We start from the raw sequence: 92,480 nt of genomic DNA, 5'->3' as shown, positions 1-92,480 counted from the left end.
TCGTGGGCACCGTTTGCGTATTGCACCTCCCCCCCCCCCTCCCTCCCCCCCCCCCCCCCCCCCCCCCCCCCCCCCCCCCCCCCCCCCCCCCCCCCCCCCCCCGCTCCCGTGTCCGGGAAGGCGGGAACCGGCGAAGAAGTCTGTACAACGTGTTGGACGAAGTCGACGCCCCGACGCTCAACCGGTCGGAGCCCGTGGTGAGTTGTCGCCCGCCGGCGCCGGATTCCGGGCGTGCTCGGGTGCGCTCCGGCTGTCTAACGTATTGACTGAGCCGGCCGGCTCAGGCCCGCCACCAGGAGTGCGACCAGCCGGCGCGCGTCGTAGCCGGGGTCGCTGTCCGCGCCGATGCAGAGATTGCCGATGCCGTGCATGAGCTGGAGGGCGTCGACGTCGGAGTGGATCTCACCGGCGGCGGAGGCGGCGTCCAGGAGGTGCGCGCACACCGGCACCAGGCGGTCCAGGAAGTAGGCGTGCAGCGTCTCGAAACGGGCCCTGTCGTTCTGCATGGCGGCCGCGAGACCGTGCTTCGTGACCAGGAAGTCGACAAAGAGATCGATCCACCGCCCCAGAGCGGCATACGGAGTGGGCCCGGCCGCCAGCAGGGCGGGACCGGCTTCGGCGCAGGCGTCGACCTGGTGGCGGTAGACGGCGATGACGAGGTCCGCGCGAGTGGGGAAGTGGCGGTAGACCGTGCCCATCCCGACACCGGCCTCGGCCGCGATGTCGCGCACCGGCGCCTCCACCCCCGAGGTGACGAACACCGCCGCGGCCGCGTCCAGCAGGGTCTGGCGGTTGCGCCGGGCGTCCCTGCGCCCGGAGCCGGCCGTGCTCCCCGTACTCCGGCCGCTGTCGTCCACCGCGACGCCCCTTCCGTGGTCATGGTGCGGAACCGTCCTGCGCGCCGTGACCGGAGCGAGGTTCCGTTTCGCCCATGATGGCAGACCTGGGGGACGGCCCGTTCATCGCCGAGGTCGAAGGAGCCGGTTCGAACCGGCGTGCACGGCGCGTCCGGTGCTCCCCGGCCGTCCCCGTTCGGACTCCGCACGCCCTACCGGCGGTCCCCGGCCCCCGTAATGATGAGCGGACCCGAAAGGGATCCAGGCGACTCCGCACACCTGCCTGCCGGCAGGTGCGTTTGCGGTGGAAGGAGTCCACATTGTTGCTTCTCATCTCCCCGGACGGCGTCGAGGAGGCCCTCGACTGCGCGAAGGCCGCGGAGCATCTCGACATCGTCGATGTCAAGAAGCCCGACGAGGGGTCGCTCGGTGCGAACTTCCCGTGGGTCATCAGGGAGATCCGTGAGGCGGTCCCGGCGGACAAGCCGGTCTCCGCGACCGTGGGAGACGTGCCGTACAAGCCCGGCACGGTGGCACAGGCGGCACTCGGCGCGGTCGTCTCGGGAGCCACGTACATCAAGGTCGGCCTCTACGGATGCACGACCCCCCAACAGGCCGTCGATGTCATGCGGGGCGTCGTCCGGGCGGTGAAGGAACACCGGCCGGACGCGTTCGTGGTCGCCTCCGGCTACGCCGACGCCCACCGGATCGGCTGCGTCAACCCGCTCGCCCTGCCCGACATCGCCCGGCTGTCCGGCTCCGACGCGGCCATGCTCGACACCGCGGTCAAGGACGGGACCCGGCTGTTCGACCACGTTCCGCCGGAGGTCTGCGCGGAGTTCGTCCGGCTGGCCCACGAGGCCGATCTGCTCGCCGCACTCGCCGGCAGCGTGCAGGCGGGCGACCTCGGCACGCTGACCCGGATCGGCACGGACATCGTGGGGGTGCGCGGGGCGGTCTGCCAGGGCGGCGACCGCGACAGCGGAAGGATTCAGCCCCGGCTGGTGGCCGACTTCCGTGCGGAGATGGACCGGCACGCCCGGGAACACCCGGCCGCCGTCGCCGCCGCGAGCTGACCCCGGCATGCCGGCGACCCACCCCCGTGGCGCGCCCGGGAAGGGCGGCGCGCGCTTCGCCGTACACGATCCGGCGACGGGTGAGATCTTCGATGAGGCCCCGGACCAGCGGCCGGAGGAGTTGGACGCCGTCGTCGGCAGGGCCCGGGAGGCATGGCGGGGATGGCGGGCCGACGCCGCCGCCCGCGCCGGCGCGCTGCGGGCCGCGGCGGACGCCGTGGAGGCGGCCGGCCCGGACCTCGCCCCCCTGCTCACGCGTGAGCAGGGCAAACCCCTGGCCGAGTCGTACGCGGAGATCGCCCGTACGGCTGCCCGGCTGCGCTACTTCGCGGAGCTGGCACCCGGTCCGGAGCCCCAGCCCATCAGGGACGGCCGGCCGGTGAGCGCCGAGATCCGCTGGCGACCGCTCGGGCCCGTCGCCGCGATCGTCCCGTGGAACTTCCCCCTCCAGCTCGCGTCGGCGAAATTCGCGCCCGCGCTCGCCGCGGGGAACACGGTGGTGCTCAAGCCCTCTCCCTTCACGCCCCTCGCCACCCGGCTCCTGGTGTCCGTCATCTCCGCCGTGCTGCCCGAGGACGTGCTGACGGTCGTCACCGGTCGTGAACCCCTCGGCGCCCGGCTCGCCGCCCACCCGGGGATCCGTCATGTGACCTTCACCGGCTCCGTTCCCACCGGACGGGCCGTCGCCGCGGGCGCGGCGGCGTCGCTCGGCCGCGTCACCCTGGAGCTGGGCGGCAATGACGCGGCCGTCCTGCTGGATGACGTCGATGTGGAGCGGATCGCGGACCGGCTGTTCTGGGCGGCGTTCCGCAACTGCGGTCAGGTCTGCATGGCGGTCAAGCGCGTCTATGCCCCGGCCCGGTTGTACTCGGACGTCGTCGAGGCCCTCGCCCGGCGCGCCAAGGCGACCGTCGTCGGACCCGGTCTCAACGCGGGTACCCGACTGGGCCCGGTCAACAACTCCCCTCAACTGGCCCGCGTCGAGCGCTACACGGCCCGTGCCCTCGCGGACGGCGCGCGGGTCGTGACCGGCGGCCACCGGCTGGACCGGCCCGGCCACTTCTACGCCCCGACGATCCTGGCGGATGTCCCGGCCGACAGCCCGGTGGTGACGGAGGAGCAGTTCGGTCCGGTCCTTCCGGTGCTGCCGTACGGGAGCGTGGACGAGGCCGTCGAGGCGGCCAACGACACCGGCTTCGGGCTCGGCGGCTCCGTGTGGGGGACCGATCCCGACCGGGCCGCGGCGGTGGCGGACCGGCTGGAGTGCGGGACGGCATGGATCAACCACCACGCCGAACTCTCCCTCGCCCAGCCCTTCGCGGGCATCAAGGAGAGCGGTGTCGGCGTCGCGGGCGGGCCCTGGGGGCTCTACGGCAACCTCCGGCCGTTCGTCGTGCACCGCCCGGAGGCGGCGTGACGGCGAGGCGGCGCACATGACGGCGGGGTCCGGCACATGAAGGTGGGGTAGCGCGCATGACGGTGGGGTCCGGCACATGACGATGAGGTTCGGCGCGGCGGTGCTGCGTGCGTACGAGAGCCGATTCGCCGTCGAGGAGGTGATCCTGCACGAGGGACCGGCCGACGGCGAGATCCTGGTCAGGATCGCCGGCTGCGGGATGTGCCGGACCGATCTCGCGGTCCGGGGCTCCGGGGGCCGCTCACCGCTGCCGGCGGTGCTCGGCCACGAGGGGTCCGGGATCGTGGCGGAGACGGGCGGCCCGCACACCGGTCTGAGCGTCGGCGACCACGTCGTGCTGAGCTTCGACTCCTGCGGGAACTGCCGGAACTGCCTGGGCGCGGCCCCCGCCTACTGCGACTCCTTCGGCTCGCTCAACCTCTTCGGAGGGCGCGAGGAGCGGGCCGCGCGGTTCACCGACGCGGCCGGGGGCGCACTGGCCCCGCGGTGGTTCGGCCAGTCCTCGTTCGCCGAGTACGCGGTGGTTCCGGCCCGCAACGCCGTCCGCGCCGACCCCTCGCTGCCCGTCGAACTGCTCGGACCGCTCGGCTGCGGCTTCCTCACCGGCGCCGGGGCGGTCTTCAACTCCTTCCGCGCCGGACCCGGCGACACGCTCGTGGTCCTCGGCGCGGGAGCGGTGGGTCTGGCGGCGGTGATGGCCGCCACCGCTTCCGGGGCGGTGACGGTCGCCGTCGACCGGCACCCCGGACGGCTCGCCCTCGCCGAACGGTTCGGCGCGGTACCGCTGCCCGCCGCGTCGGCCGGACTGCCCGGCCGTATCCGGCGGCTGACCGACGGCGGCGCGCGGTACGCGCTGGACACCACCGGCTCCGCCCCGCTGATCAACGACGCGCTGCGGGCCCTGCGCCCCACCGGACATCTCGGTCTGGTGGCACGGCTCCACTCCGCGCTGCCGATCGAACCGGGAGCGCTGGACCGGGGCCGGAGGATCTCCCACATCTGCGAGGGCGACGCGGTGCCGGGGCTGCTGATCCCACGGCTGACCGGGCTCTGGCAGGCCGGGCGGTTCCCCTTCGACGAGCTGATCCGCACGTACCCGCTCGCCGACATCAACGAGGCCGAACGCGACTGCGACGCGGGCCGCGTGATCAAACCCGTCCTGCTTCCCGGCTCGACCGGCACCGGCCGGGACAGGACGCCGACGGCGGGGCGCCCGGAGCGGCGGCCCCAGGCCTCCGCCGCGCACCGTCCCTCGCCGGTCTCTCAGCGGTGGTTCGCTCCCGCATCGGTACTCCGCACTCCCCGTGGTCCCAACTCGTCCATCCCAACTCGTCCGATGGAGGACATGTGGTCGGCACAGCGCATCTGAACACCGGTGTGGAGGGCGTGGAGGGAGGTGTCGGTCTGACCGCTCTCATGGTCGCCGCGGCACGGGCGATCGAGACCCACCGCCACGACACGCTGGCCCAGGACGTCTACGCGGAGCACTTCGTGCTCGCCGCACCCGCCTCGGCCGCCTGGCCGGTCCGTATCCAGCAGGCCGAGGGCGGGGACGCGAACCCCCTGTGGGGGCGCTTCGCGCGCTACTTCGGTCTGCGGACGAGGGTCCTCGACGACTTCCTCCTCCGGTCGGTGCGCACGAGCGGCGCCCGCCAGGTGGTGCTGCTGGGCGCGGGACTGGACTCGCGGGCGTACCGGCTCGACTGGCCCGACGGGTGTGTGGTCTTCGAGATCGACAGGGAAGGTGTGCTGGCGTTCAAGCGCCGGGTCCTCGACGGGCTGTCGGCCACCCCGGGGGCGGCGCGCGTACCCGTCCCGGTCGATCTGCGCGACGACTGGGTGGAAGCCCTGGCCGACGCCGGGTTCGACCCGGCCGCCCCGACCGTCTGGCTGGCCGAGGGGCTGCTGTTCTATCTGCCCGGCGCGGCCGAGACATATCTCATCGACACCGTCGACCGGCTGAGCGCGGGAGGCAGCGCGCTGGCGTTCGAGGTCAAACTCGAAAAGGACCTGCTGGCATACCGCGACAGCCCTCTCTACACCGCCACGGCGCGGCAGATCGGCATCGATCTGCTCGGCCTCTTCGACCGGGAACCACGGCCCGACTCCGCCGGCGCTCTGGCGGGCAGGGGCTGGACCACCTCGGTCCGCACCCCCTTCGACTTCACCCGTGAGCACGGACGCGGCCCGTTGCCCGAGGACAACGACGCGCTGGCCGGCAACCGGTGGGTCTTCGCGGAGAGACCCCGGCCGTGACGCCGCGCCCGCTCCCGTGCGATCAGCCGCGCAGGGTGGGCAGATCGGGTCCGGGTGGCTCGGTGGCGCCGAAGTCGGGCCCGCTGTAGCGCGGGCTGGTGAAGCGGGGGCGATGGGCCGCGGGCCCCTCCTCGCTCGCCGCGGGCGGTGCGAGTCCGTCGAGGTACTGGAGCAGCAGCGCCCTTATGGCGAGGCGCAGTTGCCGCCGCCAGGCCGCCCGCGCCGTCGCCAGCTCCGGCGACGCCGCCGGGTCCCGCCGGCCTCCCGGTGTCCGGTGCCGTGAGGCCGTGCGGTACAGACCGAGTACGCCACCGACGGCGGTGAGCACCCCGACGACGAGACTGACCCGGCCCGAGAGGACCAGGGTGTCGGCCGACGCCGGGGCGCTCCCCGCGAACCGCAGGCCGTGGCCCAGCAGCAGGAACACACCGGCCGCGATGAGCGCCAGGACGGGGGTGAGGACCGCCAGGACCGGCAACAGGCCCGCGCCGTCGACCTGTTGGCGGCCCGGTCCGGACAGGGACGGTACGGGCGGCGCCCCGCCGGTCCGCTGCCGCAGCGCGACGTACGACCGGTACTCCGGTTCGACGGCCGACACCACTCGCGGTCCGGCGGCAAGTCCCCAAACGCGCAGCCGGCTCGCCTTCACACCGGCCCGTTCCAGCCGCCGCTGTATCTCGGCCGAGCCGATGACATCGTCCAGAGCCTCGGTGTAATCGGCTCTGTCCGCGTCCTGGAGCCGTGATGATCCGTCCATGGCACCCCCGAGTCGTGGTGGTTCCCCGGTGTTCCCCCGTGCTTCCCGGCGCTCCCGCGCGCCGGGCGCGCCGTCAGAGGTGCGACGCGACGGCGGGCATCAGGTCCTGGAAGGTGCGGCCCTCGGCAGGGGCGCCGATGGCCGTCATCTGCCAACCGCCGCCGGAGCGCCGCACCTTGGCCATGATCTGCGCGGTGTGCCGCCCGCCACCGGTCAGGGTGTAGCGCGCCAGCTCCTGCCCGGTGGTCTCGTCGACCAGGCGGCAGAAGGCGTTTTCGACCTCTTCGAAGGTCTGGCCGGTGAACGAGTTGACGGTGAACACGATCTGGTCGACGTGCACGGGCACGCGTTGCAGGTCCACGACGATCGACTCGTCGTCCCCGCCCTGGCCGGCCCCGCCGACCCGGTTGTCGCCGGTGTGCCGGACCGAACCGTCGTCGCTGTTCAGGTGCTGGAAGAAGACGACGTCCTGCGCCTCCTGCCCGGCGAAGAGGACCGCCGACGCGTCCAGGTCGATCTCACGGGCGGTCATACGGGCGAAGAAGCCCTTGCGGGGCGCGGACTTCCAGCCGAGTCCCATCCGTACGACGGTGAGTTCACCGCCGCCGGACTTGGTGAGGCTGATCTGCTGGCCCTTGGAAAGGTTGACGCTCATGGTTCGTTCCGCTCTCTGCGGGGGACGGTGGCCGTCCGGTCGGAGCCGGCGGGGGCCGGCCGATGACATGGGGGATCAGAGGTTGACGCCGAAGTCCCTGACGATGCCGCTCAACCCGGAGGCGTAGCCCTGTCCGACCGCGCGGAACTTCCACTCCCCGCCGTGCCGGTACAGCTCGCCGAAGACCATCGCGGTCTCCGTGGACGCGTCCTCGCTCAGGTCGTAGCGCGCGATCTCCGCCCCGCCCGCCTGATTGACGACGCGGATGTACGCGTTGCGTACCTGGCCGAAGCTCTGGCCCCGGGCGTCCGCGTCGTGGATCGACACCGGGAAGACGATCTTCGCGACACCGGCGGGTACGGCGGCGAGGTCGACCTTCACGATCTCGTCGTCGCCCTCGCCCTCGCCGGTGAGGTTGTCGCCGGTGTGCTCGACGGAGCCGTCCGGGCTCCTCAGGTTGTTGTAGAAGACGAAGTGCTGGTCGGAGAGCACCTTGCCGGCCTGGTCGCAGAGCAGCGCGCTCGCGTCCAGGTCGTGGTCGGCGCCGGTGGTGGTCCGGACGTCCCAGCCGAGGCCGACAAGGACCGCGGTCAGGCCGGGGGCCTCCTTGCTCAGCGAGACATTTCCGCCTTTGCCGAGGCTCACACCCATCGCGTTTCCCACTCTCCACTCGTCGTGTTCCGGACGGCGACCGTCCGGTGGACGGTGCCGCTCCCTGAAATCTACAACACTGTAGAGATGGGATGCTGCGGGATCCGCCGCGATCGGCGAGAGTGGAGCGTCTCGCGGACCTGCGGGCATGGCGCCCGGGGTCGCTGTGGGGCAGCCGGAATCGGGAAGGGGATCACATCGTGGCCGGAGAGCGGGATGATCACGGGCAGCCACCGCGTGCCCGGAGGCGGGGGCAGGGGGAGCTCGAAGCGCTGGTGCTGTCGGTGCTCGGGGACGCCACCACACCGGTGCCCGTCGGCTGGGTCCAGCGGCGGCTGGGGGAGGACCTCTCGTACAGCACGGTCATCACGATCCTGACGCGTCTGCACGAGAAGAAGGCCGTGACCCGCACCGGCCCGGGGCGGCCCGTCCTGTGGCAGTCGGTCGCGGTGGACGAGGCCGATCTCACCGCGCTGAGCATGCGGCGGCTGCTCGACCGGCAGGACAACCGCGACGCCGTGCTGTCCAGCTTCGTGTCCGCCCTCTCCTCCGACGACGAGGACCTTCTGAGGTCCCTGCTGAACGACGCCGGGCCCGGCTCACCCGCCGCGCCGACCGCCGAACCGGACGAATGATCCATGGGCGTCTTCGTCTTCCTGCCGCTGGTGCTCCCGCTGACCGCGCTGCCCATCGCACGCCTGGCCGAGCGGCATCTGCACCCGCGCCGGGCCGCCCGGCTGCTGACGGCGGTCGCGGTGATCCTCGCCTCGTGCAGCACCCTGTGCCTGGGACTGCTGGTGGTCGTCGGCACCGCGCAACTGCCCGGCAACCCGCTGCCCGACGGCTGGTCGGACCCCGAGGTGCGCGAGGCCGTGCCGCACGACCAGTTCTTCGGCAAGGCGGCCATCCTCGCCCTGCTCGTGGTGGCGACGGCGTGCGCGTACGCCGTGCTGCGGCACCACCGCTTCCACGCGCTCGCGCATCGCACGCTCGACTCGGGTCCGGACCGGTCCGAGGTCGCGGTCCTGCGTGACGCCTCCCCGTACGCGTACGCCCTGCCCGGCGCTCCGGGCCGGATCGTGGTGTCCACCGGCATGCTGGCCTGTCTCGATCCGGCGGAGCGCGAGGCGCTGTTCGCGCACGAGCGCGCGCACCTCGCGGGCCGCCACCACCGGCTGCTGCTCGCGGTCCGGCTCGCGGGCTGCGCCAACCCGCTGCTGCGTCCTCTGATGTCCGCCGTCGCCTACAGCACCGAACGCTGGGCGGACGAGGAGGCGGCCCGGGTGACGGGTGACCGGCGCACCGCCGCACGGGCCGTCGGCAAGGCGGCGCTCGTCTCCCGGCGCGCCTCCGCGCCGCCCCTGCCGGCGTTCGCCGCCGGGCCGGTCCCGCGCAGGGTGGCCGCGCTGCTGGGCCCCGTGCCGCCGGACCGGCGGTGGCCGCCGGCGCTCACCCCGACCGGCGTCGCGGCCTACGTCGCCGCGGCGGGTACGGCCCTCTCCGCCCTCTCCGCCCTCAACGCCGCGATCGCGCTCTTCCTCGTACTCGAAGCGGCCACCCCGCTGTAGGGCCCGCCGTCCCGGCCGCCCCGCCCGGTGGCCGAGGCGGACGCGGGGCCTCCTCTACAGCTATGTAGAGTTCACCTGGTGTGATTCGGTCCGGCGACGGGGCGGACCGAACCGCACGCCGAACGCGGAAGGAACGACATGGGTGGGGAACGCAGGAAGCCACGGCGGCGCGCGGCGCGCGGCGCCGCCGGAGAGCCGCCCGCGCGGCTGACCAGGCGGGGAAAGCTCCTCGTACGCGGCGGCGCGGTGCTGGCCGTCCTGCTGGTCGTCGCCGGCGGGACCGGCCTCTGGGCGTACCGGAGCCTGGACGGGAACATCCACTCCGCGGACATCGACGGCAGACTCGGCGGCGAGCGGCCGGCCAACACCAGCCCGGGATCGAAGAACATCCTCGTGGTCGGTTCGGACTCGCGCGACGGCGACAACGGCAAGTACGGCAAGGGCCTGACGACCATGCAGTCGGACACCCTGATGGTCATGCACGTGGCGGCCGACCGCGAGTGGGCGACCGTGGTCTCCCTGCCCCGCGACTCCTGGGTGCGGATACCGGCCTGCGACCGTGGCGACGGCACCGAGTCGAAAGAGCACCAGTTCAAGATCAACGAGGCGTTCGCGGTCGGTGGCACCGGCGGTGAGGTCGCCGGAGCGGCGGCCTGCACCATCAAGACGGTCGAGGAGAACACCGGCCTGCGCATCGACCACTTCATGTCGGTGGATTTCCAGGGGTTCAAGGGCATGGTGAACGCCCTCGACGGCATAGAGGTGTGCCCCGAGACCGCGATCCGCGACAAGAAGGCACATCTCGACCTGGCGGCGGGATGCCAGACGGTCAAGGGTGAGAAGGCACTCGGCTACGTCCGGACCCGCTACAGCGTGGGAGACGGCTCCGACATCGGACGCATAGGCCGGCAGCAGGAGTTCATGGAGGCGCTCGCGGCCAAGGCGCAGGAGAAGCTGACCAGTCCGACGGCCCTGTACGGCTTCCTCGACTCGGCCACCGAGTCGCTGACCACGGACAGGGAACTGGCCGGGATCAAGCCCCTGACCGCACTCGCCTCCGAACTCAAGGCCATCCCGAGCGACCGCCTCACCTTCCTGACCGTGCCCAACTACCCGCGCGAGGCCGATGTCCCGTCCGACAAGGCCAATGTCGTCTGGCAGTACCCGCAGGCGGCTGATCTGTTCGCCTCGCTGGCCGAGGACCGCGAGGTCGACAAGAAGTCCGTCGAGGCCGGCGGCGAGGACCCGCTCTACGCGACGGCGGTCCGGGTCCGCGTACTCAACGCGACGGGCAGGGCCGGCGAGGCGGCCAGGGCCGCCGACCTCCTGCGCGCGGTCGGCTTCACCGTCGTGGGGACCGGCAACGCGCCCCGCGACAGCGACGACACGTCGGTCAGCTTCCCCGGCGGTCTGGAACGGCAGGCACGGGCGCTCGCCTCCCGGCTGCCAGGAACGAAACCGTCCGAGGACAGCGGTGCCACCCCCGGTGAAGTGACCCTGACCGTCGGCGGCGACTTCGACGGTGTCCGCTGAACACGACCGTGCCCGAACCGATCCCGTCCGTCCCCGGATCGACCGACCGACCGACAGAAAGCTGTGGTCCCGTCATGGATGAACCCCCCGGCGCAGGCGTCGCCGTCGCCGTTCCTGCCACCCCCTCGGCGGGCGTGAGCCACGGGCCGGAGGTGTCGCGATGACCGCGGTGCTCCTGCTGCTCCTCGCCCTGGCGCTCACCCTCGCCTGCGCCGTCTTCGTGGCCGCCGAGTTCGCCCTGACCACGGTCGAACGCGATGAGCTGGAGCGCGCGGCCGAGGCGGGGGAGCGGGGCGCCGGCAGTGCGCTGAAGGCCGCGAAACGGCTCACGTTCCAGCTCTCCGGCGCCCAGCTCGGCATCACCGTCACCTCGTTGATCATCGGCATGCTGGCGGAGCCCTCCCTGTCCGTGCTGCTGCGCGGCCCGCTGGAGGCCATCGGCCTGCCGCCGGGCGGTGTCCCGACCGCCGCCACCGTGCTCGGCGTCGCGGCGTCCACCGTGATGCTCATGGTGATCGGCGAGCTGGTACCGAAGAACTGGGCGATCGCCAGCCCCCTGGCCGTCGCGAAGGTGGTGGCCGCCCCGCAGCGGGGTTTCACCGCCTGCTTCGCCCCGCTGATCCGGCATCTGAACAACACCGCGAACCGGGTCGTACGCCGGATCGGCCTGGAACCCGCCGAGGAGCTGGCCTCGGCCCGTACGCCGGAGGAACTCGTCGCGCTCGTACGGCACTCCGCCCGTGAGGGCGCCATCGAGAAGGACTCCGCCGAACTGTTCGTCCGCACCCTCCACCTGGGCGAGCTGACCGCCGAGAACGTCATGACCCCGCGCGTCGACATGCGGGTCCTGGAGGCCGCGGCCACCGCCGCCGACGCCGCGAACCTGGCGCTGGCGACCGGACTGTCCTGTTTCCCCGTCCACCGCGACGGCCTGGACGAGATCATCGGCACCGTCCACATCCGTGACGTACTGGCCCTGGACGAAGCGGTACGGGGCGAGACCCCGGTCACCGCACTGGTGACCGAACCGCTGCGCGTGCCCGACTCCCTCCCGGTGGACCGGCTGCTGCGACGGCTCAGGCAGAGCCGCGCGATGGCCGTCGTCGTCGACGAGTACGGCGGCACCGCGGGCATCGCCACCGTGGAGGACATCGTGGAGGAGGTGATCGGCGAGGTCCGCGACGAGCACGACATCCACGAGCGCCCCGACCTGATCGAGCGCGAACCGGCCGCGGACGGCCGCGCCGTCTGGGAGGCGGACGGCCGCGTACGGCTGGACGAGCTCGGGCGCATCGGGTTCGAGGCCCCCGAGGGCTCCTACGAGACCCTCGCCGGTCTGATCGCCGACCGGCTGGAACGCATCCCCACGCTCCAGGACCGGCTCGACGTCGGAGGATGGCAGCTCGCCGTGCTCCACATCGAGCACCACCGCGCGGACCGTGTCCGCGTCACCGCCCCCGAGCCGCCGTCCCCGGCTTCACCGAACGACACGGAGCCGTCATGACAGCCCTTCAGCTGGCCATCGGTGCCTTCACCCTGCTCACCAACGCCTTCTTCGTCGGGGCCGAGTTCGCCCTGATCTCCGTACGCCGCAGCCAGATCGAACCGGCCGCGCTCAAGGGCAACACCCGCGCCAGGAACACCCTGTGGGGGCTGGAGCACCTCTCGGCGGCGATGGCCACCGCGCAGCTCGGCATCACCATCTCCTCACTCGTCCTCGGCGCGGTGGCGGAGCCCGCCATCGCCCATCTCCTGGAACCGCCCTTCGAGGCCATCGGTGTGCCGGACGCCCTGGTCCACCCCATCGCCTTCGTGATCGCGCTGACCCTGGCGACCTATCTGCACATGCTGATCGGCGAGATGATCCCGAAGAACATCGCGCTCGCCGCCCCGGCACGGACCGCGCTGATCCTCGGCCCGTCGCTCGTCGCCCTGACCCGTGGCCTGCGGCCGGTCATCTTCGGCATCAACGCCTTCGCGAACGTGCTGCTGCGGCTGATGAAGGTCGAACCGAAGGACGAGGTCGCCTCGGTCTTCACCGACGACGAACTCGTACGGATGGTCAAGGGCTCCAGCGACGCCGGCCTGATCGAACCGGCCGACGGCGAGCGGCTGCGCGACGCCCTCGAACTCGGCAGCCGGCCCGTGGGAGAGGTGATGGTGTCCCTCGCCGAGACGGTGACGGTGCGGCACGACGTCACCCCTCGTCTCCTGGAAGACACCGCCGTCACCTCGGGGTTCTCCCGGCTGCCGGTCACCGGGCCGGAGGGCGGGGTACGGGGGTATCTGCACATCAAGGACACCCTCGGGGTGACGGAACGCGATCTGCCGCTGCCCGCCACCGCCCTGCGCCCCGTGGTCCGCGTCGAGACGGACACGCCCCTGGACGACGCGATGACGGCGATGCGGTCCGCGGGGACCCATCTCGCCGCCGTGGCCGGGGAGACGGGCGACATCGTCGGCTTCGTCACCATGGAGGACCTCCTCGAAGAACTCGTCGGCCCCGCGACGAGCGACGACTGACCACGCGTCCGGTGATCGCCGAGCGGGTGATCACCGGACCACCCGAGAGCCCGCACGAACCCCCGAGAGAAGAAGCGACAAAGCGATGTCCGAACGGACCGCCCACTTACAGTCCGTCCTGGCGGTCCGTACGCGCCGCGTGACCGGGTCGACCCCGTTCACCGTCGCCGTCTTCGGACTCATCATCGGCAACGCCGTCCTGCTGGGAGCCGAGACCTACACCGGAGCCGTGGAGCGGTGGCACGGCACCCTGAAGACGGCCGAACACGTCTTCCTCGCGGCCTTCACCGCGGAGATCGTGCTGCGCGCCGCGGCCTGTGCCGACCGCCCCCGGGAGTTCTTCCGCGATCCGTGGAACCTCTTCGACCTCGCGGTGGTGGGCCTCGCCTTCATGCCCTTCGCACGCGAGAACGCGACCGTGCTGCGGTTGCTGCGCCTGGCACGGGTGGTGCGCGCGGCCCGCTTCCTGCCCCAGCTGCGCATCGTCATCGTGGCTGTCGGCAAGAGCCTGCCGGGGACGCTGAGTTTCGTACTCGTCGGGGCCCTGCTCCTCTACGTCTACGCGATGATCGGCTGGGTCTTCTTCGCCCCCGAGGACCCCGAGCACTACGGCTCACTGGGCCGCGCTGCGCTCACCCTGTTCCTCCTGATCACCCTGGACGGCCTCGGCGACGCGGTACGGGCGGGCCTGGAGATCTCCCGCTGGACGATCCTGTACTTCGCCTCCTTCGTCCTGCTCGGCTCGTTCCTCCTGGTGAACCTGCTCATCGGCGTCGTCATCAACTCCCTCCAGGAGGCACGGGAGATGGAGGCCGGGACGGAGACAGAGACGGAGACGGGGCCGGAGCGGCGCGGCGGCGCCGCCGACCCGCTGCACGACATCCGGGAACAGATCGCCGCCGCGAGACGGGCACTGGACACCATCGAGGCCCAGCTCGCCCACGCCCGCGCCGAAGCGAACCGGCAGGGCGCGACGGGCCCGGCCGGTGAGCCGCCACCTGCCGACAGCACGCGTGCCCGAGCCGTCTGGTAAGACCGCCCGGGGCGCCGCGTCGGGGGCCGCGCGGCCGTCCCGCGCTCCCCGGGGATGTCCGCCGCAGCGTGTCTGACGCTCCGTCAGATCCGGGCCGGCAGACCGGACAGCCGCCGGACCCGCCCGTCCCGGGAGCGGATGCTGCCCGGCTCCGGCCCCGGGCCCGCGCCGTACACGGCGTCGCCGTGCCGGTCGAGCCACCGTCCGACCTCGCGCAGCCGCTGGCGTGCGGGGGCCGGTACGTCGCCGGACTGCGTGGGACCGACGTTCAGCAGCAGGTTGGAGTCGGCGGCCACACAGTCCAGCAGGGTGCGGACGATCCGGTCCGGGTCCTTGTACGCCGTGTCATGGGGCTCGTAGCCCCAGCTGTGGTTCATCGTCAGACAGGTCTCGCGGGGCACCGCGAGTGCCGGGGTTGGGTTGAGCCCCGAGGTGTTCTCGCCGGGCAGGTCGTTCTCGAAGCCCTGGACGTCCTCGCCGGGCTGGAGGCCGTCCTTGCGGTTGTTCAGGAGCACGGCGTCCGGCTGGAGGCGGTGGACGAGGTCGTACAGCTCCGGATAGCGCCACGGCCGGTCGGTGGTGAACCAGCCGGGGTGTTCCCCGGCCACCGGTGAGTTGGGCCAGTCGCCGTCGAACCAGATCTGCGCGATCTCCCCGTACCCCGTGCAGAGCTCCTCGACCTGTCCGAAGAGGAAGGCGAGATAGTCCTCCCAGCCGGACGGGTCGAGGTAGCCGGGGTGGTGCCAGTCGACGAGCGAGACGTAGAAGCCCAGCTTGACGCTGCCGGATTCCCGGCAGGCGTCGGCGAGTTCGGCGATCGGGTCGCGCCGGAACGGAGAGTTGGTGATCCTGAAGTCGGACAGTCGTGTGTCGTACATGGAGAAGCCGTCGTGGTGACGGCTGGTGATGGTGAGATAGCGCTGGCCCGCCGCCTCGGCGAGGGCCACGAGCTCCCTCGCGTCGAAGGCCGCGGGGTTGAACAGCCTGGCCAGCGGCGCGTACTCCGCCGCCGGAATCCGCGCGACGACCTGCTCCCACTCGCCGCGGCCGATCATCGAGTACAGGCCCCAGTGGACGAACATGCCGAACCGGTCCTCGCGGTAGCGGGCCAGTCCCCGGGGGCTCGCTTGCAGGGGCGCCTCCGTGCCCCGCGCGGCCCGCCGGACGGCCGGGCCCCGGACGGCACGTCCGTGGTCTTCCTCGGTGTCTTCCACGGTTCCCGACCCTATGCCCCGTGCGATCGGGCACCGCGCCCGCCGTACGCCGCCGAGGTGGCCGTGCTCCGGGAGTCCGCGCACGATGAGTTTCTCCGTGGTCCGCAGTCATGTCCCCCGTACACGATCAGCCGCCTTGAAGGAGCGCACCATGTCCGCTGTCTACACGTTCGACGTCTTCTCCAGCCTCGACGGCTACGGCGCCGCCGGCGGTGACTGGACCGGCTACTGGGGCAAGCAGGGGCCCGAACTCCTCGACCACCGCCTCGCCCTGTACGGCGAGGACCAGCGGATGGTGTTCGGGGCCAACACCTATCGGCTGTTCACCCGGATGCTGGCCGGGAGCACCGAGGAGTCCGATGTGCGTGATCCGTGGGTCACGCGGATGAGGAACCTTCCGGCGACGGTGGTGTCGACCACCCTGGAAGGGCCCCTCGACTGGCCGGACGCGAGCGTCGCCCGCGGGGACGCCGTCGATGTCGTCGCACGGCTCAAGGAGGAGTCCCCGGTCCCGTTGCGCTCGCACGGCAGCCTGTCGATGAACCGGGCGCTGCTGGCCGCCGGTCTGGTCGACCGCGTCCAGGTGACGATCTTCCCCGTGATCACCGGCAGGACCGGGCTTGACCCGGTCTTCCGCGGCGCGGCCGACTTCGACCTCGAACTGATCGGTCACCGGACGCTCGACAGCCACATCCAGGAGGCCGTCTACCGGCCCACCCCCCACCCCTGATCCGCGTCCGGGCCGCGACGAGCCGCTACGGGCCGCGGTCGGCGACGGCGCGGCGGACCCGGAAGGCCGCGGCTCCGGCCGCCAGTACCGCGGCTCCCGCAACGACCGAGACCGGGGGCAGGGCGAAGGCGAGCACCAGGCACCCGGCCAGCCCGACAGCGGGCACGACGCGCGCGGGGCGGCCCTCGTCCGGGGTGAGGGTCCAGGCGGAGGCGTTCGCGACGGCGTAGTAGGCCAGCACCCCGAAGGACGAGAAGCCGATCGCCCCGCGCAGGTCCGCTGTCGCGGCGACGACCGCCACCACGGCACCGACCGCGAGCTCGGCCCGGTGCGGGACCCCGAAGCGTGGGTGCACGGCGGCCAGGGCGTGCGGCAGGTGCCGGTCACGGGCCATCGCGAGCGTCGTACGCGAGACACCGAGGATCAGCGCCAGCAGCGAGCCGAGCGCGGCGACCGCCGCCCCGGCCGTCACCACCGGCACCAGTTGGCCGGCCCCCGCGGCGCGGACCACTTCCGACAGCGGCGCGCCGGCCCCGGACAGCCCTCGCGGGCCCAGCACCGCCAGGGCGGCGACGGCGACGACGGCGTAGACGGCGAGCGTGACGCCGAGCGCGACCGGTACCGCCCTGGGGATGGTGCGGGCCGGATCACGGACCTCCTCGCCGAGGGTGGCGATCCGCGCGTACCCGGCGAAGGCGAAGAACAGCAGCCCCGCCGCCTGGAGCACGCCGCCGGCGGTGGCGTCCCCGCCGACGGCCAGCCGGCCCGTGTCCGCGGCGCCCGACGTGAAGGCGACGACGGCCACCGCCGCGAGCACCGCGAGGACGACGGCCACGATCACCCGGGTGAGCAGCGCGGACTTCCGCACCCCCGCGTAGTTCACGGCGGTCAGCGCCACCACCGCCGCGACCGCCACCGCCCGCGCCTGATCCGGCCACACGTACGAGCCGACGGTGAGGGCCATGGCCGCGCAGGAGGCGGTCTTGCCGACGACGAAGCTCCATCCGGCCAGATGGCCCCAGAAGGCACCGAGCCGCTCGCGCCCGTACACATAGGTGCCGCCCGACTCCGGGTAGCGGGCCGCGAGCCGGGCGGACGAGGTGGCGTTGCAGTACGCCACCACCGCGGCCAGGACCAGGCCGAGCAGCAGTCCGGAGCCGGCGGCGTGCGCGGCCGGAGCGAGGGCGGCGAAGATCCCCGCGCCGATCATCGACCCCAGGCCGATCGTCACGGCGTCGGACAGTCCCAGCCGCCGCTCCAACCCGTCGGGGCGGCCCGCGCCGTTCGACGCCTCGCTCATCGGCCCTCTCTCCGGTTCCGGTCCCGCGCACGGCTCTCGATACCGGCAGACGTTATACAACCCGTGGTGCCCGTCCCCCGGCCGGCCGATGAATTCCGGGCCGTCCGGCGGTCATGGTCCCAGGGACGCCGGCGGACGCCGCGCCCGTACCCGAAGGAGACACATGGCCCAGCTCATCTACTCGATGGTCACCTCGCTCGACGGCTACGCCGAGGCGGCGGAGGGCGACCTCGGCACCGGGGCGGAGGACCCGGAGGTGCACACCTTCATCAACGACCTCTTCCGCCCCGTCGGTACGTATCTGTACGGCAGGCGGATGTACGAGACGATGGTCTACTGGGAGACCGCGCTCACCGCGCCCGGCAGCCCGCCGCACATCCTCCAGTACGCCCGTGACTGGCAGGCGGCGGAGAAGGTCGTGTACTCCACGACGCTGGAGTCGGTCTCCAGCGCGCGGACCAGGATCGAGCGGACCTTCGACCCGGCGGCCGTGCGCAGGCTCAAGGACGAGGCCGATCGGGACCTCACCGTCGACGGCCCGCACCTCGCGGCCCAGGCGATCAGGGCCGGGCTGGTCGACGAGTACCACCTGTTCGTCACCACGAGCGTGGTCGGCGGCGGCAAGCGGTTCTTCCCCGACGGCGTGCGCCTCGATCTCGAACTGGTCGACCGGCGCGCCTTCGACAGCGGACTGGTCTACGCGCGCTACCGGACCCGCTGAGCGACGGGCGGACGTGCCCGGCGGACATCCCGGCGGACGTTCCGGCGGGGGAGCGCGGCGCCGGCGCGGCCGGCGGCCGTCACCCCCCGGCCCCCGGCGGCCGGGCCGCCCCGCCGGCCGGGAACGAGGTGCCGGTGAGCTTCTCGGAGAGCCGCCAGACGCGTTCGGCCTCGGCCTCTCCGAGGAGCCGGGAGTAGACGGCGTGTTCGGCCGGCGCGCCCGACCAGTGCCCGAAACCCCGGGGGCCGTACAGCCGGGCGCCGCGCGCGTCCGGCGACGTCGCGGCCAGCAGCGCGGGCAACTGCGCCGTCTCGACGGTTCCGACGAGCACACGGGCGCGGGCGAGCGCGCGGATGACGCGCACGCTCCCGGTGTCGCGTGCCCGGTCGACCTCGGGGCGCGCGGCCAGGAGACTGGTGGGGGCGATCCCGGGGTGGGCGAGGTTGCTGGTGATCCCCCAGCCGGCGGCCCGGCTGCGCCGGTCGAGTTCGAGCCCGAACATCCCGAACGCGATCTTGGACTGGCTGTACGCGCGGCGTCCGTTGTAGGACCGTTCCCAGTTCAGGTCGTCCCAGTTGATCGCGTGCTCGTTCGCGCTGATGCTGATCTGCGACGTCACCCGGGCGCGTCCCGCGCGCAGCAGTGGCAGCAGATGGGCGACGAGAGCGAAGTGCCCCAGGTGGTTGGTGCCGAACTGGATCTCGAACCCTTCGGCGGTGGTCTGCCGGTCCGGTGGCGTCATCAGGCCGGCGTTGTTGACGAGGATGTGGATCGGACGGTTCTCGTCGCGCAGCGTCGCCCCGAGCGCGGCGACCGAGCCCAGGGACGCCAGATCGAGATCCCGCAGGGACAGGGCCGCTCGCGGATGCCGCTCCCTGATGTGCGCGATCGCCGCCTCGCCCTTGCGGCGGTTGCGCACGGGCATCACGACCTCGGCCCCGGCGGCGGCCAGACGGCCCGCCAGGCCCAGTCCGACCCCGTCGCTGGCACCGGTGACGACGGCGAGCCTGCCCGAGAGATCGGGAACGGTGATGTCGGGATGTGAGCGTGCCATGGACTGCTCCTCGTGTCGCCGGAAGTGGCTGCCCTCTCATGCTGCGCTCGTTCCACGGGAGTTATCCACGGCCTCCCGATCCCGGGCGGAGCGATCGGGCCGGCCGTCGCCGTCGTAGTGCGATAGGGGGGATCAGCGGTCCGAGGTACACGCACCGCCTTCGCCCGGTAGCGAGAGCTACGAGGAACTACACCTTCTCGGCGTCATCGGATCGCGGCAGACCGCCCCGTGACGACCGCCGTTGCCCGGCCGTGAGGTGCCCGGCGAGCAGTGACCGCAGGCGTTCGGAGTCCCGCGGAGCGGCCAGGCCGCGCTTGGGCAGGATCAGCACCCCGGTTCCCCAGATGTCCGGGGTGATCAGTACGAATACCCGCCGGGTCTCGAAGCTGCGGCCGTAGAACCCCCAGCCGGTCCGATTCGTGTGCCGCGGGGAGACGGTGCTGATCCCGTCCTCGTCGAGCGTCACGCGGTGTTCGCCGAGGTGCCGGGCGTAGGCGAGCAGGGCCAGAGCCATCAGCCAGCGGACGACCAGGAGTCCGGCGCAGAGGATCAGCAGAAACGGCCACATGCCCAGCCCGGCGCGCTCTCCGCTCAGCAGTCCGGCCACGGTCACCAGGCCGAGCAGCGCGCCCAGCCCCCACAGGAGGCGGTAACACCACCGTCCGGCGGGGCTGTGCCGCATCTGGATCTTCAGCCCGTCGGATATCTCCCGCCATGTCACGACGTATCTCAGCTCTACCGGCATGTCGGCGTTCATGTGCCCCCCTTGGAATGACGAGCACCGACTGTACCGGCAGCCGGTCAACGCTCGCGGGCCTCCGCGTGTGATGCGGGCGGGGGGTGGCCGCTGCGCCGCATCACGCCGCCGGGCGGTCGTCCGGGGGGACCGGCACGGCCGGGGTGAATACGGTGTTGTCGGCGGGCGCGCCCTCGTGCTCCTTGCCGTCGTCGTCCCGGTAGCGCCAGGTGAAGCGCCGGCCGCGGGCGGACGTGATGTCCGGGCCGTCCATGAGCTGGAAGTGCACATGCGGTTCCGAGGAGTTGCCCGAGTTGCCGCATTCGGCCAGCGTCTGGCCTTCCGTCACCAGGTCGCCCGCGGCTACCTTCGAGGAGTGGCGCCGCAGGTGTGCGAAGAGCGCGTACGTCCCGTCGCCCAGATCGAGAATGACGTGATTGCCCAGCAGATGGCGGGGGGCGCCGAGGGAACGGATGAAGGTCTCGGCGAGTACGTAGAACAGGCCGCCCAGCGAGGTCCGTGAGAGGTGGTCCCGCTGTGAGTCCGAGACGGCCACGACACGGCCGTCGGCGGGTGCGGACACCGGCTCGCCGAACGACGGGTAGGACTCGGGGCGCAGGGCCACCGGCCACAGCCACACGGGCTCCGGTGCCGGGCGGCGGGCGAGGTCGATGGCGTAGGTCTGGGCGAGGTTGTGGGTGTGGCTCGGCACCTTGGTCGCGGGTCCGTTACGTGCCATCCAGCGGCCGGTCACCGGGATCGCGAGGGCCAGCGGCGGGGCCTCGTCCTCGGGCGGACGCTGTCCGAGGGTCATGGCCCGGCGCATCAGGACACCGATGACCAGCAGGGCGACCCCGGTGAACCACAACGGGCCCACGCCCTGTGCGTTGACGAGGACGCACACGGCGCCCGCGGCCACCACGAGGCCGTGGCGCTTCCAGAGAGTCTGCAACATCGCGCCTTTCACGAGATGAGCTGAGTGACAGGACCTCAGCATTCCAGATCCGGGCGCAACTATCATTAGTTCTTACGTACTTGCGCAATCCCGTAGGACAGTTCTACTGTCGGCGACGACCGAGCCTCGACACGGTGGGAGCGCGCATGGGCGCCGAGGGCACGTCCCGTACGAGCACGCCGGCGGTCGCGATCGACGCCGTCGGCCTGCACCTTCCGGACCGCACCCGGTCCGTCGCGGAGCTGCCCGAACTGGCGGGCCTCACCGACGCGGACCGCCTCACCTGCCTCCGGCTCGGCATCGACACCGTGGCGGTGGCGGACGGCCTCACCGCGGCCGAACTGGCCGAGCACGCCGCGCGTGCCGCGCTGGAGTCGGCCGGTGTGCCGGCCGCCGCCCTCGGCGCGCTGATCCTGGTCGAGCCGCGCGCCCCCGAGACACTCATCAGCTCGGAGGCGACCAGACTCCAGCACGCGCTGGGCGCCGATACCGCGCTCACCTTCTCCGTCGGCGGCCTCGGCTGCGTCTCCTCCACCCCGGCCCTGCTGGCGGCGCGCGGACTGCTCGCCGCCGACCCCGGGCTCGGCCCCGTGCTCGTCGTCCACGGCAGCAAGCCCGCCGGCGAACACCGCTACCGGCACCCGGTCACCGTCAACGGCGACAGCGGACTCGCGCTGCTGCTCGGGCACCCCCGCGACGCGGCCCCGGTCCGGATACTCGACCTCGCCCAGCACACCAACGGCCGCTACTGGAACCTCTTCGGCCTGGAGTACCGCGACCGGCCCACCGCGCAGTGGCGTGAGGAGTGCACCGACCTGCCCGGCTACTCCTTCCGGCTCGCGATGGAGAGCAGACAGCGCCTCGCCGAACTGGTGGCCGGTCTGCTGACGCGCAACGGGCTCACCCCCTCGGACATCGCGGGTTACGTCAGCCAGAACCTCTCGGCCGGCGGCATGGCGTTCACCGAGGAGATCCTGGACATCACCCTGCTGCCCTCCTGCCGGGAGAACCTGCGCGGCCTCGGACACCTGGGCCCCAACGACACCTTCCTGAACCTCTCCACCGCCCTGGACCGCAAGGAGCTGGCCGAGGGAGACCTCGCCGTGCTCATCAACGTGAGTCCGGTCGCGGCGTGGAGTGTCCTACTGGCCGAGATCGGTCCGCGGAGCGGACGGGGGAGCTTCGCATGAGCGACCAGCACGAGCGGACGATCGAGGAGATCACCCGCTTCCTGACGGACGCGCTGCGCCGTCCCATCGGCCCCGACGACGACTACTTCGAACTCGGTCTGGTCGACTCGCTGTTCGCGCTGGAACTGGTCACCTACGTCGAGGAACGGTTCTCGCTGACCGTCGAGGTGGAGGACCTCGACCTGGACAGCTTCCGCACCGCCAACCGCCTCACCGCCTTCGTCCTCGGCAAGACCGGCAGTGACGAGCCCGCCCGGATCCATGCCGGCGATCACTGAGTCCGAGGACGTGACCGGGACCCCGGCCCTGGTCACGGCCGCCGCCGAACTCGCCGCCGAGGCCCGCGTACCGGCCGCCGAGTGGGACGCGCGCGGCGAGGTCCCGCCGGACGTGCTCCGGAGCCTCGCGCGGACGGGCCTGCTCGCCGCCGACCTGCCCGCACACTACGGCGGAGCCGATCTGACACCCGGTCAGCTCGGCGAGGCCGCCGCACATCTGGGCGGGGTGTGCAGCGCCCTGCGCGGCCTGCTCACCGTGCAGTCGATGGTCGCCGCCGCACTGCTGCGCTGGGGCACCCGCGAACAACGCGCCCACTGGCTGCCGCAGTTGGCCGAAGGAGCCCTGACAGCCGGTTTCGCGGCCACCGAGGACGGCGCGGGCAGCGCGCTCGGCGAGGTGCGGACGGAGATCGAGGAGTCCGGCGACGGTGCCGCCCTCACCGTCAGGGGCCGCAAGAAGTGGATCACGTTCGGCGAGTCCGCGGACGTCCTCCTGGTACTCGGCCGCTGCGCCGGCCGGCCCACCACCGTACTGGTCGAGACCGACCGGCCGGGGGTGCGCCGGGAGCCCGTCCGGGGACAGCTCGGCATGCGCGCGGCCGGGATCGCCCACGTCACCCTCGACGCCGTCCGGGTACCGGCGGACCACCGGATCGGCCCGCCGGGGGCCGGCCTGTCGCACATCGCGGCGACCGCGCTCGACCACGGCCGCTACACGGTCGCCTGGGGCTGCGTCGGCATGGCGGAGGCGTGCGTCGCCGACGCCGCCGCGCACGCCGCCGGCCGCCGCCAGGGCGGCACCCCCCTCGGCAGCCACCAGTCCGTCGGCGCGCTGCTGGCCCGGACCGCCGTACGGGCCGCCGCCGCACGCGAACTCGCCGCGCTGGCCGGCCGCGCGCGGGCCGGCGGGCCGGGGCGCGGCATCACCGAGACCATCATGGCGAAGTACGCCGCTGCCACCGCCTGCGCCGACGCCGGAAGGGACGCCGTGCAGATCCTCGGCGCCGCCGGGTGCGCGCCGGACAGCCGCGCCGGACGCCACTACCGGGACGCCAAGGTCATGGAGATCATCGAAGGAGCCCAGGAAGTGGCCGAATCCCACATAGCCGCACACCTTCTGCGCCGGTTCGGAGCGGTCGCGTGACCGCCTCGGGGAGCAGACCGACCGTCAAGTGCCTCGTCTGGGACCTCGACGACACCCTGTGGGACGGCGTCGTACTCGAAGGGGACGACCCGCGGCCCTTCCCGCAGGTGCCGACCGTGCTGCGCACCCTGGACTCCCGCGGCATCCTGCACGCCGCCGTCAGCCGCGGCGACCACGCGGTGGCCACCGCCCACCTCGACGCCTGCGGTCTCGCCGACTGGTTCTGCGCGGTGCGGATCGGCTGGGGCGACAAGGCCGCCGAGGTCCGCCACATCGCCGAGACGCTCAACATCGGCCTGGACACCGTCGCGTTCATCGACAACGACCCCGCCGAACGCGCCCAGGTCAACGCCGAACTGCCCATGGTCCGCTGCTACTCCGCCGAATTCGCCGGACAGCTCTCCGCACGCCCCGAGTTCAGCCCGGTGCACGTCACGGCGGAGGCCGCGAACCGGCGCCGGCTCTACCGTACGGAGTGGCGCCGCCGGCAGGCCGAGGAGGAGTCCGGTGGCGACCGGCGGGAGTTCCTCGCCTCACTCGGCCTCGTCATGGAGATAGCCCCGGCCACCGAGGACGACCTCGCACGCGCCAGCGAACTGACCGTCCGCACCAACCAGCTCAACAGCACCGGCCTGATCTACAGCGAGGACGAACTGCGCCGGCTCAGCGCCTCGCCCGACCACCGGATCCGGCTGGCCCGGCTCCAGGACCGTTTCGGCGACTACGGCATCGTCGGCCTCTCCGTCACGGAACTCACCCCGGACGAGTCGGTGCTGCGGCTGATGCTGATGTCCTGCCGCGTCGCCTCACGCGGCGCGAGCGGAGTGATGCTGGCCCACCTCATCCAGCAGGCCCGCGACGAGGGCCGCCGCCCGGTGACCCACTTCGTACCGACCGCCGTCAACCGCAACATGCTGGTCACCCTGCGCTTCGCCGGATTCGCACCGGTCGGCGGGAGGCCGGCCGGCGGACACCCGGACGGCGCGCGCGCGGGCGGCACGGGACCCGTGGTGCTCGAAGTGCCCCCCGGCCACCCGGACCCGGAGCCCAGCGCCCATGTCCGTCTGCTCGTCCGGAACGTGTGAGGAGACCGGAAGTGACGGACACCCAGCCGAAACCACTGCTCGACGCGTTCCTCGACACGGCGGCACGCACCCCCCTGGCCACCGCGCTCGTCATCGGCGACACCTCGCTCACCTACCGCGAACTCGCCGACGCCTCCGCCGGCCTCGCCGGGCTGCTGCGTCAGGCCGGCGCCCGTGCCGGCGGCACCGTGTGCGTCCGTCTCGAACAGAGCGCCGTCGCCGTCGCCGCCGTACTCGCCGCCCTGCGGGTGGGAGCCGCCTGGGCCGCGCTGGAACCGGACCTGCCGGTGGCCCGGCTGCGCGCCCTGCTGAACGACACCGACTGCGCCGTGGTCATCGGCACCCGCGACGACCGGGACCTGGCCGGCCTCCCGGACGCGCCGCCCCTCCTGGCCGCCGAGGACCTCGAAATCGCCGCCCTGGCCGAGGCCGGCGCCCGTGCCGCCGAGGGCCCGGCCCCCGCGACCGCCGAGACCGCGCCCGCCTATCTCATCTACACCTCGGGCTCCAGCGGCCCGCCCAAGGGCGTCCTGGTGAGCCGCGGCCAGCTCGCCGACTCCGTCCGCCCGCGCGGCACCGTCTACGGCACCGACCCGTCGGTCTTCCTCATGGCGATGCGCCTGTCCTTCGACGGCATGCTCGCCGGGATGTTCTGGTCGTTCTCCCACGGCCACACCGTGCTGCTGCCCACCGCGCGGGAACTGCGCCTGGCCCCCGAGTTCGTCCTGCTGGCCCGACGGCACCGGGCGACCCACCTCGTCGTCGTGCCCTCCTACTACCGGCTGCTGCTCGCGGACCCCGGCCGGCTCCCGGACAGCCTGCGGGTGGTGGTCGTCGCCGGCGAGGTCTGCACGCCCGAACTCGTCGCGAGCCACCGCGCCCGGCTCCCCGGCGCCCGGCTGGCCAACGAGTACGGGCCCACCGAGACCGTCGTCTCCTGCACGGTGGAGGACCGGCCCGACCCGGCGTCCGAGCGCGTACCCATCGGACGCCCCTGGCCCGGCGCCACCGCACACGTACTGGACGACAGGCTGCGCGAGGTGACGGACGGGGAGACGGGGGAGCTGTACATCGGCGGAGCCTTCGTGGCCCTCGGCTACGCCCGCGCGCCCGGGGCCACGGCGGAACGCTTCATCGCCTCCCCGTTCGGCCCGGCCGGTGCCCGGCTCTACCGCACCGGCGACCTCGCCCGCCGCGACGAGACCGGCGCCCTGCACTACCACGGCCGCACCGACCAGCAGGTGAAGATCCGCGGCGCCCGCGTCGAACTGGGGGACGTCGAGGCCGCGATCGAGGCGCACCCGGCGGTCGACCAGGCCGTCGTGGTGTGCACGGATCCCGGCGCCGACGGGCCCACCCTGACCGCCTACCTCACGCCCGCGCCGGGGCGGACGCCCCCGGACCCGCGCGAACTGCGCCGGCACTGCCGCCTCCAGCTCGTCGAACAGGCCCTGCCGACCAGCTTCGTGCCGACGGACCGGCTGCCGCTCACCTCCACCGGCAAGGTGGACCGTACGGCGCTGGCCGCCCGTGCACCCGCCGCCGGGGACCACCCCGCCCCGCCCCCGGGGGGCGACGACGGCTGGACCGGCCTCCAGAGCGTTCTGCGGACCGTCTGGGCCGACGTACTGGGGCACCGGGACGCCGGAACGGACGACAACTTCTTCGGCCTCGGCGGCAATTCGCTCAAGGTGCTGGAGCTGTACGGCGCCCTGGAGGAGCGGTGGCCGGGAACGGTCCGCGCCGGAGAGCTGTTCGACCTCACCACCATCGCCGCCCAGGCCCGCGCCATCGGGGAGCGCGTCGGGGCGGGCAGCGGGGACACCGGAGAACAGCCCCCGCCGGCAGCCCGCCGTCCCGTCCCGGTCGCCTACGAGCTGTGAAGAAGGAGAGTTCCGCGTGAAGGCGCAGACAACCGGTGCCGCCACGGCCGACATCGCGGTCATCGGCATCGCGACCCGGCTGCCCGAGGCCGCCGACCTGGCCACGCTGCGCGCCAACCTGCGCGCAGGCCGGGACTCCGTACGGCCCATTCCCCCCGAACGCGTCGCCTCCACCGGCCTCGACGCGTCGCTCGACTACCCGGACATGGGCTACGTCGACCGGATCGACCTCTTCGACCACGAGCTGTTCGGTCTCTCCCGTTACGAGGCCGAGGTGACCGACCCCCAGCACCGGCTGGCGCTGCACCTCACCCAGGAGGCCCTGGAGAACGCCGGGTACACCCCCGCCGCGCTGCGCGACAGCCGGACGGCGGTGGTCTTCAGCTCACCCGGCAACGGATATCTCCCGTTCGTGACCGAGCCGGGCACCCTCAGCCTCATGGGCAACATGCCCTTCGCCCTGCCCGCCCGGATCTCCCACCTCTTCGCCCTCACCGGCCCCTGCTACGGCGTGGACACCGGGTGCAACGGATCGCTCGTCGCCGTGCACCAGGGCTGCCGTGAACTCAGGGACGGCGAGGCGGAGTACGCCGTGGTCGGCGGCGTGAGCCTGCGGCACTTCATCGCCCCCGCGGCGGCGGCCGACGACTTCCCCGGCATCGCCTCGCCCACCGCCCGCTCCCGTGCCTTCGACGAGGCGGCGGACGGCGCGGGCGCGGGTGAGGGCGGCGCGGTACTGCTGCTCACCACCCTCGAAAGGGCCCTGGACGAGGGCGCGTTCGTCCACGCGGTGATCCGGGGCACCGCCACCGCGCACAACGGCCGTCACTCCGCCACCATCGCCACGCCCAGCGCCCGCGCCCAGGCCGATGTCATCGCACGGGCCTGGGACCGGGCCGGGCTCGACATCGGCACCGCCGGATACCTGGAGGCGCACGGCTCCGGCACCCGGCTGGGCGACGCCGTCGAGGTGGAGGGGCTGGCCCTCGCCCGGCAGGGGAAGCGCCGCCCGCTCGCCATCGGCTCCCTGAAGACCAACCTGGGCCACCTCGACCACGCGGCCGGTGTCGCCGGACTGGTCAAGGCGATCCTCAGCGTGCGCCACGGAGAGCTGTACCCGTCGCTGCACTTCCGGCAGGCCGCGGCCGAGGTCGACCTCATCGGGGCCGAGCTGGAGGTGGTGACCGCACTGCGGCCGTGGCGGACCGACGGCGTGCGGCGGGCGGGCGTCAGCTCCTTCAGCCTCGGGGGCGTCAACGCCCACTGCGTGGTCGAGGAACCGCCCGCGCTCCCCGCCGCCCCGCCGGACGGGGCACCGCGGGTGGTCGGTGTCTCGGGCCGCACCGAAGCCGATCTGTACGCGCTGTGCGAGCGGCTCTCGGTGGAACTGCGCACCAGCGCGCTCCCGTTCCAGGACATCGCCCGCACCCTGAACACGGGACGCGAACACCACCCCTTCCGCGTGGGCGTGGTGGCCGACGGGACGCGCCGGCTCGCCACCGGACTGGCCGCCGCGGTCACCTGGGGCCGGCTCGCCCCGGTCTCCGCACCGCCCGCCCGGCCCCGTGTCGTCCTCCTGCTCTCCGGCGACGCACGGCCCCCCGCCACCGCGGACGTGCCCGCCCCCCTCCCCGAGACCCTGCGGGTCCCGGCCGCCCACGCCGACGCCGTACGCGGGCAGCTGGCCGCACACGCCGCGCTCGTCCGGGCCGGGATCGCCCCGGACGGGCTGATCAGCTCCGGAGTCTCCCGCTACGCGGTCCGCCACCTGAACGGCACCCTGACCGAGGACGACATCGGCGCTCTCGCGAGCGGCGACATCAGCGTCTCGCCCGTGGACCCGGACCGCCTCCGGGCCGCCGCGGACGAACAACTGGCCCTCGGACCCGTCGCGTTCGTCGAACTCGGCAGCAGCGGTGAGCTGAGCGGCCTCCTCGCGGACCACCTGGCCGGCCGTCCCGGCGCCGAGGTCCTCACGGCCGGACCCGGGACCGACGGTGTGCTCGGCGTCCTGGCGCGGCTCTACGAACTGGGACACGACCCCGACTGGGCCGCGCAGACACCTCCGGGGCGCCGGGTGCCGCTGCCGGGCCCGCCGTTCCGGGGCGTCCCCTGCTGGGCACGGCGTACCGGTGAGCCGGTCAGGGCGCCCGCCGCCGCTCCGCCGGACACGGCGGAGACCCGCGGGGACGCGGCCGTACGGAAACCCGCCGGGGGACCGCCGTTGCCCGACCGGGACCTCCCGGCCCGGCCCGCGGACCCGGCGCCCGCCCCCGCCGCCCCCGCCGTCCCCTCGCCACCCGTGACGGCCACCGCTCCCGAGCCGCCCGCCGTGCTCCAGCCGCGCGGCGAAGGCACGGCGCCCGAGCCGGCCGTCACTGCCTCCGACGGGCCCGCCACCGCGTCCCGGCCGACCGCCGGCACGGACACCGGGGCCGAGGTGCTGCCCTGGCTGCGCGAGACCCTCGCCGAACTGCTCTACGCGGACGCCGTCGCCCCCGACGACGACTACTTCGCCATCGGCGGCAACTCCATCATCGCCCTGCTCCTCCTCAAGCGCGTCGAGCAGCGCTACGGCGTCAGCCTGCGCATGATCGACGTCTACGACCACCCCGCCGTCGCCGATCTGGCCTCCGCCGTACAGGCCGATCTGACACCGTCCGCCGGCCCGGACCCGGCCCCCGGACCCCGGCCGGCCGTACCCGGCGAGGAGACCGACGCCCTCCCGCCGATCCGGCGGACCGACGCCCTGGTTCTGTCCTACGGGCAGGAGCGCATGTGGTTCCACCACCAGCTCGACCCGGGCACCACCCTCTACAACCTCCCGGGCGCCTCCCGCCACAGCGGCCCAATCGACCCCGAAGCCATGCGGCTGTCCTGGGAGGACCTGGCAAAGCGCCACGAAGTCCTGCGGTCGAACTTCGTCTCGGTCGACGGCCGCGCACGGCTCGCCGTCCGGCCCGAACTCGGCGACTTCTTCCGCTACGAGGACCTGACGGGGCGCCACGACGCCGAGCGCACCGCCCGCGAGATCATCCGCGTCGAGTCCGAGCGCTCCCTCGACGTCGAACGGGACCCGCTGGTCCGCGTCACCCTGATCCGCCTGGCCCCCGACGACCACCTCTTCTGCTGGCTGACCCATCACGCGGTGAACGACGGATGGGCGCCACAGATCCTCATGCGCGAGCTGATGGAGTTCTACCAGGCACGCTGCGAAGGACGGGAGCACCGTGCCGAGCCGCTGCCCGTGCAGTACCGCCACTACGCGCACTGGCAGCGCGAGCTGATGGAACACGGGCTGCTCGAAGGCCAGTTGAGCTACTGGAAGGAACGGCTCACCGACCCACCCGTGCTGCGGCTGCCCACCGACCGACCGCGCGCCGCGCGGATGGACTTCGCGGGCGCCGCCCACGGCCTGACCGTCCCGCCCGAGCTGGTCGACCGGCTCCGCAAGGTCGGTGTCGAGGAGTCGGCCACGCTCTTCACCCTGCTGCTCACCGGTCTCACCATGACCCTGTCCCGGTGGGCGGACCAGCGGGACATCGTGGTCGGGACCCCCACGATCGGCCGGACGCGTCCCGAACTGTGGGGTCTGCTCGGCTTCTTCAACAACACCATCGCGCTGCGCTCTGACCTCTCCGGGGACCCGGACTTCCGCACGCTGCTGCGCCAGGTGCGCACCGGTGTGATCGACGGACTGGAGAACCAGGAGATCCCCTTCGACGCGGTGGTGCGCGAGGTGGCCCCCGAACGCGGCCCGGCCCGTAACCCGATCTTCGACGTCATGTACGTCCACCAGACCCTGCCACCGCACTTCGTCTTCGGCGAGAGCCTGTTCGGCCCGGCGGTGGACGAGGAGGGCGGGCCGCTGTTCCCCGGCCTCCCCCCGGGGACGTCCAAGTTCGACATCTCGGTCGTCGTGGGGGAGCGCGCCGGGGCCGACGACCTCGACGTGGTGGTGGAGTACAGCACCCATCTCTTCGACCGGGGCACCATCGCGGCGATCACCGCCTCCTGGGTCGACCTGCTGTGGGCGGCGACCGGTGACCCCGGTCTCCCGCTCTCCGCGCTGCCGGGCAGGCCCGCCGGCCACGCGGGGGCCGTCGAGTCCGGCCCGCGCCCCTTCGAACTGCCCACCGACCGGCCGCGCCCCCAGGACGGCGGCGACGGTACGACGGCCCGTCACGAGGTCCCGTTGCCCGGCGGCCTCGCCCCGGGACTCGACGACGCGGGGCTGCTGGCCGTACTCGTCGCCCTGCTCACCGGGCGCGCCGAGTCCGACGAACTGCTGCTCGGCCTCGTCCGGCCGGACTCGGCGCCGCTGCCCCTGCGGATCGACGTGGCCGACGAGCTCCCGTTCACCGAACTCACCGGCCGGATCGCCCGGTTGTACGCGGAAGCCGAGGCCGGAGCCGGAGCGAGGACCGGGCCGCCGCCGGGGGAGACCCCGCCCTTCGACATCACCGCGGACCTCCGGGGCGCCGGAGGTGCGGCCGACGGCCCCACCCCCGACCTGCACTGGATCGTCGCCGGCCACTGGATCGCCGTCGACTACCGCACCGAATTGTTCGACGAGGCGACGGTTCTCGCCCTGGCCGACGAATTCGTCACCCTGGCGCGCGCCGCGGCCGCGTCCGCCGAATGACAGCGCGAGCGTGCACCGAACGGGAAGGAACCACACGCGTGGTCGAGAGCAAGGACAGTGAGCCGGACACGGCCGGGATCCCGGTGGGCGTCGTCGGAGCGGGCACCATGGGCGTCGGAGTCGCCCAGTGCTTCGCGGCGGCCGGCCATCCCGTCGTGGTGGTCGACCCCGACCCGGCGGCCCGCGCCAGCGGTCCGGAGCGGCTGCGCGCCGGGATCCGCGCCGCACGGCTGCTCCGCCGGCAGGACCCCGGCCCCGCCGAGCGGCGCGTGAGCTGGGCGGCGGACACGGCCGCCCTCTCCGACGCCCTCTTCGTGGTGGACTGCGCCCCCGAACGCGTCCCGGTCAAGGCGAAGATCTTCCGCGCCCTGGACCGCACATGCCCCGCCGACGCGGTGTTCGCCTCGTGCACCTCCGCGATTCCGGTGCGCCACCTCGGCTCCTGCACCGACCGGCCGGCGAACGTCATCGGGACCCACTTCATGAACCCGGCGCCGCTCAAGGACACCGTCGAGGTCGCCACCGCCGCGTCCACCGGCGCGGACACCGTACGCCGGACCCTGGACGTCCTGGCCGGCCTCGGCAAGAAGGCGATCGTGGTCGGTGACGGTCCGGGCTTCGTCAGCAACCGCGTGCTCATGCTGACGGTCAACGAGGCGGCGGCCGTCGTGGAGGCGGGCACCGCCGACTCGGACACCGTGGACCGGGTCTTCAAGGACTGCTTCGGGCACGCCACGGGGCCGCTGCGCACGGCCGACCTGATCGGCCTCGACACCGTCGTCGACACGCTGGCCGTGCTGCGCGAGTTCACCGGCGACGACCGGTTCCGCCCCACACCACTGCTGTCGAAGCTGGTCGCCGAGGGAAGCGTCGGCAGAAAGGCCGGCCGCGGCTTCCACAACTACCCGTCGCCCCCGTCCACCCGAATGCGGCCCGCAGGAGCTGACAGTCATGTCTGAGTACGACAGCACCTGGACATCCGACGCGGGTCTCGTCGCGGAGGCCGTGGACATCCACGGCCCGGTGGACGTGACCGTCCTCCAGGACGCGATACGCCAGGTGACCGGCGAGGCGGAAGCCGTACGTCTGCGTGCGGCCGACGGCACCGAAGCCACCGGAGGCCGCGCGGAGTTCACCGACGGCGGGAGCCTCCCGCTGACCATGGTGGACCTGGCCGACGAAACCGACCCGGCCGCCGCGCTCGACGTCTGGCTGCGGGACGCGACGGCGCCTGGCCGGGACACGTCACGCTCCTCGCAGGCCCTGATCAGGCTCGCGGACGACAGGTTCACCTGGTTCCACGGCCACCCCCGGCAGGCCGTCGACACCCACGGCTGCGCCCTCGTCAGCCGCCGTGCCGCCGAGATCTACACCTCGCTCGTGGCGGGCCGGCCCGCCACCGAGGGCGCCCTCCCGCCACTCGCCCGGCTCACCGCGGCCGAGGCCGCCTACCGGGCCTCACCGGACGCCGAGGCGGACGCCGCCTTCTGGCGCGGACGCCTCGCCGGTCTGACGCCCTCCGGGCCGGCCCCGGCACCGCGGCCCGCACCGACGCCGGCCGGTCCCCACGGGCGGACCCCGGACCTGGAGTCGGTACGGGCGGCGGCCCGTTACTGCGGTGCCCACCCGCGATCGGTCCTGATCGCCGCCGTCGCCGCCCATCTGCACCGGACCACCGGTACGACCGACGTGGTCCTCGGACTGCCCGTGGACGGCCGTTTCGAGCGCGCCCTCCAGCGCGTACCGGGCGCCGCCGAGGACATCGCCGCGCTCCGCCTCGACATCACGCCGGACACCCCGTTCGCGGAACTCGTCCGGCAGGTCGCCCGCGAATCGCGCCGGGTCCGGCGCCATCAGCGGTTCCGGCACACCGAGGTCTGCCGCGCGCTCGACGCGACCGGTACCGGCGAGAGGCTGTACGACGCGATCGCGGACGTACCGGACCCGGCCCCGGCGCTGCGCTTCGGCGACCACCGGGCGGTCCGCCGCGGGCCGGCCGGCGGGCCGTCCGCCGTTCCGAGGTTCCTGCTGGACGAGGACCCGGACGGCCGGACCCTGCGTGTGGCCGTCCCGGGACCGGCGGAGGGCCGGTCGGCGACCGGACCGGACGCAGACGCCCGGCAGCTCGGCTCGTTCCTGTCCGCCGCGGTCGCGGCGCCGGGCCACACACTGGCCGCACTGGCCGCACCGTCCGCCGGGGCACCGGCCGGCACGCCCACCCCGGTACCGGCCGCCCCGGCGCGGACAGTCCCCGAGGACACGCTCACATCCGTGCTGGACGCGGCGGCGCGGCGCCACCCGGACGCCGTCGCCGTACGCGACCGGAACGGGGAGCTGACCTACCGCCGGCTCCACGAGCGGGCCAACAGGCTGGCCCGGCTGCTCATCAGCCGCGGCGCGGGTCCCGAGCGGCTGGTCGGGCTGCTGCTGCCCCGGACCACCGACATGCTCGTGGCGATGCTGGCGGTCCTGAAGTCCGGCGCCGCGTATCTGCCGCTCGACCCGGCCTACCCCGACGAGCGCCTCCGCTTCGTGGTCGGCGACGCCCGGCCGTCCTGTCTGCTCACCGACACGGCCCACGCCGACCGGGACCTCGGCACACCCGCCGGCCCGCTGGTCGTCCTGGACGACGAGCCGGTCCGGGCGGAACTGTCGTCCGCCGCGTCGCACGACATCACCGACGGCGAACGCACCGCGCCCCTGACGCCCGGTCACCCGGCCTACGTCATCTACACCTCCGGATCCACCGGCGCCCCCAAGGGCGTCGTCGTGACCCACCGCAACGTGCTGCCCCTGCTCGCCTGGGCCGAGGAGGAACTCGGCGCGGAGGCGCTCGCGCACAGTCTCGCCGCCACCTCGTTCAGCTTCGACGTGTCCGTGGCCGAGGTGTTCCCGCCACTGGCCACCGGCGGCACGGTCGAGGTCGTACGGAACCTGCTCTCGCTCCTGGACGACGAACCGCCCCGCTGGTCCGGCGGTCTCGTCTGCGCGATTCCCTCCGCGCTCGGCAAGCTGCTGGACCGGACGAGCCTCGACCTGTCGGCCCGCGCCCTGGCCCTGGGCGGCGAGGCCCTGCCCGCCGGCCTCGCCGACCGGGTGGTCCGGACGATGCCCGGCACCCGGCTGTTCAACGCCTACGGGCCGACCGAGGCCACCGTGTACGCCACCGCGTGGCGGGCCGACGCCGACCCGGACACGGGGGCGCCGCCCATCGGCCGGCCGCTGCGCCACGTCCGCGCCTATGTGCTCGACGACGCCCTGAAGCAGGTCGGGGAGGGCGCGACGGGGGAGCTGTATCTGGCGGGCGAGGGACTGGCCCGCGGCTATCTGGGCCGTCCGGGGCTGACCGCCGAACGCTTCCCGGCCGACCCCTTCGGTCCGCCGGGCACCCGGATGTACCGCACCGGGGACACGGTCCGCCGGCGGTCCGACGGGCAGCTCGACTTCCTCGGGCGCGCGGACGAGCAGGTGAAGATCAACGGCTTCCGGGTGGAGCCCGGAGAGGTGGAGGCGACCCTGGCCCGCCACCCCCGGGTCGCCGAGGCGATGGCCGTCGTACGCACCGACCACGCGGGCGACGCCCGGCTGATCGCCCATCTGGTGCCCTCCGACGCCGCCGCGCCGCCCGTGCCGCAGGAACTGCGCGCCTGGCTCGCCGAACGCCTTCCGGCGCATCTGGTACCGGCCGAACTCCGGCTCACCGGCGCCCTGCCCCGTACCCCCAACGGCAAGCTGGCCCGCGAGAGCGACCCCGCTCCGCTCGCCGCGCCCCCGGCCGCCCCCGCCCCCGTTCCCGTTCCGGAGCCGGAGCCGGTGGACGAGGCCCCCGCCTCCCGCGAGGACCTGGTGGCCGCCGCCTTCGCCGAAGTGCTGCGCGAGTCCGACGTACCGCGCGACAAGAGCTTCTTCGACCTCGGCGGCGACAGCATCATGTCCATCCAACTGGTCAGCCATCTGCGCCAGTCGGGCCTGGTCCTGATCCCGCAGGACATCTTCGAGTACAAGAACGTCCAGGCACTCGCCCGGGTCGCGCGGGAGACCGGACGGCAGAACACCGGCGGCTCCGCCGCCGCCGTGGGCGACGTACCCCTCACCCCGATCATGCACTGGCTGCGCGACCAGGGCGGGCCCGTCGACGGCTTCCACCAGGCCGTACTCCTCCGGGTCCCCGGCGGCCTGCGCGAGTCGTCGCTGACCTCGGCCGTCCAGTCGCTGATCGACCACCACGACGCCTTCCGGCTCCGCCTCGACCGCTCGGCACCCGACTGGTCGCTGGAGGTGCGGCCGGTCGGCAGCGTCCCGGCCGGCGACCGCGTGCGCCGCGTGCCCGCCGAGGGGCTCTCCGGGGACGGCCTGCTGCGCGTGCTGGCCCGCGAGACCCGGCGGGCACAGACCGAACTCGACGTGCGGAACGGCCACATGGTGCGGGTGGTCTGGTTCGACGCCGGCCCGCGGACCCCCGGCCGGCTCCTGTTCATGGCCAACCACCTGGCCTGCGACGGCGTCTCCTGGCGCGTCGTGGTGCCCGACCTGGTCGGCGCGTACGACGACGCCGCGGCGGGCCGCACCCCCCGCCTGCGTCCGGTCGAGACCTCCCTGCGCCACTGGAGCCGCGCGCTCCAGGAGCAGGCGCGCACCCCGGAACGGCAGGCCGAACTGCCCCTGTGGGAACGGATGCTGGACGTACCGGGCCCCCGCTTCGCCAGCCGCCCCCTGGACCCCGCCCGCGACACCACCGGCACCGCCCGCTCCCGGACGGTCGTCTACGGCGCCGAACGGGCCCGCCACCTGTTCACCACCATCCCGGCGGCCTTCCACTGCGAGATCAACGACGTACTGCTGACGGCGCTCGCGCTGGCCGTGCAGCGGTGCGTGGGCACCACCGAGGACGTGGTGATCGACGTCGAGGGCCACGGCCGCGAACCCGTCGTGCCCGGCGCCGACCTGTCGCGCACCATCGGCTGGTTCACCAGCATGTACCCGGTGCGCATCGCGCCCGGCGTCCCGCTCCCCGACGGGTCGGTGCCCTCCGGCGGAGACCTCGGCCGGGCCCTGCGCGGGGTGAAGGAACAGCTGCGCGCCATCCCGGACAAGGGCATCGGCTTCGGCATGCTCCGCTACCTCGACCCGGAGACCGGGCCCCGGCTGGCCACCGCCGAGCCCCGGCACATCGGCTTCAACTACTTCGGCCGCTTCCTCCTGCCCTCCGAGGGCGGGGAACAGGACTGGTCACCCGCGCCCGAGACGGGCATGACCGCCGGCGCCGACGCCGGGATGCCGCTGGACCACCCGCTGTCCGTCAACGCCCTCACCGAGGACACCGCGGACGGCACCGCGCTGCGCATCGCGTTCTCCTGGGCGGAGGGAGCCGTCGACGACGAGCGGGTCGACGAACTCGTCGACCACTGGTTCGAGTTCCTGGACGCCCTGGCCGCGCACGCGGCCGAGCCGGGCGCCGGCGGCCGTACCCCGTCCGACTTCCCGCTGGTCCGGCTCGACCAGCCGGCGATCGAGCGGCTGGAGAGCGACCACCCCGGCCTGGACGAGATACTGCCGCTCTCCTCCCTCCAGCAGGGCATGCTCTACCACCTGCTCCTCAACTCCATGAACACCCCCGGGGACGGCGACCCCGAGGACGTCTCGCACTCCCTCTACACCATCCAGTTCTGGCTGGAACTGGAAGGGACGCTGGACACCACGGCCATGCGGGGCGCCTTCCGCGACCTCCTGGACCGCCACCGCAACCTCGGTGCCGCCTTCGTGCACACCGGACTCCCGCAACCCGTCCAGATCTTCCGCCCCGGCATGGACGTGCCCTGGCAGGAGGTGGACCTGAGCGGCCCGACGGAGGAGGAACGCGAGCGCGAGGTCGAAATCCTCCTGGAGAACGAACGCTCCAGGCCCTTCGAACCGGCCCGTCCGCCACTGCTGCGCCTGCTGCTGATCGACCTCGGCGCCGACCGCAGGCGCCTGGTGCTCTCCACCCACCACATCCTGCTGGACGGCTGGTCACTGCCGATCATCATCGGCGAACTCTTCACCCACTACCGGGCACGGGTCACCGGGACACCGCACGCGCTGCCCACCGGCACCCCGTTCCGCGAGTACGCCAACTGGCTCTCGCGCGTGGACGGCGAGGCGGCCGAGGCCGCCTGGCGCACCGCGCTGGCGGGCTTCACCCCCACCAAGGTCGGGAACCCGCGGCCCGGCGAGCCCGTACCGTCGAGGCATCTGCGCACCTCGCTCGGCGAGGACGTCACCGCGGCGCTCGTGGGCACCGGCCGGCGGTACGGGGTGACGCTCGCGACCGTGCTCCAGACCTGCTGGGCCATCCTCCTCGCCGAGGAGACCGGCCGTCAGGACGTCGTGTTCGGCTCCGTGGTCTCCGGCCGGCCCGCCGAACTGCCCGGTGTGGAAGCGATGGTGGGACTGTTCATCAACACCGTGCCCACCCGGGTGCGGCTCGACCCGGCCGAGTCGCTCGGTTCCCTCTTCGTACGGGTCCAGAACGAACAGGCCAAGCTCCTGCCGTACCAGCATATCAGCCTGACCGACATCCGCCGCATCACCGACAGCGGCGACATGTTCGACACGATGATGTCCTTCGCCAACTACCCCTTCGACGGCGAGTCGCTGCGCCGCCCCGCCCCCGGCCTGGAACTCATCCGTGCCTCGGGCGAGGACCGGCAGCACTACCCGCTTGGCGTGGTCCTCAGCCACCGTGACGACGTCCTGAGCCTCCAGATCGAGTACCACCCCCACCTCATCGACCCGGACCGCGCGAACGACCTGGTCGACCGGTTCGCCGCCCTGCTGACCCGCAGCGCGCACGCGCCGCACAGCGTCCTGGGCGAACTCCGCTCCGCCGACCTGCTCGTGGACGGGGCCGCGGACGTCCCCGCCGCCGCCCTCCCGGAGCCCGGCCCGTCCGCACTCGGCGCGGGCACGGGCGTACTCCTGCCGCTGCGGGAGGAGGGCGGTCGCCCACCGCTGTTCTGCGTGCACCCCGCGGCCGGTATCGCCTGGTCCTACGCCGGGCTCAGCGGGCCCCTCGGCGCCGACCAGCCGCTCTACGGACTCCAGGCACGCGGCCTGGACGGATCACGGGTACTGCCGGGAACGGTCGCCGAGATGGCGGCGGACTACGTGGCCCAGCTGCGCACCGTGCAACCGGCCGGCCCCTACCACCTCCTCGGATGGTCGTTCGGCGGGATCGTCGCGCACGAGATGGCCGTACAGCTCCAGCGGGCGGGGGAGGAGATCGGGCTGCTGGCCGTACTCGACGCGATACCCGACGCCCCCGCGAAGGCGGACGGCACCGGCGACGGGAACGACGTCGCGGGCGCACCCGGACCGGACGACGGCGCGGACGCGGCCGTCCGGTTCGGCCCGGACCACGTGATGCGCACCATCCTCCAGTTCTTCGGCTACGATCCCGAGATCTGGGCCGAGGGCGAGATGACCTATCCGCGGTTCCTGGAGATCAGCCGCGCCTACCCCGGTCTGCTCGCCACGTTCGACGAGGCGATGATCGAGACGCTCTGCCGCGTCTACACCAACAACGCCGTCCTCTCCCACGAGCACACCCCGTCCCGCTACACCGGAGACCTGCTGGTCTTCACCGCCCTCGAAACCTCCGCCGACGAGGCCGCACACCAGTGGGAGCCCTACGTCGACGGCGGAAAGCCGGACGTGCGCGCCGTGGAGTGCCCGCACGCCGAGATGGGCCGCCCCGGCCCGCTGGCGGAGATCGCCGAGATGCTCGCCCCCGCGCTGCGCGGCCGGCCCACCGGGTCGGAGGTGACCGGGTGACCCTGCCGGACGGCTCCCGTCCGGTGCCCCTGACCTCGGCCCAGCGCGGCATCTGGCTGGGCGACCGGCTCGCGGATCCGGGGCGCTACCACGTGGGTCTGAGCCTCGACATCACGGGGCCGCTGGATCCGTACCTGTTCGAGGCGGCCTTCGGCGCGGCCGTCGCCGAGACCGCGCCGCTGCGGGCCAGGTTCACCGCCGGCGACGACGGCGAGCCGCTCCAGTGGGACGGCCCGCCGCCGGCGTACACCGTCACCCACGCCGACCTGCGGGCCGAACCGACCCCGGCCGTCGCGGCCATGGCGTGGATGCGCGCCGACGTGGCCCGGCCGTTCGACCTCGGCGCGGGGCCGCCGTTCCGGACCGCGCTGCTGCGCCTGGCCGACGAACGGTTCTGCTGGTACGTCGCCTGCCACCATCTGGTGCTCGACGGCCTGGGCAGCGCCCTGCTCGCGCGCCGGGTCGGCCGGCTCTACGCGGCCCTGGAGCGCGGCGAGCGGCCGACACCCGCCGCGCACGATCCGGAGGCGCTGCTGACCTCGGAACGCGCCTACCGCGCCTCGTCCGAGGCGCCGGCGGACCGTGACTTCTGGAAGTCCCGGCTGGCCGGGCTCACCCCGGTCCGCCACCCCGGCACCGCCGGCGGCCTCGCGGTGCGCGGCGGCGCCCGCCTGCCCGCCGCCGGTCTGGCCGCACTGCGCACCACCGCACGCCGGTTCGGTGTGCGGTGGCCGGTGCTGGCGACGGCCGCCGGAGCGCTGCTCGCGCACGTACGCGCCGGCGCGGGAGCCTCCGGGGAGGTGGTGCTGGGCCTGCCCGTCACCGCGCGCGACCGGGCCGCGTCCCTGCTGGCCGCCGGTACCGCGTCGAACATCCTGCCGCTCCGCACCCCGGTCCACGCCCACCGGCCGGCGAGCGACCTGGTGCGCGCGCTGGCCGGCGAGATGGACGCGGTGCTGCCCCACGGGCGGTACCGGTACGAGGAACAGCTGCGCGACCTCGGTCTGACCGGCTCGGGCGGTGCGCTGTACGGCCTGGCCGTGAACCTGCTGACCTTCAGCTACGGACGCGACTTCGCCGGCCGCCCCGCCGCGATGCGCAACGTCGCCATCGGGCCGGTCCAGGACCTCTCCGTCACGGTGTACCCGGACGAGCGGCGCGGCGGACTCCGTATCGACCTGGACGCCGACCCCGCCCGGTACGGCCACGCCGAGGCCGCCGCCGAGGCCCGCCGCTACGCCAGGCTGCTGCACCGGCTGGCCGCCGACCCGGCGGGCGATCTGCGCGACAGCGCCCACCTGTCCGCCCGCGAACGCCGCCGCCCGGCCCCCGGAGCGGACAGCCCGCCGGCCGCCGCCCCCACGACACTGCCCGTGCTGTTCGAGCGGGCCGCGTCCCGCTTCCCCGACGCGGTGGCCGTCCGGGACGCCGGCACCGCCCTGCGCTACCGCGAACTCGACGCCCGAGCCAACCGGCTGGCCCGTGCCCTGCTGCGGCGCGGCGCGGGACCGGGCCGGTACGTCGCCGTACAACTCCCGCGCTCCGTCGACCTGGTGACCGCGCTCGTCGCCGTGGCCAAGTCCGGGGCCGCCGCGGTGCCCGTCGACCCGGACTGGCCGGCCGAACGGATCCGGCTGATCCTGGACGGCGCCCGCCCGGTCCATGTGCTGACACCCGGCGAGCTGACCGCCCTGCTCGCCACCACGGACGACACCACGAACCCCACCGACGCCGACCGCGGAACCCCGCTGCTGCCCGCGCACCCCGCCTACGTGATCCACACCTCGGGTTCGACGGGCCGGCCCAAGGGGGTCGTCGTCCCGCACGAGGGACCCGTGGCGCTGCTCACGGAGACCGCCTCCCGCTTCGGATTCGGCGCGAGCGACGTCTGGACGCTCTTCCACTCCTGCGCCTTCGACTTCTCCGTCTGGGAGCTGTGGGGCGCGCTGGCGCACGGCGGGCGGCTCGTCGTCGTCCCGCGCGACGTGGCCCGCTCACCCAGAGCCTTCCTCGACCTCCTGGTCCGCGAGCGCGTGACCGTGCTGAACCAGACCCCGTCCGCGTTCGCCGCCCTCGACCACGCCGACGCCGAGGAACCGGCGCGCGGCCGTCAACTGGCCCTGCGCTGGGTGATATTCGGAGGGGACGCGCTGCTGCCGCGAACCCTGCGCGACTGGTACCGCCGCCACGGACCGGACACCGACCCGCCCACCCTCGTCAACATGTACGGCATCACCGAGACCACCGTCCACGCCACCCGCATCGACCTGACCGCCGCCCACGCCGGAGACGGCGGGAGCCCGATCGGCACGGCCCTCCCCGGCACCCGGCTCCATGTCCTGGACGACAGCCTGCGACCCGTACCACCCGGTGTCACCGGCGAGTTGTACGTCGGCGGCCGGGGCCTCGCCCACGGCTACCTCCGGCGGCCGGGGCTCACCGCGGGACGGTTCGTCGCCGACCCCTTCGGCCCGCCCGGCTCGCGCCTCTACCGGTCCGGCGACCTGGTCCGGTGGACGGCGGACGGCACCCTCCAGTACCTGGGGCGCGCCGACGACCAGGTGAAGATCCGCGGCTACCGCGTCGAGCCCGCCGAGATCGAGGCCGCGCTGCTGGCCCTGGACGCGGTGTCCGGCGCCGCCGTCACCGCCGTCCGCGCGACCCCGGACGCGGAACCGCGCCTGGTCGGGTACGTCGTCGCACACCGCACCGGCTCCGCGCCGGACCTCACCGACCGGCTGCGCCGCGAGCTGCGCGCGCGTCTGCCCGCCCATCTCGTGCCGGCCCGACTGGTACGCGTCGCCGCCCTGCCCATGACGGCGAACGGCAAACTCGACCGCACCGCCCTGCCCGTACCCGCTCCCGGTGAACCCGCGCCGGACGGGGCCGGGACCGGCGGCCGGGACCTCCCGGTGTTCGCCACACCGCTCGAGAAGGACGTGGCCGCGCTCTTCTCCGAACTCCTCGGAGCGGCCACGGTCCACCCGGACGGCGACTTCTTCGACCTCGGCGGCGACAGCCTGCGCGCCGCCCGGCTGGCCGCCCGCATCCGGACCGCGCACCACGCCGACCTCGACGTCCGCGACATCTTCGACCACCCCACCGTCACCGCCCTGGCGGCCCGGGTGGCCCGGTGCGCCCCCGCACGGGCCACGGAGCGCTCACCGTCCGGCCGCCCGGACCGCATCCCCCTCTCCCACGGGCAGCGACGGCTGTGGTTCCTGCACCGCCACACCGGTGCCGACGTGACCTACAACGTGCCCCTGACCGTGCGCCTCACCGGCTCCCTCGACCGGGCCGCCCTCGCGGCGGCGCTGGGCGACGTGACCGACCGGCACGAGATCCTGCGCACCGTCATCGAGGAGGAGGACGGCCGTCCCCACCAGCGGGTCCTGCCCCCCGGGCCCGGCCGCCCCCGCCTCGTGGAGACGGCCACCACCGCCCGCGAACTGCCCGCCCTGCTGTCCCGGGCCGCACGGCGCGCCTTCCGGCTCGACCTCGAACCGCCGCTCAGGGCCGAGCTGTTCACCACCGGAGCGGGCGACGTACAGACGCTGCTGCTCCTGCTGCACCACATCGCCTGCGACCACGCGTCGCTCGCCCCGCTGGCCGCCGATCTCGAAACCGCCTACCGCGCCCGGCTGCGCGGTACCGCGCCCACCGGGCTACCGCCGCTGCCCCGCCAGTACGCCGACTTCGCGCTCGCCCGCCACACGGACACGGACGGCGGGGGAGGCCCCGTGGCGGAGGGGGCGGGCGCCCTCGCCCACTGGGTCCGCGCGCTCGACGCGCTGCCGTCCCGCATCGCCCTTCCCACCGACCGCACCGCGCCGCCGACGGACGAGGGGGCCACCGTCGCCTTCCGGGTCCCCGCCGGCCTGCACCGCCGCCTCGCCCGGCTCGCCACCACCGAACGCGCCAGCATGTTCATGGTCGTCCACACCGCGCTCGCCGTACTCCTCACCCGCCTCGGCGCCGGCACGGACATCCCGGTCGCCACCGCCGTCGCCGACCGGCCCGACCCCCGTCTCGACGCCCTTGTCGGCTTCTTCGTCAACACGCTCGTCCTGCGCACCGACACCTCGGGCGACCCCACCTTCCGGGAGCTCCTGGGCCGCGTCCGCACGGCCGACCTCGCCGCCTTCGCCCACCAGGACGTCCCGTTCGAGCACGTCGTGGAGGCGCTCGCCCCGCACCGTCCCGAGAGCGGCCCGCCCCTCTTCCAGGTGATGCTGGTGGTCACACCGCCGCCCCCCGGTCGGCTCGACCTGCCCGGTCTGCGCGCCGAGGTGACCATGGTCGGCACCGGCACCGCCAAGTGCGATCTCGCCTTCAGCCTCTACGAGCACCGCGACCCCCAGGGCACCGGGCAGGGGCTGGAGGGCGTACTCGAGTACCGCACCGCCCTGTTCGGGCCGGACACCGCCCGAGCGCTGGGCGAACGCCTGGTCCGGCTGCTCGCCCGGATGGCCGACGGCCCCGACACCCCCGTCCGCCGGGCCGACCTGCTCGACCCCGCCGAACGCCGGGCGCTGCTGCACGGGTGGGGCGCGACACCGGCCAGGCCCCGCCCCGCCGACGGGACCGCCGGCGGTGTCCCCGGGCGGATCGCCGGGCACACCCGCCGGAACCCGGACGCCGTGGCACTGCGCTCGGACGCGGAAAGCCTCACCTACCGGGAACTCCAGGCCCGTTCCGACCGGCTGGCCGCCCATCTCACCGCCGCCGGCGTGGGCCCGGAGACACCCGTCGCCGTACTCATGGAGCGCGGCGTGCTGTACGCCGTCACCGCGCTCGCCGTCCTCAAGAGCGGCGGCGTCTACGTACCGCTCGACAGCCGCGCGCCCCGTGCGCGGCAGACGCGCGTCATCACCGAGGCCGGAGCCGGCGTGCTGGTCGTCGGTCCCGGACTCCCGCCGGGGGAGCGGCCCGAGGGCGCGCCCGCGGTCCTCGACGCCGCCGACGCCCTGGCCGCGCCGCCCCCACCGCGTACCGCGCCACCGGCCGCGCCCCTCGATCCCCGCCGGCTGGCCTGCGTCATCTTCACCTCCGGATCCACCGGAGTCCCCAAGGGCGTCGCCATCACCCACGGCGGCATCCTCGACCTCGCCGACGACGCGTGCTACGAACCCACCACCGCCCGGCGCATGGTGATGCACTCCCCGCACTCCTTCGACGCCTCGACGATGGAACTGTGGGTGCCACTGCTCAACGGCGGCGAGACCGTCGTCGCCCCACCGGGAGAACTGGATCTGCTGACCCTGCGGCGGCTGATCGCCGACACCCGCCCCACCAGCCTGTGGCTGACCGCCGGACTCTTCCAACTGGCCGCCGAGGAGGACCCGGCGTGCCTGAGCACCCTCGACGTCGTGTGGACCGGCGGCGACGTGGTCTCCGCCCGCGCCGTCCGCACGGTGCGGCGCCACTGCCCCGGCACCGGCATCGTCAACGGCTACGGCCCGGCCGAGATGACCACCTGCGCCACCTGGCACCAGGTCACGGACGCGGACCTCGCCGACCCGGCGGCCCGGCGGGGCATCCCGATCGGCCGCCCGCTGGACGGCGGCCGGAGCTATGTGCTGGACACCGGGCTCCAGCCCGTCCCCGCCGGGGTGACGGGGGAGCTGTACCTCGCCGGCACCGGTGTCGCCCGCGGCTATCTCGGCCGTCCCGCGCAGACCGCCGAGCGCTTCGTCGCCGACCCCTTCGGCCCGCCCGGCGCACGCATGTACCGGACGGGCGACCTGGCGCGCTGGCTGCCGGACGGCACCCTCGCCTTCGCCGGGCGGGCCGACGGACAGGTCAAACTGCGGGGATTCCGCATCGAGACCGACGAGATCGCCGCCGCGCTCGCCGCCCACGACGACGTGGGCCAGGCCGCCGTGACGACGGACGAGGGCGGACCCGGCGGGAAACGGCTGGCCGCCTACGTGGTGCCCGCCGAGGGAGCGACGGTCGACCCGGCGTCGCTGCGCCGGCATCTCGCCGCGACACTGCCCGACTACATGGTGCCCACCGCGTGGGCGGTACTCGACTCGATGCCGCTCACCCGCAACGGCAAGCTGGACCGTGCCGCCCTGCCCGCGCCCGACCCGGGCACCGGCCCGCCCGCCGCACCCGCCGGGGCGCCGTCCGGCGGCCCCGACACCAACACCGGCCCCGGACAGCCCCGCGGCGAACGGGAACACATCCTGCGCGGCATCTTCGCCCAGTTGCTCCGGACCCCGGCGATCGGCCTCCACGACGGATTCTTCGACTCCGGCGGCGACAGCATCGTCGCCATCCAGCTCGTCAGCCGCGCCCACGAGGCCGGACTGAGGATCACCGTGAACGACGTCTTCCGCGCGCCCACCGTCGCCGGGCTCGCCGCCCGCGCCGAGGCCGCGGGACCACCGGGGCGCCGCGCCACCGCGGACCCGGACGGCGGCGGGGGCCCGGTGCCCCTGACACCCGTCATCCACTGGTGGCGCGAACAGAGCGGTGACATACGGACGTTCAGCCAGCACATGGTGATCCGTACCCCGGCCGGGCTGTCCGCGGACCGGCTCACCACCGTCCTCCAGAGCCTCGTCGACCGCCATGCCGCGCTCCGTATGCGCCTCGACACCACCGGGGAGGCGTGGCGGCTCGACGTGGCCCCGGCCGGAGAGGTCCGCGTGTCCGGCCAGGTGCGCCGCCGTGTCACCACCGCCACCGCCGCGGACGGCCGGCTCCCCGGGCTGCTCGCGGACTCCCTGGACGAGGCGCTCGGCCGCCTCGATCCCACCGCCGGCCGACTGGTGGCGGCCGAGTTCCTCGACCGTGGCGCCGACCGCAGCGGCCGACTGCTGCTCGCCGTCCACCATCTGGCCGTCGACGGCGTCTCCTGGCGGATCCTGCTGCCCGAACTGGCCGCCGTCGACCGCGCCCTCACCGCGGGGGACCCGCCGGACGCCCTCGCGCCACCGACGCAGTTCCCCGCCTGGGCACGCCACCTCGCGGAGCAGGGGGCGGAGGGCACCCGGCGCGCGGAACTCCCGCTGTGGTCACGGACGGTGGAGGCCCCGGACCCCCCGCTCGCGGATCCGCCGCCGTCCGCCGGTGACCGCCCGGCGCGGGAGCTGACCGTCACCCTGCCGCCCGGCCGGACCCTGCCCCTGCTCACCGAGGTCGGCGCCGCCTTCCACTGCGGCGTGGAGCCCGTACTGCTCACCGGCCTGACGATCGCGGTCGAGGAGTGGTGCCGTCGCCGGGGCCGCGAGCCCGGACCGGACGGGCTGCTGGTGGACCTGGAGTCCCACGGCCGCCCCGACCCGCCGGACGCCGGCCGGGCCGGCCCGGCGGACCTGTCCCGGACGGTGGGCTGGCTGACGGCCCTGTACCCGGTCAGACTGCCCCGTACCGGTTGTTCCTGGTCCGATGTGTGGAGCGTGGGGCCCGCCCTCGGCACCGCGCTCAAACAGGTCAAGGAGACGCTGCGGAGCGTCCCGGACCGCGGTGTCGGCTACGGCGTCCTGCGCCATCTCGACCCGGTCGCCGGAAGCCGGCTCGCCGACGGGGCGACTCCCCAGCTCGGCTTCAACTATCTGGGCCGCCTCGCCACGACGCGGGTCGCCGACTGGGGCCTCGCGGAGGAACAGGCCGCCCCGCGTGCCCGGACGGGCGCGGGCGCCGGCCGGCTGGGCGCGCACCTGCTCGACATCAACGCACTGACGACGGACGGCGCCTCGGGCCCCTCCCTCACCGCCACGCTGAGCTGGTCGGCGGGCTGGTTCACCGAGTCCGAGGTGCGGCTGCTCACCGATCTGTGGTTCGCCGCCCTCGACTCCCTCGTCCTGCACGCCAGGGTCCGCGGCGGCGGCCGAAGCCCCTCCGACCTGCCCCTGGTCCGGGTCGACCAGGCGGAGATCGACCGGCTGGAGGTCTCGCATCCGAAGTCGGCCGACGTACTCCCGCTCACCCCGCTCCAGGAAGGGCTGCTCTTCCATGCCCTGTACGAGCCGAGCGCCCCGGACGTCTACCAGGCGCAGTGCGCGGTCCGCCTCCACGGCGCGCTGGACCCGGACCTGCTGCGTACCGCGGCGACGGCACTGCTGACACGGCACCCCAATCTGGGCGCCGCCTTCGTCCACCAGGGCCTGCGCCACCCGGTCCAGGTCATCCCCGGTTCCCCCGCCCCCGGATGGCGGGAGATCGACCTCACGGGCGTGGCCGGCGGACGCCGCGAACGGGTCTACGAGCGGCTGGCCCACGCCGATCTGACCCGCCGTTTCGACCCCGACCGCCCACCGCTGATCCGCTTCACCCTCGTCCGATGGGGCCCCGACGAGCACCGGCTCGTCCTGACCAACCATCACCTGGTCATCGACGGCTGGTCGCTGCCCGTCCTGGTGCGGGAACTCCTCGACCTGTACGCCCACGGAGGCGACCCCGGCGCGCTGGACCCGGTCACCCCCTACCGGGACCATCTGGCCCTGCTGGCGACCCGCGACAGGGCCGCAGCCCGCGAGGCGTGGCGGACCGCCCTCGCCGGCCTCGATGAGTCACCGCGGCTCACCCGCGCCGTGCCCGAGACGGTCGAGCGCGCCGACACGGTGAGCGCGGCACTGGCCGACACCACGACCAAGGCCCTGCGCGGCCTGGGCGGCGAAGGGGTCACCCTCAACACCGTGGTCCAGCTCGCCTGGGGCGTGCTGCTGGCCCGTCGCGTCGGCAGCCGGGACGTGGTGTTCGGCACGACCGTCGCCGGCCGCCAGCCCGAGCTTCCCGGCATGGAGTCGATGATCGGCCTGTTCATCAACACCGTCCCGGTGCGGCTGCGTCTCGACGGCGCGCTGACCGTGGGCGAGACCCTGCGCCGGCTGCGGGACGAGCAGACGGAGCTGCTGCCGCACCACCACATCGGACTGAGCGAGATCCAGCGCGCACTGGGACGGCGGGAGTTGTTCGACACCCACGTGGTGGTCGAGAACTATCCCCTGGACCCGGTGGCACTGGCGCGACCGGTGTCCGGGCTGCGGGTCGGCGGGGTGGAGGGCCGGGACGCCACCCACTACCCGCTGACCCTGGTGGCGTTCGCCGCCGACGGGTCCCTGCGGCTCCGACTCGACCACCGGCCGGGGGCACTGGCACCCGGCGCCGCCCCCGGCCTCCTGCGCGAACTCACCTGTCTGCTGGACACCGTCGCCGCGCGGCCGGGGCTGCCGGTCACCGATCTCCTGCGCGCGCGATCCGACGACGACCGACACCGAGAGGAAACACCATGACCAACCCGTTCGACGACGAGAGCGGCACCTTTCTGGTGCTGGTCAACGACGAGGGACAGCACTCCCTCTGGCCCGAGTTCGCCGACGTCCCGGCCGGCTGGACCCGTACCTTCGGCCCGGCGGACCGCGCCGCCTGTCTGACGCACATCGAGACCAGCTGGACCGACCTGCGCCCGACGAGTCTCGTCACGGCGACGGACGCCCCGGCCCGCTGACGGCACCACGGACAGGAGGGACACCACGGCGCCGGTGTACCACCGCCGTGGTGTCCCTCCAGGGTCTCGCCCGGGTCTCGCCGGGGCCGGTCCCGGCCGCTACGCGGCGCCGTAGCCCGGGTCGAGCACGAAACGCACCAGTTTCACGCGGCCGTCGTCGGCGAACTCCCCGAAGGCCAGGATCTCCTGCGACCGTGACGGCTTCCCGTCGCGGCTGGTGCTGTACCGGGCCGCGAACCGGTTGCCCTCGCGCAGCGAGCGGTGCACCTCCACGGGGTAGCTGTGGCCCTGCTTGCGCCCTTCCTCAAGCGCCTTGAGCACGGCGGAGCGCTGCATGAGCTTGCCTCCGACGTGGTGCTGCGCGTCCTGGGTGTGGAAGTGGTCGTGGGCCTCGGCCACGGACACCCCGGGGTCGTAGCCCGCGGTGTAGTACGCCCGCAGATAGTGCGCGGGGTCCTGGGCGGGCGTGGGCTCGGCCCCGGCCGCGGGCGGCGGGGCGGGGGCGGTACCGGCCGCGGGGCGCGCCGCCGCGTCGAAGGGGTCCTCGCCGCCGGGACCGGACCAGCCGGGCCGGCTGGAGGAGAACCCGGTGGTGCTCGCCACCCGCCCGTCGTCCGCCAGTTCGGCGAAGAGCGTCACATGCGTGGCGCTCTGCACCTTCCACAGCATCGTGGTCCCGATCGTGTACCGGGCGGCGGCGGTGCGTCCCTCCACGATCACCTCGTGGATGTAGAGCTCGTACGGCGCGCCGAGGGAACGCCGGGAGCGGATGCCGTCCAGGATCTTCTTCCGGTCCAGCGGGCGGCCGTTGACGTGGTGATCACCGTCGGGCAGGTGGTAGCGCGACCAGACCTCGTCGACGGGGTCGGTGCCGTCGAAGGCGTCGGCGTGGTAGGCGCGGAGGTATCCCGCGAAGTCCTCGGCGGGGGTGGGGGGATGGGCGGTGCTCATGATTCTCTCCTGATCTTCTCGGCGGTCCTTGCCCCGCCGTGGGGCCCCAGATGAGGAACCGCGGTGATACCGAACTCCCGCCTGAGCGCGGAGAGCGCGGCGAGATGGCCGCACATGCCGTGCACGCTGGGTCCGGGTGGTGTCGAGGCGGAGCACAGATACACCCCTGGCAGCGGGGTGCGGTAGGGGTTCCACGCGGGCGTCGGCCGCAGGAGGGACTGCCGGAGAGTGAGGGCCCCCGCGCCGATGTCGCCACCGGGATAGTTCGGGTTGTACGTCTCGTAGTCGGCCGCCGGCACCCCGCGCGAGGCGAGAACGGTGTCGGCGAAACCGGGCGCGTACCGTTCGACGCGACGGGTGATCAGCGGCACCGGGTCCCGGGTGTCGCCGTTCGGCACATGGGCGTACGCCCACACGGGGCGGCGTTCTCCCGAGGCGCGGCCGGGATCGGTCACCGCCGGGTCGACCAGCAGCACGAACGGCTCCTCGCTCGCCACGCCCCGGGCGGCCGCGTTCTCCGCGGCGACGGTCTCCGCACGCCTGCCGCCCAGATGCACGGTCCCGGCCAGCCCCATCTCTGGGTTGGACCAGGGGATGGGTCCCTCGATCAGGAAATCGGCCTTCGCGGCGCCCGGACCGTACCGGAAACGGCTCACGGCGCGGCGGTAGCGTGCCGGCAACCGGTCCCCGGCCAGCGGGAGCAGTCCGTGCGGCGTGGTGTCCAGCATGATCACCGGCGCGTCGAGTTCGTCGAGTGCGGTGACCCGGTGACCGGTGTGGAGCACCCCTCCGTGCGCCCGGAGGTCGTCGGCCATGACGTCCGCGATCCGGCGGCTTCCCCCCTGGGGCAGGGGCCAGCCACTGGCGTGCGCGAGATGCCCGAGCAGCATCGCGATGGCGGCGGTGGGCAGGCTCGGCAGCCGGCCGACGCCGTGCGCCGCGACGCCGGTGATCAGGGCGCGGGCCGCCTCGGTGCGCAGTCCGTTGGTCCGCAGGGCGTGTCCGAGTACGCGGGTGCCGAGCGTGAGCGGGGCGGCCAGGTCGCCCGGCAGGGAGCGCTGGCCGGACAGCAGGAGATCGGTGACCGCGACCGAGCGCCGCACCAGCGGCGCCATCACACGGCGCCAGATCTCCCCGTCCGGGCCGAGGCGTTCGGCCGTCCGGTCGAGGTCGCGGTAGGCGAAGGCGGCGTCGCCGCCGTCCAGCGGATGAGCGTAGGAGATGGGCGGCTGGAGCAGCGCGACGCCCCGGGCCGCGAGGTCGAACTCCCGGAAGAAGGACGAGGCGGCGGCCATCGGGTGGACCGCGGCGCAGACGTCGTGCCAGACGCCGGAGTCGAACAGCGCCTCACCGCGCAGGCCGCCACCGATGGTGGCGGCCTGCTCGTGGACGTGCACGGTCAGCCCGGCGCGCGCCAGGGTGACGGCGGCGGCCAGTCCGTTGGGGCCGCTGCCGACGACGGCCACGTCGGGGCCCGTCATATCAGGGCGTCCTCGGCACCGAACTGCTGGTGGGCCAGCCGCCGGTACACCTCGTCCGACTCGATCAGCTCCCGATGGGTGCCGGTCGCGCGTACGCGTCCCTCCTCCATCACGATGATGCGATCGGCCCGCACGATGGTGGACAGCCGGTGCGCGATGGCAAGTACGGCGCACTCCCCGGCCGCCTCGAGCATCGCGTCGCGCAGCGCGGCCTCGGTGTCGCTGTCCAGATGGGCGGTGACCTCGTCCAGCAGGATCACGTCGGGCCGCTGCAACAACGTCCGGGCGATGGCCAGCCGTTGCCGCTGTCCGCCGGACAACCCGGCGCCGCGCTCGCCGAGATCCGTGTCGAGCCCCTGCGGGAGTTCCCCGACGAAGCCGTCGAGGCTGGCGAGCCGCAGCGCGCGGGCGACCTCGGCGGTGTCGGCCGACGGATTCGCGTACGTCAGGTTCTCGCGGATCGTGCCGCGCATCATCGGCGCGTCCTGCTCGACGTAGCCGACCTGGGACCGCAGCTCCCCGAGACGGAGACCGGCGATGTCACGGCCCGCGATCCGGATCGTTCCGCTGTCAGGAGAAAGGAACCTCTCGATCAGTTGGAACGTCGTCGTCTTGCCGGCGCCGGAGGGACCGACGATAGCAGTAAGTCCCTTGCGCGGCAGGGAGAACGAGACCTCCTTGAGGACGGGCACATCGGCGTGGTAGCCGAAGCTGACCTGCTCGAAACGGACCGCGGCCGGTGCCGCAGCGGCCCGCTCCCGCGCCTCGCGCTTCGCGGGGACCCCGTCGTGCCGGTCCTCCTCTTCCTCCTGCGGGATGGCCCCCAGCTCCAGCACGCGCTGGACCGCCGCGCGCCCCTGCTGGGCCTGCCCGATCGACATGAAGAGCATCACCAGCGGCGACACCAGGTAGAACAAGTACATGACGAACGAGGTGAGATCGGCCGGCGGCATGTCCCCGGTCGCCACCCGGGCCATGCCCCAGGAGATGACGACGGCCAGCGAGAGCTGGGTGCCGACGTTCATCGTGGGGGTGAGCAGCGCGCTGAAGCCGGTGACGCGGATGCCGCTGCGCCGTGCCCTCTGCGCCAGACGAGCCAGTTCCTCCGTCTCGCGCTCCTCGGCACGGGACGCCTTCACCGTGGTGAGCGCCCCCAGGACCCGCTGGAGGCCCGAGCCGAACGCGCCGACGTTCTCCCGGTTCTTCAGGGCGGCGACGCGCACCTGACGGGCCAGCAGCAGGGCGACGGCGCTGGCCAGGCCGAGGCAGCCGACCGTGGCGAGCAGCAGCAGCCAGTCGAGCATGGCCATCAGGACGATGCCGCCGACCAGCATGAAGACGGACGTGACCATCTGCGCCAGGGCCTGTGCGATGACCAGGCAGGCGATGGAGGTGTCGGAGACGGTGCGCGAGAAGATGTCGCCGTGTTCCAGGCGGGCGAAGTGCGGTATTTGGCTGCGCAGCAGCCGGCCGCCGAGAATCCGCCGCGCGTCGAAGACGATGCTCTCCCCGGCCCGGCCGATGACATAGGTGTGGCCGGCGCTCATGGCCGCGTCCGTGATGAAGAACAGGGCGATGAAGGTGATGGGCCAGACGACGGACTTGTCCAGCGAGACCGCTTCGATCAACTGCCCCAGCATCCAGGGCTGGGCGAGCGTGGCCGCCGCACCGACCAGGCCCATGCCGATGCCGAGGATCAGCAGGGCCCGGTGGCGGCGGACTATCTCCCGGAGGTTCATGCCGGCTTGGTGTACGACGCCACGAACAGGCCCGCCTCGGGGGCGTACGCGCTGCCCTGCCAGTCGCCGTAGTGGGCCTCGGGCACCAGACCGGCGGCCCGCGCGTACTCGTCCACCTCTTCGGGAACGAGCAGACGCGCGACCTCGGTGCCGATGCGGTGGGTGCCGTCCGACTCGAACCACACGGTGGACACCTGCCAGATCGTGTTCTCCATGAACAGCGTGCCGTGCATCTGGAGGCCCGTGTTCGGTTCGGGGTAGGGCGCGAAGATCGTGGTGCGCGTCCGGCCCTCGTGCTGGGCGACGATCCCCGGCCGGTTGTGCGTCTCGACCAGCAGCCTGCCCCCGGGCAGCAGGTGTTCCGCGGCGCGGGCGATGGCCTCCCGCTGTTCCGCGGGGTCCAGGACCAGCGCCAGTGTGGAGCAGACGCAGTAGACCAGACCGTACTGACGGCCCCCGCTGTAGGTCCGGATGTCACCGAGTTCCGCGGTGACGTCGTCGCCCTCCTCGGCCTTCTTCCCCAGTGCCGCGAGCATCTCGGGCGAGGAGTCCACGCCGGTGACCGGGCCGACCCGGCGCGACAGCGGGAGGGCGATCCGCCCGGTGCCGACGCCGAGTTCCAGGGTGCCCAGAGCCGGGTCCGGGTGGTGTCCCGCGAGGGCCTCGACGGTGGTCAGCGTCGCGGCGTCGTTCGGGAAAATGCGGTCGTACCAGTTCTCGAACTGCTTGCCGTAGCCTATGTCCGCGATGGTCACGGGCGCTCCAATCCTGTTGCGGTGGACCCTCTGGCGGGGGAGTGCGGTGTCAGGCGGCACCGGTGAATGCCGGCCCGACGGGTTTCATCGGCAGATAGGTCGACACGTACAGGACTTCGGGGTCCTCGCTGTCGTCGTGTCCCGGGGCCCGGACGACCGAGAACTGGAATCCGCGGACGTCGGATGCGTCGGCGTCCCTGATCTGCTTCCTGATGAATTCGGTCAGCACGCGGAAGGGCGGCGAGTTGGTGGGGTCGTCCCCCTTCTGGATGCTTTTCAGGATGGCGGTGCAGATGTCGAACACCGCTTTCTCCCGGCGCCGTGACGAGAACCAGAAAGCCTGGATCATCTTGCGGTTCGTGATGAGGTCCAGCTCGACCCAGGCGGATGTCTGCCGGTCCTCGTCCAGGGTGCGGTAGAGGTAGTGGAAGTCGTGTGTCGCGGGGTTGGGCGCGAAGAACTTCCAGTTCGGTACGAGCGAGAACACGTCCTTTTCCCGCGCGAGTTCGAATGCCGGGTGCGGATGCTGTGCGGCCAGGGTCGTCACCAGCAGGGTCGCGCCGGCGATACGCGTCACGGAGCCCGGTCCGGTGAACGCGTCCTTGAGGAGTGAGGTCGCGTTCATTTGGTCTCGCCCACCTTCCCGGAGGGGTTCTCGTCTGATTTCTGAACGGCCGCCGGGGCGGCGGGAGTGCAGTGGGTGCGCACGAACTCGGCGACGAGTTCCGTCGAGGTCCGGGTGTGGCGCGGGTCGGTGAGGATGGAGTCGTGTCCGCCGCGCTCCACCACGACGACCTCGCCGTGCCGGCCGGCCGCCTCGTGGGAGCGGGCGATGTCGTGGTACATGAGCAGCTGCTCGGGGTCGGTGTCCACCGTGAGCTGGGCGGCGACGACCAGGCCGGGAACAGGCTGCGGTTCGAGCGTTCCGGTGTAGTTCTCCAGCTCCTCGCGGACGGCCTCCCACTCCTGGGCCGCCGCGGACCAGAGCCGTGAGTCGGCGTAGTGGGCGAAGACCTTCTTGCGGTAGGCGGCCGGCAGGTCGTTGACCCAGTCGGGCCGCCCGAGCAGGGCGCCGGTCCCGAGCTTGGTCCAGCGGCTCATCAGCATGAGGGACTCGGTGAAGATCTCGCTGCCCTTGCGCTGCTTGTCCGAGCGTACGAGCTGCGCGGGGTGCGTGGGGTCGAGGTAGACGACCCCGGCCACCCGGTCACCGAGCTGCCGCACGGCCCGGCGGTTCAGCTCCGCGCCCAGGGAGTGCCCGACGAGTACCACCTTGCGGTCCTCCGGCAGGGCCCCGCGGATCAGGTCCTCCAGGTCGTTCACCGACTCCTGCACGGTGTAGGGGGTCTCCCGCAGCCGCTTGCTGGGGCCGTAGCCCGCGCGGGAGTAGGTCACCGAGGCGTAGCCGAGGTCGAACGCCAGCCGCTCGACCATCCACGCGAAGTGCTCGGTGGTCGAGGCCAGACCGTGGTTGAAGACGAGGACGGGGCGGTCGGGGTCGTCCTGGCCGCCGGCGTCGTACGTCAAGACGTTGCCGTACCGGGTGGTGACGGTACGGGAGGTCGGCCAGCCGGCCACGGCGCGCGAGCGCCGCTGCGTCGCCATGATGCCCGCGGCGGTGACCCCGCCGGCCAGCAGCACCAGCGCGGTCTTGACCATCCGGTCGTCCCGGTCGGCGACCACCGGCAGCGACTTCGGCGCGGTCGTGTAGGCCACCATGGGGTGCATCGCGGGGAACGCGGTCATGAACCGGCCCAGTCCCATGACGAACGCGTTGGCGACATGGAAGCTGCCCGCGGCGGCGATCATCGGCCGGGTCAGCCGGCCGCCGGCCAGATAGACCACCGGGAAGAGGCATTCCATCGCCAGGACGCTGTGCTGCGTGATCTTGCTGGCGCGGGGGTAACGCTTCGTCAGACGGTAGGCGCGCTCCCAGCCGTAGGTGCGGGTACGCATCACACCGGGCAGGGCCGAGCCGTCGCGCCACATGGTCCCGGCCATCTTGGCCCAGCCCGACGCCGCGTAGGACATGTTGGCCTGGATCGCCAGGTACCACATCAGGGCGTCCTTGACCTGCGGACTGACCGGCAGCCTGGCCAGACCGGTGACCGCCTGGACCTGCGTGGCGACCTGATCCGCACCGTCCGTGCCGTAACGGTGCCGGGCCTGCAGCACCGTCGTCGTGACGCCCAGGTAGAGGTTGCCCGCAGCTCGCCATTTGCCGTTGCCGGGCAGCAGCATGCCGAGGCTGCACGCGACACGTGAGGCGTGAATGGCCAGAGTGGTCTTCCTGCCACTCACGGCGTTCGTCATCTTCTGAATCGCCGGGACCCTGCTCTCCGGCGTCTTCTTCATGATCTCCCAGTCGTTGAGACCACCGGGCTCGAAATTCCGGTGCTGACTGAGATATTCCAGAGAGGAAGACAGGCTGGAAAGGGCCGCAAGGCGTTCGGAGATGCCTATCGCACGATCCCTGGAGATGGGAATCGGGGAGAACAACGAAGCTGCGAGTTTCTTTGTCAGCTGCATACCTGGGGCTTCCTTTGTGCTGAATGGCCAGAAGGTACGATCGACGCACTGTCGGGCCGCGGTTCCGACGCGGCCCGACAGTGCTGCCTGCTCCCGGAATCAGCTTCCGGAAGATGCTCTCAGGAGCCGGCAGTGCCCCTGAACAGCGTGAAGCTCAGCCCGACAGCGGATCAGTCGTTCGCTCCGGCCTCGTACGCCTGGACGCCGACCCAGGAGACACCGGCGCCGCCGACGAAGCCGGCGCCGAAGGCGACCAGACCGGGGGTGGCCTGGACGGGGGCCATGGCGACGACCTCGCCGTGGGACCCGTCGGTCAGGTGCTCCGGCGTGATGGCGGCAACGCTCTCAATGATTCTGCTCATTGGATTCCCTCTCGTTGTGATCGGACGGCTCAGCCGAAGACGCGGCCGGCGACGTACGCCCCGGCCACGACGGTGACGCCGGCGGCGGCGCCGCCGACGTACCAGCAGGTCGCCACGGCGGCCGCGGGAGTCGCCAGGACGGGCTCCTGGGTGTCCTCCTTGTAGCCCTGCTCCAGAACACCCAGCTTCTGGTCGTTCATGAACTCGGCGATGGTCGCCACGCTTCGCTCCTCATTGCGGTTTCGTGCCGAAGGGCAGGGATCTGAGGAATTGAATTAATCCGCAACGAAAAGCCGCAGATTCGCACGGAGCTCGGACATGGAATTCCATTTCCGCTGTGCACGCTGCGGCATATCGCCCCCGCTAATCAGCACTGGTTAAATGCCGGACTTTGCGGGAGCCATAGTAGGACCGGTCGCCCTCGCCCGATCAAGGCTTAACCGATGTGGTGCACATCACACTGTAAACGGAGGGTGTCCGGGGCCTCATTCTTCCGCTCCCCGACATTTCCCCGTGGCGCGAATGAAAGATCGATGAGCAGGCCACTCAAAACTGCTAAACCGCTGGTGGCGCGGTGGTAATGAGCGATCTGGAACTATCAATTCCGGAAGGTTGGTGGCCGGAACCCCGGGATGTTTTCCATGAAAATCCAGGATCGGGATACTGCGTGCTGGCCGTAATCGGTCATCGCCCCGGAGATCAGTTATTTCGGAACGAGGGCGATGACGGGACCACCGGCCCGGCCCCCGCCGCCCGCGCCGCGCCCCGCCGCCGGACCGGCCGTCGGCAGCGGCCGCCGGGTGGCGTGCGCGGGCCCGGGGATAGGCTGGCCGGATGAGTGATGGTGCGCCGTCGTGGGAAGCGTTGGCCGGGCAGGTAGCCGAGCTTTCTCGGCGCCTCACCGAACTTGAGGAGCGAGTACAGGGCGGCACGCGCGAGCCACTGGCCGATGACGCGACGACCGACACCTACTGGGCGCTGCCGAAACTCCGGGAGCGGTTGCAGGCCGTGGCCCGCGGGGGAGTGCTCTTCACCGGGTCCGTGGTCGGACTGGACGGCGAACTCGTCGAGTGGGAGCGGTCCGAGGCCACGGAGTCGGTGCTGAACTCCGACTGGTCCGAGGCGGCCGAGGCGCTGGGCGCCCTCGGACATCCCGTGCGGCTGCGGCTGATCCAGGCGCTCGCCGAGGGGCGGACCGCGGTCACCGAGCTGATGGAGCTGGAGGGACTCGGCACGACCGGCCAGATCTACCACCATCTGCGTCAACTCGTCTCCGCCGGCTGGCTGGAGACGACAGGGCGCGGGCGCTATCAGATCCCACCGACCCGGCTCGTCCCCCTGCTGGTCGTGGTCACCGGCGCGCGCCGCTGACGGAGGGCCCCTGCGGAAAGCCGCGCGCGGCCCGTCCCGAACGGCTCCGGAGACACCACGACGCCGGACGCCTCCCATGAGCGGGACGCGTCCGGCGTACGAAGGAACAACCCCGACCCGCACTCAGCCGGCCGGCGACGCCACCTTCTCGCGCGGCTGGGCAGGTTCGGCCGCCACCGGCTCCCGCTCCGAGTCCGCGTCGGCCACCGGCTCCGGCTCCGGCTCCTGGACCGGGTGACGCAGCGCCAGCACCGCCGCCACCGGGGCGACCAGGGCCACCGTGCCGCACACCAGCCAGGTCAGCTTGAGGCCGATCACCAGCGACAGACCGCCGAACAGCGCGATGGAGATCGGGCCCACCCCGATACTGGCCAGCGTCAGGGTGGCCAGCGCCGACCCCATCCGGCCCTTGGGAGCCGACTGCTGATAGACCGTCACAATCGCCGGCCCGTTCAGACCCGTCATCAGCCCCACCGCCGCACCCGTCACGGCGAGCGTCAGCACCGACGGCATGAGAGCCATCAGCAGGATGCCCACGGCGATCCCGGCGCCGCTCACCACGAAGCGCACCACCAGCGGGATGCGGTGCGCGAGGAAAGCGCCCAGCGCACTGGAGACCAGGGCGCCCGTACTGAAGGCCGCGATGATCACGCCGATGGCGTGCACGCCCCAGCCGTTCTCCTCGACGAGCAGCGGCAGGGCCACGTCGATCGGCCAGCCGAACGCCATGTCCAGGCAGAGCGCGACGACAAAGGTCCAGCGCAGCCTGGGGTGCGACACCAGCAGCCGCAGCCCGTCGCCCGACGACTTCACCAGACTCCGGCCGCCGGGCGTGCGCTCCGGCGGCTCCATGCCCTTCGTGACGACGAAGAGGGTGCCCAGCGAGATCGCGCAGGTGACGGTCGCCACCAGCAGCGCCCGCCACAACTCACCCGACGCGATCATCCAGGCGCCGAGCGGTGAACCGATGATCGGGGCGATCCGGGTGACCATGGCGTACAGGGAGTTGGCGCGCGGCAGCTGGTCATGGGTGGCCAGATGCGGGATCACCGAGCCCGCCGACGGACTCGCCAGCCCGAACAGCAGCCCGTCCAGCAGGCTGATGACGACGAGCGGCGCGAGCGTCTGGGAGGAGGCGACGACCACGGTCCCGACCGCCAGAAGCAGCAGCCGGGCACTGTTCGTCCGCAGCAGCACGTGCCGGGGGCCGAACCGGTCGGCGACCGCCCCGCCGAAGATCAGCATCAGGGCCCGGGGGATCGTCGCGGCGAGCATCAGCGTGGTGACCGCTCCCGCGCCCCCCAGCTGGATCGCCGTCCAGCCCATGGCGATCAGCAGGATGAAGTCGCCGCCCATCGAGGCGCCCTGCCCGGCCACCAGGGCGTTGATCCTCTTCCACTGGATCGGCGGCTCGCCACCGGTGCCGGATGCCTCTGATACGTCCGTCGTAGCCATGGGTCTGTCCTTCGGGAGATCGGATGGGGATCAGCGGGATCCAGCGGGGGCCGGGGAGTCCGGACGACGATCAGTCGGCATGTGGCGCACCGGCCGTCGCCCGGCCGCCGCTGACGCCCGGCCAGGGGCCGGGCAGCGGCAGCCGTACGGTGCCCGAGCCCCCGCGCAGCGCGTCCTCCACCGCCCGGACCGTCGCCAGCCGCTCACTCGCGGCGGGGATCCGCCCCAGCCGCGCGGGCGCGTCCGAGGTGATCTCCAGATGACCGCCGAGATAGCCGCGGCCGTGGGCCGCGAGCACCAGGCCCGCGGCGCGGATCGCCGTGGCCCGGTGTCCGGGCCCGGCGGTCAGCCCCGGGACGTCGGAGGGGGTGAAGGAGACCCGCACCGAGTACGCGGCGGGCTCCCGCGCCGGTTCGAGCGGGCAGACCGCGCCCCGCCGTGTCTCGGCGGCCGGCCGGCGGGCGGCGACCGCGCGTGCGGCGGTGCCACGCGCCGTACGGGACGGCGGGCGTACGGACCGGTGGGCGTTCATCGTGAGCACTCCCCTCGCGGCCACGGCTCTGCGAGCGACCGCTGGAATTCGAACGGTAGGGAACGGGACTCCTGGCCGGCGGCGCTTGACGGGGCAGGCGGGCGGAAGTTTCCCGGTTCGGGACCGGGCGCGCGCCCGCCCCAGTCGAACAGCCGCACCCCGCGCACCTCGTCGTCGAGAACGGCCAGTGTCGCGACGAACCCCGGGGGCGCGGACAGGTCGCGCAGCTGCCACCGGTGGCCGGCCATGGCGCCGGTGCCGTGCACCGTGCCGGGCGTGAGCACGTTCAGCCGCAGCCCGTCGAGCAGCCGCCCGCCGCTCGCCTTCACACACGCCTCCTTGCGCGACAGCAGCCGGTGGTAGGCGACGCGCGCCGCGTGCGGGGTCTTCTGCGCGGCGACGCTCGCGGCCTCGTCCAGCGGCAGGAAGCGGGCCGCCAGCGCGACGGCCGGGGTCTGTTCGTCGACGCGTTCGATGTCCACACCGACCGGCGCCGACAGACAGACCGCCAGCAGCGCGTGCTCCGCCGAGCGGCTCAGACTCCACTGCCAGTGGCTCAGCGCGCCGTCGAACTCCGGCTTTCCGTGTCTGCCCGCCGACCAGTGGACCTCGCAGCCCGCAATCCGCAGATAGCCGCCGAGGATCGTCCTGAGGGCGCCGTGCGTCAGGACGTACCGCTCGGCCGACCGCCGGTCCCGGATACGCGCCGCCCGGTCCCGTTCCCGGACGTCGAGCAGCGAGGCGACCGGCCCGAGCGCGTGCCGCGCGCCGTCCAGCCCGATGCGCCACACATCGGCGCCCGGCGGCGGACCCGGAACGGCCGGCTGCGGCGGGTGGACGGACCCGCAGGCGGGGCAGGCCGGCGGGGCGCCGCGCGCCTTCGCCCCGTCCGCCGTCCGTACGGGGGTGGTTCCGGCGCCGGCCGGCACCCGCACGGCCGTGGTGGTGACCGGCGCCGCGCTGCCGGCCGTGGCGGCGCGGCGCCGCCCCGGCTCAGGCGGCCGGCCGGACATCGTCGAGCCTGCCGTTCAGATGCCCCTGGGCGAGGGTCAGCCGCTGGACGTTGCCGGTGCCCTCCATGAACTCGAAGGCCCGCGCGTCCCGCGCCCACTTGTCCAGCAGCGGATGCTCCCAGCGGGCACCGGGTCCGAACATCCGCAGCGCAAGCAGGGTGGACTCCTCCGCCAGCGCGGTGGCCCTGATCTTGGCCGCCGACGCGAGCGTCCCGTCGCTCGGATCGTGGTCGGCGGACTCGGCCGCCGCCATCACCATGGCCCGGGTGCCGGCCAGCCTGCCCGCCAGATCGGCCAGCAGATCCCGGTCCCCGCCGCCGAGTCGGCGGCGGCCGGCGACGACGTAGTCGTGGGCGCCCTGCGCGACACCGAGGGCGAAGGACGCCACGACCGGGCGGTAGCGGTTGAACGTACGGACGGCCGCCCACATGCCGCCCCGTGTCGCCGGGCGGTGGCGTCCCAGCACGTCCGCGTCCGCCACCGGCACGTCGCGCATCCACAGCTCGCTGAGCTGGAGACCGCGCAGCCCGAGCGTCTCCAGGGGAATCCCGGTGAAGCCCGGCCGGTCCGTGTCCAGCAGGACGGCGACCACACCCAGCGGACCGGGGTGGCGGCGGGCGAACACCACACCGACACCGGCGCGCGCGCCGTTGCCGACGAACCGTTTGGTGCCGTTCAGCAGCAGCCCCTCCCGCCCGTCGCCGGCCGGCCGCAGCGCCGTGCCCATACTGGCCGGGTCCGAGCCGTGCGCCGGCTCCGTCATACCGAAGAACGTCCACGTCGGGCTGTCGGCCAGCCGCCGGTAGTAGCGGTCCCGCTGCTCCTCGTCGGCGATGTCGTTCACGACGAAGCCGGACATCGACGGACCGGGCAGGGCCAGCACCGCCGCCGCGTCCACACGTGCCAGCTCCTCCATGACGACCACCTGCTCCACGCAGCGGTCCACATAGGCCGGGCGACCGCCGACCCGCAGTGGATCCGGGTTGTAGGCGGCGGGCATCCCGGTCAGCCGCAGCCAGCGCGGGTCGGTGCCGAGGAGGGCGGGGCCGAGCGACGGGTCCGCGTCGAGTCCGAGCGCGGTGGGCCGCAGCAGCGCGGCGTGTTCGCGGGCGAGCCCGCGCAGGCCGGTGAGGAATCCGGGGTCGGTGGTCATGGCAGCTCCAGGTCGGTCGGTGCCGCCGGCGCGTAGGTGTCGGCGAGGAGTTCGGAGGCCCGTACCTCGCTGCCCGGTCCGTCGGCCAGGAAGCCCGCCGCGCCGAACAGGTGCAGACATGTCCGGCCCGTCTCGTCCAGGCTCCGGTGCACCCTGCGCAGGGTGTGCGGCCCGGGGGCGGTCCCGAGCAGCGCGCGGCACTCGGCGGTCCCGGCGACGGCGTCGGCCAGCATCGCCCGTACCAGCGGCAGGTTGAGGGTGACGGTCCGCTGGACCGTACGGCCGCCCAGATGCGCGGTGACCCGGTCCACCAGGCGCTCGGCCAGCCCCAGCCGGAGCCAGGCGAGGCCGGTCGCCCAGCCGTCCGGGGCACCGGCGGGCGGGCCCGAGCCGTCGATCCGCAGGGCGGTCAGCTCCCGCCCGTCCACGGCGGTCCGGCCCAGTACGCGCTCGCCGGTCCCGGCACCGCGCGGGCTCGGCCCGCGGAGCGTCTGGTACCGGTCGCACGCCGCCTCTGTCTCACGGGGCACGAACACATGGCCGCCGGGACCCGCCGGCAGGACGCCGGGACTGGTCGCGTCGTGCAGCAGGACCAGCGCGGCCACCGGTCCTTCGCGGTACGCCGCCGCACGGTGGCGCTCCGGCCCGCCCGGCGGCGCGGCGGTGACCGGGCCGCCCGCGGGTGGACGTGTCGTGGTGACGGTCATGGCACCAGTTCCTTCCGTCTCGGTGCCACCCGCGCCGGGGCGCGTCCGGCGGGCAGCGTGAGCAACAGACCGCAGTGGTAGGGGAGTACGGGGTCGCGGTCGGCGAGCAGGACCCGCCCGCCGGGACGGCCGTCCGCCCGTGCCAGGAGTCCGGCCAGCGCCAGCCAGACACCGGCGCACGGATGGCCGGGCTCCGCCCGCGCCAGGACCGTGTCCCGGAGCGGGCCGGTCAGGCCGGCGCCGGCGACGACGCCGTCGGCGGCCGGGGCGTACGGTGCGCCGGGGCCGTCCGCGGCCCTCCCGCGGTCGACCGTGACGACCGGACGCTCCAGCGGTATCGCACCGTCCGGCCCCAGCAGCAGGGCCACCGCCACATCGCGCGCGGGCCGCACCGCCCGGTCGTCCGGCGGCAGCGTGCTCTGCTCCATCACCAGGACGAGCGCCCGGCGCGAACTCCCGTCGGCCAGCCGGTCGTAGGCGACGCGCAGCGCGGTGAACGGGCCGGCGACCCCCTGCTCGGAGATGCCGAGCAGCATCGGGTCACCGGGCATCAGATCGGACAGCAGACAGCTGGGGAAGCTCTGGTGCCGGCAGTCGGGGCTTCCGTCGACGGTGATGACGAGGTCGACGTCCGCGAGGTCGGCGGCCAGCTCCCGGGCGACCACCCGTGCCATGTCGTGGTAGCTGACGGCGGTGCCGTCCTCCAGCCAGGAGTAGTCCGGCAGCGCGCCGTACACCGACTCCACATGGTCCCGGTAGGCCCGGGTGTCATTGCCGCCGGAGTCGGCGGCGGTGAAAGCGAAGGGGACGACGCGTTCGATGGACGGTCCGGCCGCGCGGTCGCGCGCGGCCGGACTCCTCCGCGTCCCCGGGGGCGGGGTGAGCGGCACGGGTCACCGGCTCTCGGCGATGTAGCCGGCCAGGGCGCCGACGCTCTCCAGGTGGCTCTGCTCCAGGCTCTCGGGGTCGACCTCGATGTCGAGGGCGTCCTCCAGCGCCATCAGCAGACCCAGCACGCTGGTGGAGTCGAGGCTCAGGTCGTCGAAGAGACGGGTCTCCTCGGTGACATCGGTCAGTTCCTTGCGGAGCACCTCGGAGAGGGCGACGACGATGGCGTCGATGATCTGACTGCGGTCGGTGTCCTGGGCGACGGTGGTCATGGTGGTTCCTGCCTTCTTGTGGGATGTGGATGGGTGTGCGGACGGACATGAGGCCGTGGGAGGCCCGGACGCGCGGGACGCGCCCGGCCCCGCCTCAGCCGAAGTCGTGCAGGATCTGCGGCGCGAGCATGCTCTCGGCGTCGTCGCGCGTGTGGATCAGCCGGGCCTCGCCCCGGTGGACCAGCACCTCGGCCGGGTAGCCGTGGCTGAGGAAGTGCACCGGCGAAGCGGTCGGCCCGTACGCTCCCGAGCGCTCGACGCCCACGAGGTCGCCGGGGCGCAGGTCGGCGGGCAGCTCGACGGCCTTGCCGATGGTGTCGTTGGGCGTGCAGAGCGGCCCGGTCACGTTCCACGCCGCCTGCTCCGCGGCGCCCGCCCGGTTCAGCAGCCGCATCGGGAAGTTGCGCTTGACGAACGAGCCGATCCCGACGGCCGCCATGTGGTGGTTCGTCCCGCCGTCGGCCACGGCGAACCGTTCGCCCATGGACTCCTTCACATACCGCACCTCGACCGCGTACAGCCCGCTGTGGCCGACGAGGAAACGCCCCAGCTCCATGACGAGACGGGTCTCGGGGTGCCGCGCGGCGAAGGACTCGAACACCGGGTTGAGCCGCTGCGCCAGGACCGGCACGTCGAGGTCGCGCTCCTTGGGGAAGTACGCCACGCCCAGGCCGCCGCCGACGTCGACCACCTCCAGCGGCACCCCCAGCCGCGCGGAGAGGCTCTCGGCGAGTTCCAGGATCCGGGCGGAGTTCTGGGCGATGACGTCCTCGTCGAGGAAGCGGGTGCCCATGTACGCCTGGAAGCCGACGAGCCGCACGGAGGGATGCCGGGCCGCCAGATCGGGGGCGGCGGTCAGTGCCTCCTCGTCGATGCCGAACTGGCGCGGCTTGCCGCCCATCGTCAGCCCGCCGCCCTTGACGGCGAAGCTCGGATTGACCCGCAGCACCACCCGGGCGACACCGCCGAGCCCGGCGGCCACCTCGTCGATCATCGCCAGCTCGCCGAAGGACTCGCAGATGACGGTGATGTCCTCCTTGAGGCACGCGGTGATCTCGTCACGGCTCTTGCCGGGGCCGAGGAACATGATCTGCTCGGCCGGCACGCCGGCCCGCTGCGCGGTGACCAGTTCGGTCAGCGACGAGACCTCGGCGCTCGCGCCCAGCGAGCGCAGCAGCGCGCACACGCTGACGTTGGGGTTGGCCTTGAGCGAGTAGAACATCTCCACCGAGGGGTGCAGCAGATCGCGCAGACCGTTGTACTGACGGGCGATCACATCGCCGTCGTACACGTACAGCGGGGTCCCGAACCGCTCGGCCAGCTCGGTGATGGGCAGGCCCTGGACGGTGTGGGTACCGCGCGTCCCGGGGGTGTTCGCACCGGATTCAGACATGGGTGAGGCTCTCCTTCCGCACGCGCAGCGCGACGGCGTCGTCGAGTTCGGCCAGTTCGGCCTCGGAGTGGGCGATCAGCAGTCCGTACAGCCGGCCGCCGTAGGTGTCCGGCGCGGTCCCGTCGGCCCCGGCCGGCGCGGCGGCGTTCACCGTCGCGAAGTTGTTGACGAGCAGACCGCGGCCGGACGCGGTGCCGAAGAGCAGGTCGCCGAGCCGCTCCCGGAGTTCGCCGAACGGCATCTCACCGGTCAGCGACACCGGGTACTGGCGCGCGAGCGCGACGGTCCCCGGGCTCATGAACCGCTCCTGGAGGGCGGTCTGGTAGGTCGACATGTTGTTGCGGGCGTTGATCTCCAGCACCGGCAGCAGACCGCCGTCGCCCGTGACGATCGCGTCCACCCCCACGACACCGTGGAACCCGTCGGCGGCGAGCCGCGCGCCGAGCAGCTCCGCGCACCGCTCGATCTCGGCCCGGTGCGCGTCGGAGATACGGGCGGGGATGCGGTGGCCCTTGTGCACCCCGTTCTCGGTGATCGCCTCCTTCACGAAATCGAAACGGACCGATCCGTTGCGGTAGACCGTGAAGTGGTAGTTGAGGTCGACGGCCTTGTCCGCCCACTCCTCGATCACCACGGCGAGGCGCGGGTCACCGGTACGCCGGGCGACCCGGCCGACCATCCGGACGAGCTGGTCGAGCCTGCGCTCGTCCTCCACCACCATGATTCCCTTGCCGGAGACACCGAAGGCGTCCTTCACCCCCACCCGGCGTCCGGCGGCCAGCGACTCCCGCGCCTCCTCGGCCGCCGCCGTGAACTCCTCGACCGACTCGCACTCCCAGCCCCTGGCCTGGGGGAGCCCCAGCTCGTCGGCGACCCGGCGGCTGTAGATCTTGCTGTTGACGGACTTGACCAGTGCGGCACCCGGCAACGCCGGTGCCAGACCGGTCAGTTCACACAGCTCCTCCTCCAGTACGGACATGCCGTGCGGCAGCAGGTGCGCGCCGCGTTCGGCCAGCCGGGCGAGCGCGCCGGCCAGTACCGGGGAGCGCAGCGCGTCCACACTGACGCTGTGGGCGGGGTCGTGCGCGTCGGTGACCAGGATCTCCGGCAGCTCCAGGCCCAGCTCCTCCAGATAGGCGAGGTAGCCGGGGTCCGGCGCCGACTTCAGTACGACGCTGTCGCCGGGGCCGGCGAGCAGCAGCGCGAACTCGTCCATGCGGTTGACGATCACCGCCGAGGCGCTGCCCCCGACCGACGGGAGCCCGACCTCGTCCACGGCCCACTCGTCCTCCACCTCGAAATTGCCGAGCAGGACGAACGGGGTCCGCGGGTCGCCGGTGCAGGCGTGTTTCACACCGTCGAGGAAGTTCTGGCGGGGGGACGGTGGCATGGGCTTCTTCCTTCTCACGGTGTCGGACGGGTCGGGTGGAGCGGACGGACGGGGCGGTGCGGGCACGGCCGGTTCCGGGGTCAGTGGCGCAGGACGGCGGCCGAGAAGGTCGCCCCGAGACCGACCGCGGCCATGAGATAGAGGTCTCCCGGCCGCAGCAGGCCCGCCGCGCGGGCGTGCGTGTAGTTGATGAAGGGGTCGGCCGTGAAGCAGTGGCCGGTCACCGGGATGTTGTCCAGGAAGACCCGGTCGAGCGGGATGCCCAGGAGCTTGCAGGTCCACTGCCACGACAGCCGGTTGACGTTGTGCGGCAGGACCAGCGCCAGGTCGTCGAGACCGACGCCGGCGTCCTCGGCGGCCTCGCCCATCACGGCGGCCAGCGTGGCGTTGTGCTCCTTGAGGAACCTCGGGTCCAGCGGGTACGGCGGGAACTCCTCGCTGTACAGGCCGCGGGTGCGGGTCGCGAAGCCGAGCAGCCGGTCGCCGTCCCCGTCCGCGGAGACCAGACAGGCCGCCGTCCCCTCACCCATGACGGTGCTCTCCGGAATGATCTGGAGAGTGCGGCTGAACGCCTTCTCCCCGGCGAGCACCAGTGCCAGGGCGTCGGGGTCCCCGTCGGCGGCGAGCAGCCGTCCGGCGAGGTCCACCGCGAACAGCCCCGTCGCGCAGCCGTGCTGAGTGAGCGTGAAGGCGGTGGCCCGGGTCAGACCCAGTTCGGCGCACAGCTCCTCGACGGTGTTCTCGCTGGCCGGGGTGACGGTGGAGACCGTACGCGGATGGATCACGTAGCGGACCCGGTGCTCGTTGCCCCGCAGCTCGGTCAGCGACTCCACGGCCGCCGTCAGCGTGGCCCGCAGATCCCGGCCGGGGGCGCGCAGGACGGTCCGCAGACCGTAGAACCTGCGGAAGGTCCACATGAGGCTCGCGTCCGCCCCGACGTCCGCGCCGATGTCGGCGATCGGGACGTTCTGTTCGGGCAGATGGCTCGCGACGTCCAGCAGGGCGGTCATGCCCGTCCTCCGATCCGGTCGGCGCCGACGCCCGCCGTGGTGGCGGTGTCCGCGGGGGGCGGCCCGGCCGTGCCGGTGCCGTACGAGGGGGACCCGTCCGCCGCGGGCGACCGGTCCGGCCACCAGAGGTCCTCGGGGCCGAGCGCGTCGGCCGTGTACTTGCCCAGCGCGCTGATCAGAAGCCTGCTCTCCAGGGCCAGCGCCTCCACCAGCCGTACGAGCCCGTCGTCCGGGTCCTCGTCGACCGCGACGAGTGCCGCGCGGCCCAGCCCCGCCGCCGTGGCGCCCAGCGCCAGACCGCGCACCACCCGGCCGCCCTCCCACATCCGTCCGCTCACCAGCAGACAGCCGCCGGGGCGTCCCACGCGCCGCAGGCACTCGGCCAGCGGCAGTCCGACCTGGTCGAGGAAGACGCGCGGCGCCCAGCCGGTGCCGCCCTCGGCGCCGTCGACGGTCACCGCGTCGGCGCCCGCCCGCCACGCGGTCGACGCCGCGTTCGCGATGTCCCGGCCCGGAGGGAACTTCGCCCACACCCGGGCCCGCGGGAAGTTGTTGCGCATGAAGCGCAGCTGCTGGCGCACGATCTCCTCGGTGTACGTCCCGGGGCTCGCGAGCCGCAGCCGGCTGCCGGGGCCGAGGGTGTCGCGCACCGCGAAGCGCTTGCCGAGGCGTTCGGCGTCCGCCTCGTCCACCACGGTCATGCCGCCGAGGCCCGGCTTGGCGCCCTGACCGATCTTCAGCTCGAAGGCGAGCCGTCCCGACTCCAGCAGCGGCTGTGTCTCCGGGGCGCTGTAGAGGAGGTTCCAGACCTCCGAGTCGGCGTCCTCGGTGCTCTGCTGCACCACCACGCCGCCCGAGTCCCCGGGGCACTCGTCGAGATACGCCCGGATCCGCGCCGTGATCGCGGACGGCGCCGCCCGGCCGGCCCCGGTGCGGTAGCCGTGCACCGGGACCATGTTCTCCCCGATCACCATCGGGATGCCGAGCCGCCCGGCCTGGCGGCTCGCCGCGATCCCGAGATCACCGCTGCCGGCGCGGGTGGAGCCGAAGGCGGAGAGGTAGAGCGGCAGCGCCGAGTCGAATCCGCCGACGACGGTCCGCAGGCTGACGTCGTCGTCCAGTGGCTCGCGGCCCAGCTCGATCAGCTTCTCCAGCCGCCGGGGGACGAAGACCGGCGGCACGATCCGCGCCCGGTCCAGTTCGTCGGCGTGGCCCTGCCCGGTCCCGGTCCCGGAGCCCGCGCCCGCGCCGAACAGCTCGGCTCCGTACGCCGCCACCGGCGGGAACACCTCACGGGTGCCGTACCGCGCGCGGGCCCGTATCGCCGCCACCGGGAGCCCGTCCGCCGTCAGGGGAGTGCGCGCTGTCGTCATGGTGCGATCACCCCCGGCAGCTTCGGATAGGCGCTGACCTGCCAGAGCGCGTCGAGCCCGGTCAGGAAGCGGACCAGCCGCTGCACCCCCATGCCGAATCCGGCGCTCGCCGGGATGCCCTCCCGGGCCATGGCCAGGTACCACTCGTACTTGGCGGGGTTCTCGCCGCTCTCCCGCATCCGGGTCACGACGGTGGCGTAGTCGGACTCGCGCTCGCTGCCGCTCACCAGCTCGCCGAAGCCCCCGTGCGCGATCAGGTCGAAGTTGCGCAGGACACCGGGGCGGTCCGGGTCCTCGCGGTCGTAGAAGCCCCGCGAACCCTTCGGGTAGTCGGTGATGAAGAACGGCCGGTCGGCCTCGCGCGACAGCGCCTCCTCACCGGTCCAGTCGATCTCGGCGTCGGCGCTCTGCGCGTGCCCGTGGCCGCGCAGCCGGCCGACCGCCTCCGCGTGGGTGCAGGCGTCGAACTTGCCCGTGAGGAGTTCGGCGAACGCCAGCGGGTCACGGCCCAGGCCGGAGAGGACCCCGGGCACCGTCTCCCACACCCGTGCGGTGACATGGCGGAGCAGTCCGGCGGCGATCTCCATGACGTCGGCGCGCGACGCCCCGGCCATCTCGACGTCGATCTGGTGGAATTCGACCAGGTGGCGTCCGGTGTGCCGGGTCTCCGGCGGCTCCACGCGGAGGTTCGGCGCGATGTAGAACAGCTTCGGAAAGCCGCGCAGCGACGCCTGCTTGTAGAGGATCGCGCTCGTCATGAGCTTGTACGGCTCGCCGTAGTAGTCGACGTCCAGCGCCTTGGCGCCGCGCCCGCCGGGGTCGGTGACCGGGCCGACGAGCGGCGGAAGCAGCTCGACGAAGCCGCGCGAGCGCAGGAACTCCCGCGCCGCGTACAGCGCTTCCTGCTGGACGAGCATCGCGGCCCCGAGCGACGGCGAGCGCAGGTGCTCGCCCAGAGGGGCGGGCCGCGCGTCCGTGGCCGTGGTTCCGACGTCTTCCGTGGGGGGCATCAGCTCTCCTGATCTCATGGGTGGTCGAACCTCCTTGCGACACCGTGCAGGGCGGACATCAGCTGGTCCGAGGTCATGGCGGCCCGCGCTCCGGGACCGGGATCCGGCCGGATCGGCATCGAGCCCACCGACGACCAGCGCAGCAGCCCGTCCGGGTCGACGAAGCTGCGTGACCGGCCGGCGTTGTCCGGGTGCAGACAGAACGGGACGTCCAGGTGGCCGCGCTCGAAGGCGGTGGTCAGCGCCCGCCCGAGGTCGTCACCGAGGTCCAGCACCGCCGTGACGAACGCCCGTGCCTCGGCGTGGATCCCGCTCTCCGGCCGGGGAGTCCCGGCGGGCGGTACGGCGGCCTCGGCCGCCGCGAGCGCCGCGGCCTCCAGCGACCGGACGTTCTCCTCGACGGTCGGGATCCGGTGCGCCTCGGCCGCGGTCTTGACGATCAGGCGCCGCGCCCCGGAGCGGACCGCGAGCCGCGCGGACTCCGCCAGCAGCCGCCCGGCCCCCTGCTCCGTGACCGGGAAGACGCCCATGTACGTGTAGAGGACGATGTGCCAGTCGGTCCCGGCCGGCAGGAACTCCGCGGCCAGCCGGCGCAGCGCGAGTACCGCCTCCTCGTCCTGCGCCGGGTGCGCCTGCTGGGCGTAGCTCATGGAGACGCTGCCGATCCCGTGCCGGGTGAAGAACACCGCTTCGAGCAGGCTGATCGCGACCAGCAGACTCGGCGGGCAGAGCTGGCCGAGCATGCAGCCGCCGAAGCTCTCCAGATGAGGCGCGGGCACGGTCGCGGCCAGCAGTTCGCAGGCCCGTGCCCAGTTGCCGACCGAGTCCCGCAGCGGGGTGCGGCCGTAGGGCAGGCAGTACGAGACGGGGCCGCCCTCGGTGGCGTCGATCCCCGCGCCGGCCAGTGCCCGGATGATGTGGTGCGGCCGTGAGGAGCCGTGGCGCACCTGGACCGGGAAGGACGCGTCCCGTATCCCTTCCAGCAGCGCGCGGGTGGTCTCCCGCGAGTGGCTGACGATCGGGTAGCCGTTGAGTCCGGCCCCCTCGTCCAGCGCCCTGCGGGCCGCCGCGTGGTCGCCCAGGCGGGTGTAGCTGTCGATGGTCAGGGTGCCGACGGTGGTGGCAGCGGCGGACTTGGTCCGCTCCAGGCCCTGACGCATCCGGGGGAGGTCGCCGAAGCCCATCCGGGGCTGGACCACCAGCCTGCCCGCCGCGGCCGATTCGGCCACGAACCGGCCGAAGGGAGAGGGGAGCGAGGGTGCGCGGGTGGCGGTCGGGGCCGCGGCCCCCGTCACGCCGTCACCCGGTTGCGGCGGGTGATGTCCCGCTCCTGGCCGGCCAGCAGGGCCAGGAACTCCCGGAAGGCGGCCACGTTCCCGTCGTCGAAGACGGCGGTGAATCCCGCGTCGAGCAGCCGGAGCGCGGCGTCCGTGTCGGGGGTGCCGGTCACGCCGAGCTTGCCGCCGATGACGACCGGCAGTCCGGCGAGGGAGGGCTCCCGGCGCAGCCGGGTGATGGCGCCGAGGCCGTCGCGGTAGCCGTGGCCGTTGACACTGCTCATGACGACCAGGTCCGGGCGGGAGGCCAGGCACTCCTCGACCAGCAGGTCGTCCGGCACGCAGGGGCCGAGCCCGGTCACCCGATGTCCCAGCTCCTCGATCAGGAGCTGAAGGAAGACCAGATTCCAGTTGTGCGAATCGGATCGGGTACTGGTCACCAGGACCGTGAGCTCGCACTGCGACAGCACCATGGCAGCTCTCCGAGAAGATGTATGGGTCTCTGCTCCGGCGGACACTTTCTTGAACCGGCGCCATTCCTTGTACCGCACCAGAAATATAGAAGTCCGAGACGGGTGCGAACGGAAGTTGATGCGGCAGTACGGCGGGCAGTCGGAAATTCAGGACGGCCGGCTCCGGGCCTGGAAAACAAAAGGGCGGCCCGCCGTGCACAGAGGCACGGCGGGCCGCCGAATTCACGCGGACATCAGGTGTACTGAGCCACCAGGCTTTTCGGCCGGATGTCCGTCCAGTTCTTCTCGATGTATGCCAGAGACTCCTGGCGGCTGCTCTCACCTTGGGCGATGTCCCAGCCGGCGGGCACGTCGGCGAATACCGGCCACAGGGAGTGCTGCCCCTCGTCATTCACCAGAACGAGGAAGGTGGCGTTGTCGTCGTCGAAAGGATTGGTCATCTCAGTTCCTTGTCTCGTTGAGGCCGAGGTCAATGACCTGCGGATCCGACAGTCGTTGCCGAAGAATTCGGCCGATATGTGCGAGCGGTTCTGGTTCGGTCATGCGCAGATGGGTCGAATTGATGTCGTGCCGCTGAGTCTCGCCCTCGGTGTAGGGGTCCCACAGCGCGGCCGACGGCGAATCGGGACCCCGCCCTCCGGCAGCGGTGAAGAACAGCGGATCACCGGTGAACACACCCGGCCGGTAGGCCCGCATCAGGGCGGCGTGGTTGACGGCGGCTCCCACCAGCGCCGCGACCTCCGCCTCGGCGAAGCCCGCGAGCACCGGGTCCCGGCGCCGCAGCACCGCCACGACGGCCGCCGTGTCGAACCGGTCGAAGAAGGAGTCCGGCAGCGGGTCCGGGCGCCCGGCCTCCTCGGCCGCCGGACCCACCAGCATCTCCACGGTCTCCCGGTCCGTCGCCGGATCCGCGGCCTGCTCCGGCGGCACCGGGTAGGCGTCCATCAGCGCGAGCAGCTCCACCTCCTCGCCGGCCGCCTGGAGCCGGGTCGCGACGGCGTGCGCGACGACACCGCCGAAGGACCAGCCGAGCAGCCGGTACGGCCCCCAGGGCTGGACCCGCCGGATCTGCTCCAGATAGTCCTCGGCCATCTCCTCCACGCTCGACGCCCGGTAGTCCGGCCGCGTCAGCGCCCTCGTCTGGAGCGCGTACACCGGCTGGGAGTCGCCCAGATGCCTGGTGAGCCCGGCGTACGCCCAGCCCATGCCCGCTCCCGGATGGACACAGAACAGCGGTCGCCCGCCGCCCTCCGCGCGCAGCGGCAGCAGCACCCCCAGGGCGTCGCTCTCGGTCTCGTCGCCGAGCAGCCCCGCCACGGTGGGGGAGCGGAACAGGTCCCGTACGGAACGTTCCACGCCCAGCACCGACCGGACGCGGCTCATCAGCCGTACCGCCAGCAGCGAATGCCCGCCCAGATCGAAGAAGTTGTCGTCGATCCCGACACCCGTCACCCCCAGCAGCTCCGCGAACAGCCCGCACAGCACCTCCTCGCGGGGGTTGCGCGGCCCGCGCCCGGACCCGGCGCCGTCACGGACCGGGGCCGGCAGCGCGGCCCGGTCGAGCTTCCCGTTCGTGGTGAGCGGCAGCGAGTCGAGGACCACGACGGCCGAGGGCACCAGATACTCCGGCAGCGTCTCGGCCAGCCACGACCGCAGCGCCGCCTCGTCCACCGGCGAGGAACGGGGCACCACATAGGCGACCAGCCGTCTGTCGCCGGGGCGGTCCTCACGGACCACGACGGCGGCGCGGCCCACGGACGGGTGCCGGGCCACCGCGGCCTCGGCCTCGCCGGGCTCGATACGGAAGCCGCGGATCTTGACCTGGTCGTCGGCCCGGCCGGCGAACCGCAGCTGCCCGCCGGTCGTCCAGCTCACCAGATCGCCCGTGCGGTACAGGCGTTCACCGGCCGCGCCGAACGGGTCGGCCACGAACCGCTCCGCCGTCAGGGCGGGGCGCCCCAGATAGCCGCGCGCCAGATGGGAGCCGCCGAGGTACAGCTCACCCGTGCCGCCGCGCGGCACCGGACGGAGCCGGTGATCCAGCACATAGGCGCGGGTGTCGTCCATCGGCCGGCCCAGATGGACCAGGTCGAGCTCCCGCCGGTCGAGTCCGAAGCGCTGGTGGTGGGTGCCGAACGTGGCCTCCGTCGGCCCGTAGGAGTGCACCAGCACCGTGTCGGGGCAGTGGGTGAGGACACGCCGCACGGCGTCCGGTGACAGGACGTCGCCGCCCGTCCACACCTCGCGCAGCAGCCCGAGCGTGTCCAGGGCCTCGTCGGCCAGCAGATGGAACAGGCCGACGGTGAAGTACGCGGCGCTCACCCCGTGCCGTTCCACGGTGCGCCTCAGCGCGGGGAGGTCGGTGCCGTCGCCGGTCCCGATGACGAGCCGTGTCCCGGCCAGCAGCGGGACCCAGATCTCGTACGTCGAGGCGTCGAACCCGAAGGCCGAGTGGACGAGCATCCTGCGGTGGTTCTCCCGGTCCCAGCACCGGTCCGCCGCGAGCCGGGCGACATTGCGGTGGGTGACGCCCACGGCCTTGGGGCGGCCGGTGGAGCCGGAGGTGAACATCACGTACATCAGGGCCTGCTGGCCGGTCGGTACGGCGGGTGAGGTGTCGGGCGTGCCGGCCGGGGCCGGGCCGTCGGCGCGCAGCACCACCGTCCCGGCGGCGCGTTCGGCTTCGGCGACTTGGCCCTCCGCCCGGTCCGCGTCGGTCAGCAGCACCGCCGCTCCCGAGTCCTCCATGATCACGCGGACCCGCGCGGCCGACAGGGCGCCGCCGACCGGTACGTACGCGGCCCCCGCCTTCAGCACCGCCAGGGTGGCGACGATCAGCTCCGGACCGTGGTCCATCAGGACACCGACGGTGCCCTGCGGCGCGGTCCCGGCCGCGATGAGCCGGTGGGCCAGGACATTGGCCCGGCGGTCGAGTTCCGCGTAGGTCAGGTCGCCCGCGTCGTGGCTGACGGCGATCCGGTCGGGGGAGCGCCGGGCCCGTGCCTCGAACAGCTCGTGGACCGTGTCCCGCGGGTGCGGGCCGGTGGTGGCGGTGTCGTTGTACTCGGTCAGGAGCATCCGGCAGTCGTCGGCGGTGAGCAGGTCGATGTCGTCGACCGGGCGCCCGGGGTCGGCCGTGACCGCCCGCAGCAGCCGGCTCAGCCGTGTGGCGAGCAGGGCCGCCGTCGGCGCGTCGAACAGATCCGTGGCGTACTCCAGGTATCCGTACAGCCCCCGCCGGGCGCCGTCCGCGCCGTGCCGTTCGGTCAGGGAGAGCGTCAGGTCGAACTTCGCGAGTCCGGTGTCGAACGCGACCTCCGTGAAGCCCGGCGCGGCAGAGCCGTCGGCCGGCGGCGCGGCGTTCTGGAGCAGCAGCATGATCTGGATGAGCGGGTGGTGGGCGGTGGAGCGGGCCGGGTTGAGGTGTTCCACCAGCTGTTCGAAGGGGAGGTCCTGGTGGGCGTAGGCGGCGAGGTCGGCGTCGCGTACCCGGGTGAGGAGGTCGGTGAAGGCCGGGTTGCCCGACACGTCGGTGCGCAGGACCAGGGTGTTGACGAAGAACCCGACGAGGTCGTCCAGCGCCTCGTCGCCCCGCCCGGCGACGACGGTGCCGACGGGGATGTCGGTCCCCGCGCCGAGCCGGGACAGTGTCAGCGCCAGCGCCGCCTGGAGGACCATGAAGAGCGTCGTCCCGTTCTCGGCGGCGAGCCGGGCCAGTGCCTCGTGCTCCGGCGCGTCCAGCGTGACCGGCACCGAGCCGCCCCGGTGCGTGGCGACCGCGGGCCGGGGCCGGTCGGCCGGGAGTTCCAGGACCGGCGGGGCGCCGTCCAGTGCGTCGCTCCAGTACGCCAGAAGACGCTCCCGGGGCCCTTCCGGACCTCCGGTGTCCGTCGTCTCGCCCATCATCTCGGCCTGCCAGAGCGCGTAGTCGGCGTACTGCACCGGCAATGGCCGCCACTCGGGGGCCCGCTGGGCGAGCCGTGCGCCGTACGCGGTCCAGAGGTCCGCCATCAGCGGGCCCATCGACCAGCCGTCGCCCGCGATGTGGTGCAGGACGATCACCAGGAACCGCCCGGCGTCGTCGTCGTCCGTCCCGTCGTCCCCGCCGGACTCCACCAGGGCCGCCCGCAGGGGCAGTTCGGCACTCAGGTCGAACACGTGCCCGGCGGCGGCGTCGACGGTGGCCGCCAGCTCCGTACGGGGCACACGGAGCACCCGCAGCTCGGGCCGGGCGTCCGCCAGGATCCGCTGGTACGGCTCCCCGTCCACCGCGCCGTAGACCGTCCGCAGCACCTCGTGCCGCGCCCCGACGTCCGCCAGCGCCGCGGCGAACGCGGTGGCGTCCAGCGGTTCGTCCAGCCGGAGCACGACCGGGATGTTGTACGCCTGGCCCGGCCCGTCGAGTTCGTTGATGAACCAGAGCCTGCGCTGCGCGAACGACAGCGGGATCCGCTCCGGCCGCGCCCGCGGCGCCAGCGGGGCCCGGACCGGCTCCCCGGCGGTCGCCTCGACGCGCTCCGCCAGGCCGGCCACCGTCGGCGCCCGGAACAGATCCCGGATCGCCACCTCCACGCCCAGCGCCGCCCGCACCCGGTTGATGAGCCGGGTCGCCAGCAGCGAGTGCCCGCCGAGGTCGAAGAAGCTCTCGTCCACGCCGACCCGGCCGAGACCGAGCACCTCGGCGAAGAGTCCGCACAGGATCTCCTCCCGGAGCGTGCGCGGCGCGCGCCCCGGCGCGCTCTGCCGGGGCTCCGGCGCGGGCAGCGCCCGCCGGTCGAGTTTCCCGTTGACCGTCATCGGCAGGGCGTCGAGCGCCACCACGGCCGAGGGCACCAGATAGCCGGGCAGGCTCCGTGCCGTCGCGGCGCGCAGCGCCGCCTCGTCCACGCTCAGGCCCGGCCGGGGCACCACATAGGCGACCAGCCGCTTCCCGCCCGGCGCGTCGTCGCGCACGACCACGGCGACCCGCCCCACGGACGGGTCCCGGGCGAGGACCGCCTCGACCTCGGCGGGTTCGATACGGAAGCCGCGGATCTTGACCTGGTTGTCGGCCCGGCCGACGAACCGCAGCTCACCCTCGGCCGTCCACGCCACCAGGTCCCCGGTGCGGTACATCCGGCCGCCGTCGGCTCCGAACGGGTCGGGTACGAACCGGTCCGCCGTCAGCTCCGGGCGGCCGACGTATCCGCGGGCCACATGGTCACCGGCGATGTACAGCTCGCCGCTGGTACCCAGCGGCACCGGGTGCAGCCTGCGGTCGAGGACATGGGCGCGGGTGTGGTCCAGCGGACGGCCCAGGGACAGGGTATCCGGCAGGCCCCCGGAGCGGACGTACCGGTGCAGGTGCGAGGCGAACGTCGTCTCCGTCGGACCGTACACATGGGTCACCGCCGTGTCCGGGCAGTGTTCGAGCACCGTGCGCACCGCCGCCGCCGACACCACGTCGCCACCGGTCCCCACCTCGCGCAGCAGCCCGAGCGTGTCCAGCGCCTCTTCGGCCATCAGATGGAACAGCCCGACCGTGAGGAACGTCGCGGTGACCCCGTGCCGCTCGATCGCCCGGCTCAGGGACCGCACGTCCGCGCCGTCCCCGCCTGTCGTCACCAGCGTGCCGCCGGCCAGCAGCGGCACCCAGATCTCGTACGTCGACGCGTCGAAACCGTACGGCGAGTGCACCAGCACCCGGCGCTGGACCTCGTGGTCCCAGAACCGGTCCACCGCGAGCCGGGCGACATTGCGGTGCGTCACCCCGACGCCCTTGGGGCGGCCGGTGGAGCCGGAGGTGAACATCACGTACATCAGGGCCTGTTGGCCGCACGGTACGGCGGGCGAGGTGTCGGGGGTGCCGGCCGGGGCCGGGGCGTCGGCGCGCAGGACCACCGTCCCCGCGGCCCGCTCCGCGACCGCGACCTCGCTGTCCGCCGTGGTCGGGCCGACGAGCAGCAGCCGCGCCCCCACCTCCGCCATGACGAGCCGGACGCGGTCGGCGGGCGAGCGCCCGTCGACCGGCACATAGGCGGCGCCGGTCTTCAGCACCGCGAGCAGGGCGACGATCAGGTCGGGGCCGTGGTCCATGAGGACCGCGACGGTGCCCTGGGGCTCGGCCCCGGCGGCGATCAGACGGTGCGCGAGGAGATTGGCCCGGCGGTCGAGCTCCGCGTACGTCGTCTCGCCGCCGTCGTCGGCGAGCGCGACGGCGTCGGGGGTACGCCGGACCTGGGCCTCGAACAGCTCGTGCACCGGGCCGGACGGGAGCGGGACGCCCTCGGTGTCGTTGTACTCCGTGACGAGCAGGCGGTGTTCGTCCGCGGTGAGCAGATCGATGTCACCGACCGGACGGCCCGGATCGGCGGCCACCGCCCCCAGCAGGTGTGTGAGACGCGTGGACAGCAGCGCCGCCGTCCGGGGCTCGAACAGATCCGTGGCGTACTCCACGAATCCCTCCAGGCCACGGGGCGTGCCGTCGTCGTCGCGCTTCTCGGTCACCGTCAGCGTCAGGTCGAACTTCGTCAGTCCCGTGTCGAACGCGACGTCCGCGCCGGCCAGCGGGGAGCGTGTCCGCTCCGCGTCCGCCGGCGCCGTCCCGGTCGCCCCCGCGCCGTTCTGGAGCAGCAACATGACCTGGACCAGGGGGTGGTGGGCGGTGGAACGGTCCGGGTTGAGGTGTTCCACCAGCTGTTCGAAGGGGAGGTCCTGGTGGGCGTAGGCGGCGAGGTCGGTGTCGCGTACGCGGGCCACCAGGTCGGTGAAGGCCGGGTTGCCCGACACGTCGGTGCGCAGGACCAGGGTGTTGACGAAGAACCCGACGAGATCGTCCAGCGCCTCGTCCTCGCGGCCCGCGACGACGGTGCCGACCGGAATGTCGGTCCCCGCGCCCAGCCGGGACAGCGCCAGCGCCAGTGCCGCCTGGAGGACCATGAAGAGCGTCGAGCCCTGCGCGGCGGCGAGCCGGGCCAGCCTCTGGTGGGTGGGACCGTCCACGGTGAACGGCACCACGTCGCCCCCGTGCGTGGCGACCGCCGGCCGGGGCCGGTCGGCGGGCAGGTCGAGAACGGGCGGCAGCCCCTCCAACGCCCCCGACCAGAAACCCAGTTGGCGGGCGAGCGGGCTCCCGGCGTCCGCCGCGTCACCCACCGTCTCGCGCTGCCAGAGCGCGTAGTCGGCGTACTGGACCGGCAACGGCCGCCACTCGGGCGCCTGTTGGGTCAGCCGCGCGGTGTAGGCGGCCGACAGGTCCGCGAGCAGCGGCTCCATCGACCAGCCGTCGCCCGCGATGTGGTGCACCAGCACCACCAGCACCTGCGCGCCCGAGTCGTCCAGCTCCAGCAGCGACGCCCGGAAGGGCGGTTCGCCGCTCAGGTCGAACACGTACCCCACCGCGTCACCGATCGAGGCCGCCAGCCGCTCGTCGGTGGTGTGCACCACCTCCAGTGACGGCCGGACCCCGGTCAGGATCCGCTGGTACGGCTCGCCGTCCACCGCGCCGTACACCGTGCGGAGCACCTCGTGGCGCTCGGCGACATCGGCCAGCGCGTCCGCGAGGACGTCCGCGTCCAGCGGTTCGTCCAGCCGGAGCACGACCGGGATGTTGTACGAACGGCTCGGCCCGTCCAGCTCGTTGACGAACCAGAGCCTGCGCTGCGCGAACGACAGCGGAATCCGCTCCGGCCGCTCGGCCGGCGCCGGTGCGGGGCGCGTCCCGACCCCGGCCAGTTCGTCCAGCCGCCGGTCGAGTCCGGCCGGGGTGGGGGCCAGGAACAGATCGCGGATGCCGAGATCGGCACCGAGCACCGACCGCACGCGGTTCACCAGGCGCACACCGAGCAGCGAATGCCCGCCCAGATCGAAGAAGTTGTCGTCGGTCCCCGCCGACGGAAGACCCAGCACCTCGGCGAAGAGCCCGCACAGGATCTCCTCGCGGGGCGAACGTCCCCCGCGCGAGGTGCCCCCCGACGCCGCCGCGAACCCGGCGTCCCCGCCCCGCTCCGCCGCCAGCCGGTCACGCCGTTCGCGCTGTTCGGCCAGGGCGCGGTGTTCGGCGTCGGTGAGGGCGACGGCGGCGCTGACGCGGGTCGCCGGGTCGGCGGCCACGGCGTCCAGCGCGCGGGTGAGGAGGCCGAGCAGCAGGGTCGCGGTCGGTGCGTCGAACAGGTCGGTGGCGTACTGGAACCACACCTCGATCCCGGCCGCGTCGCCCGCGCCGTCCACCGTTTCGACACACGACACGCTCAGATCGAACTTCGCCGTCTCCAGCCCCGCCGGCTCGATGGTGCCCGGGACGTCGCCCAGCGGGACACCGGGATCGGCGTCGTTCTGGAGGGTGAGCATGGTCTGGAAGAAGGGGTGGTGGGAGAGGGAGCGGGCCGGGTTGAGGTGCTCGACGAGCAGGTCGAACGGCAGGTCGTCATGGGCGTAGGCGGCGAGATCCGACTCCCGTACCCGGTCGAGGAGTTCGGTGAAGGCGGGGTCGCCCGACACGTCGGTGCGCAGCACCAGCGTGTTGACGAAGAACCCGACCAGATCGTGCAGCGCCTCGTCGGGGCGCCCCGCCACCGGGGTGCCGATCGCGATGTCGTCGCCCGCGCCCGCGCCCGACAGGGCCGCCGCCAGCGCCGCCCGCAGCACCATGAACAGACTCGCCCCGTGCTCGGAGGCCAGCTCCCGCAGCCGCAGATGCGTGTCGGCGCCCAGCCGGACGGTCACGGTCTCGCCCCGGTACGACGGCTCCGCCGGGCGCGGCCGGTCGGCCGGCAGATCGAGCACCGCCGGAAGACCGGCGAGCGCCGTCCGCCAGAAGTCGATCTGACGGGCCATCACGCTTGCCGGGTCGTCCGCTTCGCCGAGCATGTCGTGCTGCCAGAGCGTGTAGTCGGCGTACTGCACCGGCAGTTGTTCCCACGCCGGGGCCGCGCCCGCCGACCGGGCCGCGTACGCCGTCGTCAGGTCCCGCAGCAGCGGGCCCATCGACCAGCCGTCCGTCGCCACGTGATGGAGCAGCACTACCAGGACCGACTCGTCCGGGCCCGTCACGAACAGCCGTACCCGCACGGGGACATCGGCGGGCACGTCGAACGACTCCCCGGTGAACGCCGCCACCGCCGCCTCACCCGTACCCGGCGCGCACTCGACGACGGCGAAGGCGCCCTCCGCACGGTCGAGCACCCACTGATACGGCTCGCCGTCCACGGCCGGGAACACCGTCCGCAGCACCTCGTGCCGCTCGATCACGTCCGCGACGGCCGCCGCCAGCGCCTCGGCCCGCGGCACGCCGGCCAGCCGCAGCACCAGCGGCACGTTGTACGTGGCCGAAGGGCCTTCGAGCCGGTTGAGGAACCACAGACGCCGCTGCGCGAAGGACAGCGGAACCCGGTCTTCGGCGGGAGGATGCTCATGCCCGGGCGGTGCCGGATCCGCCGGGCGGGCCTGCTGCTCCCGGGACGGCCGCATCGCCCGCAGCATCGCCCGGTCGATCTTGCCGGTGCTGGTTCTCGGCAGCGACTCGATCAGACTGATCACACCCGGTACGGCCGGCGGCGGCAGCTGTTCCGCGAGCGCCTCGCGTATCCCGGCCGGCGTCGGACCACCGTCCGCGACGACATACGCCACCAGCCGCTTCGTACCGTCCGGCGACTCCTGAGCCACCACAGCGGCGGCTCGGACGTCCGGCTGACCCAGCAGCACCGACTCCACGGCCGCGGGGTCGATCCGATGCCCGCTGATCTTGACCTCGTCGTCCACCCGCGACACATGGACGAGCCGGCCGTCGGAGCCGAGGCGCACCACATCGCCCGTACGGTAGGCCGGCCTGCCGTCGAGGCGGGTGAAGCGACGGGCCGTCAGCTCCGGCCGGTCCAGATAGCCACGGGCCAAACCGCCGCCCAGCAGCCACAGTTCACCGTCGACCAGGGCCGCCGCGACACCCGGCAGCGGAAGCCCGATGGGCACCCCGTCGGACTCCGAGGCACCGTCCGCGGGCCCCTCGGTCAGGTCGGCCACGGTGGCGACGACGGTCGCCTCGGTCGGTCCGTACGTGTTGAGCAGCCGTACCCGCGAGCCCACCGCGCGCCGCCAGCGCGCCACCCGCTCGGGAAGCGCCGCCTCACCGCCGATGATCACCGTACGCAGCGCTGCGGGCAGCTCCGCCACACCGGCGGCCACGGCGTACGCCAGCTCGTGCCAGTAGGCCGTCGGCAGATCGAGAACCGTCACACCGTGCGCGACGCAGCCCGCCAGCATTCCGCGCACGTCAAGCATGTCGTCCGTGCGCAGCACGAGCGTGCCGCCCGCGCACAGCGTCACGAAGATCTCCTCGACACTGGCGTCGAAGTGCAGCGGCGCGAACTGGAGGACCCTGTCCCGCGCGCCGAAGCCGTACCGCTCCGTGGCGCCCGCCACGAAGTGCGCCAGTGCCTCCTGGCCGACGAGCACCCCGTTGGGCGTCCCGGTCGACCCGGAGGTGTAGATCACGTACGCGGTCCCCGCGCCCGCGGTGGACCCCGGCAGCACCGCGTCGCCCCCGGCGCGCACCGTGTCCGGGTGCGGCGGCTCCCCGTCGCACGCGTCGGCCAGGATCGCCGAGTTGCGCGCCAGGGGCGCGTCCGGGTCAAGCGGCAGATAGGCCGCCCCGGAGCGAAGCGCCGCCAGGACGCTCACGATCGCCTCGACACCGCGCGGCCTGCACACCGCGACCAGCCGCCCGGGACCGGCACCCGCCGCCCGGAACAGCCCGGCGCGCACCGCCACCGCTTCGGCCAACTCGGCGTAACTCAACCGGACATCGCCGTGCACCAGAGCCGTCCGCCGCGGATCGGCCGCCGTCCGAAGATCGATCAGCTCCAGCACCGGCACCGCCGGTGCGGCCAGCGGCCCGCCGTCCAGGAGCACGGACGGCTCCGGACCCCGGTTCGGTTCGGCGTCGGTGGTGGGCACCGCGAGGTCGGTTGACCGCATCGGACTTCCTCCTTACGGGGGCGTTGGTCGGACGGACCGGCACGGAGCCGGGACGACGGCCACCGGGAACGCCCGGTCCAGGGCCCGCCGCCCTTCTGGCAGAAGGCTAGGTACGGCCGGGACCGGCGATCGGCAGTAGCTGAGGCAGATTGGGAGGAACGAGCACTGCCGTCGGCGTCGCGCCGGGTCCGGTCGAAAGCGCCCTCCGCGGAGTCGAACTGACGGAAAGTCACCTCGCTCACGCGGACGGGACGCGCCTCCCGGCGGGGCGACGGTCACGTCCTGCGACGACCCGTATGGACGGCCCTGCCCCGGGGAGTTCGCACGGGTGGTGTCCCGCCCCGTCCGGAAGGACCGGATGGGGGAGCGTCGTCTGCCGCTCACGGCTCACGGCTCCCGGCGCTGGACGCAGGGTCACGAGCCCGCGACGCCGGAGTCCGCACACGAGGGCCGGCCGAAGTCCCCGCCGACGCTCGCGGCGCGAAGCGCGGCACCGTGCGCGAGGTGACGGCGCGTCGACACGACTCGGGGACGTGTCGACGCGGCGGCTCGCCCCCGGGACCCGGATTGCCGCCTGCCCGCCGGGCGCGGACCGCGCGCCCTCCGGAGCGCGAAGGGCCGCCCCCGTGCATACGGGAGCGGCCCCACCCCGGCGGGCTTACGCGCGGCCCGCCGCTACCGCTGTGTCGTGTACGCGGCTGCCCGAGCGGGTCCTGCGGCGCAGCGTGGGACGGCTCTCCTGGGCGCCCGGCGCCGTCTCCGGCGCGCCCCTCGCGGGCAGCCGCTCCGCCAGCGTGGCGACGGTCGGCGCGTTGAACACGTCACGCAGCGTCAGTTCGGCGCCCAGCACCGAGCGGATCCGGTTCACCAGCCGTACCGCGAGCAGCGAATGGCCGCCCACCCGGAAGAAGTTGTCGTCCCTGCCGATCTTCCTCCCGCCGAGTATCTCCGCGAACAGACCGTGCAGGATCTCCTCCCGCGCGTCGCGGGGCGCCTCGGTCTCCGCACGCCGCACGTCCTCGGGGGCGGGCAGGGCGAGCCGGTCGAGCCGGCCGTCCCGGGTCAGTGGAAGCGCGTCCACCACGACGAACTCCGCCGGCACCCAGTGCGCGGGCAGCGTCCCGGCCACATCCGCCCGTACCGCCGCCACGTCCGGGCCACCTCCGTGCGCCGGGACCTGGTAGGCGACCAGGCGGTGCGTGCCGGGTTCGTCCTCCCGCAGGAGCACGGCGGCGCGGCGGACGGACGGATGCCGGGTGAGGACCGCCTCGATCTCGCGGGGCTCCACCCGCAGCCCCCGTACCGCCGGCTGTACGTCCCCGCCGCGGCCGAGGACGCGGAGCGTTCCGTCCGCCTGCCGTACGGCCGTCTCGCCCGTACGGTGCATCCGCCCGCCCGCGGGGCCGAACGGATCGGCGGTGAAGAACGCCGCCGACACCCCGGCCCGGCCCGGGAAGCCGTCCGCGCTCCGCGGACCCGCCACGTACAGGTCGCCCGGCACACCCACGGGCACCGGACGCAGTCTGCCGTCCAGGACACGACGGGACCCCTCACCGAAGGCCCCCGCCGCCGTCCCCGTCCCCGCCGCGTTCCCCACGGTGCCGCCGTGACCGTACACACTGCCCGCCGCGCCATGACCGTTCGCGATCCGCACCTGCCCGAACAGACTCTCCGCACGGGCCAGTTGACGCGGCGAGGGCATCTCGTCGGTGGTGACCACCAGGCCGAGCCGGGCGAACGCCTCCGGATGGTCGTCCACGAGCACGTCGAACACCCGGCCCGGCAGCGCCGTCGCGGTGACACCGTGCTCGACGACGAGCGACGCGAGCGCCTCGGGCCGCCTGCTGCCGCCGGACCACAGGACGCAGGCCGCGCCGGTGAGCAGCGGACGCCACAGCTCCAGGGCGAACCGCCCCGACGTCACGGGTGCGTGCTGGAGCCACACCTCCGGGCCGTGCCCGGCCCCCGCGAGCGCGGGGTCCGTGGCGGCGGCCACCACGGCGCGGTGCGAGAACAGCGCGGCGGGGGAGCCGGCCTGGACGCATGCCGCGTCGGAGGCGTCGCCGGTGAGCGCCGGGGTCCCCGGATCGATCTCGGTGTCCACCACGGAACTCCCCGCCGGGCAGACGCCGTTGGCGTCCAGCACGACGACACGGGCCGGCCGAGCCGCACCCAGCCGCTCCGCCGCCTCCGGGACGGCGCAGACCAGCGCGGCGAGCCCGCTCCCCGCACCGTCCGCCCCGGCGAGCCGGTCCTCGTCCACGGCGGCGTCCGCCGCCGGGTCCAACAGCGCGTAAGCGGCACCGGACTTGAGCGTGGCCAGCGCCGAGACGACCAGTGGGATGCCCGGCTCCAGCAGCACACCCACCACATCACCGCGTCCCACGCCGAGCCCCACCAGTTCGTGCGCGAGCCGGTTCGCGGCGGCGTCGAGTCCGCCGTACGTCATCCGCCCGCCGGCCGCGATCAGCGCGACGGCGTCCGGGGCGGACGCGACGTGCCGGGCGAAGAGTTCCGTGATCCGTGCCCCGGGCGCCGGGAGACCCCCGGTGTCGGGGGCGCGCAGCGCGGCGCGGTCGGCCGCCGTCAGCAGGTCGATCTCCTCGATCCCGCGCTCGGGAGCCGCCGCGACCTGCCGCAGCACCGCCGTGAGGCAGTCGACGACCAGCCGGGCCGTGGCGGCGTCGTACAGGTCCGTGGCGTACTCCAGCACACCCGTGAGGCCGCCACGCGCGCCGTTCGCCTCCTGCCGCTCGGTCAGCGCCAGCGTCAGGTCGAACTTGGCGCGCCCGGTGTCGAAGAGGACGTCGGACCCCGACAGCACGGACCGGCCCTCGGCGCCCGCGCCGGCCGTGCCCCCCGCGCTGCGCAGCAGCAACATGACCTGGACGAGCGGGTGATGGGCGGTGGACCGGTCCGGACTCAGGTGCTCGACGAGTTGTTCGAAGGGGACGTCCTGGTGGGCGTACGCGGCCAGGTCGGTCTCCCGGACCCTGGCCACCAGGTCGGTGAAGGCGGGATTGCCCGACACGTCCGTCCGCAGGACGAGGGTGTTGACGAAGAAGCCCACCAGATCGTCCAGCGCCGCGTCGCCGCGTCCGGCCTCGACGGTGCCGACCGGCAGATCGGTCCCCGCCCCCAGCCTCGACAGCGTGACCGCCAGCGCGGCCTGGAGGACCATGAACAGCGTCGCACCGCTCTCCCCGGCGATCCCGGCCAGCGCGTCGTGCGTGGCCGCGTCGAGCGCGAACGGTTCCAGCGCGCCTCCGTGCGTCGCGACCGCCGGGCGGGTCCGGGCGGCAGGCAGCTCCAGCACCGGCGGGGCGCCGTCCAGCGTCGCCCGCCAGAAGCCGAGCTGCCGTGCGAGAACGCTCTCCGGGTCGGACTCCTCGCCCAGCACCTCGCGCTGCCAGAGCGCGTAGTCGGCGTACTGGACCGGCAACGGCCGCCACTCGGGAGCCTGTTGGGTCAGCCGCGCGGCGTAGGCGGCCGACAGGTCCGCGAGCAGCGGTTCCAGGGACCAGCCGTCGCCCGCGATGTGGTGGACCAGCACCACCAGCACCTGCGCGCCCGAGTCGTCCAGCTCCAGCAGTCGGGCCCGAAGGGGCACATCGGCGCCGAGGTCGAAGATCTGACCGGTCGCCGCGTCCACGGCCCCGGTCAGCCCCGCCTCGTCGGTGTGCACCACGTCCAGCGGCGGCCGGACCCCGGTCAGGATCCGCTGGTACGGCTCGCCGTCCACGACACCGCACACCGTGCGGAGCACCTCGTGGCGCTCGGCGACATCGGCCAGCGCGTCCGCGAGGACGTCCGCGTCCAGCGGTTCGTCCAGCCGGAGCACGACCGGGATGTTGTACGAACGGCTTGGCCCCTCAAGCTCGTTGACGAACCAGAGCCTGCGCTGTGCGAAGGACATCGGCACCCGCTCGGGCCGCTCCACCGGTACCGGCGCGGGCCTCGAAGCCGCGCCCGCCAGTTCGTCCAGCCGCCGGTCGAGACCGGCCGGGGTGGGGGCAAGGAACAGATCGCGGATGCCGAGCTCGACGCCGAGCACCGACCGCACGCGGTTCACCAGCCGTATGCCGAGCAGCGAATGCCCCCCGTTGCGGAAGAAGTTGTCGTCCGGTGCGACCCGTCCCCGGCCCAGCACCGCCCCGAAGAGCCCGCACAGGATCTCCTCGCGCGGCGAGCGCGCCACCCTGGTGGAGCCCCCGGATCCGGTGTGCCCGTCCGCGTCACCGGATGCCTCCTTCCCCGCCCCGCCGGCCCCGTGCCGCGCGACCCGTTCGCGCCGTTCGGCCAGGGCGCGGTGTTCGGCGTCGGTGAGGGCGACGGCGGCGCTGACGCGGGTCGCCGGGTCGGCGGCCACGGCGTCCAGCGCGCGGGTGAGGAGGCCGAGCAGCAGGGCCGCGGTCGGCGCGTCGAACAGGTCGGTGGCGTACTGGAACCACACCTCGACACCGCCCGGCTCCCCGCCGTCGCCGTACACCTCCGTGCAGAAGACGTTGATGTCGAACTTCGCGGTGCGCAGCCCGGCCGGCTCGACGGCGCCGGGAATGTCACCGAGCCGTACGCCGGAGTCGGTGCCGTTCTGGAGGGTGAGCATGGTCTGGAAGAAGGGGTGGTGGGAGAGGGAGCGGGCCGGGTTGAGGTGCTCGACGAGCAGGTCGAACGGCAGGTCGTCATGGGCGTAGGCGGCGAGATCCGACTCCCGTACCCGGTCGAGGAGTTCGGTGAAGGCGGGGTCGCCCGACACGTCGGTGCGCAGCACCAGGCTGTTGACGAAGAACCCGACCAGATCGTTGAGCTCCTCCTCCGGGCGTCCCGCCACGGCCGAGCCCACGACGATGTCGTCCCGCCCGCTCACCAGTGCCAGGACACCGGACAGGGCCGCCTGCGCCACCATGAACAGGCTTGCCCGCCGCGTGCGCGCCAGCTCCAGCAGCCGCGCATGGGTTCCGGCGTCGATCCAGCCCTTCACCAGATCCCCCCGGCCCGACGGCTCCGCCGGTCGCGCCCGGTCCGCCGGCAGCTCCAGCACCGGCGGCACCTCGGACAACGTCCCGCGCCAGAAGTCCAGTTGCTCGGTGAGGACGCTGTCGGGGTCGTCCGCTTCGCCGAGCATGTCGCGCTGCCAGAGCGTGTAGTCGGCGTACTGCACCGGCAGTTGTTCCCACGCCGGGGCCGCGCCCGCCGACCGGGCCGTGTACGCCGTGGTCAGGTCCCGCAGCAGCGGTCCGGTCGACCAGCCGTCGGTCGCCACGTGGTGCAGCAGCAGCACGAGTACCGACGCGTCCGCGCCCGTGACGAACAGCCTTACCCGCAGCGGCCGTTCCGCCGTGATGTCGAAGGACTCGTGCGCGAACGCGTCCACCAGGGCGTCGACCGCCCCGGGCGCGCACTCCACCCACTCCGGCTCCGGTCCGGGACCGTCCAGGATCCGCTGGTACGGCTCGCCGTCCACTGCGGGGAACACCGTGCGCAGTACCTCGTGGCGGCGCACCACGTCCGACACCGCGTCGGCCAGCGCGTGCCGGTCCGGCACACCGCCCAGCCGCAGCACGACCGGCACGTTGTAGGTCGCCGACGCGCCTTCCAGGCGATTCATGAACCACAGCCGACGCTGCGCGAACGACAACGGGAGCACAGTCATTCCTCCAGACACCTTCAGGGGAGTTGAACGGTCTCGCCGGCCGCCGCCGGGATTCGGCGCGGCACGGGTGGCGGGACGGGGACACGCGGGGGGAGTGCCGTGAGCGGCACACGGGGCCCGGGGCCTCCCCGTGAGGAGGACCCCGGGTCCCCGGGCGGGCGCGGCACCGGGTCGGCGGCCGGTGCCGCGCGGCGGACGGGCCGCCGGTCAGGCCGAGACGCCGACCGGCTGCCGTTCGGTCTCGGTGGCGGCGAGCATCGACTCGATCCGCCCGGCGAGGTCACGCAGCCGGGGGTGCGCGTACACGGTCTTCACCGGAAGGCTCACCCCGAGCTCCCTGCGGACCCCCGCGACCAGTTTGATCGCCAGCAGCGAGTGGCCGCCCAGTTTGAAGAAGTTGTCGTCGGCGCCGATCCGCGGTCTGTCGAGCACCTGTGCCCAGACGCGGGCGATCAACTCCTCGACGGGCCCGGTGGGTTCGTCCGCGGCGGGCTCCCCGGCGGGGGCGGCCGTCCCGGCCACCGGTGCCGGGGCGACCGGAGCGGGAAGCGCGGCCCGGTCCAGTTTGCCGCTGGGTGTCGTGGCGAACCGCGCCACCTCGTTGAGCACCGCCGGCACCATGTAGCCCGGCAGGGTCGCCGTCAGGTGCTCGCGCAGCGCGGCCCCGGTCACCGGGTGCGAGGCGCGGTAGTACGCCACGAGCCCGGCGGTCCCGTTGACGTCGTCCCGCAGGACCACCGCGGCCTCCGCGACCGCGGGATGACCGGCCACGGCCGCCTCGATCTCGAACAGCTCCACACGGTGGCCACGCACCTTGACCTGGCCGTCGGCGCGGCCCAGGTAGGCGAGCCGGCCGTCCGGCAGCCTGCGGCACAGATCACCGGTCCGGTACATCCGCGAGCCGTCCGCCGACAGGTCGGCCACGAACCGCTCGGCGGTCAGACCGGGGCGCCGCCGGTAGCCGCGCGCGACCCGGGGGCCGGCCAGATACAGCTCGCCGGTCTCTCCGTCCGCGACCGGCCGCAGACCGTCGTCGAGCAGCCGCATGCGCAGTCCGGGCAGGACCGCGCCGATGTGCGGACCGTCGCCGGAGGCTATCCATCCGGCGGTCGCGTCCACGGTGCACTCCGTCGGGCCGTACAGGTTGACCGCGCGCAGCACACCCTCGTCCACCAGCTCCGCCAGACGCCCCCACAGGACGGGGCTGATCGCCTCACCGCCGATGAGGAGGGTCAGCGGACCGTCGGCCGCCGGGTCACGGGGCGGGAGATGCTCCAGAAGCGGTTCGGCGTGCGACGGGGTGATGTCGAGGTCGGTCAGCGACCGGTCCCCGATCAGCGCGGCGAGCAGCGCCGGGTCGGACCGTGTCTCCGTGTCGATCATGACCAGTGTGTCGCCCCGGCAGAGCCGTACCCACTGCTGCACCGACGCGTCGAAGGAAGGAGACGCGTTCCAGCCGACCCTGCCCGGCCCGGGAGCGGCGATCCTCTCGGACTCCAGCTCCGCCAGGAGCGCCGAGGCGGAGCCCCGGCTCACCTCGACGCCCTTGGGCAGCCCGGTGGAGCCGGAGGTGTAGATGACATACGCGAGGCCCTGCGCGTCGACCGCTACCGGGGCGAAGCCGCCCCCGGTCACCGGGTCTGCGGGCGAGAGAAGCTGACCGACCGTCACCCGGCCGGGTCCGGCGGCCGTTTCGGCGCCCGCCTCCGCGACACCTGCCTCCGCGACACCGTCCGCCGCGTCGTCCGCCACGATCAGCAGATCGGCGGCCGAGTCCTCGACCAGATACCTCCGGCGCTCCGCGGGCAGCGCCGGGTCCACCGGCAGATAGGCCGCGCCCGCGGTGAGTGTGCCGATCAGTGCCACCACCAGGTCGGCGCCGCGGGGCAGGCTCAGCGCCACCACGCTCTCCGGGCCCACACCGCGCCCGGCCAGGGACCGCGCGACGCGCCCCGCCTCGGCGCGCAGTTCACCGAAGGTCAGCTCCCGGTCCCCGGCCACGACGGCGGGGCGGCCGGCCGGGACGTTCGCGAGCCGGGCCAGCAGGTCCGCCGCACCGGTTCCGGCCGGTGCCTCACCCGTGTACTCGCTGTACGCATGTGCGGTTGTCATCGTCCGCTCACTCCCCGAACGCGGTCGTCGCCGGCGCGGTCTCGGGACGGCAGTCGTCCAGGGTGATCGGGTCGCCCATGGCCACCAGGATCTTCCGGTCACCCTTGAAGGACTCCCGCCCGTGGGCGTTGAGCACGTTGTCGACCAGCATCACATCGCCGCGCTGCCAGGTCTCCCGGACGGTGACCTGGTCGTAGACACGGTTGATCGCGTCGACCTCGTCGGCCGTCAGCCGGGTGCCGTCGCCGAGATAGGTGTCGAACGGCAGCCCGTCGTCCCCGTACGTCTCCAGCAGCACCTCGCGGACGTCGGCGTCCAGCGTCCGGTTGTTCCAGAACGCGAAGTGGTTGAACCACGACTTCTCGCCCGTGACCGGGTGGGTCACGACCGCCGAGCGCCGCTGGCGGGTGCGCAGCCCGCCGTCCGGCAGCCATTCGTAACCGATGGCGTTCTCACGGCAGTACGCCTCGGCCACGGCGGGGTCCTCGGTGGCGAAGCTCTTCTGCCAGGGGAGTCCGGCCAGTTCGGAGAAGTTACGGGTCAGCAGCCAGCCCTTGGCCATGAACCGCTCGCGCAGATCGGCGGGCAGCAGGCGCAGCGCGGCGCGCATGTCGCCCACCGTCGTCGCACCGTCCTCGGTGGGGGCCGTGACACAGCCGAACAGCAGGGTGCCGGGGAAGTCGAGTGTGTAGCTGTTCTCGTTGTGCAGCCGGATCGGCTGGACGGCGGGCAGGTCGGTCGACGAGAACACTCCCTCGCCGAAGTCCGTGCGCGGCGTGGCCTTCTCCTTGTAACCGGCTCTGCGCGGCATGAGAACGTCACGTACCCGTCCGAAGTCGGCCGCGTCGCCCACGCCCAGCCCGCGGATCAACAGCGCGCCGGAGCGGTGCAGTTCGTCCCTGACGGCCGGCCGCTGGTCGGTGAGCCAGTCGATCGCCGGGTCGATCGCGTCGAACGAGGGGGTCCGCAGGACCGCGGGCTTGCCCGCTTCCCTGCTGACATCGAGAGCGGTGGCGGGAGTGGCGGTGGCCGTGGGCGACATCGCGTGATTCCTTCTGATCGGGTGGACGAGTGGTGGGATGGTGTGGGTCAGGCGAACTCGTGCGGGGTGGGCGCCCCGGAGATCACGGAGTTGACCAGGCCGAAGAAGCGCTCCAGCTGCTGCTGGAAGTAGAAGTGGCCGCCCGGCAGGCACTCGGACACCGCGGGGCCGGTGGTGATCTCGGCCCATCGCGTGAGCGCGTCGAGCGGTACGACCGGGTCCTCGGTGCCGCCGATGGCCGTCACCGGGCAGTTCAGCGCGGGGGAGGGGCCGGTGTAGCGGTAGACGTCGTCGAGGGCGAAGTCCGCGCGGATCGAGGGGATGATGATCTCGCGCAGCTCGGGCTCGTCGAGAATGCCGTCGTCGGTGCCACCGCGCGCCTTGATCGCCGTGACGAGTTCGTCGTCGGTGAGCCGTTCCGGGTGGACCGTGCTCGGGTTGGCCATGAACGGCGCCCGGCACGCCGAGGCGATGAGGGCGCGCGGGGCGCGGCCGGCCAGGGTGAGGGCGCGTGCCACCTCGAAGGCGACCAGTGAGCCCATGCTGTGCCCGAGCACCACCAGGTCGTCGGTCCCGGCCGGCAGGCTCTCCACGATCGGGCCGACCAGGTCGTCCACGCCGGTGGGCAGCGGATCGGAGAAACGGGCGCCGCGGCCGGGGTACTGGCCGATCAGCAGCCGGACACCGGCGGGCAGGAAGGCCCGCCACTCCGTGTACGCGTGGGCGTTTCCGCCCGCGTGCGGGAGGACCAGCAGGGACGTACGCACATCGGTGGCGTCGGCGGCGTCGAGCGTCCACACCACGTCGTCGGGATCGGTGATCACCTTGCACTCCGTTCGTCTGAAAGGCGGTCGTGAAGAGGCGACGACCGTGAGGAGGCCCGGGAGGGCCGGGTGTGAGACGCGCCGCTACCGGGGGGTGCCCGCCTCGGTACGGCGGCGCAGGGCCGGGCGCTTGCGCTGCCGGGGAGCCGCTTCCCTCAGGGTGGTGATGTGGTGGGTGAGGGTGGCGGGGGTGGGGTTTTGGAAGATGTCGCGGATGGTGAGGTTGGTGTGGAGGGTGGTGCGGATGCGGGTG

General features: G+C 73.3%; 59 protein-coding genes and 1 pseudogene. 23 read left to right on the top strand and 37 right to left on the bottom strand.

What is annotated here, in order from left to right; genetic code table 11:
• Positions 1-254 precede the first annotated feature (254 nt).
• On the bottom strand, positions 255-857 hold the full coding sequence (locus ACZ61E_RS22415; protein ID WP_469701606.1) for a TetR/AcrR family transcriptional regulator: 603 nt from the start codon (positions 855-857) through the stop codon (positions 255-257).
• Positions 858-1,156: 299 nt separating this feature from the next.
• On the opposite strand from ACZ61E_RS22415, the gene ACZ61E_RS22410 reads away from it, so the two are divergent.
• The 4 genes and pseudogenes from ACZ61E_RS22410 (at position 1,157) to ACZ61E_RS22395 (ending at position 5,585) form a co-directional block, all read left to right on the top strand.
• Complete coding sequence (locus tag ACZ61E_RS22410) at positions 1,157-1,912, top strand: (5-formylfuran-3-yl)methyl phosphate synthase (protein WP_469701605.1); 756 nt, start codon at positions 1,157-1,159, stop codon at positions 1,910-1,912.
• A gap of 7 nt (positions 1,913-1,919) precedes the next feature.
• Positions 1,920-3,329, top strand: coding sequence for an aldehyde dehydrogenase family protein (locus tag ACZ61E_RS22405; RefSeq protein WP_469701604.1), 1,410 nt, complete (start codon positions 1,920-1,922; stop codon positions 3,327-3,329).
• A gap of 82 nt (positions 3,330-3,411) precedes the next feature.
• A pseudogene (locus ACZ61E_RS22400) lies at positions 3,412-4,497 on the top strand (NAD(P)-dependent alcohol dehydrogenase); the annotation flags it as partial.
• A 179-nt stretch (positions 4,498-4,676) separates the two neighbouring features.
• Positions 4,677-5,585, top strand: a complete 909-nt coding sequence (locus ACZ61E_RS22395) for a class I SAM-dependent methyltransferase (RefSeq protein ID WP_469701603.1) — start codon at positions 4,677-4,679, stop codon at positions 5,583-5,585.
• Between the two features lie 22 nt (positions 5,586-5,607).
• Here the strand turns inward: ACZ61E_RS22395 and ACZ61E_RS22390 are convergent, their stop codons facing one another.
• From ACZ61E_RS22390 to ACZ61E_RS22380, 3 genes are all read right to left on the bottom strand, one after another.
• Positions 5,608-6,342, bottom strand: coding sequence for a hypothetical protein (locus ACZ61E_RS22390; RefSeq protein WP_469701602.1), 735 nt, complete (start codon positions 6,340-6,342; stop codon positions 5,608-5,610).
• Positions 6,343-6,415: 73 nt separating this feature from the next.
• Entirely contained in the window at positions 6,416-6,997 is a 582-nt protein-coding gene (locus ACZ61E_RS22385; RefSeq protein WP_469701601.1) for a TerD family protein, read from the bottom strand.
• 75 nt (positions 6,998-7,072) lie between these two features.
• Entirely contained in the window at positions 7,073-7,648 is a 576-nt protein-coding gene (locus tag ACZ61E_RS22380) for a TerD family protein (RefSeq protein ID WP_469701600.1), read from the bottom strand.
• Positions 7,649-7,848: 200 nt separating this feature from the next.
• Between ACZ61E_RS22380 and ACZ61E_RS22375 the strand changes: the two genes are divergently transcribed.
• From ACZ61E_RS22375 to ACZ61E_RS22350, 6 genes are all read left to right on the top strand, one after another.
• Positions 7,849-8,283: a BlaI/MecI/CopY family transcriptional regulator gene (locus ACZ61E_RS22375; RefSeq protein WP_469701599.1), complete on the top strand. Its 435-nt coding sequence runs from the start codon at positions 7,849-7,851 to the stop codon at positions 8,281-8,283.
• A gap of 3 nt (positions 8,284-8,286) precedes the next feature.
• Entirely contained in the window at positions 8,287-9,216 is a 930-nt protein-coding gene (locus tag ACZ61E_RS22370; protein ID WP_469701598.1) for a M56 family metallopeptidase, read from the top strand.
• 138 nt (positions 9,217-9,354) lie between these two features.
• On the top strand, positions 9,355-10,749 hold the full coding sequence (locus ACZ61E_RS22365) for an LCP family protein (protein ID WP_469701597.1): 1,395 nt from the start codon (positions 9,355-9,357) through the stop codon (positions 10,747-10,749).
• A 160-nt stretch (positions 10,750-10,909) separates the two neighbouring features.
• Positions 10,910-12,253 carry a hemolysin family protein gene (locus ACZ61E_RS22360; protein WP_469701596.1) on the top strand — a complete coding sequence of 448 codons (1,344 nt, stop codon included), beginning with the start codon at positions 10,910-10,912 and terminating at the stop codon, positions 12,251-12,253.
• Complete coding sequence (locus tag ACZ61E_RS22355; RefSeq protein ID WP_469701595.1) at positions 12,250-13,272, top strand: hemolysin family protein; 1,023 nt, start codon at positions 12,250-12,252, stop codon at positions 13,270-13,272. The genes ACZ61E_RS22360 and ACZ61E_RS22355 overlap by 4 nt, the downstream gene beginning before the upstream one ends.
• Positions 13,273-13,357: 85 nt before the next feature.
• Positions 13,358-14,305, top strand: a complete 948-nt coding sequence (locus ACZ61E_RS22350) for an ion transporter (RefSeq protein WP_469701594.1) — start codon at positions 13,358-13,360, stop codon at positions 14,303-14,305.
• An 83-nt stretch (positions 14,306-14,388) separates the two neighbouring features.
• Here ACZ61E_RS22350 and ACZ61E_RS22345 read toward each other — a convergent pair whose 3' ends face one another.
• The gene (locus ACZ61E_RS22345; RefSeq protein ID WP_469701593.1) at positions 14,389-15,519 is read right to left on the bottom strand and encodes an alpha-L-fucosidase; all 1,131 of its coding nucleotides are present in this window, start codon (positions 15,517-15,519) and stop codon (positions 14,389-14,391) included.
• 151 nt (positions 15,520-15,670) lie between these two features.
• Between ACZ61E_RS22345 and ACZ61E_RS22340 the strand changes: the two genes are divergently transcribed.
• Entirely contained in the window at positions 15,671-16,249 is a 579-nt protein-coding gene (locus ACZ61E_RS22340; protein ID WP_469701592.1) for a dihydrofolate reductase family protein, read from the top strand.
• A gap of 25 nt (positions 16,250-16,274) precedes the next feature.
• Here the strand turns inward: ACZ61E_RS22340 and ACZ61E_RS22335 are convergent, their stop codons facing one another.
• Positions 16,275-17,549: an APC family permease gene (locus tag ACZ61E_RS22335; RefSeq protein ID WP_469701591.1), complete on the bottom strand. Its 1,275-nt coding sequence runs from the start codon at positions 17,547-17,549 to the stop codon at positions 16,275-16,277.
• A gap of 163 nt (positions 17,550-17,712) precedes the next feature.
• Here ACZ61E_RS22335 and ACZ61E_RS22330 point away from each other — a divergent pair, with 163 nt between their 5' ends.
• The gene (locus ACZ61E_RS22330; RefSeq protein ID WP_469701590.1) at positions 17,713-18,270 is read left to right on the top strand and encodes a dihydrofolate reductase family protein; all 558 of its coding nucleotides are present in this window, start codon (positions 17,713-17,715) and stop codon (positions 18,268-18,270) included.
• 79 nt (positions 18,271-18,349) lie between these two features.
• Here the strand turns inward: ACZ61E_RS22330 and ACZ61E_RS22325 are convergent, their stop codons facing one another.
• The 3 genes from ACZ61E_RS22325 to ACZ61E_RS22315 form a co-directional block, all read right to left on the bottom strand.
• Positions 18,350-19,324, bottom strand: coding sequence for an SDR family oxidoreductase (locus ACZ61E_RS22325; protein ID WP_469701589.1), 975 nt, complete (start codon positions 19,322-19,324; stop codon positions 18,350-18,352).
• A gap of 187 nt (positions 19,325-19,511) precedes the next feature.
• A complete protein-coding gene (locus ACZ61E_RS22320) occupies positions 19,512-20,081 on the bottom strand; it encodes a YcxB family protein (RefSeq protein WP_469701588.1) in 570 nt (189 codons plus the stop codon).
• A gap of 100 nt (positions 20,082-20,181) precedes the next feature.
• On the bottom strand, positions 20,182-21,015 hold the full coding sequence (locus tag ACZ61E_RS22315; protein WP_469701587.1) for a M23 family metallopeptidase: 834 nt from the start codon (positions 21,013-21,015) through the stop codon (positions 20,182-20,184).
• A 146-nt stretch (positions 21,016-21,161) separates the two neighbouring features.
• Here ACZ61E_RS22315 and ACZ61E_RS22310 point away from each other — a divergent pair, with 146 nt between their 5' ends.
• Genes ACZ61E_RS22310 through ACZ61E_RS22265 form a run of 10 tightly spaced genes read left to right on the top strand, consistent with a single transcriptional unit; the run spans position 21,162 to position 48,512 of the window.
• Positions 21,162-22,205 (top strand): 3-oxoacyl-ACP synthase, encoded by a 1,044-nt coding sequence (locus ACZ61E_RS22310; protein ID WP_469701608.1) that lies wholly within the window; start codon positions 21,162-21,164, stop codon positions 22,203-22,205.
• Positions 22,202-22,483, top strand: a complete 282-nt coding sequence (locus ACZ61E_RS22305) for an acyl carrier protein (protein WP_469701586.1) — start codon at positions 22,202-22,204, stop codon at positions 22,481-22,483. The genes ACZ61E_RS22310 and ACZ61E_RS22305 overlap by 4 nt, the downstream gene beginning before the upstream one ends.
• Entirely contained in the window at positions 22,467-23,627 is a 1,161-nt protein-coding gene (locus tag ACZ61E_RS22300; RefSeq protein ID WP_469701585.1) for an acyl-CoA dehydrogenase family protein, read from the top strand. The genes ACZ61E_RS22305 and ACZ61E_RS22300 overlap by 17 nt, the downstream gene beginning before the upstream one ends.
• On the top strand, positions 23,624-24,712 hold the full coding sequence (locus tag ACZ61E_RS22295) for an HAD-IIIC family phosphatase (RefSeq protein WP_469701584.1): 1,089 nt from the start codon (positions 23,624-23,626) through the stop codon (positions 24,710-24,712). Before ACZ61E_RS22300 ends, ACZ61E_RS22295 begins: the two co-directional genes overlap by 4 nt.
• 11 nt (positions 24,713-24,723) lie before the next feature.
• A complete protein-coding gene (locus ACZ61E_RS22290; RefSeq protein ID WP_469701583.1) occupies positions 24,724-26,595 on the top strand; it encodes a non-ribosomal peptide synthetase in 1,872 nt (623 codons plus the stop codon).
• Between the two features lie 16 nt (positions 26,596-26,611).
• Positions 26,612-31,240 (top strand): condensation domain-containing protein, encoded by a 4,629-nt coding sequence (locus tag ACZ61E_RS22285; RefSeq protein ID WP_469701582.1) that lies wholly within the window; start codon positions 26,612-26,614, stop codon positions 31,238-31,240.
• 38 nt (positions 31,241-31,278) lie between these two features.
• Entirely contained in the window at positions 31,279-32,199 is a 921-nt protein-coding gene (locus ACZ61E_RS22280) for a 3-hydroxyacyl-CoA dehydrogenase family protein (RefSeq protein WP_469701581.1), read from the top strand.
• Entirely contained in the window at positions 32,192-39,052 is a 6,861-nt protein-coding gene (locus tag ACZ61E_RS22275) for an amino acid adenylation domain-containing protein (RefSeq protein WP_469701580.1), read from the top strand. The genes ACZ61E_RS22280 and ACZ61E_RS22275 overlap by 8 nt, the downstream gene beginning before the upstream one ends.
• Positions 39,049-48,297, top strand: coding sequence for an amino acid adenylation domain-containing protein (locus tag ACZ61E_RS22270; RefSeq protein WP_469701579.1), 9,249 nt, complete (start codon positions 39,049-39,051; stop codon positions 48,295-48,297). Before ACZ61E_RS22275 ends, ACZ61E_RS22270 begins: the two co-directional genes overlap by 4 nt.
• Positions 48,294-48,512 (top strand): MbtH family protein, encoded by a 219-nt coding sequence (locus ACZ61E_RS22265; RefSeq protein WP_469701578.1) that lies wholly within the window; start codon positions 48,294-48,296, stop codon positions 48,510-48,512. The genes ACZ61E_RS22270 and ACZ61E_RS22265 overlap by 4 nt, the downstream gene beginning before the upstream one ends.
• Before the next feature lie 99 nt (positions 48,513-48,611).
• Here ACZ61E_RS22265 and ACZ61E_RS22260 read toward each other — a convergent pair whose 3' ends face one another.
• The 8 genes from ACZ61E_RS22260 to ACZ61E_RS22225 form a co-directional block, all read right to left on the bottom strand.
• The gene (locus ACZ61E_RS22260) at positions 48,612-49,463 is read right to left on the bottom strand and encodes a nuclear transport factor 2 family protein (protein ID WP_469701577.1); all 852 of its coding nucleotides are present in this window, start codon (positions 49,461-49,463) and stop codon (positions 48,612-48,614) included.
• Positions 49,460-50,944 (bottom strand): phytoene desaturase family protein, encoded by a 1,485-nt coding sequence (locus ACZ61E_RS22255; RefSeq protein WP_469701576.1) that lies wholly within the window; start codon positions 50,942-50,944, stop codon positions 49,460-49,462. The genes ACZ61E_RS22260 and ACZ61E_RS22255 overlap by 4 nt, the downstream gene beginning before the upstream one ends.
• Positions 50,941-52,683, bottom strand: coding sequence for an ABC transporter ATP-binding protein (locus ACZ61E_RS22250; RefSeq protein WP_469701575.1), 1,743 nt, complete (start codon positions 52,681-52,683; stop codon positions 50,941-50,943). The genes ACZ61E_RS22255 and ACZ61E_RS22250 overlap by 4 nt, the downstream gene beginning before the upstream one ends.
• The gene (locus ACZ61E_RS22245; protein ID WP_469701574.1) at positions 52,680-53,438 is read right to left on the bottom strand and encodes a class I SAM-dependent methyltransferase; all 759 of its coding nucleotides are present in this window, start codon (positions 53,436-53,438) and stop codon (positions 52,680-52,682) included. Before ACZ61E_RS22245 ends, ACZ61E_RS22250 begins: the two co-directional genes overlap by 4 nt.
• Positions 53,439-53,487: 49 nt before the next feature.
• Complete coding sequence (locus ACZ61E_RS22240) at positions 53,488-54,063, bottom strand: hypothetical protein (protein WP_469701573.1); 576 nt, start codon at positions 54,061-54,063, stop codon at positions 53,488-53,490.
• Positions 54,060-55,793 carry an alpha/beta fold hydrolase gene (locus ACZ61E_RS22235; protein WP_469701572.1) on the bottom strand — a complete coding sequence of 578 codons (1,734 nt, stop codon included), beginning with the start codon at positions 55,791-55,793 and terminating at the stop codon, positions 54,060-54,062. Before ACZ61E_RS22235 ends, ACZ61E_RS22240 begins: the two co-directional genes overlap by 4 nt.
• 344 nt (positions 55,794-56,137) lie before the next feature.
• Positions 56,138-56,329: a hypothetical protein gene (locus ACZ61E_RS22230; protein WP_383835403.1), complete on the bottom strand. Its 192-nt coding sequence runs from the start codon at positions 56,327-56,329 to the stop codon at positions 56,138-56,140.
• Between the two features lie 29 nt (positions 56,330-56,358).
• Positions 56,359-56,550, bottom strand: a complete 192-nt coding sequence (locus ACZ61E_RS22225) for a hypothetical protein (protein WP_242574632.1) — start codon at positions 56,548-56,550, stop codon at positions 56,359-56,361.
• Between the two features lie 613 nt (positions 56,551-57,163).
• Between ACZ61E_RS22225 and ACZ61E_RS22220 the strand changes: the two genes are divergently transcribed.
• Positions 57,164-57,700 (top strand): ArsR/SmtB family transcription factor, encoded by a 537-nt coding sequence (locus tag ACZ61E_RS22220; protein WP_469701571.1) that lies wholly within the window; start codon positions 57,164-57,166, stop codon positions 57,698-57,700.
• 123 nt (positions 57,701-57,823) lie between these two features.
• On the opposite strand, the gene ACZ61E_RS22215 is transcribed toward ACZ61E_RS22220, so the two are convergent.
• The 20 genes from ACZ61E_RS22215 to ACZ61E_RS22120 all read right to left on the bottom strand — a co-directional run bounded on the left by ACZ61E_RS22215 (position 57,824) and on the right by ACZ61E_RS22120 (position 92,227).
• Complete coding sequence (locus tag ACZ61E_RS22215) at positions 57,824-59,155, bottom strand: MFS transporter (protein ID WP_469701570.1); 1,332 nt, start codon at positions 59,153-59,155, stop codon at positions 57,824-57,826.
• Positions 59,156-59,225: 70 nt separating this feature from the next.
• Complete coding sequence (locus ACZ61E_RS22210) at positions 59,226-59,687, bottom strand: hypothetical protein (protein WP_469701569.1); 462 nt, start codon at positions 59,685-59,687, stop codon at positions 59,226-59,228.
• The gene (locus ACZ61E_RS22205; RefSeq protein ID WP_469701568.1) at positions 59,684-60,700 is read right to left on the bottom strand and encodes a 4'-phosphopantetheinyl transferase family protein; all 1,017 of its coding nucleotides are present in this window, start codon (positions 60,698-60,700) and stop codon (positions 59,684-59,686) included. The genes ACZ61E_RS22210 and ACZ61E_RS22205 overlap by 4 nt, the downstream gene beginning before the upstream one ends.
• Positions 60,681-61,853 carry an acyl-CoA dehydrogenase family protein gene (locus ACZ61E_RS22200; protein WP_469701567.1) on the bottom strand — a complete coding sequence of 391 codons (1,173 nt, stop codon included), beginning with the start codon at positions 61,851-61,853 and terminating at the stop codon, positions 60,681-60,683. Before ACZ61E_RS22200 ends, ACZ61E_RS22205 begins: the two co-directional genes overlap by 20 nt.
• Positions 61,850-62,560, bottom strand: coding sequence for a hypothetical protein (locus ACZ61E_RS22195; RefSeq protein ID WP_469701566.1), 711 nt, complete (start codon positions 62,558-62,560; stop codon positions 61,850-61,852). The genes ACZ61E_RS22200 and ACZ61E_RS22195 overlap by 4 nt, the downstream gene beginning before the upstream one ends.
• On the bottom strand, positions 62,557-63,450 hold the full coding sequence (locus ACZ61E_RS22190; protein WP_469701565.1) for a beta-ketoacyl-[acyl-carrier-protein] synthase family protein: 894 nt from the start codon (positions 63,448-63,450) through the stop codon (positions 62,557-62,559). Before ACZ61E_RS22190 ends, ACZ61E_RS22195 begins: the two co-directional genes overlap by 4 nt.
• Positions 63,451-63,453: 3 nt before the next feature.
• Positions 63,454-63,720, bottom strand: a complete 267-nt coding sequence (locus tag ACZ61E_RS22185) for an acyl carrier protein (protein ID WP_469701564.1) — start codon at positions 63,718-63,720, stop codon at positions 63,454-63,456.
• A 94-nt stretch (positions 63,721-63,814) separates the two neighbouring features.
• Positions 63,815-65,113 (bottom strand): alanine racemase, encoded by a 1,299-nt coding sequence (locus ACZ61E_RS22180; RefSeq protein WP_469701563.1) that lies wholly within the window; start codon positions 65,111-65,113, stop codon positions 63,815-63,817.
• Complete coding sequence (locus ACZ61E_RS22175; RefSeq protein WP_469701562.1) at positions 65,106-66,503, bottom strand: preATP grasp domain-containing protein; 1,398 nt, start codon at positions 66,501-66,503, stop codon at positions 65,106-65,108. Before ACZ61E_RS22175 ends, ACZ61E_RS22180 begins: the two co-directional genes overlap by 8 nt.
• An 80-nt stretch (positions 66,504-66,583) precedes the next feature.
• Positions 66,584-67,513, bottom strand: coding sequence for a 3-oxoacyl-[acyl-carrier-protein] synthase III C-terminal domain-containing protein (locus ACZ61E_RS22170; protein WP_469701561.1), 930 nt, complete (start codon positions 67,511-67,513; stop codon positions 66,584-66,586).
• Complete coding sequence (locus ACZ61E_RS22165; protein WP_469701560.1) at positions 67,510-68,886, bottom strand: glutamate synthase-related protein; 1,377 nt, start codon at positions 68,884-68,886, stop codon at positions 67,510-67,512. Before ACZ61E_RS22165 ends, ACZ61E_RS22170 begins: the two co-directional genes overlap by 4 nt.
• Positions 68,883-69,896 (bottom strand): asparagine synthetase A, encoded by a 1,014-nt coding sequence (locus ACZ61E_RS22160; RefSeq protein ID WP_469701559.1) that lies wholly within the window; start codon positions 69,894-69,896, stop codon positions 68,883-68,885. The genes ACZ61E_RS22165 and ACZ61E_RS22160 overlap by 4 nt, the downstream gene beginning before the upstream one ends.
• A gap of 14 nt (positions 69,897-69,910) precedes the next feature.
• Entirely contained in the window at positions 69,911-71,191 is a 1,281-nt protein-coding gene (locus ACZ61E_RS22155; RefSeq protein ID WP_469701558.1) for a methylaspartate mutase, read from the bottom strand.
• Positions 71,188-71,646 carry a cobalamin B12-binding domain-containing protein gene (locus ACZ61E_RS22150; RefSeq protein ID WP_469701557.1) on the bottom strand — a complete coding sequence of 153 codons (459 nt, stop codon included), beginning with the start codon at positions 71,644-71,646 and terminating at the stop codon, positions 71,188-71,190. The genes ACZ61E_RS22155 and ACZ61E_RS22150 overlap by 4 nt, the downstream gene beginning before the upstream one ends.
• A gap of 233 nt (positions 71,647-71,879) precedes the next feature.
• Entirely contained in the window at positions 71,880-72,086 is a 207-nt protein-coding gene (locus tag ACZ61E_RS22145) for an MbtH family protein (RefSeq protein ID WP_469701556.1), read from the bottom strand.
• A gap of 1 nt (position 72,087) precedes the next feature.
• Complete coding sequence (locus ACZ61E_RS22140) at positions 72,088-82,596, bottom strand: amino acid adenylation domain-containing protein (protein WP_469701555.1); 10,509 nt, start codon at positions 82,594-82,596, stop codon at positions 72,088-72,090.
• A 658-nt stretch (positions 82,597-83,254) separates the two neighbouring features.
• Positions 83,255-88,243, bottom strand: a complete 4,989-nt coding sequence (locus ACZ61E_RS22135; RefSeq protein ID WP_469701607.1) for a condensation domain-containing protein — start codon at positions 88,241-88,243, stop codon at positions 83,255-83,257.
• A 213-nt stretch (positions 88,244-88,456) separates the two neighbouring features.
• Positions 88,457-90,361, bottom strand: coding sequence for a non-ribosomal peptide synthetase (locus tag ACZ61E_RS22130; RefSeq protein WP_469701554.1), 1,905 nt, complete (start codon positions 90,359-90,361; stop codon positions 88,457-88,459).
• Between the two features lie 7 nt (positions 90,362-90,368).
• Positions 90,369-91,403 carry a TauD/TfdA family dioxygenase gene (locus tag ACZ61E_RS22125; RefSeq protein ID WP_469701553.1) on the bottom strand — a complete coding sequence of 345 codons (1,035 nt, stop codon included), beginning with the start codon at positions 91,401-91,403 and terminating at the stop codon, positions 90,369-90,371.
• 47 nt (positions 91,404-91,450) lie between these two features.
• Positions 91,451-92,227 (bottom strand): thioesterase II family protein, encoded by a 777-nt coding sequence (locus ACZ61E_RS22120; protein ID WP_469701552.1) that lies wholly within the window; start codon positions 92,225-92,227, stop codon positions 91,451-91,453.
• Positions 92,228-92,480 lie beyond the last annotated feature (253 nt).

The organism is Streptomyces sp. NPDC104581, from assembly GCF_055583685.1.
The sequence above is the reverse complement of the archived record's forward strand: the minus strand, read 5'-3'. Positions and strand labels throughout refer to the sequence as shown.

Coding starts and splice junctions, on each gene's coding strand:
- ACZ61E_RS22405 (WP_469701604.1), top strand. CDS start 1,920: ATGCCGGCGACCCACCCCCGTGGCGCGCCCGGGAAGGGCGGCGCGCGC.
- ACZ61E_RS22390 (WP_469701602.1), bottom strand. CDS start 6,342: ATGGACGGATCATCACGGCTCCAGGACGCGGACAGAGCCGATTACACC.
- ACZ61E_RS22385 (WP_469701601.1), bottom strand. CDS start 6,997: ATGAGCGTCAACCTTTCCAAGGGCCAGCAGATCAGCCTCACCAAGTCC.
- ACZ61E_RS22380 (WP_469701600.1), bottom strand. CDS start 7,648: ATGGGTGTGAGCCTCGGCAAAGGCGGAAATGTCTCGCTGAGCAAGGAG.
- ACZ61E_RS22370 (WP_469701598.1), top strand. CDS start 8,287: ATGGGCGTCTTCGTCTTCCTGCCGCTGGTGCTCCCGCTGACCGCGCTG.
- ACZ61E_RS22365 (WP_469701597.1), top strand. CDS start 9,355: ATGGGTGGGGAACGCAGGAAGCCACGGCGGCGCGCGGCGCGCGGCGCC.
- ACZ61E_RS22360 (WP_469701596.1), top strand. CDS start 10,910: ATGACCGCGGTGCTCCTGCTGCTCCTCGCCCTGGCGCTCACCCTCGCC.
- ACZ61E_RS22355 (WP_469701595.1), top strand. CDS start 12,250: ATGACAGCCCTTCAGCTGGCCATCGGTGCCTTCACCCTGCTCACCAAC.
- ACZ61E_RS22350 (WP_469701594.1), top strand. CDS start 13,358: ATGTCCGAACGGACCGCCCACTTACAGTCCGTCCTGGCGGTCCGTACG.
- ACZ61E_RS22340 (WP_469701592.1), top strand. CDS start 15,671: ATGTCCGCTGTCTACACGTTCGACGTCTTCTCCAGCCTCGACGGCTAC.
- ACZ61E_RS22335 (WP_469701591.1), bottom strand. CDS start 17,549: ATGAGCGAGGCGTCGAACGGCGCGGGCCGCCCCGACGGGTTGGAGCGG.
- ACZ61E_RS22330 (WP_469701590.1), top strand. CDS start 17,713: ATGGCCCAGCTCATCTACTCGATGGTCACCTCGCTCGACGGCTACGCC.
- ACZ61E_RS22325 (WP_469701589.1), bottom strand. CDS start 19,324: ATGGCACGCTCACATCCCGACATCACCGTTCCCGATCTCTCGGGCAGG.
- ACZ61E_RS22320 (WP_469701588.1), bottom strand. CDS start 20,081: ATGAACGCCGACATGCCGGTAGAGCTGAGATACGTCGTGACATGGCGG.
- ACZ61E_RS22315 (WP_469701587.1), bottom strand. CDS start 21,015: ATGTTGCAGACTCTCTGGAAGCGCCACGGCCTCGTGGTGGCCGCGGGC.
- ACZ61E_RS22310 (WP_469701608.1), top strand. CDS start 21,162: ATGGGCGCCGAGGGCACGTCCCGTACGAGCACGCCGGCGGTCGCGATC.
- ACZ61E_RS22305 (WP_469701586.1), top strand. CDS start 22,202: ATGAGCGACCAGCACGAGCGGACGATCGAGGAGATCACCCGCTTCCTG.
- ACZ61E_RS22300 (WP_469701585.1), top strand. CDS start 22,467: ATGCCGGCGATCACTGAGTCCGAGGACGTGACCGGGACCCCGGCCCTG.
- ACZ61E_RS22275 (WP_469701580.1), top strand. CDS start 32,192: ATGTCTGAGTACGACAGCACCTGGACATCCGACGCGGGTCTCGTCGCG.
- ACZ61E_RS22265 (WP_469701578.1), top strand. CDS start 48,294: ATGACCAACCCGTTCGACGACGAGAGCGGCACCTTTCTGGTGCTGGTC.
- ACZ61E_RS22260 (WP_469701577.1), bottom strand. CDS start 49,463: ATGAGCACCGCCCATCCCCCCACCCCCGCCGAGGACTTCGCGGGATAC.
- ACZ61E_RS22255 (WP_469701576.1), bottom strand. CDS start 50,944: ATGACGGGCCCCGACGTGGCCGTCGTCGGCAGCGGCCCCAACGGACTG.
- ACZ61E_RS22250 (WP_469701575.1), bottom strand. CDS start 52,683: ATGAACCTCCGGGAGATAGTCCGCCGCCACCGGGCCCTGCTGATCCTC.
- ACZ61E_RS22240 (WP_469701573.1), bottom strand. CDS start 54,063: ATGAACGCGACCTCACTCCTCAAGGACGCGTTCACCGGACCGGGCTCC.
- ACZ61E_RS22235 (WP_469701572.1), bottom strand. CDS start 55,793: ATGAAGAAGACGCCGGAGAGCAGGGTCCCGGCGATTCAGAAGATGACG.
- ACZ61E_RS22230 (WP_383835403.1), bottom strand. CDS start 56,329: ATGAGCAGAATCATTGAGAGCGTTGCCGCCATCACGCCGGAGCACCTG.
- ACZ61E_RS22220 (WP_469701571.1), top strand. CDS start 57,164: ATGAGTGATGGTGCGCCGTCGTGGGAAGCGTTGGCCGGGCAGGTAGCC.
- ACZ61E_RS22215 (WP_469701570.1), bottom strand. CDS start 59,155: ATGGCTACGACGGACGTATCAGAGGCATCCGGCACCGGTGGCGAGCCG.
- ACZ61E_RS22210 (WP_469701569.1), bottom strand. CDS start 59,687: ATGAACGCCCACCGGTCCGTACGCCCGCCGTCCCGTACGGCGCGTGGC.
- ACZ61E_RS22205 (WP_469701568.1), bottom strand. CDS start 60,700: ATGTCCGGCCGGCCGCCTGAGCCGGGGCGGCGCCGCGCCGCCACGGCC.
- ACZ61E_RS22200 (WP_469701567.1), bottom strand. CDS start 61,853: ATGACCACCGACCCCGGATTCCTCACCGGCCTGCGCGGGCTCGCCCGC.
- ACZ61E_RS22195 (WP_469701566.1), bottom strand. CDS start 62,560: ATGACCGTCACCACGACACGTCCACCCGCGGGCGGCCCGGTCACCGCC.
- ACZ61E_RS22185 (WP_469701564.1), bottom strand. CDS start 63,720: ATGACCACCGTCGCCCAGGACACCGACCGCAGTCAGATCATCGACGCC.
- ACZ61E_RS22180 (WP_469701563.1), bottom strand. CDS start 65,113: ATGTCTGAATCCGGTGCGAACACCCCCGGGACGCGCGGTACCCACACC.
- ACZ61E_RS22175 (WP_469701562.1), bottom strand. CDS start 66,503: ATGCCACCGTCCCCCCGCCAGAACTTCCTCGACGGTGTGAAACACGCC.
- ACZ61E_RS22170 (WP_469701561.1), bottom strand. CDS start 67,513: ATGACCGCCCTGCTGGACGTCGCGAGCCATCTGCCCGAACAGAACGTC.
- ACZ61E_RS22165 (WP_469701560.1), bottom strand. CDS start 68,886: ATGACGACAGCGCGCACTCCCCTGACGGCGGACGGGCTCCCGGTGGCG.
- ACZ61E_RS22160 (WP_469701559.1), bottom strand. CDS start 69,896: ATGCCCCCCACGGAAGACGTCGGAACCACGGCCACGGACGCGCGGCCC.
- ACZ61E_RS22150 (WP_469701557.1), bottom strand. CDS start 71,646: ATGGTGCTGTCGCAGTGCGAGCTCACGGTCCTGGTGACCAGTACCCGA.
- ACZ61E_RS22145 (WP_469701556.1), bottom strand. CDS start 72,086: ATGACCAATCCTTTCGACGACGACAACGCCACCTTCCTCGTTCTGGTG.
- ACZ61E_RS22140 (WP_469701555.1), bottom strand. CDS start 82,596: ATGCGGTCAACCGACCTCGCGGTGCCCACCACCGACGCCGAACCGAAC.
- ACZ61E_RS22130 (WP_469701554.1), bottom strand. CDS start 90,361: ATGACAACCGCACATGCGTACAGCGAGTACACGGGTGAGGCACCGGCC.
- ACZ61E_RS22125 (WP_469701553.1), bottom strand. CDS start 91,403: ATGTCGCCCACGGCCACCGCCACTCCCGCCACCGCTCTCGATGTCAGC.